Consider the following 113207-nt stretch of genomic DNA (forward strand, 5'->3'; position numbering starts at 1 on the left):
CAGTTCGTCGGCATCCCCATGATGCTGATCTACGCCGCGCTGCTGTCGATCCCCAATGAGGTCATAGAGGCGGCGGAATGCGATGGCATCACCGGCCTGTCGCAGTTCTGGAAGATCAAGCTGCCGCTGATCCTGCCCTCGATCGGCATCATCTCGATCCTGACCTTCGTCGGCAATTTCAACGCCTTCGACCTGATCTACACCGCGCAGGGCGCGCTCGCCGGGCCGAATTATTCGACCGACATTCTCGGCACCTTCCTCTACCGCGCATTCTTCGGCTTCCAGCTGCAGGTCGGCGACCCCAACATGGGCGCGACCATCGCCACGATCATGTTCCTGATCATCCTCGGCGGTGTCTGCGTCTACCTCTTCCTCATCCAGACGCGCCTGCGTCGATATCAGTTTTAGGGGGCGATATGTCGAGCTCGAGCACCCCCCTCTGTCCTGCCGGACATCTCCCCCGCAAGGGGGGAGATCAGCTGTTGTCACGGCCTTCGCCAGCCACCAGCGATGCAGGAGATGTGTCGGCGCCAAAGCTGCCAATCTCCCCCCTTGCGGGGGAGATGGCCGGCAGGCCAGAGGGGGGTGGCTGGGTGCTGTTCCTCGGCAAAGTAGCTCCTCAGGAGACCATCCAATGAGCACCGCCACCCGTTCGCTGCCCCGCACGATCGGCGCCCATGCGGTCCTGTTGACCTACACGGCGATCGCGCTGTTCCCGGTGATCCTTGTCATCATGAATTCGTTCAAATCCCGCGCCGGCATTTTCGGCGCGCCTTTGACGCCGCCGACGCCAAAGACCTTCGACCTGATCGGCTACACCACGGTGATCGGCCAGGGCGACTTCATCCACTACTTCCAGAACAGCCTCGTCGTCACGGTCGCCTCGCTGTTCTTCGTGCTGCTGTTCGGCGCCATGGCGGCATTCGCCCTGTCGGAATACCGTTTTCGCGGCAATACGCTGATGGGCCTCTATCTGGCGCTGGGCATCATGATCCCGATCCGGCTGGCCACCGTCGCCATCCTGCAATTGATGGTGGCGAGCGGGCTGGTCAACACGCTGACGGCGCTGATCCTGGTCTACACCGCGCAAGGCCTGCCGCTGGCTGTCTTCATCCTTTCGGAATTCATGAAGCAGGTGTCCGACGACCTGAAGAACGCCGGCCGCATCGACGGCCTGTCGGAATATACCATCTTCTTCCGGCTGGTGCTGCCGCTGGTGCGGCCATCGATGGCGACAGTCGCCGTCTTCACCATGATCCCGATCTGGAACGATCTGTGGTTCCCGCTGATCCTGGCGCCGTCGGAAGAGACCAAGACTGTGACCCTCGGCGCGCAGCTCTTCCTCGGCCAGTTCGTCACCAACTGGAACGCCATCCTGGCCGCGCTCTCGCTGGCGATCATGCCGGTGCTGATCCTCTACGTCATCTTCTCGCGGCAGCTGATCCGCGGCATTACGTCAGGAGCCGTCAAGTGAGCGGACAAATCTCTGTTGGAGCCTTCACCCCACCCGGCGCTTCGCGCCGACCTCCCCTTGAAGGGGAGGTCGAAGGTCACGGCTTCATTCACGACGGCCAAGGGACACGTTTCGGAGAAGCCTCTTTGAGCGTGGCGGGGGTCACGCCGACGTCCTACCTCCCCTTGATGGGGAGGTCGGCGCGTAGCGCCGGGTGGGGTGACACCCTCTCAAGAGAAACCAGGATATCTGGAGCAGCTCGGTGAACTCTGAAACGCCCCTTCGCGTCGTCGTCGCCGGCCTCGGCAATATGGGCCGCAGCCATGCGCTCGCCTATCACACCAATCCGGGCTTCGAGATCGCCGCGTTGATCAACCGCTCCGACGTGCCGCTGCCGGATGGGCTGTCGGGCTACGGCGTCAGGCGCTCCTTCGACGATGCGCTGCGCGACGAAAAGCCCGATGTCGCCTGCATAGCCACTTATTCCGACAGCCACGCCGACTATGCGGTGAGGGCGTTCGAGGCCGGCTGCCATGTCTTCGTCGAAAAGCCCCTGGCGACGACGGTGGCCGACGCCAGGCGCGTCGTCGCGGCCGCCAAGGCCAATGGCAGGAAACTGGTGATCGGCTACATACTGCGCCACCACCCGTCCTGGATCAGGCTGATCGCCGAGGCGCGCAAGCTCGGCGGCCCTTATGTCTTCCGCATGAACCTCAACCAGCAGTCCTCTGGCCATACCTGGGAGACGCACAAGCAATTGATGCGCACGACCTCGCCGATCGTCGACTGCGGCGTGCATTATCTCGACGTCATGCTGCAGATCACCGACGCCAGGCCGGTCGAGGTGCGCGGCATGGGCGTGCGGCTGACCGAGGAGGTGGCGCCCACGATGTACAATTACGGCCACCTCCAGGTGCTGTTCGATGACGGCTCGGTCGGCTGGTACGAGGCCGGCTGGGGACCGATGATTTCGGAGACCGCGTTCTTTGTCAAAGATGTCATCTCGTCGACGGGCTGCGTGTCGATCGTCATGAAGGAAGGCGTTAAGTCCGACGACATCGACACTCACACCAAGACGTCGACCATCCGCCTGCACAGGGCGAAAACCGGCGCGGACGGCAAGTTCGCCAAGCCAGACGAGATGCTGTCGATGGAGGGCGAACCCGGCCACCAGGATCTCTGCGATCTCGAACAGGCTTTTGTCCTCAAGGCGATCCGCGAGGATATCGATCTCACCCGCCATATGGACGACGCCGTGAAATCGCTCGCCGTCTGCCTTGCCGCCGACGAGAGCGTGCGCAGCGGGAAGGCGGTGCGATTGTGAAAACGAGGCTAGCGGTAGGGGTTGCGGCCTACGGCGCCCCCCTCTGGCCTGCCGGCCATCTCCCCCTCAAGGAGGGAGATCAGCTGTCGGCATGGCCTTCGCCGATCACAAACGTCAACAAGAGTGTGTCAGCGTCAAAGCTGCCAATCTCCCCCCTTGAGGGGGAGATGTCCGGCAGGACAGAGGGGGGTGCCCTGGCGCCCACTTATCAATTTGGAGGACTGCCGTGGGCTCGCTGAAGATCGAAAACGTGAAGAAGGCTTTCGGCCCGGTCGAGGTGCTGAAGGGCATCGACCTCGAAGTAACGGATGGCGAATTCGTCGTCTTCGTCGGCCCCTCGGGCTGCGGCAAGTCGACTTTGCTGAGGGTGATCGCCGGGCTGGAGGATTCGACCTCGGGCCGGGTGGTCATCGATGGCGCGGATGTCTCGGCCACGCCGCCGGCCAAGCGCGGCATCGCCATGGTGTTCCAGACCTATGCGCTCTATCCGCACCTGACGGTGAAGAACAATATGGGCCTTGGCCTCAAGCAGGCCGGCACGCCGGCGCCCGAGATCGAGCGCCGCATCGGCATCGCCTCGTCCATGCTGTCGCTTGAGCCCTATCTGGAAAGGCGTCCCGCGGAACTCTCCGGCGGCCAGCGCCAGCGCGTCGCCATCGGCCGCGCCGTGGTGCGCGAGCCAAAGCTGTTCCTGTTCGACGAGCCTTTGTCCAATCTCGACGCGGCACTGCGCGTCAACACGCGGTTGGAAATCGCGCAGCTGCATCGCCGCCTCAAGGCGACGATGATCTACGTCACCCACGACCAGGTCGAGGCGATGACGCTGGCAGACAAGATCGTGGTGCTCAATGCCGGGAAAATCGAGCAGATCGGCGGACCGATGGAACTCTACAATTCGCCGGCGAACGAATTTGTCGCGGGCTTCATCGGCTCGCCGAAGATGAACTTCATCGACGGCGCCAGGCTTGGGGAAACCGCCAAGAGCATCGGCGTGCGGCCGGAGCATCTGACTGTCGACCCGAAATCCGGCGCCTGGAAAGGCACGGTCGTGCATGCCGAGCACCTCGGCGCCGACACCAATCTCTATCTCGACTGCGAGAAGGCCGGGCTGATCACCGTGCGCATTTTCGGTGTTTATGACGCCGCGCCGGGGGCGACACTTTATGCAACGCCGGATCCGGCGAAGACCTATCGGTTTGGCGCGGATGGGAAGGTGCTGAAGTAGTATCGCAACATAGTTGGCGCTGCCCCTCATTCGCCTGCCGGCACCTTCTCCCCGTATAGTGACGGGGAGAAGGAAGATAGCTCCAGCGCCGGCGATTGGCGAAAGCAGCAACGACAGCGTCCTTCTCCCCGTTTTACGGGGAGAAGATGGCGGCAGCCAGATGAGGGGCGGCGCGACTTGTGAAAGTTATGCGTCAGCCCTGAACGTCTGCTTCTGCTGGCCCAACCCTTCGATGCCCAGCTCCACCACGTCGCCGGCCTTCAAGAACACCGGCGGCTTCATGCCCAGGCCGACACCGGGCGGCGTGCCTGTCGAAATGATGTCGCCAGGATGCAGCGACATGAACTGGCTGAGATAGGACACAAGATAGGCGACGCCGTAGACCATGGTCTTCGTCGAGCCGTTCTGCATGGTCTTGCCGTTGACGGTCAGCCACATCTTCAGGTTCTGCGGATCCGAGACCTCGTCCTTGGTCACCAGCCATGGGCCGGTCGGGCCGAACGTGTCGCAGCTCTTGCCCTTGGTCCATTGGCCCTGGCGCTCGGCCTGGAAGGCGCGCTCGGAGACATCGTGCGCGACGCAGTAGCCGGCGACATAATCGAGCGCATCGGCCTGGCTGACATATTTTGCCGTTTTGCCGATGACCACGCCCAGCTCGACCTCCCAGTCGGTCTTCTCCGAGCCGCGCGGGATCAGCACGTCATCGTCCGGTCCGACGATGGCCGAGCTGGCCTTCATGAAGATGATCGGCTCCGGCGGCACGGTGGCGCCGGTCTCGGCGGCGTGGTCGGAATAGTTGAGGCCGATGCAGATGAACTTGCCGGTGCCGGCAACGCAGGCGCCGAGCCGCGGCTTGCCGGAAACCGCCGGCAGCGACTTTGCGTCGAGCTTGGACAGCATCTCCAGCGAGGCCGGGTGAAGCGTGGTGCCGGCAATGTCGGCGACATGGGCGGAGAGGTCGCGGATCGTCCCATCCGCATCGAGCAGGCCGGGACGTTCGCTCCCCACCTCGCCATAGCGCAGCAGTTTCATTTAGACCCTTCTCCTGGTTGCGGCCTCGCGGCCTTTTGCAAACTCTTCACCGAAACGAATGGCTCCCGTTTGGGAAGCCGGCGGACCGTGCCACCGGCCTGATCCAGGGCAAGCGCGGACACCATATAGTGATCGCCGGTGAGCGGGATTTTCAGACTCCTCGATCCGGTCAGATCGACCAGCCACCATCGATATTGTAGGCCTGCCCGGATGTGTAGGTGGCGCCGGCCAGATAGACGGCCAGATCGGCGATTTCCTCCGGCGTGCCGAGCCGGCCCATCGGCTGGCGCGCGATGAAGGCGGCGCGCGCGGCTTCATAATCGCCCTGCGCGTGCATGCGATCCTGCAGCGACGGGCTTTCCACCGTACCGGGGCAGATGGCGTTGCAGCGTATGCCCTTGCCGACATAGTCGGCCGCGACTGCCTTGGTCAGGCCGATCACCGCAGCCTTGGTGACACCATAGGCGAAACGGTTCGGCACGCCCTTCTGCGAACTCGCCAGCGAGGCCATGTTGATGATCGACCCGTCTGCGCGCTCCAGCATGCCGGGCAGCACGGCGCGGATGGTGCGGATCATGGCGCGAACGTTGAGGTTGAGAGCGAAATCGAGATCGCTGTCCTTCATCTCCAGGATCGAGCCGGAGTGGACGAAACCGGCGCAGTTGAACAGCACGTCGACGCGGCCGATCCCGGCGAAGGCGGTGTTGACCGCCTCGTCATTGAGCACGTCGACCTTGCGTGTCTTGATCCCGGCAGTCTTGGCGAGTTCCGCCAGCAGCGTTTCGTTGATGTCGGTGGCATGGACGGTAGCTCCTGCCTTGGCGAAGGCGAGCGCGCTTGCCTTGCCGATGCCTTGCGCCGCTGCCGTGATGACGACGACCTTGCCTGCCAGATCCGCCATGCTGTTCTCCTCCTGGGTTAACTGCCTTTATCGGCGGCCTGCGAAGGCGTCATGTGCCAGTCACAGGCCATGATGTGGCCTGCTCTGTCAGTTCACAGATAAAGATGTTTTTTCTCGTTAAAGAACATAAGCCCGAGCGTCAAGCCCGAACCCGATCTCCATCGTGACAGCATGGAACGTCAGTCGCCGTAGGGCACCCAGACGTTCTTCACCTCGACGGCGCGGCGCAGCAAAACATCGCCAGCGGCTTCTTCCGAGGCCCAGTCGAGGCTACGGCCATTGCCGCTCCAGATACGTTTGAGGTTGCCGACGGACTCGACCTCCGCCTTGGCGCAGGTGTCGGCATCGGCGAACAGCCAGAGCCCATCGACATCGTCATGCTTGGCCAGCACGCCGGCAAGTTCGGCCGTGCGTCCGGTGACGATGTTGATGGCGCCGGCAGGCACGTCGGAATATTCGATGACCTGATACAAGTCGGTGGCGAGCAGCGGATAGCGCTCCGAAGGCACCGCGACCACCGTGTTGCCCATCGCCAGCGCCGGCGCGACCAGCGAGATAAACCCGAGTAGCGGCTGACTGTCGGGCGCGACGATGCCGACGACGCCAACCGGCTCATGCAAGGCCAGCGTCACCGCCCGTGCCGGCGGCTGGTGCACGCGCCCCTCGAACTTGTCGGCAAGTCCGGCATAGAGAAACAACCGCTCGATCGACTGGTCGACCTCGTCGCGTGCCGCCTTGGCGGTCGCGCCCGTGAGCTGGACGAGACGGGCGGCGAACTCCTCCGCCCGGCCGGAGAGGTTTTCCGCCAGATAGTAGAGCACCTGTGAGCGGTTGTAGGCGGTCGCCTCCGGCCAGCTCTTGCAGGCCCGCGCCGCGGAGACGGCATCGCGTATATCCTTGCGGTTGCCCAAGCCGACTTCGCCGGCAAGCTTGCCCTTGGCGGTGACAACCGCCAGCGAGTAGTTGCCATCGGGCCGAACCTGTTTGCCGCCGATGAACAGTTTTGCCGTCCGGTCGATTGCTGCGCCATCGGCCTGTTCAACGGGTTGTGCCGAGACTGTCGCCGGCTTGATGACCAGGCCGAGCGGCAGCTTTGCCGTGAGATATTCGAACATGCCTTCGCGCCCGCCCTCGCGGCCGAAACCGCTCTCGCGATAGCCGCCGAAGCCGCAGGCGGCGTCGAACATATTGGTGCCGTTGACCCAGATCACGCCGGCCTTCAATTGCGGTGCGACGTGCAAAGCGAGGTTGACGTTTTCGCTCCACACCGAAGCGGCAAGGCCATAGCGGGTGTTGTTGGCGAGCTCGATTGCTTCCTCGGTGTTGCGGAACGTCATGGCCGCTAGAACGGGGCCGAACACTTCTTCCTGGGCGAGAACATTAGCCGGCGAAACGCCGGTAGCGAGGGTCGGCAGATGGTAATAGCCGGATGAGGGCAGCGCCGCATCCGGCTGCCAGCAGACCGCCCCCTGTTTTGCGCCCTCGGCGACCAGGCCCTTGACGCGATCGAGCTGCGTCAGATCGACCAGCGGGCCGATATCGGTGTTCTTGTCGAGCGGGCTGCCGACGCGCAACCGGCTCATTCGCATCTTGACCTTGGCAATCAGCGCCTCGGCGATGCCTTCCTGCACCAGCAGCCGCGAACCGGCGCAGCAGACCTGTCCCTGGTTGAACCAGATGCCGTCGACCAGACCTTCGACGGCGCTGTCGAGATCAGCGTCCTCGAACACGATGAAGGCCGACTTGCCGCCAAGCTCCAGCGACAGCTTCTTGCCCGAGCCGGCGGTAGCCTTGCGGATGATCTTGCCGACTTCGGAAGACCCGGTGAAGGCGATCTTCTGGATGCCGGGATGGTTGACGATGGCCGCACCCGCTTCCGGGCCGCCCTGCACGATGTTGACGACGCCTTTCGGCACGCCGGCGCGTTCGCAGATTTCGGCGAACAGGATGGCTGTCAGCGGCGTGAATTCGGCCGGCTTCAGCACCACCGTGCAGCCGGCGGCAAGTGCCGGCGCGATCTTCCAGGCCAGCATCAAGAGCGGAAAGTTCCACGGGATGATCTGGCCGACGACGCCGACGCCCTTCTGGCCGGGGAAATCCCTGTCCAGCGCCTGCGCCCAGCCGGCATGATGGATGAAGTGGCGGATCGCCAGCGGCACGTCGATGTCGCGGCTCTCGCGGATCGGCTTGCCATTGTCGATCGTCTCAAGCACCGCGAACAGGCGTTGGTGGCGCTGCATGGCGCGGCCGATGGCATAGAGCACTTTGGCCCTGGTATAGCCCGAGGATGCCGACCATTTCGGCAGCGCTTTCGCGGCCGCCGCGACCGCCGCGTCGATGTCGGCGGCTCCGGCATCCGAGACCTTGGCCAGCAGCTTGCCGGAAGAAGGCTCGCTGGTCTCGAAGGTCTTGCCGCTGCCAGCCGCCTTCCAGGTGCCGTCGATGAACAATGCCTTGGAAAAATCGCGCGCGGCAAGCCAGGCGTCGGCCTCGTTGCGGGCTTCCGGCGCCGGACCGTATTCCATAGCGTGATAGCGTTCGAGAATGTTCATGGGGCCCTCCAGATAATTGCCTCGGCAAGCGCTCTGTCGCGCCCCCCTCTGTCCTGCCGGACATCTCCCCCACAAGGGGGGAGATTGGCAGTTTCAGCGTGTCGCTGCCCTTGCGACGTTGAAAATGGACGAAAACAAGGAAGCGCGTGATCTCCCCCCGTGTGGGGGAGATGTCCGGTAGGACAGAGGGGGGCGCCGTAGGGCTCCACGTTCGAGCCCTGACTCAAGCCATCGCGTGGCGGTGATTGGCCGAATAGTGCCCGGTCAGGTGATGCTCGAGCTGCCGCTCGATGTCTGTCAGCAGGCTCGAGGCGCCGAAGCGGAACAGCTCCGGTTCCAGCCATGGCCGGCCGAGTTCTTCCTTCATCAGCACCAGCCAGTCGAGCGACACCTTGGCGGTAGAAATGCCGCCGGCCGGCTTGAAGCCGATGAGATAGCCGGTCTCCTCGAAATAGGCCCTGATGGCGCGCACCATGGCAAGGCCGACGGGCAGCGTGGCGTTGACGCTTTCCTTGCCGGTCGAGGTCTTGATGAAATCGGCGCCCGCCATCATTGCCACCATAGAGGCCAGCATCACATTGCGCAGCGTGGCGAGGTCGCCGGTGCCGAGAATGACCTTCAGATGCGCATCACCGCAGGCAGCGCGCATCGAGACGATCTCGTTGTAGAGCTCGCGCCATTTGGCCCCGAACACCAGGCCGCGCGGGATGACGACGTCGATCTCGTCGGCGCCGTCGCGCACCGAGGCCTCGATCTCCTGGAGGCGGGTCGACAGTGGCGCAAGACCATGCGGGAAGGCGGTGGAGACGGCGGCGACATGGATGCCGGTGCCGCGCACGGCGTCGACCGCGATGGCGACGAACGGATGATAGACGCAGACGGCGGCCGGGCGGATGGGTTCGCCCGCAATGCCCAGGCCCTCAGCGATGTCGCGGCGCAGCGGATTGATCGCTTTGGCGCAAAGCCGGCGCACGCGCTCTTCCGTGTCGTTCGAGTTGAGCGTCGTCAGGTCCATGCAGGCTATCGCCCGCAGCAGCCAGGCCGCCTGGTTGTCGGCCTTGATCGAGCGCCGCTTGGTCAGGCTGGCGACGCGCCGTTCCAGCGCCGAGCGGTTGACGCTGCGCACCGACTCCAGAAAGCCGAGGTCGAGCTTCATGCCGGGATTGCGCGCGATGCGATGATCCAGCGGGAGGGCGGTGTTGGCGGCGGCGCGCGCCGGCAGCGGCATCACCTTGGCCTCGGCCTCGCGGATTGTGCTGCTCATCTCCTGCCCTTTCACTCAGCGACTGCGCCTATGTCTTGGTGTGTATCGTCTTCCCAAACCGCTCGGCACTTTTGGGCGACACGCACGAAGATAGCCCGCGAAGCCGCGCTTCACGAGTCCTCAAGCGAGGGTAGCTGAAAAAGGCCGCGAAAGCAGCTAATTTTTGACCAGAAGGTCAAAAGGTCGATCGCCGGGAAGAGCAGGCCTCAGCCGACGAAGGCGCGCTCGACGACAAAAGTCGAGGGATGGCTGAGCGAGCCTTCCTGGAAACCGAGGCTCTCGGCCATTTCCTTGACGTCCTTCAGCATATGCATCGAGCCGCAGATCATGATGCGGTCGGTCTCGGGATTGAGCTTCTCTATGCCGAGGTCGGCGTAGAATTTGCCGGAGCCGATCAGCGCGGTGATGCGACCCATGCGCGCCGACTCCTCGCGGGTCGTGGAGTTGTAAAGCGTGACACGGCCGCCGGTCAGTTCGCCGATCAGCGGGTCGCTTTCGAGCGCCGCCACCAGTTCCTGGCCATAGGTCAGCTCGGCATTGTCACGGCAGGTGTGGGTCAGGATCAGCTGCTCGAATTTTTCATAAGTGTCAGGGTCACGCAGCAGGCTGGCGAAGGGCGCGATGCCGGTGCCGGTGGAGATCATGAACAGCCGCTTGGCCGGCGTCAGCGCGTCGACCACCAGCGTGCCGGTCGACTTCTGGCGCATGATGACGGTGTCGCCGACCTGGATCTTCTGCAACTCCGAGGTCAGGGGGCCGTCCGGTACCTTGATGGAAAAGAATTCCAGCTCTTCGTCCCAGGCCGGGCTGGCCACCGAATAGGCGCGGAACACCGGCTTCTCGGCATTGGGCAGGCCGATCATGACGAATTCGCCGGAACGGAAGCGCAGCGACTGCGGACGGGTGATGCGGAACGAGAACAGCCGGTCGGTGTAGTGCTTCACCGAGACCACGGTTTCGGCATAGACATTGGCTGGAATCGGAAATTGCAGCGGGCGGGCGCCGGCGGTGTTGAACGCGGATGTGGTGTTCATCAAATCCAACCTTCTGGCCCAACTCACGAACGCGGGCGCCAAACCTTATTCCTGCGCGCCCGGACCGTTCAGGTTCCGGCGTGCTGCTCGCACACTCCAAAGCGGTAAGCTCTTGTGTCCGGAATTTATTAGTATACAAACGATATTTGCGTCAAGATGCCGCCGTAAAACACCTTTCCAAACTGTGACATATCCGTAGTCCCAGCATTTCGGGTTTCGACAATGAAAGAGAATTTTTCGGTGCAGCCGCCGGATTCCCTGGGCAGTGTCGTCGCCGGCATCGACGTCGGCGGAACCTTCACCGATCTGCTTCTGATTGATGGCAAGGATGGCGGGCGGGTACATATCGCCAAGACGCCCACGACCGTCGACAACCAGGCCTTCGGCGTCGTTTCGGCGCTCGATACCACCGGCTTTCCGATCGACGGCATCGATCTTATCGTGCATGGCACGACGACAACCACCAACGCGGTGCTCGAACGCCGGCTGGCGAAGACCGGCATGATCACCACGCGCGGCTTTCGCGACGTGATCGAGCTCGGCCGGCGCACGCGGCCGCAGCCCTATGGCATGACCGGCACCTTTGTTCCGGTCATCCCGCGCAACCTGCGGCTCGAAGTGTCCGAGCGCGTCGAGGCGTCGGGAGCGGTACGCATGCCACTCGACGAAGCCGAAATGCGCGAGGCGGTGAAGGCGCTGATCGATGCCGGCTGCGAATCCCTGGTCATCCACTTCCTGCATTCCTACGCTAACCCTTCGCACGAGCGGCGCGCCGCCGAGATCGCCGCCGAACTCTGGCCGAACGACTACATCACCGCGGGTCATGCGCTGCTGTCGGAAGCGCGCGAATTCGAGCGCGGCGTCACCGCCTCGGTCAACGCTTCGGTGCAGCCGATCCTCGAGCGCTATGTCGAGCGGCTGCGCAAGGAACTCGCCGACAAAGGCTACGCCCGCGACTTCCTGATCATGAACGGCAATGGCGGTATGATCTCGGCCCGCTTCGTCACACGTGAATCGGCCAAGACCGTGATGTCCGGCCCGGCCTCGGGCGTCATCGCCGCCGCCTACACGGGCAAGCGCGCCGGCTTCGAAAATCTCGTCACCTACGACATGGGCGGCACCTCGACCGACGTGGCGCTGATCCGCAACGCCGAACCGGCGGTTTCGAACGAGATCGAGATCGAATACGCCATGCCCATCCATGTGCCGATGGTGGCGGTGCACACGGTCGGGGCCGGCGGCGGCTCGATCGCGCGCGTCGACGCGGCAGGCCTGATCCAGATCGGCCCGGAAAGTGCCGGCGCCAATCCAGGCCCGATCTGCTACGGCCGCGGCGGCCTTCAGCCGACCATCACCGACGCCAATCTGGTGCTCGGCCGGCTGGCGTCGAAGAAGCTGCTTGCCGTCGACAATCCGGTCACATCAGAGCGTGTCACCGGCATTTTCGCCGACAGGATCGGCAAGGCGACGGGCTTGTCCGGCGTCGAAGCAGCCGGCGCGGTGCTCAGGCTCGGCAACATGAAGATGGCCGGCGCCATCCGCATGGTGTCGGTGTCGCGGGGCCACGATCCGCGCGATTTCGCGCTGTTCGCCTTCGGCGGCGCCGGCCCGCTGCACGCCACCGCTCTGGCGCGCGAACTTGGACTGCCCCGGGTGCTGGTGCCGGCACGGCCCGGCATCACCAATGCGCTCGGCTGCGTCGTCGCCGATCTGCGCCATGATTTCGTCAACACCATCAACCAGCCGGTAGGCGTTTTTGATGAAAGCCGCCTCCACCAAGTATTGGAACGGCATCGAAACGAAGGCGAGCAGCTGATCGCCAAGGAGGCGGTGAAACCGCAGACCATCCGCGTCACCCATTCCGCCGACATGCAGTTCGTCGGCCAGACCCACATCATCAACGTGTCGCTGCCGTCCTCGTCGGTGACCAGGCAGGAGCTGCAGGCGCTGTTCGAAAAGGCCTATTTCGCCCGCTTCAAGGTCGAGCTGCCGGAAATCCGCGCCAATCTGGTCAACTTGAACACTTCGGTGACGGGTGTCAGGCCGGCGATCGATCTGTCGCGGCTGATCGACCCCGCCGGGCGGGCAAAGACGCTCGACGAGGCCCGGCGCGAGATCCGGCCGGTCTGGTACAGCGGGCGCTGGCATGACACGCCCGTATACACACGCGAAGAACTGCCGCTCGATGCGGTCATCGAAGGGCCGGCGATCCTCGAACAGATGGACGCTACCACGGTGCTCGACCCCGGCGACCGCGCCCGCTCGGACGCCGACGGCAACATCATCATCGACATCGGCGAGGCCTGAGATGCAAAAGCTCGACGCCATCACGCTCTCGGTCCTCCAGGCAGCCCTGCAGCAGGTCTGCGATGAGATGGACCTGACCTTTTCCCGCGCCGCCTTCTCACCTGTCATCGCCGAGGCCAATGATCGCTCCGACGGCATCTATTCGGCCGTCGACGGCTCGCTGATCGCGCAAGGCAGCCAGGGCCTGCCGGTATTCGTCGGCGTCATGCAATATTCGACCAGGACGGTGATCGAGATGATCGCCGACGGCCGCTGCCTGGCCCCGGAGCCGGGCGATATCTACATCGTCAACGACCCGTATCTCGGCGGCACGCATCTGATGGACGTGCGCTTCGTCATGCCGGTCTACCGGGACGGCAAGATTTTCTGTTGGCTGTCCAACACCGGTCATTGGCCCGACATTGGCGGTTCGGTGCCCGGCGGCTTCTCGGCTTCGGCGACGGCGGTCGAGCAGGAAGGCTTGCGGCTGCCGCCGGTCAAACTGTTCAAGAAAGGCGTACTCGACCCGGAGATCTACGCCATCATCTGTTCGAACATCCGCGTCGCCGACCAGCGCATCGGCGACATCAGGGCGCAGGCTGCCGCACTGCTGATCGGCCAGGATCGGCTCAATGGAATTCTGGATCGTTACGGAGACGAAACTGTTGTCGAGGCGATCGCAGAACTGCGCCGCCGCGCCGCCGAGCAGATGCGCGCCAACATAGCGGCCATTCCCGACGGGACCTACCGCTCGAAGGCCTTCGTCGATTCCGACGGCGTGGTCAACGAGCCGCTGACCATCGCGCTCGCCGTCGAGAAGAAGAGCGACACCCTGATTTTCGATTTCGCCGGCTCGTCAAAGCCCTGCGCCGGGCCGATGAACAGCGTGCTGGCGACCACCTTGTCCTCGGTCTATCTCGCCATGCGCCACATCTTCCCCGATGTGCCGATCAGCGCCGGCGCCTTCGAGCCGCTCGAGGTCAAGCGGCCGGAGGGTACCTTCCTGGATGCCAGATATCCCCGCCCGGTCTCGGGCTGCGCCGCGGAAGTGTCGCAGCGCATCGCCGAGGCGGTGTTTGCGGCCATGGTGCAGGCGCTGCCCGACAAGGTAACGGCGGCGCCCGCCGGCTCCAGCGGCAATTTCGCGCTCGGCGGCAACGATCCGGCGCGCGGCCGCGACTATGTCATGTACCAGATCTCCGGCGGCGGCTATGGCGGCAATGCCGGCCATGACGGGCTGACCAATGGCTGCTCGACCATCGGCATCTCCAAGTCGCCGCCGGTCGAGATCATGGAGCAGGCCTTTCCGGTGCTTTACCGTCACTATGCGTTGCGCGAGGGCTCGGGCGGCGCCGGCAAACATCGCGGCGGCTTTGGCCTTGCCTACGAGGTCGAGATCCTGCGTGGAGAAGCCCGCGCCTCCTTTGTCATGGACCATGGCCGCTTCGGCCCGCAAGGCGCGCTCGGCGGCCGGGATGGCGAGCCCAACACGGTGGCCGTCATCCGCGACGGGAAGGAACATGTGCCGCCGCACCTCTCCAAGGAGCAGGACATCGCGCTCAAGGCCGGTGACCGCGTGCGCGTCGGCACGCCGGGCGGCGGCGGCTACGGCGATCCGCGCGAGCGCGATCCGGGACTGGTAGCTCAGGACATCAGGCTTGGTTATTATACGGCCGAACAGGCCAGGGATTTGTTCGGCGCCGCATGAACTCGCTGGCGCCTTGCTCGCCCCGGAGGAGTAAGGCCGCGGCGTGGTCCGGCTTGCTCGGAAATCGTTTTGGCCTCTCCTGCGGGTCCATGATATGATTTGTGAATGAAGTATCTTAATTCAAGAACCGGCCGCTCAGCCAAGACGGGTCATTTCGTGCTGACGAGAGCGCATGGCGAGAAAATCAGCGCTGTCGAAGGTATGAAGTTGTCGTCCCGCATGGCGAAAATACTCAACCATAGTGTGCGGCAAGGGTTGTCCGGTGACGAGCGGCGCTCGCTGATCAAAGAAGAAATCCGCAAAAAGAAATAGGCCTTTGGTCTACGCTGCCGAGTTCGATCCACTCTGTGCTTATGAATCTGCTTGATATCCGCGAGCAGGCAGAGCTCGATGAGGTCGAGCTCTGCCTTGTTCCTGACTCGCGCGGACGAGCCCCTTCCGGCAGGCGAACTCGACTACCGTCACTATCTCCACCTGCATCGGCACCTGTTCCAAGACGTGTATGCTTGGGCCGGTCAGCCGCGCACCATCCGGATCGGCAAGGGTGGCAGCTGGTTTTGCTATCCCGAGCACATCGCCAGCGAGATGGTTCGGGTGTTCCGTGAACTTGGCGACCCCGACTCCTTGGCAGACCTAGACAGCCTCGGCTTTGCGAGGCACGTGGCCCACGTCATTGCGGAGATCAATGCCGTTCATCCCTTTCGCGAAGGCAACGGCCGTACCCAACTCACCTTCCTTGCAATGCTTGCTGAACATGCGGGCTTCACATTCAACGCCGATATCCTGGAGCGAGATCGCGTTATTCAGGCGATGATTGACAGCTTCGGTGGTTCCGAGGCGCCGCTTCAAACGCTTATCGAAGACATCATCGCGTAGCTCAGCCGCTCACCCCCTCGGGTCCAGCTTCGCCGCCAGCCGGTCGCCCACCCACTGGATGCCGCAGACCAGCACGATCAGCACGATGACCACGGCGATCATCACCGAAGTCTCGAACCGCTGATAGCCGTAACGGATGGCGAGGTCTCCGAGGCCGCCGGCGCCGATCGCGCCGGCCATAGCTGAGGCGCCGACCAGCGTCACCAGCGTCACGGTGAAGCCCGCGACGATGCCTGGCAGCGCTTCCGGCACCAGCACCTCGCGGATGATCGTCCAGCGATTGCCGCCCATGGCGCGCGCCGCCTCGATCAGGCCATGGTCGACCTCGCGCAGCGACACTTCGGCGATGCGCGCGTAGTAGGGCGTGGCGGCGATCGACAGCGGCACGATCGCCGCCCAGGTGCCGATCGAGGTACCGACGATCAGCCGCGTCACCGGGATCAGCGCCACCAACAGGATGATGAACGGCACCGAGCGGAAGCCGTTGATGACCGCCCCCAGCACGCGATTGACCCAAGGACTTTCGGCGATGCCGCCGCGTTCGGTGGCGATCAAGGCGAGACCAAGCGGCAGGCCGAAAACCAGCGAGATGAGGCCGGAAGCGGCCGTCATCAGCACCGTCTCCCAGATCGACCGCAGCAGAAGCTCAAACAGGATCGGCGACATGGCCAAGCACCTCCACCCGCGCCTGGCGCGATTTCAGGAATGCGATCACTCGCGCGAGATGGCTTGCATCGCTGCCGGGGACAGACAGGAACAGTGTGCCCACCGGCTGCTGCTGGATATGGTCGATGCCGCCATGGACGAGGCGGAACGTGCCAGGCACGAGCGTCGCGAGATCGGACAAGAGCGGGCTTTGCGCGGCCTCCCCGGCCACATCCACGCGCAGGATCGTCTCCGCGCCGGTCGCGGGCAGCAGCCGGGCCAAGAGCTCGGCCGGCAGTTGCGGCCGGATGGCGCCAAGCAGGCTTTTCGTGATCGGCGACCGCGGCTCGGCAAACACCGACCAGACCGGGCCTTGCTCGACGAAGCGCCCGGCGTCGATCACCGCCACGCGGTCGCCGATCGAGCGGATCACCTCCATCTCATGGGTGATCAAAAGGATGGTCAGGCCAAGCTGCCGGTTGATGTCCCTCAGCAAGGCGAGGATGGACCGCGTCGTCTCCGGGTCAAGCGCGGAGGTGGCTTCATCCGACAACAGCAGCGCCGGCCGCGCGGCCAGCGCCCTGGCGATGCCGACGCGCTGCTTCTGCCCACCCGACAGCGATGCCGGATACGCCTTTGCCTTCTCCGACAGGCCGACCAGTTCAAGCAGTTCGGCGGCGCGGCGCAGCCGCTCCGCCTTCGGGCGGCCCTCGATCTTGAGCGGCAGCGCCACATTGTCCTCGACGGTCTTGGCCGACAAAAGGTTGAAATGCTGGAAGATCATGCCGATGCGCCGCCGCAGCGGCTGCAGGTCGCGCTCGCCGAGCCGGCTGATCTCGCGGCCTTCGATGAAAACCTCGCCGGAATCCGGCCGCTCCAGTCCGTTCAGGCAGCGGATCAGCGTCGATTTGCCGGCGCCGCTGCGTCCGATGATGCCGAGGATCTCCCCCTTGCGCGCCGTCAGCGAAATGCCGTCGAGTGCCGCCGTCGCGCCGAAGCGGCGCTTCAGGTCGACGAGCCGCACCACGTCTTGCGGCGGTGGGCCTGTGCCCTCCATGGCTTCTGCGGTTGCTGAGAAATGCTGGTTCATGCGCGGATCCCGAATACGATCGCGGCCCGCGCACCGCGCGGACCGCCTTCATGTCAAATGCACTAACAGCCTCAATAGGCGCTGAGGCCGGTGCCCTTGTAGACCTTGTCGAACTCGGCTTTCACCGCCTCGTTCTGGTAGGAGGCGACCAGCGTCTTCACCCAGGGCTCGTTCTCATTGCCAACCTTGACCGCGATGAAGTTGCGGTAGGGGTTGTCGGCGATAGGCTCCTGCGCGATACGGTTTTCCGGTGTCAGGCCGCTCTTCAGCGCCCAGTCGGTGTTGACCACGGCGGCATCGAGATCCTCGACGGAGCGGCCGACAATGCCAGCGTCAAGCTCCTTGATCTCGACCTTCTTCGGGTTTTCCGCGATGTCGGCGGTGGTGGCGAGAATGCCGGTGCCGTCCTTCAGTTTAATCACGCCCTCGTTCTGCAGCACGCGCAGCGCCCGGCCTTCATTGGAGGGATCGTTCGGCACGCCGATCACCGCGCCCTCGGGCAGGTCGGCGATCTTCGTATATTTCTTGGAGTAGAGGCCGATCGGCCAGACGCCGGTATAGCCGACGCGCACGATGTGGTAGCCCTGTGTCTTGATCTGGTTGTCGAGATAGGGCTGGTGCTGGAAGGCATTGGCGTCGATCTCGCCGCGTTCCAGCGCCTCATTGGGCTGGGTGTAATCGTTGAAGACCACGGTTTCGATGCTGAGGCCCTTTTGCGCCGCCTGGGCGACGACGACGCGCCAGACATCCTCGTCCTCGCCGCTGATGATGCCGACCTTGATCGCCTTCTTGTCCTCGGCGAACGAAGCGCTGGGCGTAATCAGCCCGGCGACCGCGACCGCCGAAGCGAAAAGCAAGCCAAGACCCGCGCGGCGGTTGAAATATGACGAGAGGGAAGACGACAAGGTGTTCCTGAAATCGGACATGATGGATCTCTGCGGTTGCGAAGTCACAAGCCGGGCGGAACGCCAAGCCTTGTCCAGATCATCAGAAACTCTAGGGATATTATCAAAGAACCGCGTTCCCGGTTCGCCCGGAAGCCCGGAATATTCTCTCAAAATTTTCTGAACGGCGAGCACGGTAGCCTAGCCGCCGCGCCAAACGGGCCGCAGCGCCGCGGTTGAGCTGACGAACGCACTTTCCCGTAGTGTCCCGGTTGCGATCTGGCCGGTCTGCTGGCGCATTCCGCTCTGAATCCCTATATGCCTAGAGGAAAGCACAGGAGATTTCATGATAGCCAAATACACAACCGCTGAAGAAATGGCTCAAACCGTAGGCGTTGAGCCGACAGCATTCCGTGAAGCGCTACGCAGTGCTAAGTTTCCCCGTAAACGCGGCACTGACTGGGAAGTGACAATCGGCGGCCCGGCATACTCAGGAATGCGTACCGTCCTAGCATCTCTCATACGGCGCAAGGCGGCCTGATTCCGACCGGTCCAAAAGGTCACATGTTCTTTTCAATCGCGCCGCTTTTCCATAGGAGTTTGGCTAGGATCGCGACAAGCGCGGCGTCTAATTTCAAACTGAGACACTACCCACTTTCCCGCTTGACTGCGTGGTGGCACGGAATAGTTTAGGCTGAAAATACCGGCCCTGATCGCCGGGCGGCAAGAATGCCTCGTATGCCTCGCCCTCCGGCGGTGGCTGCGGGGCATTGTTATTTTGGGGATCTGTTTGAAACGGCGTATCGAGATCGGCATCCTCTATTCCCGCTCGGGAAGCTACCAGCTCGTCTCCGATGCGTGCCGGATGGGCGCCATGCGCGCCATCGCCGACACCAATGCCGACCGCGGCTCGGGTATCGAACTGATGCCCGTCGAGCGTGACCCGCAAAGCAATGCCGATCGCTATGCGACGCTCTGCGAGGACATCTTCAAGACCAGCAGCGCCCGCCATGTCGTCGGCTGCGTCACTTCCTGGAGTCGCAAGGAGACCATTCCGGTGCTGGAAAAAGCCGGCGGCATGCTCTGGTACGCCTGCCCCTATGAAGGCTTCGAGGCCAACGAGCACGTCGTCTACATGCACGCTTGCCCAAACCAGCATCTGGTGCCGCTGATGGCCCATGTCGTGCCCCGCTTCGGCGCCAACGGCTTCCTGCTCGGCTCGAACTACATCTGGGGCTGGGAGATGAACCGCGTGGCGCGCGACCTGATCGCGGATGCCGGCGGCAAGGTTCTGGGCGAGCGCTATCTGCGCATAGGCGAGACCGACGTGTCGCGGCTGATCGCCGAGATCCGGGCGACGCGGCCGAACTTCGTCCTCAACAACCTGATCGGCACCTCCTCCTACGCCTTCCTGGCGGCCTACCGCGACCTGGGCGTTGAGGACCCGGCCTTCAGCCCCGAGGTGTGCCCGATCATCTCCTGCAACCTCACCGAGGGTGAGCTGCCGGCGATCGGCGAAACCGGCAAGGGGCATTTGTCGGTCGGGCCGTATTTCGCGCCTCGCCCGGCGGCCTTCGCCTCGTCTTTCGAGGCCTCCGCCTATGCCTCCGTGCAAGTGATGGCCGACGTGCTCTCGCGTGATCCCGACGCCGGTCCGGCGGAATTTTCCAAGGCCTTCGCCGAACGGCGCTTCTCCACCCGGCTCGGCCCGATTGCTATCGACGCTCATTCCCAGCACGCAACGCTGCCGGTAATCATCGGCCGGATCGCCGACGGCTTCTTCGAGGTCGTCAGCCGGCAGCACGAGGTCGCGCCCGATCCGTACCTGTCACGCTACGACCCCGCCACGACATTCGGCCGGCCGCGCCTGAGGGTGGTGTCGTGACCAGGCCATCGCGCATCCCGAATCTCGGCGGCGCCAGGGCATTCATCCTGCATCGCCCGCACCCGACCGTGCAGGCCATCACCAGGCAGTTGTCCGCCATCGGCCTGGTCACCGTCGACTGCTGGCCCGAACTGCCGCCTGAAGCGCTGGCCGCCGATTTCGTGTTCTTCGACGCCGATCTCGGTTTCGACGAGCAATTCCCGTGGAAGGCCGGCGAGGCGCCGATGCCGCTGGTGGCGCTGATCGGTTCGGAGGCGCCCGGCCGCATCGAATGGGCTCTCTCGCACAAGGCCGATGCGCAGCTCCTGAAGCCGGTCGGCACTGCCGGCGTCTACAGCGCGCTGCTGATCGCAAGGCAGAGTTTCGAGGCGCGAAAACATTTGGCCGGCGAGATCGCCTCGCTGCGTCAGCGTGTCGCCGAGCGCCAGACCATCGTGCGCGCCGTCGCGGCACTGTCGAAAGGCGCCGACGACGATCGCGCCTACGCGCAGCTGCGCTCGCTGGCGATGAGCTGGCAGATCAGTGTCGAGGATGCGGCGCGCCGCATCGTGGCAATGACCAATGAGGAAGTAACGGGTGAGGAAGGCGGCGATGACCACTCCTATCGCGCCTGACCTCCCGGCGGCCGCACGCATGCCGGTCAAGTCGCGCGCCGGCGTCTGGCGCCGGCTGGTCAAACGCCGCCTGGCGCTGCTCGGTCTGTTCATCGTCGCCATCGTCCTTGCCGGCGCGATCCTCGCGCCATGGCTGACCGGCTATGACCCGAATGAGCAGATGTTCGACGGGCTGACGCTGGAAGGCTCGCCCTTGCCGCCTGACGCAAAATTCTGGCTGGGCACCGATCTGCTCGGCCGCGACCTGTTGACCCGCATTCTCTACGGCGCCCGCACCTCGCTGATCATCGGCATCGCCGCCAATGGCGTGGCGCTGTTGATCGGCACGCTAGTCGGCGTCACGGCGGGTTATTTCCGCGGCTGGATCGGCAGCGCTCTCATGCGCTTCACCGATCTGATGATGGCGTTTCCGGCGCTGCTGCTCGCCATTTGCCTGGCGGCAGTGTTCGAGCCAAGTCTCTGGATCGTCGCTCTGGTCATCGCGCTGGTCAACTGGGTGCAGACCGCGCGCGTCATCTACACCGAAACCTCTTCGCTCGCCGAACGCGAGTTCATCGATGCCGAACGCACCATCGGGGCGAGCGCGCCGCGCATCCTGTTTCGCCACATCCTGCCGCATCTTCTGCCCACCATCATCGTCTGGGGCACGCTCGGCATCTCCACCACGGTGCTGCTGGAAGCGACGCTCTCCTTCCTCGGCATCGGCGTGCAGCCGCCGACGGCCTCCTGGGGCAACATCATCTTCGAGAACCAGACCTACTTCCAGGCGGCACCCTGGCTGGTGTTCTTCCCGGGTGCGGCGATCCTGGCGCTGGCGCTGGCCTTCAACCTGATCGGCGACGCGCTGCGCGATATCCTCGATCCGACGCAAAGGGGCCGGGCATGATCTCCTATCTCGGCCGCCGCCTGATCCAGTCGCTGCTCATCCTGCTCGGCGTCTCGCTGATCACCTTCGCGCTGCTTTATTTGCTGCCTGCCGACCCGGTGCGCCAGATCGCCGGCCGCAGCGCCACGCCGCAGACGGTCGAGAACATCCGCCAGCAGCTCGGCCTCGACCAGCCCTTCGTCGTCCAGTACTGGCACTATCTCACGAAGCTCGCCAGCGGCGATCTCGGCCGCTCCTACATCCAGCGCTCCGAGGTCACCGAGCTTATCGTCTCGCGGCTGCCGGCGAGCCTGCTCCTGATGGTCGGCGCCATCCTGTGCGAATTGCTGATCGGGCTCAGCATGGGCCTGATCGCCGCCGTCAAGCGCGGCACCGCCACCGACCAGACGCTGATGGTCGCCTCCTTCGTCGGCGTCTCGGCGCCGCAATTCGTCGTCGGCCTGCTTTTGCTCTACGTGTTCGCCGTGCGGCTGGGCTGGTTCCCGATCGGCGGCTACGGCACCTGGCGCCATCTGGTGCTGCCCTCGCTAACCATGGGCATTCTCGGCGCCGGCTGGTACGCGCGCATGATGCGCTCCTCGATGATCGACGTGCTGCGCCAGGATTATGTGCGCACCGCCCGCGCCAAGGGCCTGGCCCGCCGCGCCATCCTGTTCCGCCATGCGCTCCCCAACGCCATCCTGCCGGTCATCGCCATGATCGGCATCGATATCGGCATCTTCATGGGCGGCATCGTGGTGGTCGAAAGCGTGTTCGGCTGGCCAGGCATCGGCCAACTCGCCTGGCAGGCGATCCAGCGCGTCGACATTCCGATCATCATGGGCGTCACCCTGGTGTCGGCCTTCGCCATCGTGCTCGGCAATCTCTTGGCCGACATCATCGCCCCGTTCATCGATCCCCGCATCAAGCTCAGATGAAACCAGAAAACCAACAGAGAAAGGGAACATAACAATGAAAAAGCTTCTCGCATCCACCGTGGCCGTATCGGCGCTGGCGCTGATGCTCGGCATGACGAGCGTCCGCGCCGAGGACGCCGTCGATCCCAACGCCAAGCAGGGCGGCGCCATCACCATCACCTACAAGGACGATGTCGCGACCCTCGACCCGGCGATCGGCTATGACTGGCAGAACTGGTCGATGATCAAGAGCCTGTTCGACGGGCTGATGGACTACGAGCCGGGCACCACGAACCTCAAGCCCGATCTCGCCGAAAGCTACGAGATCTCGCCCGACGGCAAGACCTTCACCTTCAAGCTGCGCCATGGTGTGAAATTCCACAATGGCCGCGAAATGACCGCCGAGGACGTGAAATACTCGCTCGACCGCGTCACCAACCCGAAGACGCAGAGCCCCGGCGCCGGCTTCTTCGGCTCGATCAAGGGCTATGACGATGTCGCCGCCGGCAAGGCGGAGACACTATCGGGTGTCACCGTGGTCGACCCCTATACCGTCAAGTTCGAGCTGACCCGGCCCGACGCCACCTTCCTGCATGTCATGGCCATCAACTTCTCGCATGTCGTGCCGAAGGAAGAGGTCGAGAAATATGGCGCCGATTTCGGCAAGCATCCGGTCGGCACCGGCGCCTTCAAGCTCGCGGAGTGGACGCTCGGCCAGCGCATCGTCTTCGAGCGCAACGCGGACTACTGGCATAAGGGACTGCCGCATCTGGACAAGATCACCTTCGAAATCGGCCAGGAGCCGATCGTGGCGCTGCTGCGCCTTCAGAAGGGCGAGATCGACGTGCCCGGCGACGGCATTCCGCCGGCCAAGTTCCAGGAGGTGATGGCCGATCCCGAGCAGAAGGCGCGCGTCGTGGAGGGCGGGCAACTGCACACCGGCTACGTCACCATGAACACCACCATGGCGCCGTTCGACAATGTGAAGGTGCGCCAGGCGGTCAACATGGCGATCAACAAGGCGCGCGTCGTGCAGATCATCAACAACCGCGCCGTGCCGGCCAACCAGCCGCTGCCGCCGTCGATGCCGGGCTACGACAAGGCGTACAAGGGCTATCCCTATGACGTCGCCAAGGCCAAGGCGCTGCTGGCCGAAGCCGGCCATCCCGACGGCTTCGAGACGCAGCTTTTCGCCATGAACACCGATCCCAATCCGCGCATCGCGCAGGCGATCCAGCAGGACCTCGCGGCGATCGGCATCAAGGCCAGCATCCAGTCGCTCGCCCAGGCAAACGTCATCGCCGCCGGCGGCGACAAGGCCGGCGCGCCGATGATCTGGTCGGGCGGCATGGCCTGGATCGCCGACTTCCCGGACCCATCGAACTTCTACGGTCCGATCCTCGGCTGTGCTGGCGCGGTGCCTGGCGGCTGGAACTGGTCGTGGTATTGCAACAAGGACCTCGACGCCAAGGCGGCCGAGGCCGACTCGGTGGTCGACCCGGCTAAAGCCGCCGAGCGCGACAAGATGTGGAGCGCCATCTACGACAAGGTGATGGAGGACGCGCCCTGGGCGCCGGTCTTCAACGAGCAGCGCTTCACCATGAAGTCCGCGCGCATGGGCGGCGCCGACAACCTCTATGTCGACCCGGTCCATATCCCGATCAACTACGACAATGTGTACGTAAAAGATGTGCAATAATTGCGACTACACCATCCACGGACGCCATCACCATTTCGGCTGGGACAATTCCTTTGCCCCGGCCGAGCGGGTGGCGCCCGGCTCGACCATCGAGTTTCAGTGCCTCGATTCCTCCGGTGGCCAGCTCAAGCCCGACAGCACCGTCGCCGACATCGCCAAGCTCGACTTCGCCGGGATCAACCCTGTCACCGGGCCGATTTTCGTCGAGGGCGCCGAGCCGGGCGACGCGCTGAAGGTGACGATCGAGATGTTCAAACCGTCCGGCTTCGGCTGGACGGCGAACATTCCAGGTTTCGGCCTGCTCGCCGACGACTTCAAGCAGCCGGCGCTGAACATCTGGAAATACGATGCCGCCTCGCTCGAGCCGGCCTTGTTCGGCAAGAACGGCCGCGTGCCGCTGAAACCCTTCGCCGGCACCATCGGCAACGCGCCGGGCGAGATGGGCCATCACTCGGTGGTGCCGCCCCGCCGCGTCGGCGGCAATCTGGACATTCGCGACCTCGCCGCCGGCACAACGCTCTATCTGCCGGTGGAGGTGGCCGGCGCGCTGTTTTCGGTCGGCGACACGCATGCCGCGCAGGGCGACGGCGAGGTCTGCGGCACGGCGATCGAAAGCCCGATGGACGTCGTGCTCAAGCTCGACCTGGTCAAGGACGCCAGGCTGAAGATGCCGCGCTTCACCACGCCGGGCCCGGTGACGCGTCATCTCGACACCAAGGGCTACGAGGTGACCACCGGCATCGGCCCGGACCTGATGACCGGCGCGAAAGAGGCGGTCGCCCAGATGATCGACCTGCTCGCCGGCCGTTACCAGATCGATCCGGTCGAGGCCTATATGCTGGCCTCGGTCTGTGGCGATCTCAGGATCAGCGAGATCGTCGACATGCCGAACTGGGTGGTGTCGTTCTACTTCCCGCGCTGCGTGTTCGAATGATGTTCGGTCGGCGCTGCACCCCCACCCCGCTGCTTCGCAGCGACCCTTCCCACAAGGAGGAGGGTAAAAAACCGGCGCCCTACCTCCCCCTTGTGGGGAGGTCGGACCGAAGGTCCGGGTGGGGGGCGCCACAGAATAAATCCCTTGCAGGTTTGCGTCTGCAATGACCTCAGCCACCGAAACAATTCTCGACATCGCCAATCTCTCCGTCTCCGTGCGTGGCGAGGACGGCGAGCGCGACGTCGTCTCCAACCTCTCTCTGACGCTTTCACGCGGCGAGACGCTCTGCATCGCCGGCGAATCCGGCTCCGGCAAATCGATGACCGCGCTGGCGATCATGCAACTACTGCCGCAGCCCGCCGCGCGCATATCTTCGGGCACGATCCGCCTTCTTGGCGGGGATGCGGGCGACACCGATCTCACAGCGCTCGACGAGCGCCGGATGCGCCGCATCCGCGGCGACCGCGTCGCCATGATCTTTCAGGAGCCGATGACCTCGCTGAACCCGGTGCTGCCGATCGGCCGCCAGCTCACCGAATCCATCGAGGCGCACACCAGCCCCTCGCCCGCCGAGGCCCGAAGCCGCGCCATCGAGGCGTTGAAGGCAGTGCGCATTTCGGAAGCCGAAAGCCGGCTGAAACAGTTTCCGCATGAGCTGTCCGGCGGCATGCGCCAGCGGGTGATGATCGCCATGGCGCTGGCGCTCGAGCCGGACGTGCTGATCGCCGACGAGCCGACGACTGCGCTCGACGTCACCGTGCAGGGCGAGATTCTGGAACTGCTGCGCGACCTGCAGCGCCAGCACGGCACCAGCGTCATCCTCATCACTCACGACATGGGCGTGGTCGCCGAAATGGCCGACCGCGTCATCATCATGCGGCATGGCCGCATGGTCGAGGAAGGCAAGACATCGGACATTTTTGCTCGCCCGCGAGCCGACTACACGCGCGAGCTGCTCGCCGCCGTGCCGCGCATCGGCACTGGCGCCGGCCGCCAGAAATCGAAAGAGATTGCCGAGCCGGCTGCGCCGGCAAACGTCGCCGATGTCACCGATCTGCATGTCCGGTTCGACCTGCGTGGCGGCTTCTTCGGGCGCGTCAACCGGCGCGTCCATGCCGTCGAAGGCGTCAGCTTTTCGATCGCGCCCAACGAGACGCTGGCGCTGGTCGGCGAATCCGGCTGCGGCAAGTCGACCACCGCCAAGGCGCTGGCCGGACTGGTGCCTTATACCGGCGACATCGTCATCGGCGGACGCAACCTGTTGGGCCTCGGCCGCGACGAGCGCAAGGCGGTGCGCCGCGACGTGCAGATGATTTTTCAGGACCCCTACGCTTCGCTCGACCCGCGCATGCGCGTCGGCGATCTCGTTGCCGAGCCGCTGGTCATCCATGGCGTCGCCTCGAAGGAGGAGCGCAGGGACCGGGTGGCGGCTTTGTTCGAGCGGGTCGGCCTGTCGGCCGACCAGATGGAGCTCTATCCCCACGAATTCTCCGGCGGCCAGCGCCAGCGTGTCTGCATCGCCCGCGCCCTGGCGCTAAGGCCGAAGCTGATCATCGCCGACGAAAGCGTTTCGGCCCTCGACGTTTCCGTGCAGGCGCGCGTGCTCGACCTGTTGAAGGAATTGCAGCGCGAATTCGGCGCCGCCTACCTCTTCATCTCCCATGATATGGCCGTAGTCGAAAACATCTCCGACCGCGTCGCCGTCATGTATCTCGGCCAGATCGTCGAGATGGGCACGCGCGACCAGGTTTTCTCCAACCCGCGCCACCCTTACACCAGGCGGCTGATCGAAGCCGTGCCGGTGCCCGATCCGGCGAAGCGCAGGAGCCGGTTCGCAAGGCTGGACCAAGAGATTCCGAGTGCGACGCGGAGGCTGGGCGAGAGCCCGCAGAGGCTGGCGCTGAGCGATGTCGGAGGCGGTCACCTGGTGGCGGGGTGAGGGTATGCTGCTCATGTGGGGCGGCGCCGACGCTTGCTGCGGCAACTGCAGCCAAATCCGGGCCGCGACGGCTGTCCCGATCCCATCAATACCCAAGCGCCATTCCGTCCTTGCGTGGATCCGACGCCCCGGTCAGCGTTCCCTTTTCCCAGTCGATCAACACCGCCTGGCCGCCGCCGAGCGGATGGTGCGGCTGGGTGATGGCATGGCCGCGGCGGCGCAGGCCTTCGATCGCATCAGCGGGAACACCGCGCTCGGCCTCCACCATGCCGTCATTGTAGAACACTCGCGGCGCATCGAGCGCCTGCTGCGGATCCATGCCGAAGTCGAGCATGTTGGTCAAAAGATGGACGTGGCCGAACGGCTGGTAGCCGCCGCCCATGACGCCGAACGGCATCACCACGCGGCCGTTTCGCGTCGCCATGCCGGGCATGATCGTGTGCATCGGCCGCTTGCCGGGCGCGATGGCGTTCGGATGCGCCGGGTCGAGGCGGAAGCTCGAGCCGCGGTTCTGCAGCACCACGCCGGTCTTCGGGCCGACGACGCCGCTGCCGAAGGAATAATAGGTCGAGTTGATGAAGGAGACCGCGTTGCGGTCGCGGTCGACGATGGAGATGTAGACCGTCTCGCTGCCGGGCAGCTGCACATCCGGCAGGTGCGTCATGGCACGCTGGCGGTCGATCTCGGCGCGCAGCCGCTCGGCATAGGCGGCCGACAGAAGCTCTTTTACCGGCACCGGCACATGGTCCTGGTCGCCGAGGAAACGGTCGCGGTCGCGGTAGGCCAACCGCCCCGCTTCGATCTCCAAGTGCAGGCGCTCGGCGCCGTCGGGGTCGAGCTCGCCGAGCCTGAGCCCCGACAGCACATTCAGCATCACGAGCGCCGTCAGCCCCTGATTGTTCGGCGGCATCTGATGGATCTCGTGGCCGCCATAGGAGACGCTGACCGGCGCTACATAATCGCCCTTGGTCGAAGCGAAATCCTCAAGCGAATGCAGTCCGCCCAACGCCTTGAGCCGGCTCACAATGTCGTCGGCGACGGCGCCTTCATAGAACCCGGCGCGGCCATGCCTGGCAATGATGCGTAAGGTGGCGGCAAGCTCCGGCTGCCGGTGCACGTCGCCGGCCCTGGGCGCCTCGCCGCCCGGCAGGAAAATGCGCGCGGCGTGCTCGTCGGCCGACAGGTCGGTCTCCGGTTCGGCCCAGTCGAAGGCGACGCGGTCATGCACGACATAGCCGTTCTCGGCATAGTTGATCGCCGGCGCCAACACCTCTGCAAGGTCCTTGCTGCCATGGTCTTCCAGCAGCCTGCACCAGGCGTCGATCGCGCCGGGCACGGTCACGGCATGCGGTCCCTGTTTGGGAAGTTCGCTGAAGCCTTTGTCGCGATACCAGTCCACGGTCGCCTTGGCGGGCGCCCGGCCGGAGCCATTGAAAGCCAGCACGTGTCCCTGCCCCGCGGGGCAATAGAGGACAAAGCAGTCGCCGCCTATGCCGGTCGATTGCGGCTCGACCACGCCCTGCACGGCGGCGGCGCAGACAGCGGCGTCCATGGCATTGCCGCCGGCGCGCAGCATGTCAATGGCTGCAAGCGTCGAAAGCGGATGCGAGGTCGCGGCGATCGCTTCGGTGGCACGGACCGGCGAGCGGCCGGGAAACTGGAAATCACGCATTCTGTCCGAATATCTCCTGGTCACTTGAAGCCAATTGGTCCGGTGAAATCAATGCCGTCTGCCGAAGATCTGCGCCACCGACAAGAGCACGACCGACAGCACGATCAGGCAGGTCGAGATGGCAGCGATCGTCGGGTCTATCTGGTCGCGCAGGGCGTTGAACATGCGGCGCGTCAAGGTCGTCGTCTCGCCGCCCGAGATGAACAGCGAAACCACCACTTCGTCGAAGGAGGTGATGAAGGCAAACAGCGCGCCCGAGACGATCGAGAAGCGGATCTGCGGCATGGTAACTTGCCAGAAGGCGGCTACGCGTCCGGCGCCCAGGCTGCGCGCCACGCGCTCCTGGTTCATGTCGTAGGAGCGCAGGCCCGAAAGCACCGTCAGCACCACCAGCGGCAGCGCCTGCACCGTATGCGCGATGACCAGGCCGGTCAGCGTGTTGTTCAGCCCGATGCGCGCGTAGAGGAAGAAAGTGCCGATGCCGATCAGGATCACAGGTACGATCAGCGATGCCGTCATCAGTGCGTTGATGCTGCCGTTGAAGCGCAGCGTGCCGCGATTGATGGCGTAGGCGGCGGCCGTGCCGAGCGGCGTCGCCACCAGCGCTGTCATAACGGCCACCTTGACCGAGACGACCGTCGCGTCGCGCCACTCCGGCGACTGGAAGTAGGTCTGGTACCAGCGCAGCGACCATTGCTGGAGCGGAAACTGCAGCAGCGTCGAATCCGAAAACGACATGATGACGATGATGACCGACGGCGCGATCAGGAACAGCAGCACGAGGCCGCCCAGCGCATAGAGCCACAGACGTTGCCGGTGCGAGATCGGCAGGCCGACATCTCCACTCATCGCGAACTCCACACACCTGTGGCGCGCGCGCCGAGCAGCCACTGGAACAGGCCGAGCAGCGCCAGCGTGACCGCGAGCAGCACGACGCCGAGCGCCGCGCCGGCGCCCCAGTTGGAATAGAGACTGGTGGTCTGTTCCATGCGCATCGCCCACATGACAACCTTGCCGCCGCCCATCAGCGCCGGCGTGACGAAAAAACCCAGGCACAGCACGAAGACGATGACCACGCCCGAGGCGAGGCCGGGCAGCGACAGCGGAAAGAAGATCTGCCGGAAGGTGGCGACGGGGCCGGCGCCCAGATTCATCCCGGCGCGCAGGCAGTCGGTGTCGATGGTCTTCATCGAGGCGTAGAGCGGCAGCACCAGGAACGGCAGCAATATATGCGTCATGCCGATGACGACGCCGGAAAAATTGTTGGCCAGCGGCAGCGGCTGGCTGATGACTCCGAGGTCGATCAGCCAGCTGTTGATCAGCCCCTTGCGCTGCAGGATCACCAGCCAGGCATAGGTGCGCACCAGCACCGATGTCCAGAACGGCAGGATGACGAAGATCAGGCAGATCGACGCCGCCCGGCGCGGCAATTGCGACAGCATATAAGCCAAGGGATAGCCCAGCAGCACGCAAGCGGCGGTGACGATGAAGGCGACCTTGAAGGTGGTGAGGAAGGTCTTGATGTAGGAGGTCTGCTCGAAAAAGCGCGCATAGTTGGCCGCGCTCAAGACGCCGGCCTCGTCGAACAGCGACAGCCAGAACAGCCAGCCGATCGGCACGATGATGATGGCAAAGACGAGGAACAGGCTTGGCGACAGCAGCGCCAACAGCCGAAACTGCTCGCGCCGCGCATCGGCGCGCAACGCATGCGCGTTCAGGTCCTGGGTCATGGCGCCAATTGCCTCGTCCATCGTGGCGGTTTGCACGCTCATCAGTCCGCCGCCACCAGGATCGTATCCTGCGCATCGAGGCCAAGCGCGATCGGCTGCCCGGCGGCCGGCAACCTGGCCAGCACGTCGCTGCGGCAATAGTCGCGCAATGTCAGCTGCCTGCCGTCGCGCAGCACGGCGTAGCAGACGAAGCTGTCGCCCTGATAAATCACGTCACTGCGAGTCGCGCTGAGCACGTTGACGCCCTTGGCCGGCTCTGCATTTGACAGCAGCCGCAGCTTTTCCGGCCGCACCACCATCAGCTGCTGGCCCGATGCCGGCGCCGGCGCCGCGGTGTGGATTTGCCTGTCCTCGTACCAGACCGAACCGCTGCGGCATTCGACGGGAATGAAATTCGATTCCCCGATGAAGCCGGCGACGAACCGGGTGCGCGGCGCGGCGTAGAGAATTTCGGGCTTGTCGAGCTGCTCGATGCGCCCGGCATTCATGACGGCGATACGATCCGACATGGTGATCGCCTCGCGCTGGTCGTGCGTGACATAGACAGTCGTCATGCCAAGCCGCCGATGCAGGGCGCGCAGTTCGATCTGCATGTGCTCGCGCAGGCCCTTGTCCAACGCCGACAGCGGCTCGTCCATCAGCACGATGCGCGGCTCGAACACGATGGCGCGCGCCAGCGCCACGCGCTGGCGCTGGCCACCGGAGAGCTGGTCGACGCGCCGTTCGCCGAGGCCCTGCAACTTCACCAGCTCCAGCGCTTTCTCGACGCGTTCCACCGTCTCGGCGGCCGGAACGCGGCGCTGCTTCAGCGGAAAGGCGATGTTGTGGAAGACGTTCATATGCGGGAACAGGGCATAGTTCTGGAACACCATGCCGATATTGCGCCTGTGCGGCGGCGTGGTGATGATCTCCTCGTCGCCGACCTTGATTGAGCCGGCATTGGCCCTGACGAATCCCGCCAGGATCATCAGCAGCGTCGTCTTTCCGGAGCCGGAAGGGCCGAGCAACGTCAGGAATTCGCCGGCCGCGACGTCGAGATTGAGGTCGCGCAGCACCGATACGGAGCCAAAACGTTTCTCTATCGCGCGCATGCCGATCGGCAGCGCGGATGGCGCAATGGACAAGATTGTTTTCTCCTGGGCAGGACTCCAAGAAGCAGGGCCAGGCGGCTCCGGCGGGATCTTCCCGGTCTCGAACGCCTTCTCGTTGACCGGTCCGTTGTCGACATAAAGCGGCAGATTGGCCTGTAATTGCGGACTGACGAACATCGCCAGCGCCTTCATCGCGACCTCCTTGTTCTTGGCGCCCTTGGGAATGACCATGCAGTCGGCGGTGAGTACGCCCTGGTCGAAGGAGAAGCTGACCGGCGCGCCTTCCTTCTTCAAGGTGCCGGCGCGGCCGTTCCAGATGCTTGCCATGTCGACCTCGCCGTCCTTCACCAGTTGCATGGCCTGCGCGCCGGAAGTCCACCAGGCATCGACATGGCCACGGATCTTGTCGACCGATTTCAGCGCGCCGTCGATGTCGACAGGATAGACCTTGTCGATCGGAATGCCGTCGGCGAGGGCTGCAACGCTAAGCGTCTCCGTCGCCTGACTGCTGCTCAGTGCGCGCCGTCCGGGAAACTTCTCCACATTCCAGAAATCGGCCCAGGTCTTGGGGCCTTTGTCACCGAACACGTCGGTCCGGTAGACGAGTACCACGGAGGTGTAGGAGATGCCGACCCAGTCGTCATGCACGAGCTTGGGATCGATGCCGCTCTTGTCGATGAGGTTGTAGTCGAGCTTTTCGAAAAGCCCTTCCTTCGAGCCGCGCGCGCATTCGTCGGCGCCGAGCTCGGTGATGTCCCACTTCACCGCGTTGCCTGTCACCTGCAGGCGCACGTCATCGAGACCGTTGGTGGTGTCTTCCTTGATGGTGATGCCGAGCGCATCGGCGGTCGGCTTGAAGAAGGCCTTGGCCTGCGCCTCCTGATAGGTGCCGCCCCATGAGGCGACGGTAATGGTGTCGCCTGCCGCGGCGGGCGCCGTGACCGTGGCCATGAGGCCCGCTATGGCAACGACGCTAATGCCTTTGGTGCTGTTCATTTCGGTTCTCCAACCGGTGTTCCCATTGTTTTTGATTTCGCATGCGATTTTGTATACAATTTTGAGTGTAGCTCGGGGATCAGCGAAGTCAACACCGCTCGGCGGGGCCTTGGGGCCACCGACCCGGGGCCGGGGAATGGCAAAACGCGCCGATTTTGAATACAGCTACGCGCGAAACACATCGATTTCCGGCACGGACCGGAGACTGGATACGGAACTTGGCCAAGGAAACAAAAAACACGCTGCGCGACTCGGTCTATTCCGCGCTCAAGGCAATGATCGTGACCGGCCAGATCCCGCCGGGCGCGCGCGTCACCGAGAGCGACATTGCGGCAAAGCTGAATGTCAGCCGCACGCCCGTGCGCGAGGCCTTCAACCGCCTCGAGCGCGACGGGTTGGTCACCGGCCGGCCGCGGCAGGGCTACGCCGTCACCGAGTTCGACATAAACATGTTCCGCGAGGCCTTCGACATCCGCGAACTGCTCGACGGCCACGCCACCGAACTGGCGGCGGCTGCGGCCACCGAGAAAGACAAGGCGCGGCTGCGCGCCATGCTGGCCGAATGCGAGAGGCTGGCCGCCATTGCGGATCGAACCACAAGGGAAAAATTCCAGGAGCTTGAAGTCGGCATCGATCTGCACCGCGTCATCGCCGAAATCAGCGGCAATGCCATGCTGCACGGCATGCTGTGCGGCATCCTCGACAGGTGCCAGCACTATGTCTGGACGGAACTGCTGTGGCTCGACGAATGGAAGATCGCCCGCGACGAGCATGCCGAGCTCGTCGAGGCGATCTGCGCCGGCGACGCCAAGCGCGCCGGCGCCCTGGCGCGCGCCCATGTGCGCGGCTCGCGCGAGAACGTGCTGCGCCTGCTGCAGGCCAAATCGGATTACCAGAGCTTTCTGGCCAAGGCGTCGTGAGCGGGGTTGGACTTGGCGCGAAGCAACGCGTTAGCGATCTCGACTGGGCAGCCATGGATATTGCGGGTGGCGATGCTACCATAGGCCGGACGAACCTCGACAAGGACACTCCAGGTGCTTCCCTCGACAGGGCTTGAGCGATTGAGCGCATTTTCGGATGGCGTGTTCGCCGTCCTTATCACCGTGCTCGTGCTTGACCTGCGTCCACCGGAGGTGCCGACCTTCACCGCGTTGCTGGCCTTGTGGCCGACATGGCTGAGCTACGGCGTGAGCTATCTCTTCATCGCCATCGTCTGGGCGAATCACCATCATCTCCTGCGCCACGCCACGGCGGCGACGACCAGCCTGATGTGGTACAATTTCGCGCACCTGTTTTCGGTGTCGCTGCTGCCGTTGGCAACCGCGTGGATGGCGGTCAGCGAGCTGGCCCCGCAGCCGGTGGCGTTCTACGCGGTCGTCTTCTTCCTGGTGAACCTGACCTACATTCTCCTGATCCGGGAACTCATCGACCCGATGCCGGCCGACACCGTTCCGCTCAAGGTGCGCAAGGTCATGCGCATCCGCTCGATGGTGACGCTGTGCCTTTTCGGCTTGGCGGCGGTCGTCGCCCTGAAATACCCGATCGCCGGACTGGCGATCTGTTGCTGCTGCCTGACGGTCTATCTCCGGCCGGAAGCGCCGGGATCGCGCGCCGGCTGAGCACAATGTCAGGTCATGCCGCCCGCGTCGGCTTTCGGCCTCGATCCGCCAGGCCGCCCTGAATTTGCGCTGGGCAGTCTCCAGATGCTCGCCGCATCGCCACTTGGCCGCGTCAGGCCGCGCGGCTCGAACGGCAGGGTCGTTACGGTCGAAAATGATCAGTCGGCGGAGCGCTTCTCGAATACGGAGCGTGCGACCGGGGCTGCCGAGAAAGCGTTTGGCCATCCCGCGTAATAGGCGAGATGACTGATCACCTCCGAGGCCTCGGCGCGCGTCAGTCCATTATCCATGGCCCTGTTGAGATGATAGGGAATCTGCTCCACCTGACCGGCGGCGACCAGCGCGCTGACCGTCACCAGGCTGCGGTCGCGCGGCGCGAGATCGGGACGCAGCCACAGGTCGCGAAACAGCACTTCCGTCGTGTCGCGCACCAGGCCCGGCGACGCCGGTCCCGTGCCTTGCTCGACCCGTGCGGCACGATCGGCCTCCGCCTTTTCGTCGAGCGGCAGCAAATCGACGACAGCCTTGGGGAGCTGGTCCGACCCGATGCCGCGTGCCTCGAACACCGCTTTGGCGATCGCCGTGGCTGCCATCGCGTTGCCCCACCCGGCATAGAAGGCAAGATGCGTGATCATCTCCGAGATCTCGGCCGGCTTCACGCCACTGTCGAGGGCGAGGCTCAACTGCTCCGGCAGGAGTATGCCCTGGTTGCGGGTGACCACCGCCGCGATGGTGACGATGCTGCGATCGCGCCGCGACAGGCCGGGGCGCTTCCAAACGTCATTGGCAAGCTTGTCCGTCGCATAGCGCGCAAGGGCGGGCGAGACGGCCTGCACATCCTCTGGAGGCAGGCTGCCGGTCTGCGATCCCGTCTGCGCCGCAGCGTCGGCAGCCCCCATCGACAAAGCGAGTGCGAGAATGGTTGAAGGTTTCATGATGATGCCTTTCGTTCCTGCGTACGGTCAGCGGTATTGCTCGTCGGAGACAGGCTCCAGCCAGTCGACATTCTTGCCGTCATGCATGTAGCTCAACGCGATATGGGCCATCGGGCTGGTGGCGGTCGCGCCATGCCAGTGCTTCACCCCGGCGGGAATCCAGACGACGTCGCCTGGATTGATGACGCGGGCCTCCTTGCCGTCTTCGCGAATCCAGCCTTGGCCTGATGTGACGATCAGCAATTGACCGGCAGGATGGGTGTGCCAGACGGTGCGCGCTCCGGGAGCAAAGTTCACCAGCCCTGTGCTTGCGCGCGTTATCTCGGTGGCGGGAAACAGCGCAGTGACGACCGCTTGCCCGGTAAAGTTTTCTGCCGCTCCGATCACCGCCGGCGTGCTGCCGTTTGTCCGGATTTCGATCCCCTGCGCTTGGACGGGCATGGTTCCCGCCACACTCGCGGCCGCTGCTGTCAGGATTTTCTTCATTTTGGTCTCCTTGAGGTTTGCTCCCCTGCATTTGTGGGCTGAACCCAGCGCGGCGCTTACAGACGAAGCAGCGTCTTGATCGCCCGCCTCTCATCCATGGTGCGATAGCCCTCGGCGACATCGGCCAGCGGCAGGGTCAGGTCGAAGACCTTGCCGGGATTGATCTTGCGCTCCAGCACCAGATCCATCAGATGCGGAAGAAAACGGCGCACGGGCGCGGGGCCGCCGAGCAGGCTCTTCTGGGCGAAGAAGAGGCCCTGGCCGTCGAGCTGGACGCCATGCGGCACGCCGACGAAGCCGATCGAGCCGCCGGGGCGGGCACAGTTGATCGCCTGCATCATGGATTCCTGCGTGCCGACGCATTCCAGCACGGATTCCGCGCCGACGCCGCGGGTCAGATCCTTGATCCGCGCCACGCCGTCATCGCCGCGCTCCGAAATGATATCGGTGGCGCCGAATTCGAGCGCGAGATCCTGGCGCGTCTTGTGGCGGCTCATGGCGATGATGCGCTCCGCGCCCATCTGCTTGGCCGCGAGCACGCCCATCAGCCCGACCGCGCCGTCACCCACGACGACCGCGGTCGCGCCGGGCTCGACGCGCGCGGCGTCGGCGGCATACCAGCCGGTGCCAAGCACATCCGATGCCGCCAGCAGGCTCGGGATCAGATCGTCCTCGGGCATGCCGGGGGTGGCGACCAGCGTGCCGTCGGCAAGCGGCACGCGCAGCATCGGCGCCTGCGCCCGGCTCATGAACTCGCGCTGCTCGCAGGACGAGGGGAAGCCGAAGCGGCAATGCGGGCAGGTGTTGTCGGAGGTGCAGAACGAGCCGACGACGAACTGGCCGGGCTTCACCGCTCTCACCGCGCTGCCCACTTCCACCACCACGCCGCAATATTCGTGGCCCATATGCATCGGTTCGTTCAGCGGCTGGAGCCCGCGATAGGGCCACAGGTCGGAGCCGCAGATGCAGGTGGCCGAGAGCTTGAGGATGGCGTCGGTGGGATGAAGGATTTCGGGCTCCGCCACTTCCTCGCAGCGGATGTCGCCGGCACCGTAGAGAACTGTTCCGAGCATGGTTTTCTCCTTGAGCCTATGTCAGGCGTTCTATGCGTATGTTGAAGCGTCCGCCGCGCAGCAGCGGCGCGATACCGCTGTCGAGCCGGCCGAGCCGGATCAGGCCGCGCGAATACCGGTAGGGGCCATAAAAGAAGATGAGATTGCCCCAGGGCGCGTAGTAGGCGATGTCGCCGATGGCCTCACTGTCGAACGGGCCGCTGCCCTCGATCCGCAATTTGCGCGGCAGGTAGCCGATCTTCTCGACGGATGCGTAGTCTTCCAGTGTCAGGTCCAGCGGCAGCATCGCGGCGAAATCCTGCGCGCTCGGATTGTCGAACAGGGAGGCCGTCAGGCGCATCGCGTCCACTTCAATAGCAATCCTCATCAACGATTTCTCCTGTCCGTCCGTTCCGCGGGCTTGGCCTGGCGCGGCGGAGGGCGCGAACGCGGCTGCCAGTGCGGCGGCAACTGCGGTGCGGCGCGTCATGTGGCTGCGTGTCATGGTGCGCCCTTGCAGTGGTCATGGGCGGCTGCCGCCGCGGCCAGCGCGGATCCCACAAGCAGCACCGCGCCAAGTGCGAAGGGGCTTCGCCAGCCGAGCGTGTCCAGCAGCAGGCCGCCGCCCGCCGCGCCGAGCGTGATGGCGAACTGGATGACGGCGACCTGCAAGCCGCCGCCGGCTTCGGCATCGTCGCGCAGCGCGCGGCTCAGCCAGGTGCCCCAGCCGACCGGCGCCGCGGTTCCGAAAAAGCCCCAGCCGACGAGCAACGCGGTGACGGCCATCGGCATCGATCCAAGCACGATCAATGCGACGGCCAGCAGCGCCATGGCCAGCGGAATGATGATGACGATGCTGTAGAGCCGCGTCTTGAGCAGCCGGCCTATGGTCCAGGTGCCGGCGACGCCTGCTAGTCCCATCACGAGCAGGATCGCCGAGAGCGCCGAAACACCGACACCGGTCACGGTTTCCAGGAAAGGCCTGAGATAGGTGAAGAGCGCGAACTGGCCCATGAAGAGCATCAGGATCGAGGTCATGCCGAGCGCGACCTGACGGCGCAGCAGCAACCGGAGGACATTGCCCGACGCCTTGCGGCCGCGTGGCGGCAGCGCAGGCAGGCTGAGGCTTTGCCAGACAAGGGCAAAGAGGGCCAGCGGCACCACGAGGAAGAACGCGACGCGCCAGCCGACATAATCGCCGAGCAGGCTTCCGAGCGGCGCCGATATGGTTGCCGCGACGGCGTTGCCGGCGTTGATCATCGCCAGGCCCTCGGGCACGGAGTCCTCCGGCACGAGGCGCATCACGATCGCGGTGGACATCGACCAGAAACCGCCGATGGCAATGCCGAGCAAGGCGCGGCCGATCATCAGCACGGCATAGTTGGGCGCAAAGGTCACTATCAGGCCGGACAAGGCGAGCAGCAGCGAGAACGACGTCAGCACCAGCTTGCGGTCGATATGCCGCGTCAGGCCGGCGATGAACAGGCTGGTGACGACCGCGAAGATGCCGGAGACCGAGATCGCCTGTCCCGCCCGGCCTTCGGTGATGCCGAGCCCGTCGGCGATCGGCGTCAGCAAGCTGACCGGCATGAACTCGGAAGCGATGAGGACGGCGACGCAAAGCGTCATCGAGAACACCGCACCCCATGCTGCCCGAGGCTTCACCAGCCTGTCGTCGTAAGTCGTTTCCATCAGCCGTCACCACAAAAATCCAGCCGCCGGAAACGCATCGGCGGCCTGTTCGCGACAGGAGATAGCGCCGGACTATTGGAATGATTAGCGGCTGAAAGTCGCTTGAACTTATCGATGCAGGCCATAAATAACGTCGGGCCGTATTCAGCGGGGCAGAAGGCCATGCGCGAAAACTTCAACGATCTTCTGTGGTTCCTGGTGGTGGCCGAGGAGCGCAGTTTCACGAAGGCCGCCGCCAAGATCGGTATTACTCAATCGACCCTCAGCCACACCATCAAGCGGCTCGAAACGCGCTTGGGCCTGCGGCTGCTGGCGCGAACGACGCGCAGTGTCTCGACGACCGAGGCGGGAGAGCGGTTGCGTCAATCCCTGGCACCGCGCATCGTCGATATCGAAACCGACATCGCGGCGCTGACGGCCTATCGCGACAAACCCTCGGGGACCGTGCGCATCACCGTCTCCGATCATGCGCTCGAGCAGCTGGTCTGGCCGAAACTGCGGCCTGTCCTTGCCGACTATCCCGACATCAAGCTCGAATTCAGCCGGGACAACGGATTGCGCAACATTGTCGAGGATGGTTTCGATGCTGGCGTGCGGCTTGGCGAAAGCGTGGAGAAGGACATGATCGCCGTGCGCATCGGGCCGGACTGGCGACTTGTTGCCGTAGGCTCGCCGGCCTACATCGCCGGACGTGGCGTGCCGAAGGCGCCGCAAGACCTGATCGGCCACAATTGCATCAACCTGCGCATGACCAGCGCCGGTGGCCTCTATGCCTGGGAATTCCAGAAGGCCGGCCAGGCTCTGCGCGTCCGCGTCGATGGCCAGCTCGTGTTCAACTCGACCCTGCCGATGGTCGACGCCGCCATTGCCGGCTACGGGCTTGCCTATGTGCCCGAGGATCTGGTCACGGCGCATGTTGCCGCCGGACGGCTGCAACTCGTGCTCGACGATTGGTCGCCGAAATTCGCCGGCTATTACCTATACTATCCAAGCAGTCGCCAGAACTCGCCGGCCTTCAAGGTCATTGTCGACGCGCTTCGAAAACACAGCCAATGATGGCCACCACACAGAAGCCGAGGACGGGGCTGAGCACAACCGGGAATGGGAGCGGCGGACCTCAGATGATGCCGTGCTTCTTCAGCAGCGCCTGCTCATCGCCCGACACCCATCCGAATATCTTCGGCTCGCCGTCGAGTTTCCGGACAAGGTAGTGAACGTCGAAATCTATCTCGACGTCCGCTTGACCCTTGCGGGCATAGGTCGCGGTCCACGCAACATGGACAACGCAATGATGCTCGTCGATCGGCGAGATGCCGATGTCGCGTATCCGCATCTCTTTCGTTCCGATTGCCCGGTAGTGGGCATAGCCCTGAGCCATGACTTGCTTGAGTTGATCGTCGTTCTTTCCGGTCACGACGCCGGCAGGCGAGGCGGCTATGAACTCCGACGTGTAGAGCGACGCGGCCTCATCCATATCCATGCCGCCGCCAAGCGACTCCTTGAAAAACCGCTGATAGCGTTCAAAAAATCTCTTTACGCTCATCTCCATGATTTCCGCTCCGGTCGTGTCCTCGGATCAGCGCTGTTCCCGCACGCTCCGGAGGAAATGGATCATCGCGGCGTTGACCTCGTCCGGGCGTTCCTGCTGGGTCCAGTGCCCGCAGCCGGGCAGCACCAACTTGTCGCGGAGTTGCGGGACGAAATTTCCGAGATTGGCCAGCAGCTGATCCATTCCGGGGAAGGCGACAACCAGATCGCGGTCGCCTGCTATATAGAGGGCGGGGACCTTGATCCGCGCGCCCGCAAAGGGCGCCATCAGCTCCCAGTTCCGGTCGATGTTGCGGTACCAGTTGAGACCTCCCGCGAAACCGGTGCGCTGGAACTCGCCGGCGTAGAAATCGAGGTCGCCTTGGCTGAGCCAGGGCGGTAGGCCCGGCGGTGCCTCGACGGCTTGCAGGAAACCTCCATCATGTGGAACCATGCCGATTCCACCCGCGCTCGTGCCCGAGGCATCCCCCGATGCGGCGTAAAGCATGGCCCGCACCGTGGTCCGGGGGTCCCGCTCCAGCTCGGCTTCTGCAATGCCGGGTTGCTGGAAATAGAGCTGGTAGAATTGCGAGTCCGTCGTTCGCGGCATCACGCTGGTTGGGCGCACCTTGGCCCGCGGCCGGAACGGCACGCTGAGGCCGATGACGGCTTGGAATCGGTCCGGGCGCATCAGCGCCGCGTGCCAGGCGACGACGGCGCCCCAGTCGTGGCCGGCGATGATGGCGGTCGGCGCTTCGAGGGCGTCAAGAAGGCCCACCATGTCGCCGACCAGATGGAAGAGCGTATACTGTTCGACCGCCTCCGGCCGATCGCTCTTGCCATAGCCCCGCATGTCGGGGGCGACGGCGTGAAAGCCCGCCGCCGCGAGCGCACTCAATTGATGGCGCCAGGAATACCAGGATTCGGGAAAGCCGTGGCACAAGAGCACCAAAGGGCCATCGCCCTGCTCCGCGATGTTGAGGCGGACGCCGTTGGTCTCGACCATTCGCTGTGTCGGCTCGCTCACGGCTGCTTCTCGTGCTCGTGTGTCAGCCTCAGTTTAGTAATGGCTGGCGGCGGAGGCCGCAACGAGTGACTGTCTCAGGAACGATCAGGGCGATGAATGTCCAAAGCGGATGATCACCGCACTATTTCGCTCCGCGATAGATTTGACTGAAGAAGGCGACCAGCTCCTTGGTGAGGAACTCCGGGTTTTCGTCGGGCAGCCAGTGCCCGGTGTCCGGTGCGACACCGCCGCGCACGTTGATGCCGAGGTCCTTCGCCATGGCGAGTTCCGTCATGCCGTTGCTCTTGTCGCCGGCAAGCGCCAGGATAGGCATCGGCAGTCTGCGTTTCTCAAATTCGGCGAAACGGCGCTCGTCTTCGGGAAAGGCGCGATAGAGCTCGAAGCCGGCACGAAGCCCTCCTGGAGCGGCGTAGGCCCTGGCATAGACCGCTATGTCCTCGTCGGCGACGTGCCTGTAGGCGCGCTTCAGATAGAAATCCCGGATGAACGGGTATTCGTGGCCCGCGACCAACATTTCGGCGATGTCGCGCTGCTGGAACAGCCCGAAATGCCAAAGCTCCGGATCGGGCTTGTGCTTCGCCTCGTTCCATGCGGCGGTGGCCGGAATCGGCACGTCGAGCATCACCAAACTCGCGACCTCGTCCGGCCACTGCGCGGCGTAGGCATAGGCGACCATCACGCCGATGTCGCGCCCGACCAGATCGACCTTGGTCGCGCCGAGCCCGTGGACAAGGGCGCGAATATCGGCGGCCATAGTCGCTTTGTCATACCCGGCGAGTGGCTTGTCGGATTCTCCCGCACCGCGATAGTCGACGGCGACGACGCGGTAGCCGGCCTTCGCCAGCGACGGCATCACATTCCGCCATGTATACCAGGTCTGCGGCCAACCGTGCAGCAGTACCACGAGCGGGCCGGTGGCGCCGCCGCCGATGACATAGTGGAGCCGGGTACCGTTCGCGTCGATATAGCGGTGCTGGAATTGCGCCTCAAAGCCGGGCGGCAGGCCGGTTTGCTGCGTTTCAACAGAGGTTGCGTGCTGCTGTTCTTGCGCGGGTGCGGGGGCGCAGAGCGCGGCAAAGGTCAGCGCCATAGCTGTGACGAGGCACCGCATTCGAGTAGGTCCCTTTAACGTTTGCACGCAGTCCAGCCACGTTGGCCATGAACTCGACCGGCAGTTCATGAACGACGGCGGCGCCGTCTGTCTCGTTCAGCTTCGAGTCGATCCCAAGCTGCTCCAGCGCCGAAGCGATCCGATGCGTGCGCCCGTCGAACAGCTTTCCTGATCCGGCTCTTTCGCTGGATGAAATGATCCTGAATCTCCGGCGTGACCTTGTCCGTCAGCGGGCGTCGTCCGGCCAAACCCCCACGCGCGGGAAAGGTTCCCCCGTGAGCGCCAGGAGGCGTCGCCTGCTAACAGACAACGGTGCGACACTGTTCGTCAATTGGCGGCCTGCTGGTTGATTGTCTTGCAAAAAAGGGCGCGCCGGCGCGGTCGCAGCCATTCTCATTTCACCCTTTGCCGGAACCTGGAATGGCAGCGGTTGGCGAAGGTGATCTCCACGCGGTCGCCCTCGAAGGCTTCGATCAGCGGGCCCGGGCTCACACAGTTATAGGCGAGGATCGGCGTGTCGAGCCTCTCGGCGAACCTCGCGACGGCCGGCTCCGCCGCCAGCCTCGCCTTGAACAGGCCTGGCCGATCAGTTTCGTTGGCAAGCAGCGGCAGGTCGCGCAACGCCTGGCCGTCGGGCAGGGTAACAGCGTCTTGCCTCATCGCGGCCATGTCGTGGCCGGCATGGCCGCCCATATCCATGCCGGGCATCGACATGTCGTCCATCTTCGTCTGCGCCAGTGCGCGCGGGCTCGCCAGAACCGTCGCCAGGCCTGCCGCCAGAAAACCGCGTCGATGCATTTTTTGCTCCTTGCGCCCGATGGAAAGGCCTCGCCGGAAGACCTCGCTCCGACCCTAGAGGTTCCAGTAGCTGGAAGGTCAAGCGGGATCGAGCCGTCGGCGTATGAGAGGAACAGACGGGATCGTATCCGCCACGACCGCGTTCATCCGCAGGAGGGCACAACCTGCCGTTTTATCTGACGACGCAAAGAGGCCGAATCCATGCTTATCCAACCGATCGACTATTTTCTGGTCGCCTGGTTCGTGCTCGCCCTGGCCTCGACGCTCTATGTCGGCATTGACCAGTACCGCAACAATCCTGAGCCGGTGGTGATGAAATGGGGCTTCATCCTGGTGACGCTCTATATGGGCCCGCTCGGGCTGCTGCTTTACGTGCTCGCCGACAAGGAGCCGCGCCCGGGCGAGCATGAAGCCTTCACCAGTCCGCTCTGGAAGCAGGGCGTCGGCTCGACCATCCACTGTGTCGCCGGCGATGCGACGGGCATCATCCTTGCCGCGGTCGTCACCGCCACGCTCGGCCTGCCGATGTGGCTCGATCTCATCGTCGAATATCTCGCCGGCTTCGCGTTCGGCCTTTTCATCTTCCAGTCGCTGTTCATGAAATCGATGATGGGCGGCAGCTATTGGGAAAACGTGCGCAAGAGCTTCCTGCCCGAGTTCATTTCGATGAACTTCATGATGGCCGGCATGGCGCCGGTCATGAGCTTCCTGATGATGGGCCGCGACATGCGCGCCATGGAGCCGACCGAGCTGCTGTTCTGGGGCGTGATGTCGCTCGGCGTCATCGCCGGTTTCGCGCTTGCCTACCCCGCCAATGTCTGGCTGGTTGCGCGCGAGTTGAAGCACGGCCTGATGACCGAGCGCCCGCCGGAGGCCGGGAAAGACAACCAGGAGCCCGCTGCCAGAAGGCAGCATGCGCAGACGCAAATGCGGCAGGCCGGTGGCCATGGTCATCGCGAGCATGGCCACGACACGGGTTCCCACAAAAGCAAGGGCGGCCATCAGACGCGGTCGGACGCGACCACGCCGCAGATCGCCGCGCTCGGCGTGGTGTCGCTGATTGCGCTTGGTGTTGGCATGGCCGCTCCGGCGAACTGGCTGAACCTCAGGCTTTCGGCCCGCGACGTCGGCGGGGTGATCATGCCGCAGGGCATGATCATGGACCGCGACACCCCGGCCGACGCCATGCGCGACATGGCGGCGGCCGATCCGCGCCTCGTCACCGCTTTATACGACCTCGCCACCAAGGGCGACCAGGATCTGCCGTTCCGAATGGAGAACGGCGTGAAGGTGTTCGAGCTGAGGCCCTCGGTGATCCGCTGGCAGATCCTGCCGGACGTCGCGGTCGATGCCTATGCCTATAACGGCCAGATTCCCGGCCCGCGCATCCACATCCGGCAGGGTGACCGCATCAGGGTCAACGTGACAAACGATCTGCCTGAGGAAACGACCGTGCACTGGCATGGCCTGATCCTGCCCAACCAGATGGACGGGCCGGCCGAGATCACGCAGGCCCCGATCGAGCCGGGGCAGACCTATTCTTACGAATTCACGGCCACCCAGCACGGCACCTATTTCTACCATCCGCACGCCAAGCCCGACCGCACCCAGGCACTCGGCCTCTATGGCGCCCTGATCATCGATCCCGCCAACCCCGCCGATGAGGTCGCCGCCGACCATGACTACGTCATCGAGTTGCAGGAATGGCTGGTGCGAGAGGGGCTGACCTATCCCTCGATGCCGATGGACGGCGGCATGCCGAACTTCTTCACCATCAACGGCAAGGCCTATCCCTCCACCGAGACGATCCGCATGAAGGTCGGCGAGACCCTGAAGGTTCGCTTCATCGGCACCAACAACGGCTTCATCCATCCGATGCACATTCATGGCGGACCATTCGAGGTCGTCGCGCGCGACGGCGAGACCATTCCCCCTTCGGCCCGCTTCCTCGCCGACACCATCAATGTCGGTCCGGGCCAGCGCTATGATGTCGTCTGGACGGCGCGGCGACCCGGCAAATGGCTCATCCACTGCCACATTCCGCACCACACGACGAACAACAATGTCGAGCAAAAGGGCGGCGGCGGGCTGATGGTCGTCATCGACGTCAGCTGACGCGGGCGCCGGAATTGGCGCTGTTGCGGCATCAGCGCCGCACTCGGCCCGGCGACGGCTGCCCAGAGGTTGGCCTCGACGCCGAGCGGCGCAGGCAGCCTCGGAACGCGTGCGGGCCCTGCACGTTGATCCCGAACCGCTCGTGGAGTGCTCCATGCCAGATTGGATCGGGACTTGGCGAAACCAATACGGCTCGACCGTCATCATCGAGGACGATGCGGAAGGCGTCATCCGCGGCACGTTCAGGACGGCGTTGGAAGACAGCAGTTTCTTTGGTCAGGAACTTCCGATCCATGGCGCTGCTTGCGGCGACGTAATCGGCTTCACGGCTGCGGGACAGGGCAAGGCCGGGCCTGCGGCCGTGAGCTACACCGGTATTCTGCGGGAAAGTAAGCTCGAGATGCTTTGGCATACCGTTGCAGGGCAGACCCTTACCGCATCGGCGGAAGGGGCGCCTGCCAGGATGGTCAGAGTTGGGGCATGGCGCGCCTTCGGGACCAGCCTGGATGTGTTCGAGCGCGTGGAATGACCCAGCCTCTCGGGCCGGCGTGGCTCCATGGGCGGCTACGGAAGGCCGCCAGGCCCGCATATGCGCGACTGAAGGCGGCTTGCCGATCCTGAGCGATTTCGGCGGCGCTGTGGTCGAGCCGACCGGAGGACGGATGGGATGGCGGAAGAAGGCAACGACGCGCGGGTAGTCCTGCAGTGCATGACAACCGAGCACTTCGTGCTGCAGACCGCCCGCGCGGCCACCATTCAGGAGGCGAATCAGCGCGCCAATCTGTTCCTCACATCGGTCTCAAGCGCGGCGATCGCTCTGTCATTCGTGGCGCAGGTCACGAAAATGGGCACGCCGTTCGTGCTGTTCAGCCTGATCTTGCTGCCTTGCGTTTTCTTCATCGGCCTGGTCACCTTCGTCCGCGCCGTGCAGGTCGCCATCGAGGACATGGTGCACGCCCGTGGAATGGCGCGGATCCGGCACTACTACGTCGAAGTCGCGCCCGCCATGCAAAGCTACCTCGTTCATTCCACGCACGACGATCGCTCGGCGGTGCTCGTGGACAAGGGGCTCAGCCTATCGCCGTTGCAGTATTTCATGACCACGGCCGGAATGGTGAGCGTGATCAGCAGCGCCATCGCAGGTGTCTTTACAGGCATAGCCGCCACAGCGGCAGCCGGCGCCGGAATGGCTCTCGGCGTGGCAGCCGGGATGCTCGCCTTCGCTGCAAGCGTGTTCGTGCTGCGCAGCTACCATCTGCGGGCTTGGGCGGCGGCCGAGCAAAGACTGACGGTTCTTTTCCCAGGCACGCGCGGGGAATGAAGCTCTGCGGAGCCAGGGACGTGTCAAGACCATGAACTGCATGTTCTTTCTCCTGCTGTATGAAGGTAGGGCTTTCCGGTTTTTCCCGCCGGGTGCTTGATGCCTGTCACGGTTATTTAGCGGCCATCGGCTCGAACAGGGCGGAAATGATCGGCTTTCCAGTCTCGCCGACAACGTCGGCACGAGAAAGACCGATGTCTTGCAATTGCGAGTCCGTGAGTTCCATCAGCATGCGGCGGCTCCGGCGCCTTTCCATACCAGCTTCGACCCAGACCAAGATCGCCGCCACGCGCGCCATCAGAATCTGTAGAGCCTCGACTCCACGCCGCTGCGGTGCACTCCTTGTTTCGGCCCGCTCCACGGCGGCGCCGTTGACGACTGCGTCCATCGCATTTCTCCTTTTTTCGCGACCGGTCGAACCCCGAGGCGAAGGCGGCGAATGAGCCCGCTGCTTTGGGGGTTCGGCGGCCGGAGCCGGTGTCTAACGGTTGCCGAAAAGGTCCCGGCGATGCTCGACCGCCGGATCCCGCGCGATGGCCGCGTTCGAGCCCGCATTGAGCAGTTCGTAGACTGCACTATGCGCGATCGAGGACGTGTGGGTGCTGTCGAGCTGTTCCCGGGCAATCGCATTGATGTCGGAGCCGCCGACCTTCGGGTTCTCGGCGAGTGCGGCGTCAGTGATGGCCAGGAACGCGGCGGCGGCAAGAGCGATCTTTTTCATGGAAATCTCCTAAGGTTGAGTTCTGGACTTGGTTCAAGAACAGGTCCTTGCCCGTTCGCCAAGAAGATGCATCTTGGACCCACCCATGATAATCTTCGAATATTGGAAAGGATCATCCGCCAAGAGCGGATAATAGGATCATGAGCGGGCGCGCGGCCTCAGCGCTGGCCCTCCCGGATCGAGGGTTTTGCCATGTCGGTGCTGGCAATCGCTCCGGCCCTTGCCGGCATGTGGCCGGCCAGAGATCAGAAGGCACATCAGCCCGCCGACTTTCCGGCGGCGGACGGTGTAACCGTCGTTCAGTACTTCAATTCCATCCACCTGCGGTGTTCGGCAAAGCGCTCGGCCAACAGATCGATGAAAGTCCTCACCTTGGCCGAGACATGGTGACGATGCGGATAGAACGCGTTGATCGCGAACTCGACTCCTGAATATTCCTCCAGCACCCGGACAAGGCGCCCGGCGCTCAGGTCGTCGGCCACGAGGAAGGGCGGCGGTATGAACAGACCGCGGCCGTCGAGAGCAAGGCGTCTGAGCGTCTCCTGGCTGTTGGTCAATAAGTTGCCATCGACGCGGACGGAAACGGGCTCGCCGTCGGGGTCCTCGAAACGCCACTCGTTACCGAAAGGATATGACGCATGGCGCATGCAATTGTGGCGTGCGAGGTCATCGGGCCGACGCGGTGTTCCATGGCGTTCGAAATAGCCGGGCGAACCGCAGACGATGTTGCGCCATGAGGTCAGCCGCCGGACGATCAGGCTTGAATCGGGAAGCGGCAGCGAACGCACGTCAAGGTCGAAGCCCTCCTCCACCATGTCGACCATTCTTTCGCCGACGGTGAGATCGACCGAAACAGCCGGATAAAGGTTGACGAATTCGGAAACGATCGGCGCCAGAAAACGGATGACGCTCATGCTGGAATGAAGGCGAAGTGTGCCTTGCGGCGTCGCCTGAAGCGCTCCCGCGACGCGGTCCGCCTCCTCCAGATCGGCGAGGATCTGCGAGGAACGCTGATAGTAAGCCTGGCCGATCTCGGTCAGGCTCACCTTGCGGGTGGTGCGATTGAGAAGCCGAACGCCGAGCCTTTCCTCCAGCGCCTGGACGTGGTTGCTGACCATCGTCGTCGACATGTTGAGGCGTCGGGCCGCCGCGGAAAAGCCTCCGCATTCCACAACGCGGCCAAACACCGTCAAGCTCGTGAGCCTGTCCATTTCGATTATCCGCTCTTAATGGATGATCCTTCCGTTCTTTCCTCGATTATCACATCAAGATTGCCGTTGCATCGTCCTTGCACCAATCGGCCACTCGGCCCGACCGTGAGAGGAGATTACGATGACCGTAAGCGTCAAACCCGCCACCTTGGAATACCCGGTTGAGGTGAAACCCGCGCCGCGGTCCCGCAAGACGATGATCAAGCGCACCGTTGTCGGGTTGGGTCTGGTGGCCAGCCTGACTTCGGCTGCGCTCTACGGCTATGACTATTGGACGGTCGGGCAGTATCTGCAATCGACCGACGATGCCTATGTCAAGGCCGACTATACGGCCGTCGCGCCGAAGATCTCGGGCCACATCGCCGAGGTGCTGGTCGAGGACAACACTCCCGTCAAGGCGGGCCAGGTTCTGGCCCGCATCGACGACCGCGACTTCAGGACCGCGCTAGACCAAGCGCAAGCCAATGTCGAAGCAGCCGAAGCGACGCTGCATAACCTCGACGCCCAGATCGGCCTGCAGCATTCGGTGGTCGAACAGCAAAAGGCCAACGTCGCCGCAACCGAGGCGAAGCTCAAATTCGCGCAGCAGGAGGGTGATCGCTATAAAACCTTGCTGAAAAGCGGCTACGGCACCAGCCAACGCGCCCAGCAGGCCGAAGCCTCCCTTGGCGAAAACGAAGCCCAACTCCAGCGGGATCGCGCCACACTGGTTGCTGCCCGCAAAGCAATCGACGTGCTCACGACTGAGCGCGGCAAGGCGGAGGCCGAGCGCGACAGCAGCCAGGCCGCCCTGCGTCAGGCGGAACTCAATCTCTCCTACACCACGATCACAGCACCCGTCGACGGCACCGTCGGGGCCCGTTCGCTTCGCGTCGGCCAGTATGTGCAGGCCGGCACGCTGCTCATGGCGGTGGTGCCGCTGAATGCGGTCTATGTCGTGGCCAATTTCAAGGAGACACAGCTTACCCATGTGCAGAGCGGACAGCCGGTCGAGATCGCGGTCGACGGCTTTCCCGGCGTGGCACTCAAGGGCCGTGTCGACAGTGTGTCGCCGGCGAGCGGTCTCGAGTTCGCGCTGCTGCCCCCGGATAACGCCACCGGCAATTTCACCAAGATCGTGCAGCGCATCCCGGTGAAGATCGCGATCAACGACGGCAGGCTCGCCGGCAAGCTGCGCGCCGGCATGTCGGCCGAACCGACGATCGACACGAAGGCAACCATCCTGGCCGAACGGGGTGAACCGGACAGCGGCCGCCGGATCATCGCCGGCTGGTAACTCGTAGCGGCTGCGCGAGGTTCTCCGAGACCTCGCATGGTGGCCGCCACGCCAGTGTCTCACGCGCGCTTCGTCAAACAAGGAATTCAGCCGTGCCCGCAACCCTCACCACCAACCCCACGCCTGCGCCGATGGCAGCCAAAGCATCGAGCCTGGCGCCGACCGATGCCTCTTCCGCCCCGCTCAAGACCTGGATCGCCGTCATTGGCTCGACGCTCGGCGCCTTCATGGCGGTCCTCAACATCCAGATCGTCAACGCATCGCTAGCCGACATTCAGGGCGCCATCGGCGCGGGCATCGATGACGGCGGCTGGATATCGACCGCCTACCTGGTGGCCGAGATCGTCGTCATTCCGCTCACCGGCTGGCTGTCGCGGGTCTTTTCCATCCGCGTCTATCTTCTGGCCAATGCAATCCTGTTTCTCGCCTTCTCGGTTGCCTGCGCCTTCGCGCAAAACCTTCAGCAGATGATTGTTCTGCGTGCTTTGCAGGGCTTTTGCGGCGGCGTGCTGATTCCGGTCGCCTTCACCATCACCATAACCCTCCTGCCGAAGGCGAAGCAGCCGATCGGATTCGCCCTGTTCGCGCTGTCGGCGACCTTCGCACCAGCCATCGGGCCGACAATCGGTGGCTATCTCACCGAGAACTGGGGTTGGCAGTTCATCTTCTATGTCAACTTGGTCCCCGGCGCGCTGATGGTGGGCATGCTGTGGATGTCGCTCGAAAGGGCGCCGATGCAGCTCTCGCTGCTGCGCCAGGGCGACTGGGCCGGGATCATCAGCATGGCGATCGGGCTCGGCGCCTTGCAGACCGTGCTCGAAGAGGGCAACAAGGACGATTGGTTCGGCTCGCCGTTCATCGTGCGGCTGTCCTTGATCGCCCTCGTCAGCCTCTCGCTTTTCCTGTGGATCGAGTTGAGAAGCGAAAGGCCCTTGCTTAACCTCAGACTGTTCGCCCGCTGGAATTTCGGTTTCTCCATCCTGGCCAGCTTCCTGCTCGGAATTGCGCTCTACGGGGCGGTGTTCATCCTGCCCGTCTATCTCGCGCGCATCCAGGGCTACAACGCCCAGCAGATCGGCATGGTGCTGGCCTGGACAGGCCTGCCGCAACTGGTGCTGATCCCGCTGGTGCCGCAGTTGATGAAGCGTTTCGACATGCGCATTATCGTCGCCTTCGGCTTTGCGCTGTTCGCGGCGAGCAATTTCATGAACATCGAAATGACGGCGACCTACGCGTCGGAGCAGTTCTTTTGGCCGAATGTCGTCCGTGCCGTCGGTCAGGCCCTGGTCATGGTACCCCTGGCTGCGGTCGCTACGGCCGGCATCGAGCAGGAGAACGCCGGCTCCGCCTCCGCACTGTTCAACATGATCCGCAATCTCGGCGGCGCCGTCGGCATCGCCATGCTGCAGACTTTTCTGACCAAGCGCGAGCAGTTCCACTCCAACGTGCTGGTGCGGTCGGTGTCGCTGTTCGAAGAGAGCACTCGCGCGCGCATCGAGCATCTGACCCGGTACTTCCTGGCGCATTGCGCCGGCGATCGCGCAGCCGCGATGCACAAGGCCGTCATCGCCATCGGACAGATGGTACGCAAGCAGGCTTTCATCATGGCTTTCAGCGACGCGTTCTATCTGCTCGGAGCAGCCCTTGTCGTCGCGTTCTTCGCCACGCTGCTGTTGCGCAACCCGGGCCATGTCGATGCAGGTGGCGCGCACTGAACCATCGGAAAGGAGAACCATAATGATTTCAAATCCCGACTACGCCTGCGCGGCCCCGGAATGTGAGTCTGTCACGGTGCACCGCCAGGAGACTCAGCAAATTTCGAATGTTTGGCAGAGACTGTGCCGTTCCAAGTAGGGCACTTTAGCCCATAGTGCGATTTTGGCACCGGCTGCCGCCGTCTTGCCAAAACCGGCTGAATTCCGAAAATCGAGCCAGTGGCGTCGCGCTGGAAACGCCTGGAAGTCTATTGATTTCAATAGGATTAAATGGCGCGCCCGAAGAGATTCGAACTCCTGACCCCCAGATTCGTAGTCTGGTGCTCTATCCAGCTGAGCTACGGGCGCGCATCAGGTCATGCTTTCCATGACCCCGCGATCCGATCCTCGAGGACCGGCCGCGAATGTGTGCAGTTCCCTAGCGACTGAATTCGCGAAAAGCAAGCCGATCCGGCAAAAGTTTTGTCGTCGATGCGTCATCCGCTGGATCCGGCCGGAAATCGGGTTGTTCGAAGCGGCATTCAGGGCGAAGGGGGCCGGACCGGTTTGCGGGCGAAACAGCGCCCAAGCCTGTCAGGCCGGGCGGCGCAGCCCGTTGCGGGCCTGGTCGAGCCGCACCGGCTGGTCGGGAATGGTGACGGCGAAGGTGGTGCGCCCGCCGATCGATTCGACCAGCTCCACCGTGCCGCCATGCGCGCGGATCAGTTCATGCGCGATCGCCAGGCCAAGCCCGGTGCCGCCGCTGCGCGCAGAGCCGCGGAACGCCGCGAACAGGTTCTCGCGCGCCTTCGGCGGCAGGCCGGGACCGGTGTCGGTCACGACGATGCGGCTGACGCTGCCCATGCGCTCGGCCGAAACCGCCAGCCGGCGCACCACGGCGCTCTCCGTGTCCGCCGCCATCGCCTGCACGGCGTTGCGGCACAGATTGGTGAGCACGCGGAACAACTGGTCGGAATCGGCGTCCACCTCGAACGCCTTTTCGACCGCGTTGATGAACTCGATGCCTTCCTCGATGTCGAGCAGGCCGTGCACGTCCTCGACCAGCTGGCGCAGCCGCACGCGCCGGCGCGAAGGCGGCGGCTCCTGCGTACGGCCGTAATGAAGTACGCCTTCCGAGTAGGAGACCGCACGGTCGAGCGCACGCAGGAGCTTCGGCGCGAAGGCCTGCACGGTCGGATCCTTGACCTGGCGCAGGCGGTCCGAAATGAGCTGCGCCGAGGCCAGGATGTTGCGCATATCGTGGTTGATCTTCGACACGGCGAGGCCGAGGTCGGCCAGGTGCTTCTGCTCGGTCAGCATCTTCTGCAGCCGCTCCTGCATCTGCGACAGCTCGCGCTCGGCCACCCCGATCTCATCGGCGCGGGCGGCGGGATGAATGATCCGGCTGGGGTCGTCGGGGGCCTGCGAGAAGGACAGCATGGAGCGCGTCATGTTGCGGATCGGTCCGATCATGATCAGGTCGATCGCGGCATAGACCAGCATGGCCGTGAACAGCGAGATCAGCAGCGAGACGAAGGCGACGTTGCGCGAATAGATAAGCATCGCCTTGCGCAGGCTGTAGTCTGGCATGATCAGCTCGAACTCCTTGTCGCTGTCGCCGACCGGCCCGAAGACGCGCAGCATCCGGTTGCCGCCGAAAAACAGCGTGTCGAGCGCGCCGGTCATGCCCTTGACCATGCCGACGCTGGCGAGGTCGATGTGCTCGTCGACCTGCGGCGGCATATCGGCCACCACAAGCAGCCGCGACACGCCGCCGTCGCGCACCGCGATCGCCTTGGCGCCGATCGCCATAAGCACGTCGTTCTGCGCCGTGCGCGACAGCGAGGTCGGTTCGCCCTGCACCAGCACGATCGATACGGCCGCGGCGGTACTCAGCCGCTCCTTGAGCCAGGCCAGCCGGTAGCTGGCGATCCAGGGCAGGAAGATGAGCACCTCGGCCAAAAGCACGAAGACGATGGTCAACAGCAGCAGTTTTGTCGACAGGCCGCGCGACAAGGGTACGCTGCGGACGGCGGCTGGCGCTGGTCCTGTCCCTTCTTCGGCTTGCGTGGTTTCGCTCATGCGGTCCTGTCTTCACAATCGCTTGATCAGCCCAGATTAGGCGATTGCGGCTTTTTTGCCAATTTCCCCCTTGGTCGGAGAGATATAATTGCCGCCGAAAGTGCGCATCCCGGGCCCGGCGACACCGGCCCGGCACCGGCCCGGCACCGGATTGACTTCCAAAACCCTTCTTTCTATAAGCCCGCTCACGCTCGGGCCATTCGTCCCGGCGCGGTTTCGATCGCGCCAAAGCCGGCCCGGCAAAGCTCCTGTTACAGAGTGACAGAATCAAGAAGGGCCGCACCCCGCGGTATTAAAACAAATGAAGCGTACCTACCAACCGTCAAAACTCGTCCGCAAACGCCGGCACGGTTTCCGTGCCCGCATGGCCACCAAGGGTGGTCGCGGCGTCGTCGCAGCTCGCCGCAACCGCGGCCGCAAGCGGCTCAGCGCCTGAGCGAGACAAGATCGTTGCCCGCAACCGGCAAGCCAGTGGGACAAAATCCCAAGCGGCTTCTGAAACGCGCGGAATTCCTGGCCGTCCGCCGTGGTGAAAAACGTCGCGGGCGGTTTTTCCTCGTCGAGGTCCTGGACCGCGGCGACGGCGGCGCGCCGCGCGTCGGCTACACCGTCACCAAGAAGGTCGGCAACGCGGTCGTGCGCAACCGCGTCAGGCGGCGGCTGAAAGAGGCCGTGCGCACCCATGCGGCCGATGACATGATGCCCGGCAATGATTATGTCATCGTCGGGCGCGATGATGCGCTCCGCGCCCCGTTCGGCCAGTTGAAGGTCGAACTCTCCCGCCGACTTCGCGGAACACGATAGGCCAAGGGCTCTCGATGGAAAACAACCGAAACTTCTTCATCACCATCGCGCTGTCGGTGCTGATCCTGACCCTGTGGCAGGTCTTCTACATGAACCCGCGCGTCGAACAGCAGCGCGAGGCGGCGCGCGTCGAGCAGCAGCGCGTGGAAGAGCAGAAGAAGGCGGCAGAGACAGCCAATCCGGGCGCGGCAACGCCGGCGCCGGCCGGCACCGCTCCCGGTGCCATCCCCAACGCGCCCGGCGGCGACACCGTCACCGCGGCCAGCCGCGACCAGGCGCTGGCGGCTTCGAAGCGCGTCAAGATCGACACGCCGAGCCTCGAAGGCTCGATCAACCTGACCGGCGCCCGTCTCGACGACCTCAAGCTCAAGCACTACACCGAAACCGTCGACAAGGATTCGCCCGAGATCGAACTGCTCAACCCTTCGGAGTTGCCCAGCGGCTACTTCGCCGAGATCGGCTTCGTCGGCAACGACAAGACGGGTACGGTACCGGGCGCGGATACGGTGTGGAACGTCGAAGGCAATCCGACGCTGACCCCGTCGACGCCGGTGACGCTGACTTACACCAGTGACAAGGGGCTGACCTTCAAGCGCACCTTCTCTGTGGACAGCGACTACATGTTCACCGTTTCCGACGAGGTGCGCAATTCGGGTTCGGCCCCGGTTACGCTGTCGAATTACGGCCGCGTCACGCGCTACGACAAGCCGGCAGTCGCCAGCACCTACGTGCTGCATGAAGGCCTGATCGGCTTCACCGGTGCGGAAGGCCTGCAGGAACACAAATACGCGTCCATCGAGAAGGACAAGGAAGTCAAGCCGGGCAAGTCGACGGACGGCTGGCTTGGCATCACCGACAAATACTGGGCGGTGACGGTGGTTCCGAGCGAGAAGCAGCCGTTCCAGCCGCGCTTCGGCTATTTCGTGGACGGCCGCCACCGCTACCAGTCCGACTTCCTCACCGACCCGATCAATGTCGAGGCCGGCCAGTCGGCAACCGTCGAGACCGAGGTCTTTGCTGGCGCCAAGGAAGTCGCCAAGATCAATGCCTATGCCGAAGACCGCCACATCAAGCGGTTCGACCTGCTGATCGACTGGGGTTGGTTCCACTTCATCACCAAGCCGATGTTCTGGCTCATCGACACGCTCTACAAATTCCTCGGCAATTTCGGCCTGGCGATCCTCGCCACCACCGTCATCGTCAAGGCCATCTTCTTCCCGCTCGCCAACAAGTCCTACGCGTCGATGGCGAACATGAAGAAGGTGCAGCCCAAGATGCTCGAGATCCGCGAGAAATACGCGGACGACAAGATGAAGCAGCAGCAGGCGATGATGGAGCTGTACAAGACCGAGAAGATCAATCCGCTCGCCGGCTGCTGGCCGGTGGCATTGCAGATCCCGGTCTTCTTCTCGCTCTACAAGGTGCTCTACATCACCATCGAGATGCGCCATGCGCCGTTCTTCGGCTGGATCCAGGATCTGGCCGCGCCCGATCCGACGTCGATCTTCAACCTGTTCGGCCTTGTTCCGATCACGCTTCCGCACATGCTGATGATCGGCGTCTGGCCGCTGATCATGGGCGTCACCATGTTCCTGCAGATGCGCATGAACCCGACGCCGCCGGATCCGACGCAGGCCGCCATCTTCACCTGGATGCCCGTCATCTTCACCTTCATGATGGCTGGGTTCCCGGCCGGGCTTGTCATCTACTGGGCCTGGAACAACACGCTGTCGATCCTCCAGCAAGGCGTGATCATGAAGCGCCAAGGCGCCAAGATCGAACTGTGGGACAATCTGCTGGCGCTGTTCCGCAAGAAACCGTCGCCAGCGGAATAAAGCCTCATTCTTCGCTAAAAGCCCGGTCGCCCGGGCTTTTTCTTGTGCGCCGGCATCGGTCCACGTCCGCCCGCGATGGGCGAAACTGCAAACGCGCGGCACCGTCCGATCCGGCAAATGCGCTTGTCCACCATCGAAGACTCGCTCCCGGGGCGATTGGTGCTATACGGCGGATTACGCTACTTTGACGAGGTGTGCGCCGACGCGGGACGCGTCCGCCAGCCAATTCCCGGACGAACCGCCATGACCGGACCCAATCCCGACATCAAGCACCCGATCCCGATGCACACGCGCGTCGGCTTCCTCAAGGCGCTGGTGAGCGCGCCCAACATCGAGATCGGCGACTTCACCTATTATGACGATCCGGAAGGGCCGGATAAATTCGCCGAGAAGTGCGTGCTGCACCACTATTCCTTCATCGGCGACAGGCTGATCATCGGTAAGTTCTGCGCCATCGCCGAAGGTGCCCGCTTCATCATGAACGGCGCCAACCACGCCATGTCCGGTTTTTCGACCTATCCGTTCAACATTTTCGGCCATGGCTGGGAAAAGGGTTTCGACCCCGTCACATGGTCGAAGGAGGTGCGCGGCGACACGGTGGTCGGCAACGATGTCTGGATCGGCATGGAGGCAGTGATCCTGCCGGGGGTGCAAATCGGACATGGCGCCATCGTTGCGGCGAAGTCCGTGGTCACGCACGACGTGCGGCCCTATGCCATCGTCGCCGGCAACGCGGCCAAGGTCGTCAAGATGCGTTTCGACGACAGGACGATCCGGCGGCTGCTGGCGGTGGCCTGGTGGGATTGGCCGGTGGACAAGATCAGCCGCAACCTCGATGCCATCAGGGGCGCCGATATTTCTCTTCTGGAGACAGCAGCTTGAACGCTCAATACAGCACCACGATCGGCACGGACCTGTTTACCCGCGGGTGGATCTTCATCCGCGGTGTGCCCGCCATGAAGTTCCTGCCGCCGGAAGGGCCGCCGGAAATCGCCTTTGCCGGCCGCTCCAACGTCGGCAAGTCGTCGCTGATCAACGCTCTGGTCAACCAGAAGGGCCTGGCGCGCACCTCCAACACGCCAGGGCGCACGCAGGAACTCAATTATTTCGTGCCGGACGGATTTTCGGGGGAGGGCGCCGACCTGCCGCCAATGGCATTGGTCGACATGCCGGGCTACGGCTATGCCACCGCGCCCAAGGAAAAGGTCGACGATTGGACGAAGCTGGTCTTCGACTATCTCAAGGGCCGTGTCACGCTGAAGCGGGTTTATGTGCTGATCGACGCCCGCCACGGCATCAAGGCCAAGGACGACGAGGTGCTGTCGCTGCTCGACAAGGCGGCGGTTTCGTACCAGGTCGTGCTGACCAAGACCGACAAGATCAAGGCCGCCGGCGTGCCGCGGCTGATTGAGGAGACGCTTGCCAAGATCAAGAAGCGACCGGCGGCGTTTCCTTTCGTGCTGGCGACGTCATCGGAAAAGGCCGAGGGCCTGGAGGAGCTGCGCGCCGCGATCGTGCTCGCGGCCAATGGCGGCTAGCGGCACAAAAAGCCGGGTTAAGCCTTCGCCTCCAGGGCGATCATCTTGTGGCTTTCCTCCGCGGCAAGCATTTCGGTGCCATAGGCCTTCAGGAACATGTCGACGCCCGACCTGACGATATGGTCGATTTCGTCCTGGTTCGGAGCCTTGGCTCGATAGGCGAAGATGCACTGCCGGAAAAGACCGGCCAGGCAGAGTTCTGTGAACTGATAGGCGGCAAGGTCGACATCGTCGATCTTGAGCAGGCCACGGTCGATGGCGGCCTTGAGGAAGGTCACGACCTTGTCGTGGCCGCGTTTGGGGCCGCGTTCGTAAAACCGCGCGCCCATGTCGGGTATCCTGTCGGAGGCGCCGATCACCGTGCGCTGGGCCTGGATGACCTTGGCCGAGGTGATCTTCATGGACAGGACCTTGCCGAATTTCACCAGCGTCTCGCGCAGGTCGTCGGCACGGTCGAGCACGTCATACATGTTCTTGAAGATCGTGCCGCGTTCTTCCTCGATCAGCGCCTCGAAGAGCTCTTCCTTGTTGGCGAAGTAGACATAGATGGTGCCTTTCGAAACGCCGGCTTCCCGCGTGATGTCGTTCATCGAGGCCGCCTCAAAGCCCTTGTCGATAAAGACCCGGCGGGCGCCATCGATGATCTGGCTGCGCTTGACCGGATCCTGTCCGGCTGCCGGGCGGCCGCGGCGCAAGCCGTCCAGCAGGTCGCCGCAATTGTCGTTTTCGACGTCGGGCGTTGTGTCGGCCATTAAAGTCACACCTCGAAAATAATTCGAACCAAGCGGTTCGATTGCCTCTTGATATGGTCCTCTTTAGGCGCTATGTCAACGGCCGGATCGAACCGAACGGTTCAGTACTATAACTTAGAGAGATGTCATGTCCTCGAACGCGCCGTCCACCGCCGAAGTCCGTCCTTTCCCCAACGCCAAGGTCGCCCCGGCGACGGAAGCACCGGAAGTTCCCGTCCACCCAGTCGCCGCGCCGCCTCTGGCGGAAACTCCGGCGAAGAAGAAGCGTTCCGTGCGCTCTTTCCTGCTGCCGATCATCGGCGTCGCCTTGCTCGGCGCCGGCGCCTGGTACGGCTACGATTACTGGACCACCGGCCGTTTCATGATTTCGACCGACGACGCCTATGTCCAGGCCGACATGGCTTTCATTTCGCCCAAGATCTCCGGCTATGTCGATCAGGTCAAGGTCAGCGAGAACCAGCAGGTCAAGGCCGGCGATCCGCTGCTGACGGTCGATGACGGCGACTATAAAATAGCGGTCGCCCAGGCCGAGGCGCAGATCGCCACGCTGGCCAGGACGCTCGATCGCATCGATGCGCAGACCAAGGCGGCGCGGGCCTCCTTGCAGCAGGCGCAGGCCGCCAAGACCGCCGACCAGGCCGCGGCGGCCAATGCCGCGCGCGCCCAGCAGCGCGCCGCGCAACTGCTCAAGACCCATGTCGGTACGCAGGCGCAACTCGACGACGCCCAGACGGCGCTCGACCAGGCCAACGCCGCTCTCGTCGGCGCCGACGCGCAGATCGCCGCAGCACAGGCCAATATCGGCGTGCTGGAGGCGCAGCGCGCTGAATCGGCAAGCACGCTGGCATCCTTGCAGCTCAGCCGCGACAAGGCCGCGCGCGACCTTTCCTTCACTGTGCTCAAGGCGCCCTATGACGGCGTCGTCGGCAACCGTTCCGTCGAGCAGGGCGACCTCGTGAGCCCCGGCCAGAAGCTCGCCGTCATCGTCCCGATGAACAAGCTCTACATCGTCGCCAACTTCAAGGAGACCCAGCTTGCCCGGCTGGTGCCCGGCGAAAAGGTCAGGATTTCGGTCGATGCCATCGACGGCGAGCGCATCGAGGGCACCGTCTCCTCGCTGGCGCCGGCCTCGGGTGCCGTGTTCTCGCTGCTGCCGCCGGAAAACGCCACCGGCAACTTCACCAAAGTGGTGCAGCGCGTCCCGGTCCGCATCGACGTGCCGGCCGATGCCCTGAAGAGCGGCTGGCTGCGCGCCGGCTTAAGCGTCGTTGTCGCCGTCGACAGCCGCACCGCGCCGGCCGCGACCAACTGAGCGCGCTCCGGGGAGCAACGCCATGGCCACCGCAACCCTGACCGCAGGAGCGCCGCCGGCGAGGCCGGCAGTGCCTGACACCATCTCGACGCGGCGCGTCATAGCCTTCCTGGCGATGGTGTTCGGCATGTTCATGGCCATCCTGGACATCCAGATCGTCTCGGCCTCGCTGGCCGAGATCCAGGCTGGCCTGAGCGCCAGTTCCGACGAGATCCCCTGGGTGCAGACGGCCTATCTGATCGCCGAGGTGGTCATGATCCCCCTATCCGGCTTTCTCAGCCGGATGCTGTCGACGCGTGTTCTGTTCACAATTTCGGCGGCGGGTTTTACCGCCGCAAGCGCGCTCGCCGCGACCGCCACCAACATCGACCAGATGATCGTTTACCGCGCCATCCAGGGTTTTATCGGCGGCGGCATGATCCCCAGCGTCTTTGCGGCCGCCTTCACCATCTTCCCGCCGTCGCGCCGTGCCGTCGTGTCGCCGATGATCGGCCTGGTGGCCACCCTGGCGCCGACCATCGGCCCGACCGTCGGCGGCTATATCAGCCACGCAATGTCCTGGCACTGGCTGTTCCTCGTCAATGTCGTGCCTGGCATCCTGGTGACGACGGCGGCCTGGTCGCTGATCGACTTCGACAAGCCCAACCTCAAGCTGTTCTCGAAGTTCGACTGGTGGGGCCTTGCCGGCATGGCGGCGTTCCTCGGCTGCATGGAATATGTGCTGGAGGAAGGCCCGAACAATGATTGGCTGCAGGATCAGGCGGTGTTCATCTGTGCCGTCGTCATGACCTTCGGCGCGGTGCTGTTCTTCTGGCGGGTGTTCACCGCCGAGGAGCCGATCGTCGATCTCAAGGCGTTCAGCAATATCAACTTCGCCTTCGGCTCGCTGTTCTCCTTCGTGATCGGCATCGGCCTCTACGGCCTCACCTATCTCTACCCCGTGTTCCTCGGGCGCATCCGCGGCTACGATTCGATGATGATCGGCGAGGCGCTGTTCGTCAGCGGCCTGGCGATGTTCTTCACCGCGCCGGTCTCGGGCATCCTGTCGAACAAGATGGACCCGCGCCTGATGATGATGATCGGCTTCTTCGGCTTTGCCACCGGAACATGGTGGATGACGCACCTGACCGCCGACTGGGATTTCTACGAGCTGCTCATCCCGCAGATCCTGCGCGGCTGTTCGATGATGCTGTGCATGGTGCCGATCAACAACATCGCGCTCGGCACGCTGCCGCCCGAGCGGCTGAAGAATGCATCGGGCCTGTTCAACCTGACCCGTAATCTCGGCGGTGCCGTCGGCCTCGCCCTGATCAACACGGTGCTGATCGACCGCAACGCCTTCCACTATGCAAGGCTCTCCGAGCACGTGCAGTGGGGAAGTGCGGCCGCGCAGCAGAAGCTTCAGAACATGACGCTCAGTTTCGAGCAGACCACCGGCCTGGACGCCGCCAGCGCGGCGATCTCGAAATTGTCGGGCATGGTCCAGCAGCAGGCGGCGCTGCTGTCCTTCATGGACGTGTTCTACATGCTGACGGTGCTGTTCGCGACGCTTGGCCTGTTCACCATGATGATCCGCAAACCGGCGGCCGCCGGCGGTGGTGGCGGCGGGCACTGACACCAGGGCAATGCCGGAGAAACGATTTGCGTCCTGAATCGCGCTGGAAGCAAGGAAACACGGGCAGCCGTTTCGGGAAGCTCCTCCAGTCCACGCCCGAAATGACTGACCGCTAAAAAACTCCGGGTCGCAAGCCCGGAGTTTTTTCATATCGCGGCCGCATGGTCTCAGGCTGTGGCGGGCTTGAAGCTCAGCGCCACGCCGTTGATGCAGTGACGCAGCCCGGTCGGCGGCGGGCCGTCGTCGAAGACATGGCCCAGATGGCCGCCGCAGCGGCGGCAGTGGACCTCGGTGCGAGTCATGCCGAGCGACCGGTCCTGCGTCTTGCCGACGGCATTGGCGATCTCCTGCCAGAAACTCGGCCAGCCGGTGCCGGAATCGAACTTCGTCTCGGAGGAGTAAACCGGCAGGTCGCAGCCGGCGCAGGCGAAGACGCCCTTGCGGTGCTCGTTGAGCAATGGGCTGGTGCCGGGATATTCGGTGCCTTCCTTGCGCAGCACGTCGAAGGCCGCGGGAGACAGGATCGCGCGCCATTCGGCATCGGTCTTGGTGACTTCGAAGGTCTCCGCCGCACGTGCATCCTGCGATCCGCCCATGCGCAGCAGAGATGCCGTGCCGGCCACCACGCCGATGGCGGCGGCGCCGCTCAAGAGAAAGTCGCGACGGTTCATGGCCTATCCTCCTGCTGTCTGTTTGCCACATTCGACGCTCGGCTGAAAATCAAAAGCCGTTGAGGGCCGAACGTTACCCGCACCAGCCTCCTGGATGGAGCCACAGTGCGTAGCGGACGCCTGCCGGCGCAACGCGTGTACGAAGCCGCGCACCGGCAGGAGAGCCCTGCTGCCTGTTCGCCGGCAGCGAGCTGTTTGTTACATCTTCGGCAAAAGAACCTTGTCGATGACGTGGATGACGCCATTGGACTGCCTGACGTCGGCAATCGTCACATGGGCGACATTGCCGTTCTCGTCCGTGACGGTGACCTTGCCCTTGTCGGCCTTGAGCGTCAGCTCGCAGCCGCCGGCGGTCTTGACCACATGCGCGCCGCCATCGGCCCTGGCCATCTTGGCGACGTCGGCGGCCATCGCTTTCGCCGCGATCACATGGCACGTCAGGACCTTGGTCAGCTTGTCCTTGTTCTCGGGCTTGAGCAGCGTTTCGACCGTGCCGGCCGGAAGTGCTGCAAAGGCCTCGTTGGTGGGAGCGAAGACGGTGAAGGGCCCGGCACCCTGCAGCGTGTCGACCAGGCCCGCTGCCTTGACGGCAGCGACCAGCGTCGTGTGGTCCTTCGAATTGACGGCGTTCTCGATGATGTTCTTCTTGGCGTACATGGGTGCGCCCCCGACCATCGGATTGGCGGCGTAGGCGATGGTGCCGAGCGCTGAGAGGCCGATCGTACCGGCGAGCAAAAGGGTGGCGAGTTTACGCATGATGTAAGTCTCCTCGGGTTGTTTTCCCCATCATTGGGAACGCGAGGAGATACGGCCCATGAAGAACTTAGTTTCGCTTTCTATGAAAGAATTCTTTTATTCCGAATGACGCCCGGTGATTTCAGTAGATAGGCTGATCCAACCGCGGGAATTTGGTCCGCGGTTATGCAAAAATAGACTTCACTATTTTGTAAGGCGACGGTCCGGGCGGGGAGCCATCAGATGCCCTTCAGGTCGCCTGCCGCGACCACCGGTCCCGTCGGCTGGCCGGTCGGCGAACCGCCTGAAGGCTCGAGGCTGACCGCCAGCACGGCGCCCTGCGCAAGTTTCTGCTGCACGGCCGGCGAAACCGCCACATGCGCAGCCTTCCCGGCCGGGATGACGCCCATCGAAACCGGCGCGTTCTTGCCCACGATCACCCACAGTTCGAAGTCCTTGCCGGAGGCCCGCTCACCGGAAACGTGCGACAGGCCGACTTCATGATGCGCCGCGTCATAGACGACGAGGTATCTGACGTCGCTGCCTTCGGCGGCCAGCGAGGCGACAAGCTGTGGTTGTTGGAGCGGCGGGTTGATGAAAGGCAAGGCGATGTAGATCGCCAGCGCCGCGATGGCGGCGGCGGCAAGGCCGCGCCAGAAGGCAAGGCTCGACCATAGGCCGGCGCGAGGCTGCGAGGCGAACAGCCGGCGATCGATCGCCTCCTTGACCCTGATCGGAGGTTCTGTCCCGGGATAGGCGACGGCCAAGGGCGAAAAATGGGCCTCCCAGGCATCGACAAGCCGAGCGAATGCGGCGTCGCCATCGATGCGGCGGGACGCGATCTGGCGTTCTTCCGCTGTCAGGACGCCAAGAACATATTCGGCGGCGAACAGGTCGTCGCCTCCACGTTCCGGTCCGTCGTCGTCTACCAGCGTCATCTTTCCAGACACTCTCTGAGCTTCAGCAGGCTGCGCCGCAGCCAGGTTCGCATCGTGTTCAGCGGCACGCCATGGCGCTCCGCCAGTTCGGCATAGCTCTCGCCGTTCAGATAGGCGCCCCGGACAGCCGCTGCCCGGCCCTTCTCCAATTCCTCGAGACAATGGTAGATGCGCTCGGACTCGCCACCTGCCACGGTCATGGCCTCCGGTCCCGGCGCCGGATCGGCCACATCGAGCGCGGCATCGATATAGGCGGCAGGTTCCCGCCGCGCCCTGATACGATCGATCGCATGGTTGCGCGCGATGGCCACCAGCCAGGAAATCGGGCTTAGATCCGAGACGGCGAAACGGTCCGCCTTCGTCCATATCTTGACGAAGACCTCCTGAAGCGCCTCTTCGGCATCTCCCCGGTCCTTCAATACACGAAGGCAGACACCGAAAAGTTTCGCGCTGGTCTGCCGGTACAGCAGATCGAACGAAGCCCGGTCCTTCATCGAAGTCCGGACAATCAGATTGCTGATCTCCTGTGGCGTCATGTCGGCAAATTAGGGGATTGCGATGTATTTGCAACGGCGCAAATTTCCGTACACCCAAAGCTTTCCGCACCGCGCCGCACTCGTTCCATCGCTCGATTGCCAACGGATTGGCCGCTGGTTACCTTGCCTGGATCGGGGGAGCGCGCATGTCGGTCGAACGAGTGCTGTGGGAAGAAGACGCCACCGGCCTTGCCACGTTGGTGCGCAAGGGCGAGGTTTCGCCGGTCGAACTGGTCGACGCGGCGATCGCGCGCGCCGAGGCCAGCCGGCCTGAAATCAATGCCACGGCCGAGACACTCTACGATGCGGCGCGCAGCCGGGCGAAGGGCATCGATCGTTCCCTACCGCTGGCCGGCGTGCCCTTCGCCATCAAGGATCTCGGCATCGCCATCAAGGGCGTGCCGTCGCATGGCGGCAGCCGCATCCCCGCCTGGGTGCCCGAGGTCAGTTCGGTGCTGACCGAACGCTATCTCGCCGCCGGACTGATACCCATCGTCACCTCGACATCGCCCGAACACGGGCTGCGGCTGATGACCGAATCAAAAGCCTTCGGCATCACCTGCAATCCCTGGAACACCGGCCACACCAGCGGCGGCTCGTCCGGCGGCGCTGCGGCACTGGTCGCCGCCGGCGTCGTGCCGGTGGCGCATGCCTCAGATGGCGGCGGCTCGATCCGCGTGCCTTCTGCCTGCACCGGGCTGGTCGGCCTCAAGACCTCGCGCGGCCGCATCCCGCTGTCGCCATTGGTGAGCGAAAGCTGGTACGGCATGGTGGTCGACCATGCCGTCACCCGCTCGGTGCGCGATTGCGCCCTGCTGCTTGACCTCACCCATGGTCCCGACCCGCTCGCGCCCTATGTCGCGCCGCCGCCGAAGGGTGCGTTCGCCGCGGCTGCCGCGCGCGATCCCAGCAAGCTCAAGCTCGCAATGTACCGGAACTCTCCGCTCGGCCTGCCGATTTCGGCCGAGACGCTGAAAGCGCTCGATACCGCGGTGGCGCTCGCCCGCGAGGGCGGCCACAGCGTCGAGGAAATCGATTTGCCCTCCATCGGTCGCGACTTCTTCGCCGATTTCTGCAGAACGGTTGCCTCGGCCGTCGCAGGCATGTTGCGGGCCGAGGCGGTGCGCGTCGGCCGCACCGTCACCGGCGACATCGAGCGCGCGACGCGGGTGCTCGGCCGACTGGGCGAAATGGTCTCGGCCGGCGAGACCTATGCCGGCTTGCAGCGGCTGCATGCCGCCTCGCGGCAACTGATTGCGGAGACGGCGCGTTACGACGCCGTGCTGATGCCTGTTATCGCCCACCCGCCGCTCGCTTGCGGCGCGATGGACCCGAAGGGCGCCGACGAGCTCATCGAGAACATGCTCGACAAGCTTCGCCTCACGGCGCTGCTCAGGATCGAACCGCTGTTCGGCCAGCTGATGGACAAGAGCCTGTGGTTCACTCACTGGCCGGCGATCCAGAATGTCAGCGGCCAGCCCTCCATTGCGTTGCCCATCCACGTCACCGAAGCCGGCCTGCCGCTTGGCATCCAGGCCGCGGGCCGGCCCGGTGACGAGGAGACGCTTTTGTCCCTGGCCGCGCAGATGGAGAAGATCTCCGGTTGGCTGGGCCGCAGGGCGCCGCTTATGGTGCCATAAGTGATGACGAGGTCGTGAGCCGCCCGAATATGACAGCAAAGCCGTTTGCGGCCCGCGCCAATTCCCGCTAAGACGCCGCCGTCTTTACCTGATGCAGGTCGCCAAAATGCGCAACGGTTTTGGGACAACGACAAGCATGAAATCAAAAGCCAGGGAACCACGCCGATGACGGACATTGCCGCCACCGCCGAAATGCAGGCCGCCCTGCTGTCGCGGGCGCTGCCCTACATGCAGCGCTACGAGAACAAGACGGTGGTGGTGAAATATGGCGGCCACGCCATGGGCGACAGCGAACTCGGCAAAGCCTTCGCGCGCGACATCGCGCTGTTGAAACAGTCCGGCGTCAACCCGATCGTCGTCCATGGCGGCGGGCCGCAGATCGGCGCCATGCTCAACAAGATGGGCATTGAATCCAAATTCGAGGGCGGCCTGCGCGTCACCGACCAGAAGACGGTCGAGATCGTCGAGATGGTGCTGGCGGGCTCTATCAACAAGGAGATCGTCGCGCTCATCAACGCCGAGGGCGAATGGGCGATCGGCCTGTGCGGCAAGGACGGCAACATGGTGTTCGCCGAAAAGGCGCGCAAGACCATGATCGACCCGGACTCCAACATCGAGCGCGTGCTCGATCTCGGCTTCGTCGGCGAGCCGGTCGAGGTCGACCGCACGCTGCTCGACCTTCTGGCGCGCTCCGAAATGATCCCGGTGCTGGCGCCGGTGGCGCCCGGCCGCGATGGTCACACCTACAACATCAATGCCGATACCTTTGCCGGCGCCATCGCCGGCGCCTGCAAGGCCTCGCGTCTTCTGTTCCTCACCGATGTGCCGGGCGTGCTCGACAAGGACAAGAAGCTGATCGACGAGCTGACGGTCGCCGAGGCCAAGGCGCTGATCAAGGACGGCACGGTGTCGGGCGGCATGATCCCGAAGGTCGAGACCTGCATCGAGGCGATCGAGCGCGGCGTCGAAGGCGTCGTCATCCTCAACGGCAAGACGCCGCATTCGGTGCTGCTTGAACTGTTCACCGAGCACGGCGCCGGCACGCTGATCGTGCCCTGATATTTGTGGGCTGCCGCGCCCGGCGCTAGTCCGGCAGAGTGGCGATCGCCACGATCTCGATGACGAGATCGGGATGCGCAAGTGCGGCAACCCCGATTACCTCCGAGGGCGGCGGATTGTTGTAGCTACAGTGTTTCGGGCAGTGCGCGGCAAAGAATTCGTCCATGACGTCCAGCCGGAAATTGGGGGAACTCAGAACGCCGCCGTCCGGAAACGGTCCTTTGACATATTGGGTGATCTTGACGAGATGCTCGAGCGAGCTGCCAAGCTCCTCCAGGTCCGATTTGATGGTCGTCAAAATGGAGCGCCATTGCGTCGCCGCGTCCCCGACAGCGCCACCTTTGCCCGTCGACGGGTCGTAATTTTCGGCCGTGCCCGTATTGCCGGCGAGAAAGACATAGCCCCTGGCGCCGCTGACGACGGTGCCTTTTCCCCAAGGCATCAGCCGGCCCTCTTTCGTCTTTTTATGGGTGACAAGCTGCATCTCTTCCTCCTGCCGGACACCTCTGCTTCCAGGAAGTAGCGCGCAGCCTGATAACGGCCAGCGTGAAAAAGTCAGGCGCGGTGCGAATGCATGGCCGCGAGCACGGCAGGTTTCCATGCCGTCCGTTCGAACACCACCGATTGCTCTTCCGCGTCTGTGGCGCGCTCCGGAAATCGGCCATCTTTCATCCGGCCATCGCGCGTCAGAAATCCCCAGACTCGCGGACCAGAGCCGCCGTCCATCTCCGTATACCAGCGCATGGAGAACGAGCTTCATGGCGGGACCGCTTCATGGGTGATCCGCCCATGCTGGCCGGCGCCATCACCGCCGCAGATGTCCGAGCGGCACGTGGCCGGATCCCTTGATGTTCTGCAGCACGAGCTGCGTGTGGACGTCGCGCACACCGTCGAGCCGCATCAGCCGGTGCATGACGAAGGCGTTGAGTTCGTCGACCGACGGCACCATGACATGCAGCAGGAAGTCGTGGTCGCCGGTCATCGTCCAGCAGGATGATACCTCGTCCATGCGCTGGACCGCGGCGATGAAACTCTCGGGCGAACCGTCGCTGTGGCTGACCAGCCGCACCTGGATGAACACCTCGACCGTCAGGCCGACGGCACGGCGGCTGAGCACGGCGGCAAAGCCCTTGATGATGCCGGCCTCCTGCAGCGCCTCGAAGCGCCGCGCGCAAGGTGTCGTCGACAGGCCGATCTCCTGCGCCAGTTCGGAGACCGGCTTGCGTCCGTCGCGCTGGAGGATATCGAGCATCTTGATCTCGAAATCGTCGAATTGAGGCATTTTCACTCCGCTATGGCATATTCCGAGTGGATGTTATCCAAAAATCCTCATTCCGGCCATCACCGAAACCGATTTGCCTCCGCAAGTCCGGTTAACTTCGGGCACATCCGGAATTCAAGACTGGCGAGGAGAAAACCATGACGACAATGAGCGTTGCCGAATATGCCCGCGACTGCGCGGCTCAAGGGTTGCGCGGCGACTACTCGGTCTGCCGTGCCGATTTCACCGTGGCGCAAGGCTATGACTACAGCGCCGAGGAACAGGCGGTGTGGCGCACGCTGTGCGACCGCCAGACGAAACTGACGCGCAAGCTCGCCCACCATTCCTATCTCGACGGCGTCGACAAGCTCGGCCTGCTCGACCGCATCCCGGACTTCGACGAAGTCAGTGCCAAGTTGCGCAAGCTGACTGGCTGGGAGATCGTCGCCGTGCCAGGGCTCATCCCGGCCGCGCCCTTCTTCGACCATCTCGCCAGCCGCCGTTTCCCCGTCACCAACTGGCTGCGGACGCAGCAGGAGCTCGACTACATCGTCGAACCCGACATGTTCCATGATTTCTTCGGCCATGTGCCGGTGCTGTCGCAGCCGGTCTTCGCCGACTTCATGCAGATGTACGGCCAGAAGGCCGGCGACATCATCGCGCTCGGCGGCGACGAAATGATCAGCCGGCTCTACTGGTACACGGCCGAATACGGCCTCATGCAGGAAAGTGGTCAGCCGCTGAAGGCCTTCGGCGCCGGTCTGATGTCATCCTTCACGGAGTTGCAGTTCGCGGTCGAAAGCAAGGATGCGCACCATGCGTCTTTCGACCTGGAAACGGTGATGCGCACGGGCTACGAAATCGACAAGTTCCAGCGCGTCTATTTCGTGCTGCCGTCCTTCGACGCGCTGCGCGACACATTCCAGACCGCTGATTTCGGGGCGATCGTCGCTCGCCGCATGGGCGAGCCCGCACTCGACCCGGCGACTGTGTAGCCGGATTTGGGTGGGCAGGGGCGAGCGAAAACTCGCCCTTCCTACAGTGCGGCATAGATGTTGCGGTTGAACTTCGTCTCCATCACCACATGCGATGCGGTTTTGACGATGCCGCTGATTTCATTCAGCGCATTCACTTCCCGGTTCAGCTTCTCGAGCGTCTCGGCCGCGACATGGATGATCAGGTCCCACTCGCCGGCTATGGCATAGACCGCCTGGATCGAAGGCATCGCCTTGATCTTCCTGGAGACGTCCGGGTAGCTCTTGTTGTTCAGGGCGGCGAAGGTGAAACAGTGGACGGAATTCTGCGCCGCCTCCTTGGTCAGCCGCACCGCGTAGCCTTCGATGACCCCGCCCGCCTCGAGCTTTTGTATGCGCTCCTGCAAGGCAGTCCGGGATACGCCGAGCTGACGCGCCAGTGATGCGACCGGCTCACGCGCGTTCTTCTGCATCAGCGCGAGCAGCTGGCGATCTTTTTCGGTCAATTCCACAATCAATCCTCTCCTTCGATCCGCCCTGGAACCCGTCCAATCGCTCGGCGCGATCCTATCGGCTGAACCACCGCCGCGACAATCCTCAGGAACCGCCGGTGCAGGCTGCGCAAGGCGCAAATATCCGGCATTTTGCCGCCTCACGGCACGTAATGACTGCATGGCTGCCATTATCCGGCATTTCGCCGGGTGGAACCCTGCTTTTCGCGACCTGAGTGTCAACTGTCACAAACGCCAGTCCATGAGGGGGAACAGCTTCGGCTGCGATGGACGCAAATCGACACCGAGCCGCGTTGGACTTGCATCCGCAAGCCGAACGCCACGGTACGCCGCGGAGACGTCGCGGACGAGGCCGATCGAAACAACCACTGGTGCCCGACGCAGGTACCGTCATTTCAGCTGCATCCATAAGGGAGGATAACTTTGAAGAAACTGCTCGATTTCGCCATTCTTGCCGTCGCGACATTCGCGATCACGACGGCGGCCATGGCCGGAGAAACTTTGGATCGCGTCACGTCGAAGAAGGCGATGGTCGTCGCCACCAACGCCGCCTGGCCGCCGCAAAGCTTTCTCAATGACAGCAACGAGCTCGCCGGCTTCGACATCGATGTCTCGCGCGAGATCGGCAAACGGCTGGGGGTCGAGGTCTCGTTCGAGACGCCCGACTGGGCGACCCTGACCGGCGGCCGCTGGCAAGGGCGCTACGACCTCGGCGTCGGCTCGGTCACGCCGACCAAGGCCCGTTCCAAGGTGATCGATTTTGTCGGCATCTATTACTACAGCCCCTATGTCTACGTCGTGCACAAGGACAGCACCGCGAAGTCGGTCGCCGATCTCAACGGCAAGGTGATCGGCGTCGAGACGGCCACCACCTCGGAGGATTTCATCCGCCGCAAGCTTGAGATCGACGCGCCCGGCCTGCCTCCCGTCGAATACAAGCTGGAGCCCGGCGAGATCCGCACCTTCGCCGATTCCATGCTTCCCTTCGATGACCTGCGGCTTGGCGACGGCGTTCGCCTGAATGCCGTGATCGCGCCGGAGCAGACGGCGCAGAACGCCATCAAGAACGGCTATCCCGTGAAGATCCTCGAAGGGGAATATGCCTTCCGGGAACCGCTCGTGGTCATCGCCGAGAAGAACGATCCCGAGTGGACCGCAAAGGTTTCGGGCATCATCGCCGAGCTGAAGAAGGACGGCACGCTCGCCGCGCTGACCACGAAATGGTACGGCAAGGACTACAGCGCCAAATGACGTTGGATTGCCCGCCGGCCGCCGCTCGGCGACCGGCGGGCATCACGTGTCAGATGCCGGAGCGGTGCAGCGTTTGAAACAATCGCCACCCCTCTCTAAACCTTTGTTCTTGCGCAATTCCCCAGGGAAAAGCGCTACGCGCTTTTCCTGACGAGCGGGATGCAGTTGAAAGTCGCCGATGGCCTATCCGGACACCTACTACGCCCGCACCATGATCGACCGGAAGATCAGGCCCCCGCTCCGCGGCGAGGCGCACTGTGACGTGGCCGTCGTCGGCGGAGGACTGGCCGGCCTGACCACGGCGTTGCAGCTGTCGCGCTCCGGGCTGCGCGTCGCTGTGCTGGAGGCCCACGTCGTCGGTTTCGGCGCCTCCGGCCGCAATGGCGGCTTCGTGACGCCTGGCTTCGCCACCGGCGGCGACACCATTGCCGCGCGTGTCGGCAAGGAGGCCGCCCGGCAACTGCACCGGCTGTCGATCGAGGGCGTCGAATTCGTGCGTCACACCATCGAGGCGCTCGACATATCGGCCGCCATGCCGCGCGACGGGCTGGTCAGCGTCCTGCGCTACGACGATGGCGACGCGCTCAAGGCCTATGCCGACCAGACGGCGCGCGACCACGGATACCAGCTTCAATATCTGCGCAGAGAAGACGTCCGTTCGGTGCTGAAATCGGCTCGCTATTACCAGGGCCTGCGCGACCCGAAAGCCTTTCACATTCATCCGCTTAATTATCTGCGTTCCGTGGCCGATGAGATCGAGCGGCTTGGCGGCAGCATCCATGAGAGCTCCGAAGTCGTGCAATGCGATCTGTCGGGGCCGCAAAAGATGCTGCGCACGCGAGAGGGCACGCTTCGGGCACCGCGCGTCGTGCTGGCTACCGGCGGCTACACCGGCCCGGTATTCAGTCAGCTCCACCGCGCCTTCCTGCCCATCGCGACCTATGTGATGGTTTCCGAGCCGGCGCCGCGCCTGATCGCGCAAGCCGTTGCGACCACGGACGCGGTCGGCGACAACCGACGGGCCGGCGACTATTATCGGCTGGTCGATGGCGGCAATCGCCTTTTGTGGGGCGGGCGCATCACCACGCGCGCCGCTTCTGCCTACGCGCTGGCGCGCGAATTGCGCCGCGAGATGATCGGTACCTATCCGCAGCTTGCGGACCTCAAGACCGAACTGGCCTGGTCCGGATTGATGTCCTATGCCCGTCACCTGATGCCCCAGATCGGCGAATTGCAGCCGGGCGTCTGGTATTGCACGGCTTTCGGCGGCCATGGTCTCAACACCACGGCCATCGCCGGAAAAATCGTTGCGGAAGGCATTCTGGGCGTTTCGGACCGGTACCGGCAGTTCGCGCCATTCGGATTGAGCTGGGCCGGCGGCGCCGCCGGCCTGGCGGCCGCGCAGCTCACCTACTGGAAATTGCAGGCGCAGGACTGGTGGCGAGAACGTCATGCCGCCACGAAAGACAAGGTGACGGCATGATCGGCAGGCTGATGCTCTTCTATCCGGGGATCACCCGCCGCGCAGTGGGGGCGCTCGTGCTGGCGCTGTTGGCCGCCGGCCTTTACGCGATGGGCATCAAGTCAAGCTGGATCGGCTCGGTGATTCCAGTTGCATCCGGCTGGCTGCAGGCCAACCCTGCCCTGTCGCGCGCGCTTTCCGCAGTGCTGATCGCGCTCATTGTGCTGGTGAATTGCAAGCTGCTGCTGCTTTTGCCCCGGCGGCAGCAGATCGTCGGCGTCTGGATCGAACTGTTCGTGCTCCTGATGCTGTTCTTCTATTCCTTCGACCTGTCGCTTGCCTTCATCGCCAGGAAGATCGGCTTCCTGATCACCCAGGGCGTCACCACCACGCTCTACATTTCGGCGATCTCGATCCTGATCGCGACAGCCATCGCACTTGTCGGCGCCATCGCCAAACTGACCGGAAACGGCATTGTGTACGGGCTGGCCACTTTCTACACCTCGTTGTTCCGCGGCCTTCCTTTGCTGATGCAGATCTACATCATCTATCTCGGCCTGCCGCAGGTCGGTTACGTGATCGGCGCGGTGCCGGCCGGCATTCTGGCGTTGTCGCTGTGTTATGGCGCCTACATGACCGAGATCTTCCGCGCCGGCATCGAAAGCATTCCGCGCGGACAGAGCGAAGGCGCCACTGCGCTTGGACTGAGCCCCGGCCAGACCATGGCGCTGGTCATCCTGCCGCAGGCCATGCGCGTCATCATCCCGCCGACCGGCAACCAGTTCATCGCCATGCTGAAGGACTCGTCCCTGGTGTCGGTCGTCGGCGTCTGGGAGATCATGTATCTCGCCCGCACCATGGGCCAGACGGAGTTCCGCCATATCGAGATGCTGATCACCGCCTCGATGATCTACTGGATCCTGTCGATCACGCTGGAGTTCGGCCAGGCCTATCTCGAACGGCGTTTTGGCCGGTCGGAGCGGCGGGCGTAGGACAATTCCAGGAAAGCTGCGTCGCCGCCGTGCCGGTGCGCATCTCCACGGCTTTTAAGCCGCTCCGGCGGCCGCGCCATTATGTGACGCGGCTTTGTCGGGATGAGATGATTTAGTGGGGACTGCGGAACCCTCAGGCGGCTACCACCTTGCCGAGATGCTCGCCGAGCCGGCAGGCCAACGCCGTGATCGTCGTCGTCGGGTTGCATTGGCCCGAGGTGCAGAACACCGAGGAGCCGCCGACATAGAGATTGTCCATCCCGTGCACCTTGCAATTGGCATCCACGACGCTCGTGGCGACATCGGTGCCCATGCGCGTACCGCCCATGTGATGGTGACCGGCCGTCTCCTCGTCCGTCGGGTAGTCGCCGCCATTCGAAATCCAGTCGGCTATACGCACCCGGCCCAGGTTCTTCTGGGCTAGCGTCGTCCCGAAAAGCCTCAGCCCTTCGAGCAGCGTGCGGCGTTCCAGGTCCGATTTCTTCCAGTGCAGCTCGATGCGCGGCACGCCGGCGTGGTCGACCACGGTCTTCGACAGCTCGACCCGATTCGAGGCCAGCGGCGCCTGCTCCCAGGCGACATAGAGCTGGGCCGCGCAGCGCAGGTTCTGGTTGAGCCTGCCCGATAGCCACTCCGCCATGTTGGGCGCCGTACAGGCGAGATCCGCGATCAGGTCCTTGACGCCGGGATAGGGCGTCTCGATCAGCCTGATGCCGAAATTCATGATCCGCAGCCGCTCCATCGCGGCCGGCATCGGCGAGAAGAAGGCCTCGTTCACCGCATCGACCTCGAATGCGCCATAGTCGGCCAGGATGGCGTTGCCGCCCTGGAAGGTCGGGTGTTCCATCCAGTAGCGGCCAAGTGCCGTCGCGTTCGGCACGACGCCGCCATTGGAGCGCTGGTTCGACCATAAAAGCAGCCGCGAATTCTCCAGCCCCCCGGTACTGACGATAAAATAATCGGCGCTAAAGAAGCCGGCATCCTGCCCCTGCGACCACAGCCTGGCGCCGGTCACGCGTCTGCCGTCGCCGGCAAGCTCGGTGGCGCAGGTGTTGAGCACGACAGCGATGTTCCTGCTCTTGTCGAGCTCGTCGGCGTATTTTTCAGCGAAGCGCACCGCACCGCTCTTGATCAGCTGCACCCAGCGGATGTCGTCCGAGATCGGCGCGTCCGGCCGGAAATCCGGCAGTTCCAGGATGTCGCGCACTTCGCCCAGATACGGTTCGATGTCGCTGCGCCGGATCGGCCAGCCCGTGTCCGGCACCCACGCCTTCGGCTCGAAATCCTGTTTGTCGAGCACGCGGCACCAGCCGGCCCAGTGGTTCGAGCTGCCGCCCATGAACCGCAGCCGGGTGATATCGAGATCGAAATAGAAATCGCCGACTGTGGTGCCGCGGTAGAAATCCTGCGAGGTGTCGCTGAACTCCCTGCCGCCGGCCTCCAGCACCACGACCGGTATGCCGGCGGCACCGAGCTTTTTGGCGATCGTGGTGCCGGCCGGGCCGGAGCCGAGAACGCAGACCCTAGGCGTGAAATTCGCGGCGCGAAACGCCTCATAACTGTCGAAGATCATGCCAGGTCGCTCCGCTTCAGGATCCAGCCATTGACCTCGACGATCTCATCGGGGGCGGCTTCGGAAGAACCCGCATCGGGCAATTTGCGGAACAGCGACAGGGCAGGCACCGCGATCAGCGTCTGCATGATCATTCGGCGCGATATCTTCTTGATAAGGAAACTCATGACAGGTCTCTCGACGGGGTCTCTATCCAGGCATGTTCTCTGAACATCCAGGCATGTTCCCTGAACGGCACATGCTTCATCATCGAAGCCAGAAGCGTGCCAAAACTGGTTGCAAGCCGGAACAATGCGCAGCCGAGTGCAAACAGGGTTAGAGACTCCTTAACAAGCCGATATGCTGGATCAGCCCGTTCAGGCCGCCTCGGAGATGTCGGTGTCGAGGATCACCAGGTTGCGTCCCCGATGTTTGGCCTGGTAGAGGCGCCGGTCGGCGGCCCGCATCAGCTCCGACACGCTGGCGCTTTCGTCGCAGAGGGTTCCGCCGATGCTGACGGTCAGCGGAATGGTCCGCTCGTCCACGGGCCGGAAGCGGATCAGCTCGACTTCGCGGCGGATGTGCTCGGCGACGCGCTTGGCTTCCCGTTCCGTGGCTCCGACCAGCAATGCGCCGAACTCCTCGCCGCCGATGCGGCCGAGGACGTCGCCGTCGCGCACCCCGCGCTTGATCGCGCTGGCGATCAGGAGCAGCGCGTCGTCGCCGGTCAGATGGCCGTAGCTGTCATTGATCATCTTGAAATGGTCGGCATCGATGATCAGCAAGGCGCCGCGATCGGGCTTGTGCCGGGAGCCGTTGAGCACGGCAAAGAAGCTTTCCCGGTTGAGCATGCCCGTCATGTCGTCGCGGCTGGCCTTTTCCGCCAGCCGGCGATGCGCTGCGGCAAGCTGGGCGTGCGTGCGGGCAAGGTCGCGATGCGCCGACTTCAGCCTGTCGCTGTGCCAGAACGTGCTTGCGCAGGCCGCCCATGCAAGAACCAGCGGACACAATGTCGAGGTCAGCCAGATCATGCGGTTGACCGGGAATCCCATGGCGGGGACGATGATCAGGGTCAGAAGGAGCGAAACCGCGACGGAGACGAAAGCAATGGTGGCGGACTTCAGAATTATACTGCTCATCGCTGGCTCCCACTGGACCGCCTCTGTGCCAGCAAGCCCTGAAGGCCACCTTTCCAGGATGCCTAAAATTTGAACGGTGAGACTGTTCTGCCACTTTCGGCGCGTAGAAGTTGTGGATAAAGCCCCTTCAAGATCGTCCGTTTCGTGCCATAAGGGGCGCATGGCTACACACCCCGACCCCGCTCGCTTCGCCCATGTCACCGACTGGGTGTTCGACCTGGACAACACGCTCTATCCGCATCATTCGAATCTGTTCTCGCAGATCGACGTCAAGATGACCGCCTATGTCGGGGAACTGCTGTCGCTGCCGCGCGAGGACGCGCGCAAGCTGCAAAAGGAACTTTATCGGGAATATGGCACGACACTGAACGGGCTGATGACGCGCCATGGCATAGACCCCGACGATTTCCTCGAGAAGGTCCACGACATCGACTATTCCTGGCTGGTGCCGGATCCCGTCCTCGGCACCGCCATTCGCCAGCTTCCCGGCCGCAAGTTCATCTTCACCAACGGCGACCGCAGGCATGCCGAGCGCACTGCGCGCCAGCTTGGCATCCTTGATCATTTCGACGACATCTTCGATATCGTCGCTGCCGGGCTCAACCCCAAGCCTGCGCGCCAGACCTACGAGAAATTCGCCGAACTTCACGCCGTCACCGGCCACAATGCGGTGATGTTCGAGGATCTCGCGCGCAACCTGTCCGTGCCGAAGTCACTGGGCATGACGACGGTCCTGGTGGTGCCGCGCAATTTCGAGCCGACATTCTCCGAAATCTGGGAGCGCGATCCGGCGCAGGAAGATGATGTCGACTTCGTCACCGACGATTTGGCCGGGTTTCTGACGGAGATAGTCGTGGGGATAAGGCAGTAGGGCAGTAGGGCAGTAGGAAGATGAGGGGCGCTCTCAGCCCTTGATTCTAGATATACTGCCTTACTGCCCTACTCCCTTACTCCCCTAACTTATAGAACCGGCTGACGATGCCCCAGGCCTCGTCGGCGGTGTCGACGAAATCGATGATGTCCTGGTCGCCGGGACTGATCGTGCCTTGCTCGGCGAGGAAGTCGAGATCGATCGCCCGTTTCCAGAAGGATTTGCCGAACAGGATCACCGGCACGCGCTCCATGCGCCCGGTCTGGATCAGCGTCAGCGTCTCGAAGAATTCGTCCATCGTGCCGAAGCCGCCGGGAAACACCGCGACGGCCTTCGCGCGCATGACGAAATGCATCTTGCGGATGGCGAAATAGTGGAAGTTGAAACAGAGTTCCGGCGTCACATAGGCATTGGGCGCCTGCTCGTGCGGCAGAACGATGTTAAGGCCGATAGAGGGCGCGCCGACATCGTCGGCGCCGCGATTGCCCGCTTCCATCACGCCGGGCCCGCCGCCGGTCACCACGACATATTCGCGGTAGTATGAACTGGCCGATTGCTGCGAGCAGAGGCGGGCGAATTTGCGCGCCTCCTCGTAATATTTGCTGTTTTCCTCGAGGTTCTTCTTCTGCGTCTCGTTTTTGGCCGCCCAGGCCTCGCCGCCGGGTTCAGGCAGCCGCGCGCCCCCGAACAGGACCACGGTCGAGCGGATACCGCGCTCGGCCAGGATCATCTCCGGCTTCAGGAGTTCGAGCTGCAGCCTGACCGCGCGCAGTTCGCGCCGCGTCATGAAGTCGGGATCGTTCCACGCCAGGCGGTAGGTCTCGGCGCGCGTCTGCGGCGTGTCCGGCACGCTCCTGGCCCGCTCCAGATCCTCGTCCGAATGCGGCAGCGGCGTCCAGCCCGCCTTTTCCATGGGTGTCATGATGTCAGGTCCGTCCATTTCATTCACTTGCGCCGTCCCATGGCGCAGTCGCGATTGACCCCTACTCTGCCTTCACATAGGGTCCGCGCGATTTTCAAAACAGGTTAAGGCTCAGCCCCTTAACAGCCTGGTAATGGAGCGAATTCATGTCGAAGCCGGATCTGGCGAGCCTCGAAAAGACCATCGACAAGGCCTTCGAGGAACGTGACGCGATTTCGACGGCGACCAGAGGCGAGACACGCGACGCCATCCAGTCGGCGCTCGATCTGCTCGACCGCGGCACCGCCCGCGTTGCCGAGCGCCAGGCCGATGGCCAGTGGCATGTCAACCAATGGCTGAAGAAAGCCGTCCTTTTGTCCTTCCGGCTGAACCCGATGGAGATCATCAAGGGCGGTCCCGGCCAGGCCGTGTGGTGGGACAAGGTGCCGTCGAAGTTCGACGGCTGGAGCGCCGTCGATTTCGAGAAGGCCGGTTTCCGCGCCGTGCCGTCGTCGATCGTGCGCCGCTCGGCCTATGTCGCGCCGGGCGCCGTGCTGATGCCGTCCTTCGTCAATGTCGGCGCCTATGTCGATTCGGGCACCATGGTCGATACCTGGGCTTCGGTGGGCTCCTGCGCCCAGATCGGCAAGAATGTGCACCTGTCGGGCGGCGTCGGCATCGGCGGCGTGCTGGAGCCGATGCAGGCCGGTCCCACCATCATCGAGGACAATTGCTTCATCGGCGCGCGCTCGGAAGTGGTCGAAGGCTGCATCGTGCGCGAGGGCTCGGTGCTCGGCATGGGCGTCTTCATTGGCCAGTCGACCAAGATCGTCGACCGCGCCACCGGCGAGATTTTCTACGGCGAAGTGCCGCCGAATTCCGTCGTCGTAGCCGGTTCGCTGCCGGGCAAGCCGTTTCCGAACAATGAGCCGGGTCCAAGCCTCTATTGCGCGGTCATCGTCAAGCGGGTCGATGCCAGGACCCGGTCCAAAACGTCGATCAACGAATTGCTGCGCGATTGATCTTTTTGGAAAGCGGGCGCACCTTCCGCCGGCGCGACGATCGGTCGCGCCGGTTCAACATGGAGGGGTGACATGGACTGGAAGTATCTGCTGACGAGCTTCGACAGCCGCATCAATCGCGCCAAGTTCTGGGCCGGCATCGGTATATTCATCGTCATCGGTATTGTTGTCTTCATTCTCGATGCGATTCTCGGCACGCGCTTCACGACCGCAGGCGGCGGCAGGATCGGCATGCTCGTCGCGCTGGCGTCGATCTATTTCGCGATTGCTCTCTATGCAAAACGCTGGCACGACCGCGACAAGTCGGGCTGGTGGACGCTGATCGGTCTCGGCGTTCTCGAAGGCGCCCAGGGTGTCAATCAATATGGACGGGACCCGCTTGCCTGACAGATCCAACCTTACTTGGCTTTTCTTCAAGACATCGGGCCGCGTCAGCCGCGCGGCCTATTTTCTTGGTGGGCTGCTCGTGGCCATCATCCAGGCCTTCCCGCTCTATCGTTTCACGCTGGTGCCGGAAGGCTCGCCCGAGAGCAACATGTGGTCGTTCGTCTTCTTCATCGCCTTCATCGCCTCGCTGTGGTCGAACATCGCACTGGCGGTGAAGCGGCTGCACGACCTCGACAAGCCCGGCATCGCGGCGTTGATCCTGTTCGTGCCGGTCGTCTCGATCGTCGCCTTCGTCGTGCTTTGCCTGTTTCCGGGCAAGCCCGGACCCAACCGCTATGGCAAGCGCACCAATGCACCGGCCGAACCCTGAGCGCCCATCATCGCGATACGCTACTGACGGTATGCATGAAAATGAAGGCCTGATCCGCGTCGCCTGAATTCATTCAGACGCGACGCGCTTCAGGCGCGGCGACCTGATCCGCGCCGAAACCGGGCGATCCGCGGCCGGCCGCTTCCGCTTCACGCACCAGGGCGATGATCCGCCGGACCGTCGGCGCCGGCGTGCCCGCTTCTTGCGCCAGGCGAAGAACGGCGCCTTGCAAATCGCCGATCTCCGTCGGCCGGCCGCGCTGCAGATCGTCCCACATGGAGGAACGCGCCTCCGGGTCGATGGCCAGCATCCGCCGCGCCAGCAGCCTGAATAGCCAATCGGGGAGGCGGAGCACTATCGGCAACAGCGCCGGCCGCAAGCCGGCGATCCGCGCCGGCTCGATGCCCGACGCCTTCATGGCCTGGAGCGCCTCGTCGATCTGTCTTGCCAGGATCAGCCGCCAGCGCCGGTCGGCAAGCTCGCTCGCCAGCGGCAGGCCCGAAAGCGCCACCAGCGCATTGTTCAAATTCATCAAAAGCTTGCCCCACAGCACGGCTTTCATGTCGGCATGGACTTCAACCCGGAACCCTTCGACGCCGAGAAGGCTGATCAGACCGGCATCGCTGTCCTCGATCATGACCTTGCCGTCGCTGGCGCGGTGGACACGAAGCGGCAATTCGCCGTCGGCCGATTGCACGACATTGAACGGCACCATGCCCGCCAGCACTGTTCGCCCGTCGACACCGGCGCGCAGCCTGTCGGCATTGTCGATGCCGTTCTGCAGGCTCACCACCACGGCGTCCGGCGGGGCATGTGCGGCGATGAGCGCAGCCATTTCCCGCGTCGCGCCGCTCTTGACGGTGACCAGGATCACGTCCGCCTGCGGCAAGGCGGCGGCTGGATCTGTGGTGACGGCAAGCGCTTGCCGCTCGAGGCCCCGGTCGCGGCCCTCAAGGTCGCTGACCCGCAATCCGCCTTGCCGCAGAGCCGCCTCGATGCGCGGCCGGGCAAGCAGAATCACCTGGCGCCCGGCGAGCGCCAGGCAGCCGCCGGCATAGCAGCCGATGCTGCCGGCGCCGGCAATGACGATTCTCTTGTCCCCGTTTGCCATCCAGTCGCTCCGCACCGGGCCCACGACTATACGACATGAAAACCATAATGTCGGCGGTATCGCCGGTCATAGGACTGGCCCCTACGTCTGGCCGTGACAGGCCTTCAGCTTTCGACTATCGCTTTTGCCATGACGCTGCCGACCGATCCCGCCGCAAACCTCGCCGCCCTCATCCGTTGCGCCTCCGTGACGCCGGCCGAAGGCGGTGCGCTGACCGCGTTGCAGACGATGCTGGAACCGCTCGGCTTCCTCGTCGATCGCCCGATTTTTTCGGAAGACGGCACGCCCGATATCGAAAACCTTTATGCCAGGCGCTCAGGCAATGGCCCGCATCTGATGTTCGCCGGACACACCGACGTGGTGCCGGTCGGCGACGAAGCCGCCTGGACGCATCCGCCCTTCGGCGCCGAGATCGCCAATGGCGAGATGTATGGCCGGGGTGCGGTCGACATGAAGGGCGGCATCGCCTGTTTCATCGCCGCGATAGCGCGCCATGTCGAGACGAATGGCGGCCCGAAGGGCTCGGTCTCGCTGCTGATCACCGGCGACGAGGAAGGCCCGGCCATCAACGGTACCACGAAGCTGCTCGAATGGGCGGCTTCCAGGGGCGAGAAATGGGATGCATCGATCGTCGGCGAGCCGACCAACCCGGCTGCGCTCGGCGACATGATAAAAATCGGCCGGCGCGGCTCGCTGTCGGGCGACGTCATCGTCAATGGCCGCCAGGGCCATGTCGCTTATCCCTTGCTTGCCGACAATCCGGTACGCGGGCTGATGAGCCTGGTCGATGCTTTGCTGCATCCCGTCTTCGATGAGGGCACGAAGGATTTCCAGCCGACTAATCTGGAGGTGACATCCATCGACGTAGGCAACCCGGCCACCAACGTCATTCCAGCCAAGGCAACCGCCACCTTCAACATCCGCTTCAATGACAGCTGGACCGCCGAGACCATACAGGCCGAAATCCACAACCGTCTCGACCAGGCGGCGGGCCGCAGGAAATATCGGCCCGGCAAGGAGATGCCGGTCGACTACGAACTCGTCTGGCGCGACCGGCCGAGCCATGTCTTCCTGACCCGCGACGACAGGCTGATCGAGACGTTGAGCGGCTCGGTCAAGGCGGTGGTAGGCAGAGAACCGGCGCTATCCACCTCCGGCGGCACCTCGGATGCGCGCTTCATCAAGGACTATTGCCCGGTGGTCGAATTCGGCCTGGTCGGCAAGACCATGCACATGGTCGACGAGCGCGTTGCCCTTGCCGATCTCGAGACGCTGACGCAAATCTATCAGCGCTTCATCGAAGACTGGTTCGGACAGGACTGAGCAGCATGCTTTCGGCGGACGAGACCCAAGTTTCGCTGACCGGCGCCTGGCGACTGATGCTCGGCAGGGCCGATGGCCTGCGTCTGCTCGACCTGTCTGCCGATGGTTTCTGGAATTCCTTTTTCGCCATCGTCGTCGCGGCGCCGGCATTGATCGTCGGCTGGGTCGGCATCGCCAACGAGATCGGCGATCCCGATGCCTTCGCGGGCCGCTTCAGCATGCTGTTGCGGCTGGCGACAGTCGATATCGGTTCCTGGGTGCTGCCTCTGGTCGCACTCGCTCTGGTCGCGCCGCGCGCCGGCATCGGCGGCCGCTTCGTGCACTATGTCGTGGCCTCGAACTGGGCTTCGGCCATCACGGCCTGGCTGATGCTGCCGTCCGCGCTGATCAGGCTTTTCCTGACCTCGGCGAGCCAGATCTCCAGCCTTGTGTCGCTGCTGTTGTTCGCGCTGTCGATGGTGCTGACCTGGCGCATGACCAACGCGACCATCGGCAGGGGTGCCGCAATCGGGACCGCTGTCTTCGTTGGCATGTTCATCGCTTCGCTGATCGTGCTGTTCGGGCTGCAGGCACTGCTTGGCATCACGGTTCCGGACACCGGAGCTCAGAGCCTTTCGGGACTCTATCCGGGATAATCGACGCCGACTAGAAAAAGCCCGTCGGGCGGCGCCACCTGGCCGCAGGCGGCGCGGTCGTGCGCCTCGAGCGCCGCCTTGAGATCGCCCGCCGTCCATGCGCCTTCGCCGACGCGCTTGAGCGAGCCGACCATCGAGCGCACCTGGTTGTGCAGGAAGGAACGCGCCGAGGCTCTGACTTCGATCATGTCGCCCGAACGGCTGACGTCAAGACGGTCGAGCGTGCGCACCGGGCTCTCGGCTTGGCATTGCGTGGAACGGAAGGTGGTGAAATCGTGCCGTCCAAGCAGCACTTTGGCTGCTTCGTGCATGGCAGCGGCGTCAAGCTGCTTCGGCACCCACCATACCTTGCCCTTTTCCAGCGCCGAGGGCGCGCGCCGGTTGAGGATGCGGTAGAGGTAGTGACGGCCGATAGCCGAGAAGCGGGCATCGAAGCCGTCGACGACGGTCGTGGCTTTCAAGATCGCGATGCGATTGCCCGCGCCCTGCAGATGCGCGTTGACCGCATCGCGCACCTTGTCGTCCGGCCAGGCCTTGGCCAGGTCGACATGCGCCACCTGGGCCGTCGCATGCACGCCCGCATCGGTACGGCCGGCAGCGCGCAAGCGGACCTGCTGGCCGCAGAATTTTTCGATCGCCTGCTCGATCGCCTGCTGCACCGAAGGCTGGTCCGCCTGGTGCTGCCAGCCGGCAAACAGGCTGCCGTCATATTCGATGTCGAGGCGAAAACGCGGCATGTCGGGCGGCTATACGCACTCGCCTAGGCGGCGAGTGCGGTGAAGGCCGAGGCGTAGACCAGCCGGCCGGTTTCGGGAGCGTCGGCCCAGGCCAGCGCCTGCAGCGCCTCGCCCTGGTATTCGCTCTCGAATCCTTCGGCGCGCGCGTGGCTGTAGCCGAAACGGCCGTAGTAGGTGGGGTCGCCCAGCACCACGGCCAGCATCTCGCCGGCGTCGCGCAGGCGGATGTGAGCCTCGCGGATCAGCGCGCCACCAATGCCGGTGCCGTGAAAGGAGGGCTCCACCGCCAGCGGCGCCAGTGCCACCGCCGGGCAATCCTTGCCGCCGGTGCGGACGAAAAGCCGCGAAAACAGGATGTGGCCAACCACCTGCCCGTCTTCTTCCGCCACCAGTTCGACAACGGCGTCGCCGCCGGAAACCAGCGCGTCAACCAGCCCGGCTTCCGCCTGCTGGCCGAAAGCGTGTTCCTCGACGAGGCGGATGGCCTCGCGATCCCGCGGCGTCGCCGCGCGTATCGACATCATGCTCATGACAGTTTCATTCCTTTTTCGATCTTGGTCCCGCGCAGGAATTCTTGCGCGGCGGCGGGCCTTCCGCCCGCCCGTTGAACTTCGACCAGCCGGATCGCGCCCGCTCCGCAGGCGACCGTCAGGCGGTCGTCGAGAATTCCTCCCGGTTCGCCCACACCTTGCGCAAGCGTCGAGCGAAGCAGTTTCAGCCGTTCCACCCGGCCACCAATTTCAACCTCGCACCAGGCGCCGGGGAAGGGCGACAGGCCGCGAACGTTATTGTGGACTTCGGCCGCGGGTCGCGTCCAATCCACGTGCGTCTCGGATTTACCGATCTTTTTGGCATAGGTCACCCCCTCAACCGCTTGGGCGGTGAACGCCAGGCCATTCCTTTCCAGCCGCGCCAGCGCTTCCACGATCAGTGCGGCGCTGACGCTCATCAATCGATCATGCAGATCGCCGGCGGTCATATCGGGTTCGATGACGCATTTTTCAACCAGCCCCACCGGGCCGGTGTCGAGGCCTTCTTCCATGCGCATGACCATCATGCCGGTTTCGCTGTCTCCCGCCATGATCGCCCGCTGGATGGGCGCCGCACCGCGCCACCGCGGCAACAGCGAGGCATGGCCGTTGATGCAGCCCAGTTGCGGCGCCTCAAGCACCGCCCTGGGCAAAAGCAGGCCATAAGCCACGACCACGCCGATATCGGCTTGCAGCGCGCGAAAAGCTGCCTGTTCGGCCTCGTCCTTGAGCGACGTCGGCGTGCGCGTCTCGATGCCCAGCCGTTCCGCCTCGCGCTGTACCGGCGACAGTGTCAGCTCAAGGCCGCGCCGGCCGGCGGCTCGCGGCGGCTGCGTGTAGACGGCCGCGACCTCATGTCCGGCATCGGCAATCGCGCGCAATGTCGGCACCGAAAACTCCGGCGTCCCCATGAAAATGACGCGAAGGGGCATTGTCCCCTATCCCACCAGCTTGCCCGGAGCCTTGTCCTTGGCCAGCTTCTTGAACTTCTTCACCACCATGTCGCGCTTCAGCTTCGAAATGTGGTCGATGAACAGCACGCCGTTGAGATGGTCGATCTCATGCTGCAGGCAGGTTGCCATCAGCCCCTCGGCCTCCATCTCCTGCAGCTTGCCGTCGCGGTCGAGATACTTGACCCGCACGGAAGCCGGGCGTTCGACCTCGGCATAATAGTCGGGAATCGACAGGCAGCCTTCCTCGTAGACGGAGCGCTTGTCGGCGCTTTCCAGGATTTCGGGATTGATGAAGACATGCGGCGCCGGCGTCTCGTCCTCCTTGGCGAGGTCGATCACCAGCATGCGCAGCGGCTCGCCGATCTGGATCGCGGCCAGCCCGATGCCGGGCGCGTCATACATGGTCGCCAGCATGTCGTCGGCCAGTTTGCGCAAGGGCGCGTCGACGCGCTCCACCGGCTTGGAAACCTGGCGCAGGATGGGGTCGGGAAGGATGATGAGCGGCTTGATCGGCATGGCGTCTCACCTAAGACCTTGAATAAAGGGCGTCAACCGGTACGCCGGGGGATCGTTCACGTTTTGATCTGTGCTGGCCGGCCGAATCGTCTATGCTGTGTGCATGAACGACCTGACATCCATCCTTTCGGAACCTGTCGCCCGGCTTGGCGCGACCACGATCACGCTCGGCCATGCGCTGGCGTTCGGGGCCTTTGTGTTTCTTGGCCTGTTCGTGGCGCTTGTCGTCGCGCTGTGGCGCTCGGCCAAGGCGCGCGCCGTGGCCGCTGCCGAAGCCGCCGACCATGCCCGCGACGCCGAGGCGCGGATGGCCGGCATATTGCAAAGCCAAGCCGAGATGCAGGGCCGCATGGGCGCCATCGCGGAAGTCTTCGGCGCGCGGCAGGCGGAACTGACGCAATCGATCGGCCAGCGCCTCGATGCCATGACCGGCCGCCTCGGCCAGACCATGACCGAGCAAACCAAATCCACTCATGAGAGCCTGGCCAAATTGCAGGAGCGGCTGGCCGTCATCGACACCGCGCAAGGCAACATCCAGTCGCTCGCCGGCCAGGTCGTGCAATTGCAGGCGATCCTCTCCAACAAGCAGACGCGCGGCGCCTTCGGCCAGTCGCGCATGGAAGCGATCGTCGCCGACGGTCTGCCGCACGGCGCCTACGAGTTCCAGGCGACCTTGTCCAACGGCAGCCGTCCCGATTGCCTGGTGAAGATGCCCAACGGCGCGCCGGCGCTTGCCGTCGACGCCAAGTTTCCGCTGGAAGCCTGGAACGCCATCCGCGCCGCCGAAGGCGCCGAACAGCAGAAGGTCGCGTCGCAGGCCTTCCGCCGCGACATCGAGGTGCATGTCCGCGATATCGCGGATAAATATCTGATCCAGGGCGAGACGCAGGATACCGCCTTCATGTTCGTGCCGTCGGAATCGGTGTTTGCCGAGATCCACGAAAATTTCGAGGCGGTGGTGCAGAAGGCGCACCGCGCCCGCGTCGTCATCGTCTCGCCGTCGCTCCTGATGCTGTCGATCCAGGTCATCCAGGCGATCCTGAAGGATGCCCGTATGCGCGAGCAGGCACACCTGATCCAGGGCGAGGTGATCCGGCTGATGGAGGATGTTTCGCGCGTCGACGAGCGGGTGCGCAAATTGCAGGGCCATTTTGCCCAGTCGGCCAAGGATATAGACGACATCCTCGTCTCGACGTCGAAGGTGACCAAACGCGGCCAGAAGATCGAAGCTCTGGAGTTTGGGGCGCAGCCCGGAGGCGATGCCGACCCTGACATGGCGTCACCAGCCCCTGCGAAGCCGGAACCCGGCCCGCGCGTTGTCGATTCCCCACGCGTTGCCGATTCAAAGACCGGCCAGCTCAGGCTGAGGGTCGTCGAAGGCGACGAATGAGGCGCCGCACCGGACGGCGCTACTGCTCCTCCACTGTGGCCATGCCGTGAAATTCAGGTAGCCAGTGAAGCGCCGAGCGGTGCCATTTTTGCAGTGTCGGAATCAAATCCTGGCGTTGCCGCGCGGTTCCCACTCGAATGCCGTAGACCTTTGGGCCATCTCCGACCGACGTGGCGTAAAGGTGCGAGCCGCAGTCGGCGCAAAAGGCCTGGACGCGCTTGGCGCCGCTTGCCACGGTCTTGATGTAGACCTTCGGTGTACCCTTTGTGATCCGGTAGTGATCTTCAGACGCCGGAACGGTGACGCGAAAGGCCGTACCGGTCAACTGTTGGCAATCGGTACAATGGCAGATCGAGGTCTTTTCCGGTTCGACCTCCGCCTCATAGGTGATGGCACCACAATGACAGCCGCCGTCGATCTTCATAATCAGTCCTCCAAAACTCGATCGGCTGATTTTAGCGGCGCAGCGGCGCAAGGCAACGACGCGACGCTGATCCAGAGGCATGATCCCGAGGAATGGAACGCGGGTTTCGAGGCTATGCTCAAAGTCTATTCGGATGCTGATTCGATCAGCTTGCGTCGCTGTTCCCAGGTGCCTGACGTCTGCGGCTTGACGAACAGCCGGGTGATCTCGGGCATTTCCTTCCTTAGCTGCGCTTCGAGGCGCTCGACGCAGGCTTCGATTTCCGGCGCGGACAGATGGTCCTCGAATTCGATGCTCAGGCCGGCAACGATTTCTTCCGGCCCCAGGTGGACCGTCAGGACGCCGTTCGCCCGCTGCACCGCCGGATCCTGCTGCGCGATCGCCAGCACTTCTTTCTGCACCGCGGGCGAAGCAGGCTCGCCGATGAGCAGCCCCTTGCTCTCGCGCGCCAGGAAGGCCGCGGTCGCACCCAGGATCAGCGCAATGCCGATCGAGGCGGCGCCGTCCAGTTCCGGCATCTCGAAAATCTCCGCCGCCAATATGCCGGCAAAGGCGACGATCAGGCCGAGAAGCGCGGCACTGTCCTCGAACAGCACTGTGTAGACGCTTGGATCCTTGCTCGATTGCACGGCCTGCAGCCAGCCCTGCTGGCCCTTCTGCCGGCGGAATTCCCTCAGCGCCACCAGCCATGAGCTGCCCTCGAACAGAAACGACAGGCCGAGCACGATGTAGTTGACCCTGACATTGGCGGCCGGTTCGGGCGCAATGATGTGCGTCACGCCTTCGTAGAACGATACGCCGGCGCCGAGCGCGAAGACGAGAAGCGCCACGATGAAGCTCCAGAAGTAGAGCTCGCGGCCATGGCCGAGCGGATGCGCGCGGGTGGCCGGGCGTGCGGCGCGATGCATGCCATAAAGCAGCAGGCTACCATTGCCGGTATCGACCAGCGAATGCACGCCTTCCGAAAACATCGCCGAACTGCCGGTGAAGAAGGCTGCGACGAATTTGGTCAGCGCGATCGCGAGATTGCCGGCGAGCGCCGCGTAGATGACCGTTCGAGAGCCGCCATGCCCCGCCATTGCTTCCCTGTCGTCCTGTCCGACACGCGAAGTCTAGAGCAATTGCAGGAAAAGTGGGAGCCGATTTCCTTGAGATCATGCTGCGGGCCCGCCGAAATTTCGCGGCCATCGCGACGCACCAATACCCCGTCCGTTCAAGTCGCTGCGCGCCGGTTCGGATTCATAAGGCCGCCGAAACAGGTTGCCGGTTTTCGCGGCCATGGCCGCGAACAGCCCCTTGCCTAGAGGCATTTCTCTTGTTTCACTTCGCCTCCCGCAACTGGAGGAACGAATCATGGCAAAAGGTGCGATGAAAGCAGGCAAGGAGGCCCGCAAGCCAAAGAAGGACGCCAAGAAGCCGGCCGCTGCTCCCACGCTCAAGGCGCCGCCGGTCAAGGCAACGAGGCTCAAGGAAAAATAGTCGCGTGCCTCGGATGGAGTTCGCCGGCGGCGTTCGGAACACCGCCGGCAGTTTGTTGATCGGGCGTTAAGACACCCTATATCTGGTGCGGGGACGACCCCACATCTCCTGAAATCCGGTCGGGACGACCCGCCCACTGTCTGATAGGGCATCGGCTGCCGCGGTGCTCGGTCGATCGCGCATTGCATCGTCCTGAACGGACGTCGGTGCGATGCTTGGATGGAGCGTTCCCCATGTCATGGATTTTTCTGTTTTTCGCCGGCCTGTTCGAGATCGGCTGGGCAATCGGCCTCAAATATACCGACGGATTCACCCGCCTCGTCCCGACCGTGCTCACGGTCGCCTCGATGATCGTCAGCCTCACGCTGCTTGGACTGGCGCTGAAAGCGCTGCCCGTCGGCACCGCCTATGCGGTGTGGACCGGCATCGGCACGGTCGGCACGGCGCTGCTCGGTATCTGGCTGCTCGGCGAGCCGGCGACCGTCATCAGGCTCGCCTGCATCGCGCTCATCGTCTGCGGCATTATGGGGCTGAAATTCGCGGCGTAAAGCAATCCAGGAAGCGAAGCGGTTTTCCATCCGGAATTGCGTCGAAGCAAACAGAGCAATTTTGCGAAAGTCGCATCACGAATGGCGTCGGCAATCGCATGAATTGGCGCGCGGACAAACGCATGCAGGGCCGCTTCGCAGCGACCCTGATCCTCGAAGCAGCTTGCTCCGGCGGTCTGAGGCTAGCGGCCGGTAAAGCCTGGCGGTGTCCTGCCGGTGCGCGCCTTGCGCGCCGCATAGCGCGCGTCGCGCTTCGCCTTGCGCTCGGCCTCGTCGGCCAGCAGACGCGCGATGCGCTCGGCCTCTTCGGCTTCCCGAATCCTGGCTTCCGCCTGCGCCGCCTCTTCGGCCGCGACCCGCGCGGCTTCGGCTGCGGCCTCGCGCTCGGCCTTCTCGATTGCCTCGCGTGCCAGCCTTTCCTGCTTCAGCCTCGCCTTCTCGGCCTCGCGTATCTCACGCGCCGCAAGGATAGCCTTGCGTTCGGCCTGTCGCGCCAGCACCGCGGGATCGTCCGCCGCCGGCTTCGACTTGAAGCGCTCCAGAAGCGCCTTCTTTGCCTCGTTCGCGGCGTTGCGCCGCTCGAAAATGTCTTTTTCCCTGTAGATAGCCAAGTCCACTTCCCTGAAGTCAATTCGCGACGCTTACATACGCGCGAAAACCGGGAGTTCAAGCGCCAAAACGGTATGCCAGCCATGAAATTCCGTGCTGTTGCAGCCGGGAGACGCCTTCGCGGCCGAAACGGACACGCACTGTTCGCAGTCAGACCCTCTGGTGGTGATACGGGCTGATCGCTACCTCTAGCGCGAAAATCAAACGCCAGGATGACACCAGATGGAACTCGGTCTCTACACTTTCGCCGACGTCAGCCCGCAGCCGGGCCCCGGCGCAATCGGCCCGCACGAGCGGCTGCGCAACCTGATCGAGGAGATCGAACTGGCCGATCAGGTCGGCCTCGACGTTTTCGGCCTCGGCGAGCATCACCGGCCGGACTATGCCGCGTCCGCGCCTGTCGTGGCTCTGGCCGCGGCGGCCGAGCACACCAAACGCATAAAACTGACCAGCGCCGTCACTGTCCTGTCCTCGGACGATCCGGTCCGCGTCTTCCAGCAATTCGCCACGCTCGACCTGCTTTCCGGCGGCCGGGCCGAAATCATGGCCGGGCGCGGCTCGTTCATCGAGTCCTTTCCGCTGTTCGGCTACAATCTTGAGGATTATGACGAGCTGTTCGCCGAAAAGCTCGACCTGCTGCTCGCCATTCGCGATCAGGTGAAGATCACCTGGTCGGGCAATCTGCGCGCGCCGATCAACGATCGCGGCGTCTACCCACGCCCCTTGCAGGAAAAACTGCCGATCTGGATCGCCATCGGCGGCACGCCGCAGTCCGCCGCCCGCGCGGGCGCGCTCGGCCTGCCGCTGGCGCTCGCCATCATCGGCGGCGAGCCGGCGCGGTTCGCGCCGCTGTTTGACCTCTACCGCGAGGCCGCCAGGCGCGCGGGCGCCGATCCGAAGGGTCTTGCCACCAGCATCAACGTCCACGGCTTCATCGCCGACACGACCGAGAAGGCGGCCGACGATTTCTATGGCCCACAGGCCGAGGTGATGAACCGCATCGGCCGCGAGCGCGGCTGGGGTCCGACCTCGCGGGCGCATTTCGACCAGTCACGCGGCCCGAGCGGCGCCTTGTTCGTCGGCAATCCCGAGCAGGTGGCCGAGAAGATCGTCACCCAGCACAAGATCTTCGGCAACGACCGCTTTTTGCTGCAGATGGCGATCGGCATCATGCCGCATGCCAAGGTCATGAAGGCGATTGAACTCTACGGCACCAGGGTGGCGCCGATCGTGCGCAAGGAAACGGCTGACGCCGTCCCGGCCCCGGCGCCTGCCGCGTAGTGTTGCACTTCCGCGAAAAATTGCGCGGGAACAATAACCGCGACGGCGGGCCTCGTGGGCTCGCCGTCAACGCCGGCTCACGGAACCTTGGACCGGCAGGGGCGTTTTCTCAGCGGTTGCGCCAATTGCGGTGCGCCGCCGAGGGACCGTGATGAAAGCTGACCCCACCGCTTCGGTCGCGGGCGTTTCCGAAGCAGAAGAGGCGCGCATCGCCGCCCGCGCCGACACGCATCTGATACGCTCGCTGCTCGTCGGCATCTTCATCTTCATGGCCATCTACGCGCTCTATTTCGCCCGTGCCTTCTTCATGCCGGTCATACTGGCCTTTCTGCTGGCATTGACGCTGACGCCGATCGTCAGGCTTCTGCGCAAGCGCGGCATACCCGAGGTGATTTCGGCGACGCTTCTGGTGCTTCTGTCCCTCTGCCTCTTCGCCAGCGCCGGCTACCTGCTGAGCGGCCCGGTGATCGATCTCATCAACAACACTTCGTCGATCGGCCAGCGGCTGACCGAGCGGCTGGCGCATTTGCGACCTCCGCTCGAGAGGATGATGGAGGTTACACATCAGATCGAAGGCCTCACCGAGACGTCGCAGGAGCCGGGCATACAGAAAGTCGCGGTAGCCCAGTCTGGCTTCCTGTCGTCGGCGGCCTCGAACATTCTTTCGGCGGGAACAAGCCTGACCATCATCTTCGTGCTGTCGCTGTTCCTGCTTGCTTCAGGCACGATGTTCTATGAAAAGATCATCCAGTCCTTCGCCAGCCTCACCGAGAAGAAGCGGGCGCTGCGGGTCGTTTACGACGTGGAACGGGAAATCTCGCACTATCTGCTCACCGTCACCATCATCAATATCGGCCTCGGCACGATCATTGGCCTTGGTCTGTGGGCACTCGGCATGCCCAACCCGCTCGTCTGGGGCGCCACGGCCGCTCTGCTTAATTTCCTGCCCTATGTCGGTGCCATGATCACGCTCATCGTGGTCACGATCATCGCGCTGATCAGCTTCGACACGATCTCCTATGCGTTGTTGGCGCCTGCCTTCCTGCTTTTGTGCGACATCGTCGAAGGCCAATTCGTAACGCCGATGGTTGTCGGCCGGCGGCTCGAGATCAACGCCGTGGCGATCTTCATCGCCATTGCCTTCTGGTCATGGCTATGGGGCTTTGTCGGCGCGCTGATGGCGGTGCCGCTGCTGGTCCTCATCAAGGTGTTCTGCGATCACTTCGACGGTCTGAGCCATGTCGGCAACTTCCTGGCGGCACAACATCTCTCGGCGGTGGAAGATGAGGCCACCGAGGAAGGTAAGGCTCCGGCATAAAGCCGCGCGTCTGGTTTGCGGCGCCTGGCTCGAATGCCTATATCCGGCCGGTCCAATGGCCGGTGCCCTTCCCATGAGCGATGCTTCCTTCGACCTCGACGACTGTTTCGCTCGCATCGGCCATGCCGGCTTGCGCGATGCGCGGCTGGGCGCGTCGCCAACATTTGGCGTCGACAGATCCGGGATTGCATTTCCTGTCCATCATCGCGGCAGCCCCGCCGAGCAGAAACGCATGGCCGCGGCCAGCGGATTTGCCGATGCGCTCGGGGGCGGCTTGGCATCCTCATTCCCGACCGCACGGCCTTCGAGGCAGGGTGCTTGAGATAAACCTCGTGGAGACCTGACATGGCAGCCCTTTCCGTCCTCGACCTGTCGCCGATCGTCGAAGGCAGCGATGCCTCGCAGTCGCTGGCCAATTCGCTCGATCTTGCCCGCCATGCCGAGCGGCTGGGCTACAAGCGCTATTGGCTGGCCGAGCATCATAACATGCCGGGCATCGCAAGTGCCGCCACCTCGGTCGTCATTGCCCATGTCGCGGGCGGCACCAAGACCATTCGCGTCGGCGCCGGCGGCATCATGTTGCCCAATCACTCGCCGCTGGTCATCGCCGAGCAGTTCGGCACGCTGGCCGCCTTGTTCCCCGGCCGCATCGATCTCGGCCTCGGCAGGGCGCCCGGCACGGACATGAACACGGCGCGCGCCTTGCGCCGCAATCTCGAGGCCGGTGCCGACAATTTTCCGCAGGACGTCGTCGAGCTGATGGGCTATTTCCTGCCGGCGGAAGAGGGCCAGCGGCTGCGCGCCGTGCCGGGTGAAGGCCAGACCGTGCCGGTCTGGATCCTCGGCTCCAGCCTGTATGGCGCGCAGCTTGCCGCCATGCTCGGCCTGCCCTACGCCTTCGCTTCGCATTTCGCGCCGGCCGAGCTAGACCATGCGCTGGACATCTACCGCTCCCGCTTCCAGCCGTCGGAACAGCTCGACAAGCCCTATGTCATGCTCGGCCTCAACGTCTTTGCGGCGCCCACCGACACTGAGGCACGACTGCTGTTCACCTCGCTGCAGCAGGCTTTCGTCAATCTGCGCACCGGCCGCCCCGGAAAATTGCCGCCACCGGTCGAGAACTATGACCGCGATCTCGATCCGATGGCCAAGTCCATGCTCGGCCAAGCGCTGTCCTGCGCCGTCGTCGGCTCGCCGGAAACGGTGCGGCAAGGCATCGACGCCTTCGTTCGCCGCACCGGCGCCGACGAATTGATGGTCACCGCGCAGATATTCGATCATGCGGCTCGGGTGAGGTCCTTCGAAATCCTGGCCGACGCCCACAAATCGCTGTCGCAAGCGGCGTGAGATTTCCAGCTCGGCGCTTGCCGATAGCGATTCAACCACTGAACCGCTCTACGCACTCACACTCTGCGCCACCGCTCCCAGCGGTCGGCATGAATTGCGGATCATCAGCCGGCCCTTGAGCACCAGCTTGCGCGGCGGCGCGTCGCGATTTCCGGCAAGGCGGTCGAGCAGCAAATTGGCCGCCTGTTCGCCGATCGCCTGCACCGGCTGCGCCACCGTGGTCAGTTGCGGGACAAACACGTCCGACCACGGAAAATCGTCGAAACAGGCGATCGAAACATCTTCCGGGCAGGACAGGCCGATATCGCGGATCGCCTTCATGGTGCCGATCACCATCGGATTGTTGGCTGAGAAGATCGCGCTCGGCCTGTCGTGCAGCGACAACAGCTGCATGGCCGCGTTATAGCCGTCGATCTCGTGAAAATTGCCGGAACGTACCAGCTCCTCGGCGACCGGCAGGCCGGCTGCCTGAAGCGCTTCGCGATATCCGGCCATGCGATCATGCATCGGTGAGATATCCGACGTTCCGGTGATGTAGCCGATGCGCCGGTGCCCGAGATGTATCAGGTAGGTGATGGCGTCGAACACGGCGCGCTGGTTGTCGAGCACCACGGCATCCGTGTCGACACCATCGCAGATGCGGTCAAGCAGGACGACCGGCACGTTGGCGTCGTCGACGATGCGCTTGAGGATCGTCCCATCGCCGACCCGCGCCACGATCAGCCCGTCGACCATACGGTCGAGCAGCAGCCTGATCTGGTCGTCCTGGGTGTTGAGGTCCTCGTCCGTGCAGCACAGCATGACCGCATAGCCGGCGCGGTCGAAGGCCTGCTGGATGACTGACACGACATCGGTGAAGAACGGATTGGTGATGTGCGGGACAGTCAATCCAATGGTGCGCGTTGTGCCCATTTTCAGGCTGCGGGCGATCGCATTGCGCTTGTAGCCGATATCGCGGATCGCCTGCTCGATGCGCTGGCTGAGCTCCGGACTGACGGTCGCCGTGCCGTTGATCAGCGCCGAAACCGTGGCGACCGACACGCGCGCCGCTTCGGCCACGTGAAGCATGGTCGGCGCCGTCGATTTTCGCTGCCTTGTCTTGCTTGGCCCTGCCATTTTCGAAACGTTTCGCCGCCTCTCTATGCATCATACCTACGGAATATCGCGGTTTTTCGCAAGAATTGAAATGAGCCAATCTCACGTCACCAGATAGAAGCTTGACAGGATCGAAACGTTTAGAATAGCGTTCATGAGGGTCAGACGACGACGGAAGGGAGGCCGCCTTTGTCATGGAGCACGGAAATTCCATCGCGCGTCGGGATGTTGCGGCGGATCGTTCGGATGTCGTCCTAAGCGCTGAGCACGTATCCAAGAGCTTCGGCGGCATTGCCGCCTTGGTCGACGTCGGTTTCGAGCTGCGGCGCGGCGAAGTCCACGCCTTGATGGGCGAGAACGGCGCCGGCAAGTCGACGCTGATGAAAATCCTTTCCGGTGTCTACACCGGCTACGACGGCACGGTTCGCGTCGACGGCGTAGCCGCGAATTTTGCCGGCGTGCGCGACGCCGAGGCCGCCGGCATTGCCATCATCCACCAGGAGCTCAATCTGGTTCCCGAACTCAGCGTCGCCGACAACATCTTTCTCGGACGCGAGAAGCTGATCGCCGGGCTGATCGTCGACCGCAAGGCGAGCAGCCGCGCCGCCAGCGCCCTTCTGCAGCGGCTGGGCATCGAGCTCGACCCGGAAGCCCGTGTCGGCACCTTGCGCGTCGGCGAACAGCAACTGGTCGAGATCGCCAAGGCGCTGTCGATGTCGGCGCGCATCCTGATCATGGACGAGCCGACCTCGGCGCTTTCTCCAGCCGAATGCCAGAGGCTGTTCCGCATCATCCGCCAGCTTGCCGACAGCGGCGTCGCCATCGTCTACATCTCGCACCGCATCGACGAGGTCATGCACCTGGCGGGCAGGGTCACTGTGTTTCGCGACGGACGCCACGTGCTGACGCGGCCGATGGGCGAGCTCGACGAGAACGCCATCATTTCGGCAATGGTCGGGCGAGACCTGCTGGCCTCCTCGGAAGAGGAGCGCCGTTCCGGCGGCGAAATCGTGCTTTCCGTCGAGAACCTGTCGCTGACGAAACCCGACGCCCATGGCTGGCGCACCGTGATCGACGGAGTCAGCCTCGAACTCGCCGAAGGCGAGATCCTTGGCATTGGCGGGCTGCTGGGTTCAGGGCGCACCGAAATCCTGGAGGCGATCTTCGGCTCGAGCGATGGCCGCACCGGCGGCGAGATCCGGCTCGACGGCGCGCCGGTCGAGATCCGCTCGCCGCGCGATGCCAGGCGCCTCGGCATTGCGCTGGTGACCGAGGACCGCAAGACCCAAGGCCTGCATCTCCAGGCTTCCATTACAGACAACGTCGCATTGCCGCTGGTCGGATCGCTGGCGCGTTTCGGCATCCGTTCGCTGGCCGGCGAACAGGAGCTGGCGCGCCACGCGGTCCGGGCGCTCGGCATACGCTGCGAGGACATCGACCAGCCAGCCGGCACGCTGTCGGGCGGCAACCAGCAGAAGGTCGTCATCGGCAAATGGCTGGCGACACGGCCGCGCGTGCTTCTTCTCGACGAGCCGACGCGCGGCATCGACGTCGGCGCCAAGCGCGAGATCTACGATCTCATCTTCAAGCTTGCGCGCGACGGGCTGGCCATTGCCGTCATCAGCTCCGAATTGCCGGAACTGCTGCACCTCTCCGACCGCATTCTGGTGATGGCCGATGGCCGCCAGACCGGCATCCTTTCCCGCGATGCGGCGAGCGAGGAGGCCATCATGCGTCTCGCCGCGCCGCGCCGCACGATTTCGAGACCTGCCGCATGACCGCCTTGAAACTCCTGTCCCGCACCAAGCTCTATTGGGGCCTCATCGCCATCTTCCTGATCGGCGTGCTGGGCTCGCCGGTCAGCTCCAAGGGCAACAACATCTTCCTGTCCTACGGCAATCTGCTCGACGTGCTGCGCCAGGTGTCGACCACCGGCCTGATCGCCACCGGCATGACGGCGGTGATCATCACCGGCGGCATCGATCTTTCCGTCGGTTCGCTGATGGCCATCTGTTCGGTGGTCTGCGCCATGCTGCTGACGGTTCCGGGCGTGACGCCGGGAGTGGTGCTTGGCGTGCCCACCGTCGCCGTGGTGGCGCTCTGTCTCGGCTTCATCGTCACCCGCTTCATCTTCCTCAATATCGAAAAGTCGCGCGCCGGCGCCGATGCCTCGCGCGACGCAAGGCTGGACCGCGCCCGCGGCCTGGTCACGCCGGCAATCGTCGGCGTGGTCCTGTGCTGTCTTTCCCTGTGGTACCTGCTGCCGCAGGTCGAGCCCAAATTCGGCGTCCTCGGCGTGCTGCTGGTCGCGCCATGCGTGGGCCTGCTGTTCGGTGCGCTCAACGGCTTCATCATCGTTGCCGGGCGGCTGCAGCCCTTCATCGTCACCCTGGCGATGATGGTGACGGCGTTGGGCATCGCCCGGCTGACGGCCGGCCAGAACAATGCTGTGCTGCCGGTCTATACCGGCTCGAACGCCACCGAGGATTTCGAGCTGCTGCGCTCGATGGTGTTCGGCGTCATTCCGATGCCCGGCCTGTTCTTCCTCGGCGCCATCCTGATCTATGGCGCGGTGCTGCGCTTCACGCCGTTCGGCCGCTATGTCTACGCCATCGGCGGCAATGAGGAGGCGGCCAGGCTTTCCGGCATCGCCGCCGGCCGGGTCAAGATCGTCACCTACGCCGTTTCGGGCCTGCTCGCCGGCATTGCCGCGGTGCTCTATGTCGCGCAGTACCGGCAAGGCAAGCCCGATGCCGGCGCCGGCCTGGAGCTCGACGCCATCGCCGCCGTGGTCATCGGCGGCACCAGCCTGATGGGTGGGCGCGGCAGCCTCACGGGGACATTCTGCGGCGTGCTGATCTTCGGGCTGCTGTCCAACATATTGCAGCTCCACAACATCAATTCGAACCTTCAGCTGGTGCTGAAGGGGATGATCATCATCGGCACAGTGCTCGTGCAGGAGCGCAATGCCGGTGATCTCCTAGCCTATCTGCGCCTGCCCGGAGCGGCGCACAAGGAAACGGCCGCGGCAAAACGGCCGTCGCAAGAGACCCGGTCTCTCAATCTCGGAGGAAACAAGAAATGAAACGACGTGACACGCTGAAGCTTGCCGCCCTTGGCGCGGCATTGCTGACCACCACCGCGCTGCTCTCCACCGGCCACGCCATGGCCCAGGACAAGAAGTGGAAGATCGGCTTCTCGCAGGTGACGACCATCGAGCCTTGGCGCGCGCAGTTCAACAAGGACATACTGGCCGAGGCCGCCAAGCACCCCGAGGTCGAGCTGATCATCACCGACGGCGAGGACAAGACCGAGAAGCAGGTTGCCGATGTCGAGAACCTGATCCGCCAGGAGGTCGATGCGCTCTTGGTGTCGCCGAAGGAATCGGCCGGCCTGACCGGGGTCGTGCAGCAGGCGATCGACGCCAAGATCCCGGTCTTCGTGCTCGACCGCAATGTCGACACCAAGGACTACACCCAGTTCGTCGGCGGCGACAACAAGCTGATCGGCCGCGCGGCCGGCGAATATGCCGTCGAGCTGCTCGGCGGCAAGGGCAAGGCATCGGGCAATGTCGTCGAGATCTGGGGCGGCATGGGCACCCAGCCGGCGCATGACCGCCATGACGGCTTCCATGAGTTCACCGACAAGGAGCCGGGCATCAAGTACCTGCTCGACCAGCAGTCGGGCGACTGGAAGCAGGACCAGGCCTATAATCTGATGGCCAACGCGCTGAAGAGCAACGAGAAGATCGATCTCGTCTACGGCCACAACGACCCGATGGCCTATGGCGCCTATCTTGCCGCCAAGGATGTCGGCCGCGAGAAGGACATCAAGTTCATCGGCATCGACGGCCTGCCCAACGAAGGCGTGCAGATGGTGAACAAGGGCGAGCTGACGGCGACCTTCACCTATGTCACCCCGGGCGCCGAGGGCCTTCGGCAGGCGATCAAGTTCCTCAACGGCGAGAAGGTCGAAAAGACCATCACCTTGCCGACGCAGAAGATCACCAAGGAAAACGCCGCCCAGGTGCTGAAGGACAACGGCCTCTGAGATTTCGCCGGAGATAAGCGGCGCCCTTCCTCTCCCCCGTCGATCGGGGGAGAGGTGTCGAGCGAAGCTCGACGGAGTGGGAGTCGACCCTTGGCGCGGTGCAGGAAGATTCTTGCGCCCTGGTCCCTTTTCAATGTCCGTCGGCGGCGGTGGCCAGGTGGTTCCCCCACTCCGTTGCCGCTTCGCAGCGTCGCCTATTCCCGTCCGGAGGGAGAGGAAAGGACCTCGTCGCCGGCCTACGCCAATTTCGCCAGCAGCTTCATGAAGGTGGCGATCTCCCTGGCCGTGAGCGGTGCCAAGGTTTCCTCGGTAATCTCGCGCGCCAGCGGGATCAGGCGTTCGATCGCCTCGCGCCCTTCGGCGGTCAAATTGACCAGCAGCCGGCGCTTGTCGCCCTCGTGCTTGGAGAGTTCGACAAGGCCGCGCGCCTTCAGCCGGTCGATGACGCCCTTGACCGTCGCCGCATCCATGGCGATCAGCGTGCCGAGCTGGTTCTGCGAAGTCTCCCCGACATCGCGCAGCTTGGCCAATGCCGCGAATTGCGGTGGCGTCAGGTCGCCGATATGGGCAGCGAAGATCGAGACGTGGCGCTGATGCGCCTTGCGCAGGATGAAGCCGACCTGCTCCTGCAGGTGGTAGTCCTGATCGTCCGCCTCCTCGACCTCGACCAGCTTCAGCAGATTGTCCTCGCCGCTCACCGCAGCCCGTCCCATGCCTTGATGTCGTCGGCGGCCAGGCCGCCCATGCGATTGTGCACGCGCGGACCGCAGGTCATGGCGAGGCAGAACAGGATCTCGTCGGGACGCGGTCCGTCGCTGACGCCGACTTCCATCGCATCGAAATGGCTGCGCACATAGGCGGCGTTGATGTGGCCGAGAGGCACATCCAGCCGCGAGCCGAAGGCGCCGACCTTCTTGGCCGACGGCACGATCGCCTTGGCGTCGCCGAGCCGCTCGCGCATGGCGTAGCCGCCCGGCACATGCCAAAGCGCGCCATGCTCGAGTTCGCCCGATATGCCGACGATGGCGCCTTTGCCATAGCCGTCGATCTGCTTCACGTCGCCACCCAATGCCGCTATCAGCCGGTCGGCGAGCAGCAGGCCAAGCGGCTTCAGATCGTCCATGGCGCTCTGCAACTCCTCGACATAGCGCCCGGCGAACGGGTTCTTCACCAGTGCCATGGCGGCGGCACGGCGGCGCGGCACCTTGGGCGCCGGCCCGCCCTCATGAAAGATCTCTTCGGTCAGCACCACGATCTTGCGGAGCGGAAACTCAGGCATGGGCAACTTCCTTCCCTGGACTTTTGTCGGGCGCGGCAAGCGCCATTGAGCCCTCGATGCGGGTCTGGCCGGCGAGGAACAGCGCCGATGCGGCGATCAGTCCCCTGCGGCGGAAATCTTCGGCGACGGCAAGTCCGCTGTCCAGCGCCGTGGCAATCTCTTCGGCAGAAAGCGGCCCGACCTCCTGCGTCACCAGTCTGTCGCCAAGGTCGTTGTCCGGCGCCAGATCATGCGCGGGCACACGCCGAATAGCGGGATGGTTGGCCAAGTCGACGGCATTGGCGATCAATGTCGCCGCGGCATCGGCCTCTGCGCCGGTCCTCGCCAGCACGGTGACGGCGTCGGCGATGCCGAGCGAAAACGAGCGCCCGCGCCAGCCACTGGTGGCAACGCCTTGCACGCCGTCCTCGGCGCTGATGACGATGCGGTCGGCAAGGCCATGGCCGGTGCCGGCAATGGCAAGAGTGATCGACTGGCCGGTACCGAGATGAAGCGCGCTGTCGCCGCCATTGTTGACATAGGCGCGATCGAGTTTTCGCCCGGCAATCAGCGCGGCAAGTATTTCGTCGGCTACCGAACCGGCGACGGCTGCCATCGGCGTGATGAAGTCGTCCGCCAATGGCGTAACTGCCGCTTCCATGCGCCGCGCCGTCGGGCCGGCGAAGGCGCGCGGGCGCAACGCGGCCGGCCGGCGCAACTCGGGCAATTCCTCCACCAGTTCCGGCAGGATGGTCTGGAACCGCGCCACGGCCTGCTCACAAGCTCGCCGACATTCGCCTGGCGTCCCAAAGGCCTCGACGATCAGGTCGATCGGCCCGTGGTTGAGGTGCAGCCGCTTGCCGTCCCCGAGCCAATGCGCTTGCGGGCCGTTCATCGTCATCCGGCCCCGTTCGCGGGCGCGCGCCGCAACTGCGCCAGCGGTGGCCACGGGTTGCCGGCCGGCGCACCGTCGCCCCGGCGCGCGTTCAGGTACTCGCCGCCCTTGGCGACGACATCCTCTACGCTGCGGATCTCGGCTTCGTAGCCGCCGAGCCTGATATAGTCGTCGCGGCGCAGCGTGAATTCGATCGGCGCCACCAGCGCCGGCGTCGGCACATAACCGAAGGCGCCTTCCGGCACGCGCGTCACATCCACCATCAGCGTGATGCCGCCGCCCGGCCAGACATAGACCGGCGCGCCGCCGACCGTCACATAGGTGGTCAGGCCCTGCACGGAACGCGTCAGGTTGACGGGATTCTCGGTGACGCCGGCGCGCAGCGAACCGCCGGCGCCGCCGATGAACAGCACGGTGCACAGCGCCGGTTCGCAATTATCCTCGATCAGCCCCACGGATTTCTGCAATCGTTCGGGGAATGGCTTTTCGACTGGCTTCAACTGGTCGTCGAGTTCGTAATAGGCGAACTGCTCGCCGGTGGTCGAAACCATCAGCAGCGACAGGCCGGGCCGCGCGCCCTTCTTGGCGTTCCATTCGCCCAGGATCGACAGCGGGTCGGATATGCTGGTGCCGCCCCAGCCGAGGCCGGGCTCGGAGACCTTGAAATAGCGCCCAGGCGTCGAGCGGCGGCCGATGATCTTTATCCCCGTGTCCTGCCAGCCCAGCACCTTGCCGGCCTGATGCTCCGAGACGACGCCGGTTATGTGGTCGTCGACCACCACCACCTCGTCGACCAGCCCGCGCCATTGGGTGGCGAACATGCCGATGGTCGCCGACCCGCAGCCGACCCGCATGCGGTGCTCCTGCTTGCCGTCTATGACGGGCGGTTTGCCGGCTTCGACTGTTACGGTGGCGCCGCCATCGATGGTCAGTTCCACCGGCTTGCGGTTGCACAGATCGAGCAGCGCATCGCAGGTGGCGCGGCCTTCGGCCTTGGAGCCGCCGGTCAGATGATGCACGCCGCCCAGCGACAGCATCTGCGAGCCATATTCGCCCGTCGTGACATGACCGATCGCCTCGCCTTGCGACCGCACGACAGCCGTTTCGGGTCCGATATGACGGTCGGTGTCGATCTTCACCTTGACGCCGCAATAGGAGAAGATGCCCTCCGTGACGACGGTGACGAGATCGACGCCCTCGACCTGCTGGCTGACGATGAAGGGCGCCGGCTTGTAGTCGGGATAGGTGGTTCCTGCCCCGATCGCCGTGACGAAGCGGCGGCCGGTGTTGACCAGTTCGCCGTCCCAGGCCTCGCCCTCGGCGACGAAGGGCACGACAGCGCCGCCGATCTCGGCGGTATGATCGAGAATGGTCAGCGGGTCCATGCGCACGATCCGGCCGCCGGCATTGCCGTAGCGGTCGCAAGCGCCGGTGCGGCCATCTGATATGTAGCACATCACAGGGCAGGCATCGCAGCGGATCTTCTCCGCCACCAGCTTCTCGCCGGGATCATGGGTTTCGAAGCGTTCGGCAAGCTCGCTCATCGGCATGCCTCCTTCTCGCGGATGGCGGCGCGGATCCGGCCCGGCGTCGCCGGAACTCTGGTGACCAGCACACCAGTGGCATGGCGGATGGCGTTGAGGATCGCCGGCGCCGTCGGGATCAGCACATGTTCGCCCAGGCCCTTGGCGCCGAATGGCCCTTCCGGGTCTGGCACCTCGATCAATATCGTCTCGATCGGCGGCACGTCGCCGATGGTCGGAATGAGATAATCGTGCAAATTCTCGGTGCGGCCGGGAATATACTCTTCCATCAGCGCCATGCCGATGCCTTGCGCGATGCCGCCCTCGATCTGACCCTCGACCAGCAGCGGGTTGATCGCCTTGCCGACATCGTGCGCGGCTGTGATCTTGACCAGCTTGACCGTGCCGAGCTTGAGGTCGACCTCGAGCTCGGCGATCTGCGCGCCGTAACCATAGACCGCATAGGGCTTGCCCTGGCCCTTGGCGTCGAGCGGCAGCGTCGGCGGGTCGTAGGTCTCCTCGGCGCGGAAGACGAAGCCGTGGATATCCGCTTCGAGTGTGCCAAGATCGACACGGCGGACCGCCTCGCCCTCACGGATGACGATCGCCGGACCTTCGAGCTGAAGCGACGCTTTTTCCGAGACATTGGCAAAGCGCAGGATTTTTTCGCGCAAGGCGCGGCCGGCCTTCTCGGCCGCCTTGCCGGTGACGAAGGTCTGGCGCGAGGCCGAGGTCTTGCCGGCATCGGGAGTAATCGCGGTGTCGGCGTTTTTCAGCCGGAACCTTTCCAGGGGCAGGCCGAGCGCGTCGGCGCAGATTTGCGTGATGACGGTGTTGGAGCCCTGGCCGATATCGACCGCGCCCTGGTGCAGGATGATCTCGCCTGAAGCCGCGATGCCGACCCGGATGGTCGACGGATTGGGCAGCGAGGTGTTGCCGCAGCCATACCAGCAGGAGGCGATGCCGACGCCGCGCTTTTTATCCACGTTGGCACTGTTGAAGGCATCCGCGTCAGCCACTGCACGCGCCCAATGCGGCCGCAGGGCATCGAGGCATTCGGCAATGCCGACGCCCGATTCCAGTCTCTGTCCGGTGACTGTTTCGGATCCGTTACGAAGGCAGTTTCTCAAGCGGAAGTCGAGCCGGTCGATGCCGAGCTTGCCGGCCAGCTCGTCGTACAAGGTCTCCTGCATGATCGTCGCCTGCGGCACGCCGAAGCCCCGGAAAGCGCCGGAAATCGGCCCATGCGTATGCACGGCGCGGCCTTCCGCGCGGTAATTCGGGGTGGCATAGGGACCCGAGGCATGCACCGGCACGCGGTTGGCGACGGTCGGTCCCCAGCTCGCGTACGCCCCGGTGTTGAAATCGCCTGAGAAAATCATGCCCGTGACATGGCCCTCGGCGTCGGCGCCGATGGTCGCTTGCATCTGCGCCGGGTGGCGCTTGGTGGTCGACATCATCGATTCATTGCGCGTGTAGGCAAGCGCCGCCGGCCGCCCGGTCCTCATCGCCACCAGGCCGATCAGCGGTTGCAGGGACACGTCGAGTTTGGAACCAAAACCGCCGCCCGTCGCGGTCGGCACGATGCGCACCTTGTCGACGGGCAGGCCCAGCACCTTCGCCGTGTCGTCGCGGTCCATATAGGGCGCCTGCGTGCAGGCGACGACGACCAGCGTGTCGCCATCCATATAGGCATGGCCGGCTTCCGGCTCGATATAGGCATGCTCGACATAGGACGTCTCGATCGCACCGGTCACGGTGCCAGCGGCATCGGCAAGCGCCGTCTCGGGATCGCCGCGTTCGACGAAGCCCTTGGTCAGAAGGTTGGCCGGACGGTTCGCATGGATCAGCGCCGCTCCTTCGGCCTGTGCCTCGCAAGGCTGCAACAGGTGTGGCAATTCGGTCCAGCGGATCGGGAAATCCGACAGGTCGAGATCGAGCATCGCCTCGCGCTCGCCGGCAACAAGTGCCACCGCCTCGCCGCGAAACCGCGCCAAGCCTTCGGCGAGAGCCGGCTGGTCGGCAAACGGACCGATGACGCCGAAACAGTTCTTTCCCGGGATATCGGCCGCCGTGAAGACGCCGGCGATGCCGGGACGAGCTTTTGCCCAGCCGTCGAGGTCGCCGAAGGCGAAACTGGCATGGTAGTGCGGCGAGCGGATTACCAGCACCGCCAGCGCATCGGCCGGGAACGAATCGCCGCCGAATTTCTCACCGCCGGTCACCTTCGGCACGCCATCGAGCCGGATCGGGGAGGAGCCAATGGCGTGACCGGACCGAGGCAGACGGAAATCCAGGCTTGCAGCCTGGGCGGAGGCATCCATCACAGCAGCGACGATCTTCCGGTACCCGGTGCAACGGCAGAGGACACCACCAAGCGCGTCCTGCACTTCGATCTCGCTCGGCCTGGCTTTCTTGTCCAGCAGGGCCGTCGCCGCCACCAGCAGGCCCGGCGTGCAGATGCCGCACTGCGCCGCACCATGCGCCAGGAAGGAGGCCTGTAGTGCCGACAGCCGGCCATTGGCGAGCCCTTCAACCGTCGTTACCGACGCTCCGGCGGCCGACGCCGCAGGCATCAGGCAGGCGCAGACCGGATCGCCATCGACCAGCACCGTGCAGGCGCCGCAGTCGCCGGCGTCGCAGCCGACCTTGGTCCCGGTCAGCAGCAATTCATCGCGCAGCACCGCAGACAGCCGGCGCAGCGGCGGCACGTTGACCGAGACGGCGGCGCCGTTGACCGCGAAGGTGATCTCCGCGCGTGCCAGGCCAACTGCATCACTGCCGGATAGGGCCCCGCCGGGTCGAGCCTGGCTGATGTGAGGCTGAGCTTTGTTCATGCCGCCACCCTGTCACCGCTCATCGGCCCCGCCGCCGCAAGCACGGCGCGGACAACGATTTCGCGCGCCGCGTCCTGCCGGTATTCGGCGCTGCCGCGCACGTCGCCGATCGGCGACAGCTCTTCCATCGGCGCGGCGAGGACCGCTGTGGCCAGCCCATGATCCGCCGCCAGTCCGCGCAGGGCCGCCTCGACCCCGCCGAGCCGCTTTGCAACAGCCGAGCAGGAACCGACGGCGACCGCCGCTTGCTCGACGATGCCGTCCTGCACGACCAGGCGTGCCCCCACCATGGCGATCGAGATGACGAGATAGCGCCGCGCGCCGAGCTTGACGAAAGCCGACATACCCGCGCCGGCCGCTTTCGGCACGCGGATGGCGGTTACCATCTCGCCGGGCCGCAGGTCCGTGCGGCGATTGCCGAGGATGAATTCCCGGAGCGGCAGGTGGCGCACCGCTTGCGCCGAGCGCAGTTCTATCTCGGCGTCGAGCACCAGCAGCGCCGGCACGCCATCCGCGGCCGGCGAAGCGTTGCAGAGATTGCCGGCGATCGAGGCGACATTCTGGATCTGAACGGACCCGACCTCCCGCGCGGCCGCTTTCAGCGCATCGAAGGCCGGCGGCAAGGGATGGCGAACGATATCGGTCCAGCTGGTGCGCGCCCCGATCTGCCAGTGCGTTTCCGTTTCCGCAATGCCGCGCAGCGCGGCCAGCCCGTTGATGTCGAGCACATTGTCGCGGAAAGGCTTGTTGCCTTGCGCCGGGTAGAAGTCGGTGCCGCCGGCAAGGATGCGCCACGAAGCTTCGCCAAGCAGGGCGAGCGCCTCGTCGACCGTGGTGGGTTTCGCGTAACGGATCACGCTTTGCCTTCCCAGAAAAAGGGCCTTTCCGAGGGAACTTGCCGGCGTCCGGGCCCGGCTTAAATTCATTCGTATGCAAATGATATCAAGTCGGCGGAAATTGTCAAAGCCGGAGTTTGCGCAGCACCCGCACGGCTGCCGCCGCCACGCATTTGTTCTCCGCAAAATCTAGGTGCTGGGGCGCCCTTTGCGCGTTCGGGGTTGCGCCCGGCGCTCTAATGGTTGACGCGGCCCGCCATCTGGTCAAGTTTCTCCCTCCGGTCGCGCCAGCGGCTTTCTTTCGCCGGGATCCCTCTGGGAGCCCGCGCCCGATACCGACAGGAAGGAACCCCATGGCCGAAGAAGCGCTTGTCGTCATCGATCTGCAGAACGACTTTTGCCCTGGCGGCGCGCTGGCTGTGACCGGCGGCGACGAGATCGTGCCGCTGGTCAACGACCTGATCCGGCGAACCGATCATGTCGTGCTGACGCAGGACTGGCATCCAGCCGGCCATTCGAGCTTTGCCTCAAGCCATCCAGGCGCCCAGCCTTTTGAAACCATCGAGATGCCCTACGGCCAGCAGACATTGTGGCCGGACCATTGTATCCAGGGCAGCCTCGGCTCGGATTTTCACTCGGGTCTTGCCTGGACCAAGGCCGAGCTGGTCATCCGCAAGGGATTTCGGCCTGATATCGACAGCTATTCGGCCTTCTTCGAGAACGACCACACGACGCCGACCGGCCTTGCCGGCTATCTCAGGGAGCGCGGCATCGACACTCTGACCCTGGTCGGCCTGGCGACCGATTTCTGCGTCGCCTTCTCGGCGCTCGACGCGGTCAAGCAGGGGTTCAGGACCACTGTCAGGCTCGATGCCTGCCGCGGGATCGACCTCAACGGTTCGGTCGAGACGATGTTGGCAAGGATGCGCCAAGCAGGCGTGACGCTCGAAGACCACGCGGCGGACTGACCTCATCGTGGGAGAAGAGAAGGGGTCGATAGGGGCGACGGCTTTGACGGCAAGTGCCGTGGTGGCTGTCGCGATGCTGTTACCGGGAACGGCCTTCGCCGCGGAAGAGCACGGCCTGCCAGGCCGGACGATGTCGCTGTGGTGGGCGCTGCCCTTTGCCGGGCTGTTGCTGTCGATCGCCACGGGACCGCTGCTTTTCAACCATGTCTGGGAGCATCATTACGGCAAGATTGCTGCATTTTGGGCGGCTCTCGTGGTGGTGCCGCTCGCATCGGCCTTCGGCACGACGGTGGCAACGGAAGCGGTGCTGCATGCGCTGCTCACCGAATACATGTCGTTCATCATTCTCCTGTTCGCGCTGTTCACCATTTCGGGCGGCATTCTCGTGGCCGGCAACATCCACGGCACGCCATTGGTCAATGCCGGGCTGCTGCTCATCGGCGCCCTGCTCGCTTCCGTCATCGGCACTACCGGCGCCTCGATGATCCTTATCCGGCCGCTCATCCGCGCCAATGACAACCGGCCGTTCAACGCCCATGTCATCATCTTCTTCATCTTCCTGGTGTCCAACATCGGCGGTTCGCTGACGCCGCTCGGCGACCCGCCGCTGTTCGTCGGCTTCCTGCGCGGCGTCGATTTCTTCTGGACCACCGCCAACCTCTGGCGCGAGACCCTGTTCGTCAGCGTCGTCGTGCTCGCCGTCTTCCTGGCGATCGACACCACGCTGCATCGCCGCGAAATGGGCGCGCCAAAGATCAAGGACCCGACGCCGGACACGAAAGTGCGCATCCGCGGCCTGCCCAACCTGCCGCTGCTGGCCGGCGTGATCGGTGCGATCCTGCTTTCGGCCACATGGAAGCCCGGCATCAGTCTTTCCATTCAGGGGGTGGACCTCGAGTTGCAGAACCTTGTGCGCGATGTCGTCATCCTGGCGCTTGCCTTCGTTTCGCTGGCCGTCTCGCGCAAGGAGTATCGGCAGGCGAACGGTTTCAACTGGGGGCCGATCGCGGAAGTGGCGAAACTGTTCGCCGGCATCTTCGTCTGCATCGTGCCCGTCGTCGCCATCCTGAGGGCCGGCCACGAAGGCGCGCTGGCGCCGCTGGTCGCGCTCGTCACGTCAGCGCAGGGCATGCCCAACGATCTCGCCTATTTCTGGCTGACCGGAGCGCTGTCGTCCTTCCTGGATAACGCTCCGACCTACCTGGTGTTCTTCGAGCTGGCCGGCGGCGCTCCCCGGCATCTGATGACGGAGCTCGCTTCGACCTTGGCGGCGATCTCGGCGGGTGCGGTGTTCATGGGCGCCAACACCTATATCGGCAACGCGCCGAACTTCATGGTCTACGCCATTGCCCGGCACCGCGGCGTGAACATGCCGGGTTTTTTCGGCTACATGGCGTGGTCGGGCGCGGTGCTGATCCCCACGTTCTTGATGGCGGGCTTCCTGTTCTTCGGGTGAGCCGGCGAGGACGCCAGGCCCTTACCTTCCACAGGGGAGGGCAAATCCTCAGCCTACGCCGACATAGCGCCTGACCGCCGACGGGTCGGCGCGCAACGCCTCTACGTCGACCGTCTCGCGGTTGCGGCCATTCTCGATGAAGGCGACGCGGTCGGCGACCGACAGCACGGCGTCGACCCGCTGCTCCACCAGGATGGTGGAAACGCCCAGTTCGCGCAGCTTCGCCACCGTTTCGCGGATTTTTGCGATCATCGACGGCATCAGCCCTTCGGTCGGCTCGTCGAGCAGTAGCACCTGCGGTTCCAGGCAGAGCGCGCGTGCCATGGCCAGCATCTGCTGCTCGCCGCCCGACAAGGTGCCCGAGCGCTGCCTGAGCCGCTGGCGCAGCAGCGGGAACAGGTTGAGCACGTTTTCGCGCACGGCCTTCCCCTTGCCGCGCGCCATCAGCCCGATCTCGATGTTCTCCGCCACCGTCATTTCGGCGAACAGCCGCCTGCCTTGCGGCACATAGGCAATGCCGGCTTTAGGCACCTCGTGGGCGGCCAGACCGGTCAATTCCTGGCCTGCGAGGCTGATCGAACCGGCACTCGCCCGGACCAGCCCCATGATGGCTTTCAGCGTCGTCGTCTTGCCGGCGCCGTTGCGGCCGAACAGGCACAGCACCTCGCCCTTGTTCAGCGCCAGGTCGAGCCCATAGAGCACCTGAACCTCGCCGTAGAAGCAGTCCAGTCCCGCGATTCGCAACGCTTGCGTCTTGCTCGTCTCGGTCATAGGGCGGTCCCCAGATAGGCTTCCTGCACCGCCGCATTTTCGCGGATCGCCTCCGGCGTGCCCTCTGCCAGGATCTTGCCGGCGTTGAAAACGGTGATGCGGTCGGCAAGCTGCATGACGACAGGCATGTTGTGCTCGATGAGGAGCACGGTGGCGTTCCTGGCGATCTCGCGCACCAGGGCGATGAAATTGTCGATCTCGCTGTCGGCGAGCCCCTGCGTCGGCTCGTCGAGGATCAGCAGGCGCGGCTTCAGCGCCAGGCCCATCGCCACCTCCAGCAGGCGCTGGTGGCCATAGGACAATTGACCGGCCGGCATATGGGCGCGGTCGGCCAGCCCGGTGCGTGCGAGCGCCGACATGACAGCGGCCTGTATCGCGCTCTTGGAATGGCCATGCCGTAGCGTCAGTTGCACGGGCAGCGCGACGTTGGCGTAAACGGACAGGTTGGCATAGATGCTGGTGATCTGGAACGTGTAGGCAATGCCTTGGCGGACCCTGACATAGGCCGGCAGGCCGGTGATGTCGGAGCCGTCGAAAACGATCGATCCGGACGAGGGCGGGATTCGGCCGCTGATCAGGCTGACGAAAGTGGTCTTCCCGGCACCGTTGGGGCCGATGACGGCGCGGATTTCGCCCGGCACCAAGGTGAAATCGACGCTGTCGACGGCGCGCAGGCCGCCGAAATTGCGCGACAGGCCTTTGGTGGTCAGAAGCGGCGTCATGGCAGCCATCCGAGCCAGCGCTGCCGGATGCTGCCCAGAATGCCTTTCGGGAAGAACAGCACCAGCAGGATCAACGCGACGCCGACGATCAACAGGTAGGCGGAGGTGAAGCCGCTGGTGACGTCGATGACATAGTACATGAACAGCGTGCCGATCAGCGGTCCGAGCGTGGTGGCGGCGCCGCCGAGCAGCACCCACAGCAGCGGCAGGATCGAGTACTGTACCGAGGCGAAGCTCGAGCCGACATAGCCGAACAGCAGCGCATAGGCAGCGCCCGACGCCGCGCAGATGGCGCCGGAGACGACCACGGCGGCGAGCTTGTTGGAGAAGGTGTCGTACCCCAGCATTTTGGTCCGTTCCTCGTTCTCGCGGATGGCGACCAGCACGCGGCCGTATCGGGAGCGGACGACGGCCAGCGTGACCAGAAGCACGAGCGAGAACAGAGCCAGCGCGCTCATGTAGCGCACCGTCGGATTGGTGAGATCGAGCGACGTCGCGCCGAAATTCAGGACGCGTGCCGGCTGCGGCACCACCATGCCCTGGTCGCCGCCGGTCCACGCGGCAAAATAGAGGATGAGGAGGTAAAAGACCTGCGCGAACATCATGGTGACGATCATGAAGGCGACACCCGTAGTGCGCAGCGCCAGCAGCCCGATCACCAGTGCCAGCACCGCGCCGCAGGCGATACCGCTCAACAAAGCCGCCGGCACGCTCCAGCCAAGCTGGATGACGGCAAGGCCGGCGCCGTAGAGGCCGGCGCCAAAGAACATGGCATGACCGAGACTGAGCAGGCCGACATAGCCGAACAGCATGTTGTAGCCCATGGCGAAGACCGCCAGCACCATGATGCGGGCGACGAGGCCGTGATGATAATCCGGCAGCACGAAGCTCAGGACAAAAAGCAGCGCGATGACGCCGAGATGCAAGCCATAGGCTTTTGCCGGCGAGGTCTCGCTCATCGCGTCGCCGTCCCGAACAGGCCCTGCGGCCGGAACACCAGCACCATGGCGACCAGCAGCGTGGCGATGATCTTGGCCAGCGTCGGCGAGAAGAACATCGAGATGATGCCGTCGGACAGGCCGATCAGCACGGCGGCGATGACGGTTCCGCGCAGCGAACCGAGGCCGCCGATGATGACGACGATGAAGGAAAGCAGCAGCGGGTCCTGCCCCATCAGATAATGCGCCTGGCTGATCGGCACGATCAGCACCGCCGCTATGGCCGCCAGCATGGCGCCGAGCGCGAAGACGCCGCCATAGACTCGATCGACAGGGATGCCGAAGGCCTGTGCCGTCTCGCTGTCATACTGCGTGGCACGCATGACGAGGCCGACCCTGGTGCGCGTCAGCACCAGCCATGTCACGACGAGCAGAAGGACGGATGCCGCGATGATCGACAGCTTGTAGCCCGAATAGCCGAACCACGGCAGAAGGATGCGATAGCTGAAGGGCGGCTCTACCGGGCGCGCTTCCGGACCATAGAAGGTCAGCGCCAGCTGCTGGATAATGTAGAGCATGCCGATGGTGGCGACGATGGTGGCTTCCGGATTGTAGTTCAGCCGGCGCAGCACCAGCCGCTCGGCCACCAGTGCAAGGGCGCCGACGACCAGCGGTGCGATGATAAGTGCCGCCAGGAACCCGAGCGCCGGATGGCCTCCGATCGCAGTCGTGATCGCCCAGGCGAGCACGGCGCCCAGCATGAAGAACTCGCCATGCGCGACGTTGACCACGCGCATCACGCCGAACACCAGCGACAGGCCGAGCGCGGTCAGCGCCAGCACGGCGGATGTGACGAGCCCTTCGAGGGCGGCAAGGAGGAGGTGGGGTCCGAAATGCATGGGTTAGGCACTCACCGATAGCGCAATCGCGCCCCTTGAGGGGGGTGAGAAGTGGTCCGCGCAGCGGACGGAAAGCCAATTGCTTGGCTTTCCGAACGACGAACGCCCGGAGCGACAGCGAAGGGCCGGGTCCGGCAGGACAGAGGGGGGTGGCTTGGCGCTCACGCTTGCTGTTGAGCCGGCCTACAACGCCTGCGTCGTATAATCCCCCTCGGCCTCGTAAAGCCCGTCCTCGATCTTGGTCTTGTGCACCACCTTGAGCTTGCCGCCTTCGACCTTGGAGATGTTCTGGATGCCGAAGCACTGGTGGATCTTGCCGTTGAAGGTCTTTGGCCCTTGCGGATGCTCCGGGCCTTCGGCGAATTCGGTCAGCGCCTCGGTCGCCTCGACCAGCTTGGCGCGGTCTTCCGGGCCCTTGTAGCCGGCGTCTTCCATCGCCTTCTTGACGACGTAGAGCGTCTCCCAGCAGCCGAACATATGCGCGGCGGTGGAGACATCCTTGGGGTCGCCGACGGCCGCGCCATTGTCATCGATGCCGACGGCGGCGCGATAGGCCTTCTGCGCCTCGGAATCGTCCGTCTGGGCATAACGTGGCGAGCCTTCCCAGAAATGGCTGCCGTCCAGGAATTCGAGCCCGGGGCTGTTGATGTCGACGGCTTCGAGCGAATCGATGAAGCCGAACAGCTGCGGCCGGTTGGAGCCGTAGAACTCGCCAAGCTCCTTGACGAAGGTGAGCACCGCCGGGCCGACCATGCCGTGGTAGATCACCTCGGTCTCGGCCGGAATCTGCGGGAAGTATTTGGTGAAGGAGCTCTCCGTCGGCGGAATGGCGATTTGCGCGATGACCTCTGCGCCCTGCGCCTTCAGCGCCGGCGGGAGGTAGTCGCGGTGGTCGTAGCCGAAAGCGAAATCGGGGAAGATCTGCGTCACCTTCTTGCCGGCATTGGCCGCGATCCACGGCGCCATCGACTGGATCTGGCTCTTTACGTCCGTGATGCCGGGCTGGAAGACATAGCGGTTGAGCTTGGTCGAGGCGACATGGTGGCCTTCGCTGACGACGAAATAGGGCATCTTGGCTTCCCCGGCGGCGGGTGCCGAGCCGATGACGACGTGCGAAAACAAGGTGCCGAAGACGATGTCGGTCTTGTGCTGGGTGGCGAACTTGCCGACCACCTCGGCACCGCGGCCGGGATCGGTGCCGTCATCCTCGATGATGACCTCGACCGGCCGGCCATTGATGCCGCCGGCCGCGTTGATCGCCTTGACCGCCGCGGCCGTGGTCTTCTCGTACCAGCGGCCATAGGCGGCGCCGATGCCGGTTCGGTGCGACTGGAAGCCAATCTTGA

111 protein-coding genes, 1 tRNA gene and 1 pseudogene (2 of these 113 only partly in view) are annotated in these 113207 nt (G+C 64.1%); 54 read left to right on the forward strand and 59 right to left on the reverse strand.

Going from position 1 to position 113207, the window contains the following annotated elements; translation table 11 throughout:
* From FJ940_RS03090 to FJ940_RS03115, 4 genes are all read left to right on the forward strand, one after another.
* Nucleotides 1-408, forward strand: the final stretch of a protein-coding gene (locus tag FJ940_RS03090; RefSeq protein WP_140524307.1) for a sugar ABC transporter permease. 522 nt of this gene lie to the left of the window's left edge; 408 of the gene's 930 nt are visible here — the last part of the coding sequence; the start codon falls outside the window, past its left edge; its stop codon occupies nt 406-408.
* 226 nt (nt 409-634) lie between these two features.
* The gene (locus tag FJ940_RS03100; protein ID WP_140551691.1) at nt 635-1474 is read left to right on the forward strand and encodes a carbohydrate ABC transporter permease; all 840 of its coding nucleotides are present in this window, start codon (nt 635-637) and stop codon (nt 1472-1474) included.
* Between the two features lie 241 nt (nt 1475-1715).
* A complete protein-coding gene (locus FJ940_RS03105) occupies nt 1716-2777 on the forward strand; it encodes a Gfo/Idh/MocA family oxidoreductase (RefSeq protein WP_140655199.1) in 1062 nt (353 codons plus the stop codon).
* Nucleotides 2778-3003: 226 nt separating this feature from the next.
* Nucleotides 3004-4002 carry an ABC transporter ATP-binding protein gene (locus tag FJ940_RS03115; RefSeq protein WP_140655204.1) on the forward strand — a complete coding sequence of 333 codons (999 nt, stop codon included), beginning with the start codon at nt 3004-3006 and terminating at the stop codon, nt 4000-4002.
* A gap of 186 nt (nt 4003-4188) precedes the next feature.
* Here FJ940_RS03115 and FJ940_RS03120 read toward each other — a convergent pair whose 3' ends face one another.
* From FJ940_RS03120 to FJ940_RS03145, 5 genes are all read right to left on the reverse strand, one after another.
* Nucleotides 4189-5034, reverse strand: a complete 846-nt coding sequence (locus tag FJ940_RS03120; protein WP_140514225.1) for a fumarylacetoacetate hydrolase family protein — start codon at nt 5032-5034, stop codon at nt 4189-4191.
* A gap of 169 nt (nt 5035-5203) precedes the next feature.
* Complete coding sequence (locus FJ940_RS03125; RefSeq protein WP_140514227.1) at nt 5204-5935, reverse strand: SDR family oxidoreductase; 732 nt, start codon at nt 5933-5935, stop codon at nt 5204-5206.
* Nucleotides 5936-6114: 179 nt separating this feature from the next.
* Entirely contained in the window at nt 6115-8487 is a 2373-nt protein-coding gene (locus FJ940_RS03130; RefSeq protein WP_140655207.1) for an aldehyde dehydrogenase family protein, read from the reverse strand.
* Nucleotides 8488-8710: 223 nt separating this feature from the next.
* On the reverse strand, nt 8711-9751 hold the full coding sequence (deoC, locus tag FJ940_RS03140) for a deoxyribose-phosphate aldolase (protein ID WP_140655210.1): 1041 nt from the start codon (nt 9749-9751) through the stop codon (nt 8711-8713).
* 206 nt (nt 9752-9957) lie between these two features.
* Nucleotides 9958-10785, reverse strand: a complete 828-nt coding sequence (locus FJ940_RS03145; protein WP_140514230.1) for a ferredoxin--NADP reductase — start codon at nt 10783-10785, stop codon at nt 9958-9960.
* A 222-nt stretch (nt 10786-11007) separates the two neighbouring features.
* Between FJ940_RS03145 and FJ940_RS03150 the strand changes: the two genes are divergently transcribed.
* The 4 genes from FJ940_RS03150 to FJ940_RS03165 all read left to right on the forward strand — a co-directional run bounded on the left by FJ940_RS03150 (nt 11008) and on the right by FJ940_RS03165 (nt 15655).
* Nucleotides 11008-13092 (forward strand): hydantoinase/oxoprolinase family protein, encoded by a 2085-nt coding sequence (locus tag FJ940_RS03150; RefSeq protein ID WP_140655213.1) that lies wholly within the window; start codon nt 11008-11010, stop codon nt 13090-13092.
* A gap of 1 nt (nt 13093) precedes the next feature.
* Complete coding sequence (locus tag FJ940_RS03155; protein WP_140655216.1) at nt 13094-14779, forward strand: hydantoinase B/oxoprolinase family protein; 1686 nt, start codon at nt 13094-13096, stop codon at nt 14777-14779.
* 105 nt (nt 14780-14884) lie between these two features.
* On the forward strand, nt 14885-15091 hold the full coding sequence (locus FJ940_RS03160; protein ID WP_140491571.1) for a hypothetical protein: 207 nt from the start codon (nt 14885-14887) through the stop codon (nt 15089-15091).
* A 96-nt stretch (nt 15092-15187) separates the two neighbouring features.
* Complete coding sequence (locus FJ940_RS03165) at nt 15188-15655, forward strand: Fic family protein (protein WP_246670964.1); 468 nt, start codon at nt 15188-15190, stop codon at nt 15653-15655.
* 9 nt (nt 15656-15664) lie between these two features.
* Here FJ940_RS03165 and FJ940_RS03170 read toward each other — a convergent pair whose 3' ends face one another.
* The 3 genes from FJ940_RS03170 to FJ940_RS03180 form a co-directional block, all read right to left on the reverse strand.
* Nucleotides 15665-16321, reverse strand: coding sequence for a methionine ABC transporter permease (locus tag FJ940_RS03170; RefSeq protein WP_140655219.1), 657 nt, complete (start codon nt 16319-16321; stop codon nt 15665-15667).
* Nucleotides 16302-17390, reverse strand: coding sequence for a methionine ABC transporter ATP-binding protein (locus tag FJ940_RS03175; protein ID WP_140491567.1), 1089 nt, complete (start codon nt 17388-17390; stop codon nt 16302-16304). The genes FJ940_RS03170 and FJ940_RS03175 overlap by 20 nt, the downstream gene beginning before the upstream one ends.
* Before the next feature lie 71 nt (nt 17391-17461).
* Nucleotides 17462-18316: a MetQ/NlpA family lipoprotein gene (locus tag FJ940_RS03180; RefSeq protein ID WP_140655221.1), complete on the reverse strand. Its 855-nt coding sequence runs from the start codon at nt 18314-18316 to the stop codon at nt 17462-17464.
* Nucleotides 18317-19064: 748 nt separating this feature from the next.
* On the opposite strand from FJ940_RS03180, the gene FJ940_RS03185 reads away from it, so the two are divergent.
* The 7 genes from FJ940_RS03185 to FJ940_RS03215 all read left to right on the forward strand — a co-directional run bounded on the left by FJ940_RS03185 (nt 19065) and on the right by FJ940_RS03215 (nt 27127).
* Nucleotides 19065-20159, forward strand: a complete 1095-nt coding sequence (locus tag FJ940_RS03185) for a transporter substrate-binding protein (protein ID WP_140491563.1) — start codon at nt 19065-19067, stop codon at nt 20157-20159.
* Nucleotides 20156-20773, forward strand: a complete 618-nt coding sequence (locus tag FJ940_RS03190) for an ANTAR domain-containing protein (RefSeq protein ID WP_140491561.1) — start codon at nt 20156-20158, stop codon at nt 20771-20773. The genes FJ940_RS03185 and FJ940_RS03190 overlap by 4 nt, the downstream gene beginning before the upstream one ends.
* Nucleotides 20774-20792: 19 nt before the next feature.
* A complete protein-coding gene (locus tag FJ940_RS03195) occupies nt 20793-21659 on the forward strand; it encodes an ABC transporter permease (RefSeq protein WP_210239460.1) in 867 nt (288 codons plus the stop codon).
* Entirely contained in the window at nt 21656-22576 is a 921-nt protein-coding gene (locus tag FJ940_RS03200) for an ABC transporter permease (protein ID WP_140625241.1), read from the forward strand. Before FJ940_RS03195 ends, FJ940_RS03200 begins: the two co-directional genes overlap by 4 nt.
* 34 nt (nt 22577-22610) lie before the next feature.
* A complete protein-coding gene (locus tag FJ940_RS03205; protein ID WP_140655224.1) occupies nt 22611-24254 on the forward strand; it encodes an ABC transporter substrate-binding protein in 1644 nt (547 codons plus the stop codon).
* Complete coding sequence (locus tag FJ940_RS03210) at nt 24244-25188, forward strand: acetamidase/formamidase family protein (RefSeq protein WP_140655226.1); 945 nt, start codon at nt 24244-24246, stop codon at nt 25186-25188. Before FJ940_RS03205 ends, FJ940_RS03210 begins: the two co-directional genes overlap by 11 nt.
* A gap of 163 nt (nt 25189-25351) precedes the next feature.
* Nucleotides 25352-27127, forward strand: coding sequence for an ABC transporter ATP-binding protein (locus tag FJ940_RS03215; protein WP_140655228.1), 1776 nt, complete (start codon nt 25352-25354; stop codon nt 27125-27127).
* Between the two features lie 85 nt (nt 27128-27212).
* Here the strand turns inward: FJ940_RS03215 and ggt are convergent, their stop codons facing one another.
* The 5 genes and pseudogenes from ggt to FJ940_RS03240 all read right to left on the reverse strand — a co-directional run.
* Nucleotides 27213-28799 carry a gamma-glutamyltransferase gene (gene ggt / locus FJ940_RS03220; protein ID WP_140655231.1) on the reverse strand — a complete coding sequence of 529 codons (1587 nt, stop codon included), beginning with the start codon at nt 28797-28799 and terminating at the stop codon, nt 27213-27215.
* Nucleotides 28800-28847: 48 nt separating this feature from the next.
* A complete protein-coding gene (locus tag FJ940_RS03225) occupies nt 28848-29648 on the reverse strand; it encodes an ABC transporter permease (RefSeq protein WP_140655233.1) in 801 nt (266 codons plus the stop codon).
* Nucleotides 29645-30571 (reverse strand): ABC transporter permease, encoded by a 927-nt coding sequence (locus tag FJ940_RS03230; protein WP_140524273.1) that lies wholly within the window; start codon nt 30569-30571, stop codon nt 29645-29647. The genes FJ940_RS03225 and FJ940_RS03230 overlap by 4 nt, the downstream gene beginning before the upstream one ends.
* Nucleotides 30571-31653, reverse strand: coding sequence for an ABC transporter ATP-binding protein (locus FJ940_RS03235; protein WP_140655397.1), 1083 nt, complete (start codon nt 31651-31653; stop codon nt 30571-30573). Before FJ940_RS03235 ends, FJ940_RS03230 begins: the two co-directional genes overlap by 1 nt.
* 69 nt (nt 31654-31722) lie before the next feature.
* Nucleotides 31723-32616: pseudogene (locus tag FJ940_RS03240) on the reverse strand (ABC transporter substrate-binding protein); the annotation flags it as partial.
* A 218-nt stretch (nt 32617-32834) separates the two neighbouring features.
* Between FJ940_RS03240 and FJ940_RS03245 the strand changes: the two are divergent.
* A complete protein-coding gene (locus tag FJ940_RS03245) occupies nt 32835-33536 on the forward strand; it encodes a GntR family transcriptional regulator (protein ID WP_181171734.1) in 702 nt (233 codons plus the stop codon).
* Nucleotides 33537-33677: 141 nt separating this feature from the next.
* Nucleotides 33678-34235: a TMEM175 family protein gene (locus FJ940_RS03250; RefSeq protein WP_246670963.1), complete on the forward strand. Its 558-nt coding sequence runs from the start codon at nt 33678-33680 to the stop codon at nt 34233-34235.
* 158 nt (nt 34236-34393) lie between these two features.
* Here FJ940_RS03250 and FJ940_RS03255 read toward each other — a convergent pair whose 3' ends face one another.
* The 5 genes from FJ940_RS03255 to FJ940_RS03275 all read right to left on the reverse strand — a co-directional run bounded on the left by FJ940_RS03255 (nt 34394) and on the right by FJ940_RS03275 (nt 38400).
* Nucleotides 34394-35134 carry a carboxymuconolactone decarboxylase family protein gene (locus FJ940_RS03255; RefSeq protein ID WP_348640072.1) on the reverse strand — a complete coding sequence of 247 codons (741 nt, stop codon included), beginning with the start codon at nt 35132-35134 and terminating at the stop codon, nt 34394-34396.
* A gap of 63 nt (nt 35135-35197) precedes the next feature.
* Entirely contained in the window at nt 35198-35656 is a 459-nt protein-coding gene (locus FJ940_RS03260; protein ID WP_140655238.1) for a cupin domain-containing protein, read from the reverse strand.
* A 56-nt stretch (nt 35657-35712) separates the two neighbouring features.
* Nucleotides 35713-36729: a zinc-dependent alcohol dehydrogenase family protein gene (locus tag FJ940_RS03265; protein ID WP_140655240.1), complete on the reverse strand. Its 1017-nt coding sequence runs from the start codon at nt 36727-36729 to the stop codon at nt 35713-35715.
* A gap of 16 nt (nt 36730-36745) precedes the next feature.
* Nucleotides 36746-37198: a cyclophilin-like fold protein gene (locus tag FJ940_RS03270; protein WP_140628824.1), complete on the reverse strand. Its 453-nt coding sequence runs from the start codon at nt 37196-37198 to the stop codon at nt 36746-36748.
* 11 nt (nt 37199-37209) lie between these two features.
* The gene (locus FJ940_RS03275; RefSeq protein ID WP_140655245.1) at nt 37210-38400 is read right to left on the reverse strand and encodes an MFS transporter; all 1191 of its coding nucleotides are present in this window, start codon (nt 38398-38400) and stop codon (nt 37210-37212) included.
* A 162-nt stretch (nt 38401-38562) separates the two neighbouring features.
* Here FJ940_RS03275 and FJ940_RS03280 point away from each other — a divergent pair, with 162 nt between their 5' ends.
* Complete coding sequence (locus FJ940_RS03280; protein ID WP_140628593.1) at nt 38563-39456, forward strand: LysR family transcriptional regulator; 894 nt, start codon at nt 38563-38565, stop codon at nt 39454-39456.
* A 61-nt stretch (nt 39457-39517) separates the two neighbouring features.
* Here FJ940_RS03280 and FJ940_RS03285 read toward each other — a convergent pair whose 3' ends face one another.
* The 4 genes from FJ940_RS03285 to FJ940_RS03300 form a co-directional block, all read right to left on the reverse strand.
* Nucleotides 39518-39949, reverse strand: a complete 432-nt coding sequence (locus tag FJ940_RS03285; RefSeq protein ID WP_140655248.1) for a nuclear transport factor 2 family protein — start codon at nt 39947-39949, stop codon at nt 39518-39520.
* A 27-nt stretch (nt 39950-39976) separates the two neighbouring features.
* The gene (locus FJ940_RS03290) at nt 39977-40933 is read right to left on the reverse strand and encodes an alpha/beta hydrolase (protein ID WP_281405873.1); all 957 of its coding nucleotides are present in this window, start codon (nt 40931-40933) and stop codon (nt 39977-39979) included.
* Between the two features lie 142 nt (nt 40934-41075).
* On the reverse strand, nt 41076-42044 hold the full coding sequence (locus FJ940_RS03295) for an alpha/beta hydrolase (RefSeq protein ID WP_140493441.1): 969 nt from the start codon (nt 42042-42044) through the stop codon (nt 41076-41078).
* 414 nt (nt 42045-42458) lie between these two features.
* Nucleotides 42459-42863 (reverse strand): hypothetical protein, encoded by a 405-nt coding sequence (locus FJ940_RS03300; RefSeq protein WP_224680503.1) that lies wholly within the window; start codon nt 42861-42863, stop codon nt 42459-42461.
* Nucleotides 42864-43064: 201 nt separating this feature from the next.
* Here FJ940_RS03300 and FJ940_RS03305 point away from each other — a divergent pair, with 201 nt between their 5' ends.
* From FJ940_RS03305 to FJ940_RS03315, 3 genes are all read left to right on the forward strand, one after another.
* The gene (locus tag FJ940_RS03305) at nt 43065-44978 is read left to right on the forward strand and encodes a DUF4396 domain-containing protein (protein WP_140655254.1); all 1914 of its coding nucleotides are present in this window, start codon (nt 43065-43067) and stop codon (nt 44976-44978) included.
* Between the two features lie 154 nt (nt 44979-45132).
* Nucleotides 45133-45507 (forward strand): avidin/streptavidin family protein, encoded by a 375-nt coding sequence (locus tag FJ940_RS03310; protein ID WP_140514279.1) that lies wholly within the window; start codon nt 45133-45135, stop codon nt 45505-45507.
* Between the two features lie 138 nt (nt 45508-45645).
* A complete protein-coding gene (locus tag FJ940_RS03315; RefSeq protein WP_140563681.1) occupies nt 45646-46299 on the forward strand; it encodes a hypothetical protein in 654 nt (217 codons plus the stop codon).
* A gap of 112 nt (nt 46300-46411) precedes the next feature.
* On the opposite strand, the gene FJ940_RS03320 is transcribed toward FJ940_RS03315, so the two are convergent.
* The 3 genes from FJ940_RS03320 to FJ940_RS03330 all read right to left on the reverse strand — a co-directional run bounded on the left by FJ940_RS03320 (nt 46412) and on the right by FJ940_RS03330 (nt 48231).
* Nucleotides 46412-46687 (reverse strand): DUF1127 domain-containing protein, encoded by a 276-nt coding sequence (locus FJ940_RS03320; protein WP_246670962.1) that lies wholly within the window; start codon nt 46685-46687, stop codon nt 46412-46414.
* Between the two features lie 93 nt (nt 46688-46780).
* Complete coding sequence (locus tag FJ940_RS03325; protein ID WP_140559078.1) at nt 46781-47020, reverse strand: hypothetical protein; 240 nt, start codon at nt 47018-47020, stop codon at nt 46781-46783.
* Between the two features lie 299 nt (nt 47021-47319).
* Complete coding sequence (locus FJ940_RS03330) at nt 47320-48231, reverse strand: LysR family transcriptional regulator (protein ID WP_140524242.1); 912 nt, start codon at nt 48229-48231, stop codon at nt 47320-47322.
* Nucleotides 48232-48352: 121 nt separating this feature from the next.
* Between FJ940_RS03330 and FJ940_RS03335 the strand changes: the two genes are divergently transcribed.
* Both FJ940_RS03335 and FJ940_RS03340 read left to right on the forward strand, forming a co-directional pair.
* Nucleotides 48353-49507, forward strand: a complete 1155-nt coding sequence (locus FJ940_RS03335; protein ID WP_140524240.1) for an HlyD family secretion protein — start codon at nt 48353-48355, stop codon at nt 49505-49507.
* Between the two features lie 131 nt (nt 49508-49638).
* Nucleotides 49639-51222, forward strand: coding sequence for an MDR family MFS transporter (locus FJ940_RS03340; protein WP_140524439.1), 1584 nt, complete (start codon nt 49639-49641; stop codon nt 51220-51222).
* Between the two features lie 271 nt (nt 51223-51493).
* On the opposite strand, the gene FJ940_RS03345 is transcribed toward FJ940_RS03340, so the two are convergent.
* Nucleotides 51494-51570, reverse strand: a tRNA-Arg gene (locus FJ940_RS03345).
* Between the two features lie 225 nt (nt 51571-51795).
* Nucleotides 51796-53283 (reverse strand): HAMP domain-containing sensor histidine kinase, encoded by a 1488-nt coding sequence (locus tag FJ940_RS03350; protein WP_140655256.1) that lies wholly within the window; start codon nt 53281-53283, stop codon nt 51796-51798.
* Nucleotides 53284-53584: 301 nt separating this feature from the next.
* On the opposite strand from FJ940_RS03350, the gene rpmH reads away from it, so the two are divergent.
* The 5 genes from rpmH (at nt 53585) to yihA (ending at nt 57460) form a co-directional block, all read left to right on the forward strand.
* A complete protein-coding gene (gene rpmH / locus FJ940_RS03360) occupies nt 53585-53719 on the forward strand; it encodes a 50S ribosomal protein L34 (protein WP_008833937.1) in 135 nt (44 codons plus the stop codon).
* 14 nt (nt 53720-53733) lie between these two features.
* The gene (rnpA, locus tag FJ940_RS03365; RefSeq protein WP_140491500.1) at nt 53734-54087 is read left to right on the forward strand and encodes a ribonuclease P protein component; all 354 of its coding nucleotides are present in this window, start codon (nt 53734-53736) and stop codon (nt 54085-54087) included.
* A gap of 14 nt (nt 54088-54101) precedes the next feature.
* Nucleotides 54102-55922 carry a membrane protein insertase YidC gene (gene yidC, locus FJ940_RS03370; RefSeq protein WP_140554640.1) on the forward strand — a complete coding sequence of 607 codons (1821 nt, stop codon included), beginning with the start codon at nt 54102-54104 and terminating at the stop codon, nt 55920-55922.
* A 243-nt stretch (nt 55923-56165) separates the two neighbouring features.
* Entirely contained in the window at nt 56166-56804 is a 639-nt protein-coding gene (locus FJ940_RS03375) for a CatB-related O-acetyltransferase (protein ID WP_140524238.1), read from the forward strand.
* Nucleotides 56801-57460 (forward strand): ribosome biogenesis GTP-binding protein YihA/YsxC, encoded by a 660-nt coding sequence (yihA, locus tag FJ940_RS03380; RefSeq protein ID WP_140491494.1) that lies wholly within the window; start codon nt 56801-56803, stop codon nt 57458-57460. Before FJ940_RS03375 ends, yihA begins: the two co-directional genes overlap by 4 nt.
* Nucleotides 57461-57477: 17 nt before the next feature.
* Here yihA and FJ940_RS03385 read toward each other — a convergent pair whose 3' ends face one another.
* Nucleotides 57478-58212 (reverse strand): TetR/AcrR family transcriptional regulator, encoded by a 735-nt coding sequence (locus tag FJ940_RS03385; RefSeq protein WP_140491491.1) that lies wholly within the window; start codon nt 58210-58212, stop codon nt 57478-57480.
* 127 nt (nt 58213-58339) lie between these two features.
* Here FJ940_RS03385 and FJ940_RS03390 point away from each other — a divergent pair, with 127 nt between their 5' ends.
* Both FJ940_RS03390 and FJ940_RS03395 read left to right on the forward strand, forming a co-directional pair.
* Nucleotides 58340-59524 carry an HlyD family secretion protein gene (locus FJ940_RS03390; protein ID WP_140655259.1) on the forward strand — a complete coding sequence of 395 codons (1185 nt, stop codon included), beginning with the start codon at nt 58340-58342 and terminating at the stop codon, nt 59522-59524.
* 22 nt (nt 59525-59546) lie between these two features.
* Nucleotides 59547-61139: a DHA2 family efflux MFS transporter permease subunit gene (locus tag FJ940_RS03395; RefSeq protein WP_140655261.1), complete on the forward strand. Its 1593-nt coding sequence runs from the start codon at nt 59547-59549 to the stop codon at nt 61137-61139.
* 167 nt (nt 61140-61306) lie between these two features.
* On the opposite strand, the gene msrB is transcribed toward FJ940_RS03395, so the two are convergent.
* From msrB to FJ940_RS03415, 4 genes are all read right to left on the reverse strand, one after another.
* Nucleotides 61307-61810, reverse strand: a complete 504-nt coding sequence (gene msrB, locus FJ940_RS03400) for a peptide-methionine (R)-S-oxide reductase MsrB (RefSeq protein WP_140491485.1) — start codon at nt 61808-61810, stop codon at nt 61307-61309.
* A 198-nt stretch (nt 61811-62008) separates the two neighbouring features.
* Complete coding sequence (locus FJ940_RS03405) at nt 62009-62566, reverse strand: fasciclin domain-containing protein (protein ID WP_140655264.1); 558 nt, start codon at nt 62564-62566, stop codon at nt 62009-62011.
* 218 nt (nt 62567-62784) lie between these two features.
* Nucleotides 62785-63483: an anti-sigma factor gene (locus FJ940_RS03410; protein WP_140524237.1), complete on the reverse strand. Its 699-nt coding sequence runs from the start codon at nt 63481-63483 to the stop codon at nt 62785-62787.
* Entirely contained in the window at nt 63480-64019 is a 540-nt protein-coding gene (locus FJ940_RS03415) for a sigma-70 family RNA polymerase sigma factor (protein WP_140491478.1), read from the reverse strand. The genes FJ940_RS03410 and FJ940_RS03415 overlap by 4 nt, the downstream gene beginning before the upstream one ends.
* Before the next feature lie 146 nt (nt 64020-64165).
* On the opposite strand from FJ940_RS03415, the gene FJ940_RS03420 reads away from it, so the two are divergent.
* Together FJ940_RS03420 and argB are read left to right on the forward strand one after the other, a co-directional pair.
* Nucleotides 64166-65659 carry an amidase gene (locus FJ940_RS03420; RefSeq protein WP_140655266.1) on the forward strand — a complete coding sequence of 498 codons (1494 nt, stop codon included), beginning with the start codon at nt 64166-64168 and terminating at the stop codon, nt 65657-65659.
* A 165-nt stretch (nt 65660-65824) separates the two neighbouring features.
* Nucleotides 65825-66718 carry an acetylglutamate kinase gene (gene argB / locus FJ940_RS03425; protein WP_140491474.1) on the forward strand — a complete coding sequence of 298 codons (894 nt, stop codon included), beginning with the start codon at nt 65825-65827 and terminating at the stop codon, nt 66716-66718.
* Nucleotides 66719-66743: 25 nt separating this feature from the next.
* Here argB and FJ940_RS03430 read toward each other — a convergent pair whose 3' ends face one another.
* Nucleotides 66744-67202 (reverse strand): RidA family protein, encoded by a 459-nt coding sequence (locus FJ940_RS03430; protein WP_140655268.1) that lies wholly within the window; start codon nt 67200-67202, stop codon nt 66744-66746.
* Between the two features lie 321 nt (nt 67203-67523).
* Nucleotides 67524-68000, reverse strand: coding sequence for an Lrp/AsnC family transcriptional regulator (locus FJ940_RS03435; RefSeq protein ID WP_140655271.1), 477 nt, complete (start codon nt 67998-68000; stop codon nt 67524-67526).
* Nucleotides 68001-68137: 137 nt separating this feature from the next.
* Here FJ940_RS03435 and phhA point away from each other — a divergent pair, with 137 nt between their 5' ends.
* Nucleotides 68138-68974, forward strand: a complete 837-nt coding sequence (gene phhA / locus FJ940_RS03440; protein WP_140655275.1) for a phenylalanine 4-monooxygenase — start codon at nt 68138-68140, stop codon at nt 68972-68974.
* A gap of 41 nt (nt 68975-69015) precedes the next feature.
* On the opposite strand, the gene FJ940_RS03445 is transcribed toward phhA, so the two are convergent.
* Nucleotides 69016-69636, reverse strand: coding sequence for an Lrp/AsnC family transcriptional regulator (locus FJ940_RS03445; RefSeq protein ID WP_224680500.1), 621 nt, complete (start codon nt 69634-69636; stop codon nt 69016-69018).
* Nucleotides 69637-69951: 315 nt separating this feature from the next.
* On the opposite strand from FJ940_RS03445, the gene FJ940_RS03450 reads away from it, so the two are divergent.
* The 3 genes from FJ940_RS03450 (at nt 69952) to FJ940_RS03460 (ending at nt 73170) form a co-directional block, all read left to right on the forward strand.
* On the forward strand, nt 69952-70716 hold the full coding sequence (locus tag FJ940_RS03450) for a transporter substrate-binding domain-containing protein (protein WP_224519058.1): 765 nt from the start codon (nt 69952-69954) through the stop codon (nt 70714-70716).
* 178 nt (nt 70717-70894) lie between these two features.
* A complete protein-coding gene (locus FJ940_RS03455; RefSeq protein WP_140559071.1) occupies nt 70895-72199 on the forward strand; it encodes an FAD-binding oxidoreductase in 1305 nt (434 codons plus the stop codon).
* Entirely contained in the window at nt 72196-73170 is a 975-nt protein-coding gene (locus FJ940_RS03460) for an amino acid ABC transporter permease (RefSeq protein ID WP_140559070.1), read from the forward strand. The genes FJ940_RS03455 and FJ940_RS03460 overlap by 4 nt, the downstream gene beginning before the upstream one ends.
* Before the next feature lie 133 nt (nt 73171-73303).
* Here the strand turns inward: FJ940_RS03460 and FJ940_RS03465 are convergent, their stop codons facing one another.
* From FJ940_RS03465 to FJ940_RS03470, 3 genes are all read right to left on the reverse strand, one after another.
* Nucleotides 73304-74743: a GMC family oxidoreductase gene (locus tag FJ940_RS03465; protein WP_140655278.1), complete on the reverse strand. Its 1440-nt coding sequence runs from the start codon at nt 74741-74743 to the stop codon at nt 73304-73306.
* A complete protein-coding gene (locus tag FJ940_RS28365) occupies nt 74740-74910 on the reverse strand; it encodes a hypothetical protein (protein WP_181165184.1) in 171 nt (56 codons plus the stop codon). The genes FJ940_RS03465 and FJ940_RS28365 overlap by 4 nt, the downstream gene beginning before the upstream one ends.
* 189 nt (nt 74911-75099) lie before the next feature.
* Nucleotides 75100-75861, reverse strand: coding sequence for a GGDEF domain-containing protein (locus tag FJ940_RS03470; protein ID WP_140655281.1), 762 nt, complete (start codon nt 75859-75861; stop codon nt 75100-75102).
* 160 nt (nt 75862-76021) lie between these two features.
* On the opposite strand from FJ940_RS03470, the gene FJ940_RS03475 reads away from it, so the two are divergent.
* The gene (locus tag FJ940_RS03475; protein WP_140491455.1) at nt 76022-76732 is read left to right on the forward strand and encodes a pyrimidine 5'-nucleotidase; all 711 of its coding nucleotides are present in this window, start codon (nt 76022-76024) and stop codon (nt 76730-76732) included.
* A gap of 76 nt (nt 76733-76808) precedes the next feature.
* Here FJ940_RS03475 and FJ940_RS03480 read toward each other — a convergent pair whose 3' ends face one another.
* On the reverse strand, nt 76809-77654 hold the full coding sequence (locus FJ940_RS03480) for an LOG family protein (RefSeq protein WP_140491453.1): 846 nt from the start codon (nt 77652-77654) through the stop codon (nt 76809-76811).
* Between the two features lie 146 nt (nt 77655-77800).
* Here FJ940_RS03480 and dapD point away from each other — a divergent pair, with 146 nt between their 5' ends.
* The 3 genes from dapD to FJ940_RS03495 all read left to right on the forward strand — a co-directional run bounded on the left by dapD (nt 77801) and on the right by FJ940_RS03495 (nt 79412).
* On the forward strand, nt 77801-78655 hold the full coding sequence (gene dapD, locus FJ940_RS03485) for a 2,3,4,5-tetrahydropyridine-2,6-dicarboxylate N-succinyltransferase (RefSeq protein ID WP_140491451.1): 855 nt from the start codon (nt 77801-77803) through the stop codon (nt 78653-78655).
* 72 nt (nt 78656-78727) lie between these two features.
* Nucleotides 78728-79042 carry a DUF805 domain-containing protein gene (locus FJ940_RS03490; RefSeq protein ID WP_140655284.1) on the forward strand — a complete coding sequence of 105 codons (315 nt, stop codon included), beginning with the start codon at nt 78728-78730 and terminating at the stop codon, nt 79040-79042.
* The gene (locus tag FJ940_RS03495) at nt 79035-79412 is read left to right on the forward strand and encodes a DUF805 domain-containing protein (protein ID WP_224646216.1); all 378 of its coding nucleotides are present in this window, start codon (nt 79035-79037) and stop codon (nt 79410-79412) included. Before FJ940_RS03490 ends, FJ940_RS03495 begins: the two co-directional genes overlap by 8 nt.
* A 73-nt stretch (nt 79413-79485) precedes the next feature.
* On the opposite strand, the gene FJ940_RS03500 is transcribed toward FJ940_RS03495, so the two are convergent.
* A complete protein-coding gene (locus FJ940_RS03500) occupies nt 79486-80523 on the reverse strand; it encodes a 2-dehydropantoate 2-reductase (protein ID WP_140655286.1) in 1038 nt (345 codons plus the stop codon).
* 129 nt (nt 80524-80652) lie between these two features.
* On the opposite strand from FJ940_RS03500, the gene dapE reads away from it, so the two are divergent.
* Complete coding sequence (dapE, locus tag FJ940_RS03505; RefSeq protein WP_140559065.1) at nt 80653-81846, forward strand: succinyl-diaminopimelate desuccinylase; 1194 nt, start codon at nt 80653-80655, stop codon at nt 81844-81846.
* Nucleotides 81847-81851: 5 nt separating this feature from the next.
* Nucleotides 81852-82481 carry a transporter gene (locus FJ940_RS03510; RefSeq protein WP_140514320.1) on the forward strand — a complete coding sequence of 210 codons (630 nt, stop codon included), beginning with the start codon at nt 81852-81854 and terminating at the stop codon, nt 82479-82481.
* On the opposite strand, the gene truA is transcribed toward FJ940_RS03510, so the two are convergent.
* From truA to def, 4 genes are read right to left on the reverse strand one after another with little or no spacing between them, the layout of a single operon-like run.
* Nucleotides 82469-83218: a tRNA pseudouridine(38-40) synthase TruA gene (gene truA, locus FJ940_RS03515; protein ID WP_140514322.1), complete on the reverse strand. Its 750-nt coding sequence runs from the start codon at nt 83216-83218 to the stop codon at nt 82469-82471. The two genes, FJ940_RS03510 and truA, sit on opposite strands and share 13 nt — an antisense overlap.
* 23 nt (nt 83219-83241) lie before the next feature.
* Entirely contained in the window at nt 83242-83748 is a 507-nt protein-coding gene (locus FJ940_RS03520) for an N-acetyltransferase (RefSeq protein ID WP_140655289.1), read from the reverse strand.
* Entirely contained in the window at nt 83745-84680 is a 936-nt protein-coding gene (gene fmt / locus FJ940_RS03525; RefSeq protein ID WP_140655292.1) for a methionyl-tRNA formyltransferase, read from the reverse strand. The genes FJ940_RS03520 and fmt overlap by 4 nt, the downstream gene beginning before the upstream one ends.
* 6 nt (nt 84681-84686) lie before the next feature.
* Nucleotides 84687-85217 (reverse strand): peptide deformylase, encoded by a 531-nt coding sequence (gene def, locus FJ940_RS03530; RefSeq protein ID WP_140655295.1) that lies wholly within the window; start codon nt 85215-85217, stop codon nt 84687-84689.
* 103 nt (nt 85218-85320) lie between these two features.
* On the opposite strand from def, the gene FJ940_RS03535 reads away from it, so the two are divergent.
* Nucleotides 85321-86607, forward strand: a complete 1287-nt coding sequence (locus FJ940_RS03535; protein WP_140491433.1) for a DNA recombination protein RmuC — start codon at nt 85321-85323, stop codon at nt 86605-86607.
* A gap of 19 nt (nt 86608-86626) precedes the next feature.
* Here the strand turns inward: FJ940_RS03535 and FJ940_RS03540 are convergent, their stop codons facing one another.
* Nucleotides 86627-87031: a GFA family protein gene (locus tag FJ940_RS03540; protein ID WP_140563645.1), complete on the reverse strand. Its 405-nt coding sequence runs from the start codon at nt 87029-87031 to the stop codon at nt 86627-86629.
* 125 nt (nt 87032-87156) lie between these two features.
* Nucleotides 87157-88110 (reverse strand): cation diffusion facilitator family transporter, encoded by a 954-nt coding sequence (locus FJ940_RS03545; protein ID WP_140514327.1) that lies wholly within the window; start codon nt 88108-88110, stop codon nt 87157-87159.
* Nucleotides 88111-88384: 274 nt separating this feature from the next.
* On the opposite strand from FJ940_RS03545, the gene FJ940_RS28950 reads away from it, so the two are divergent.
* Nucleotides 88385-88510, forward strand: coding sequence for a hypothetical protein (locus FJ940_RS28950; RefSeq protein ID WP_140491427.1), 126 nt, complete (start codon nt 88385-88387; stop codon nt 88508-88510).
* A 233-nt stretch (nt 88511-88743) separates the two neighbouring features.
* Nucleotides 88744-89058, forward strand: coding sequence for a quaternary ammonium compound efflux SMR transporter SugE (gene sugE / locus FJ940_RS03555; protein WP_140491423.1), 315 nt, complete (start codon nt 88744-88746; stop codon nt 89056-89058).
* Nucleotides 89059-89240: 182 nt separating this feature from the next.
* On the opposite strand, the gene FJ940_RS03560 is transcribed toward sugE, so the two are convergent.
* Nucleotides 89241-89669, reverse strand: a complete 429-nt coding sequence (locus FJ940_RS03560) for a DUF6481 family protein (protein WP_140491421.1) — start codon at nt 89667-89669, stop codon at nt 89241-89243.
* 220 nt (nt 89670-89889) lie between these two features.
* On the opposite strand from FJ940_RS03560, the gene FJ940_RS03565 reads away from it, so the two are divergent.
* The 4 genes from FJ940_RS03565 to FJ940_RS03580 all read left to right on the forward strand — a co-directional run bounded on the left by FJ940_RS03565 (nt 89890) and on the right by FJ940_RS03580 (nt 93613).
* Nucleotides 89890-90948, forward strand: a complete 1059-nt coding sequence (locus FJ940_RS03565; protein ID WP_140655297.1) for an LLM class flavin-dependent oxidoreductase — start codon at nt 89890-89892, stop codon at nt 90946-90948.
* A 151-nt stretch (nt 90949-91099) separates the two neighbouring features.
* Nucleotides 91100-92266 (forward strand): AI-2E family transporter, encoded by a 1167-nt coding sequence (locus FJ940_RS03570; protein WP_140491417.1) that lies wholly within the window; start codon nt 91100-91102, stop codon nt 92264-92266.
* Between the two features lie 73 nt (nt 92267-92339).
* Nucleotides 92340-92588, forward strand: a complete 249-nt coding sequence (locus FJ940_RS03575; RefSeq protein ID WP_140655300.1) for a hypothetical protein — start codon at nt 92340-92342, stop codon at nt 92586-92588.
* Between the two features lie 23 nt (nt 92589-92611).
* Complete coding sequence (locus FJ940_RS03580) at nt 92612-93613, forward strand: LLM class flavin-dependent oxidoreductase (RefSeq protein ID WP_140524214.1); 1002 nt, start codon at nt 92612-92614, stop codon at nt 93611-93613.
* A gap of 48 nt (nt 93614-93661) precedes the next feature.
* On the opposite strand, the gene FJ940_RS03585 is transcribed toward FJ940_RS03580, so the two are convergent.
* Entirely contained in the window at nt 93662-94681 is a 1020-nt protein-coding gene (locus FJ940_RS03585) for a LacI family DNA-binding transcriptional regulator (RefSeq protein WP_140491411.1), read from the reverse strand.
* Between the two features lie 221 nt (nt 94682-94902).
* On the opposite strand from FJ940_RS03585, the gene FJ940_RS03590 reads away from it, so the two are divergent.
* The 3 genes from FJ940_RS03590 to FJ940_RS03600 are packed head-to-tail and all read left to right on the forward strand — an operon-like array spanning nt 94903 to nt 98758.
* On the forward strand, nt 94903-96486 hold the full coding sequence (locus FJ940_RS03590; RefSeq protein ID WP_140655302.1) for a sugar ABC transporter ATP-binding protein: 1584 nt from the start codon (nt 94903-94905) through the stop codon (nt 96484-96486).
* Nucleotides 96483-97793, forward strand: a complete 1311-nt coding sequence (locus tag FJ940_RS03595) for an ABC transporter permease (protein WP_140554626.1) — start codon at nt 96483-96485, stop codon at nt 97791-97793. Before FJ940_RS03590 ends, FJ940_RS03595 begins: the two co-directional genes overlap by 4 nt.
* Nucleotides 97790-98758, forward strand: a complete 969-nt coding sequence (locus FJ940_RS03600; RefSeq protein ID WP_140491405.1) for a substrate-binding domain-containing protein — start codon at nt 97790-97792, stop codon at nt 98756-98758. Before FJ940_RS03595 ends, FJ940_RS03600 begins: the two co-directional genes overlap by 4 nt.
* 236 nt (nt 98759-98994) lie before the next feature.
* Here the strand turns inward: FJ940_RS03600 and FJ940_RS03605 are convergent, their stop codons facing one another.
* From FJ940_RS03605 to FJ940_RS03630, 6 genes are read right to left on the reverse strand one after another with little or no spacing between them, the layout of a single operon-like run.
* A complete protein-coding gene (locus tag FJ940_RS03605; RefSeq protein ID WP_140493433.1) occupies nt 98995-99456 on the reverse strand; it encodes a MarR family transcriptional regulator in 462 nt (153 codons plus the stop codon).
* Complete coding sequence (locus tag FJ940_RS03610) at nt 99453-100037, reverse strand: amino acid synthesis family protein (protein WP_140655305.1); 585 nt, start codon at nt 100035-100037, stop codon at nt 99453-99455. The genes FJ940_RS03605 and FJ940_RS03610 overlap by 4 nt, the downstream gene beginning before the upstream one ends.
* Complete coding sequence (locus tag FJ940_RS03615) at nt 100030-100911, reverse strand: UPF0280 family protein (protein ID WP_140655402.1); 882 nt, start codon at nt 100909-100911, stop codon at nt 100030-100032. The genes FJ940_RS03610 and FJ940_RS03615 overlap by 8 nt, the downstream gene beginning before the upstream one ends.
* A 2-nt stretch (nt 100912-100913) precedes the next feature.
* Nucleotides 100914-102455, reverse strand: coding sequence for a 6-hydroxynicotinate reductase (locus FJ940_RS03620; protein WP_140655308.1), 1542 nt, complete (start codon nt 102453-102455; stop codon nt 100914-100916).
* Nucleotides 102452-105271 (reverse strand): molybdopterin-dependent oxidoreductase, encoded by a 2820-nt coding sequence (locus FJ940_RS03625; protein ID WP_140655310.1) that lies wholly within the window; start codon nt 105269-105271, stop codon nt 102452-102454. Before FJ940_RS03625 ends, FJ940_RS03620 begins: the two co-directional genes overlap by 4 nt.
* The gene (locus FJ940_RS03630; protein ID WP_140628673.1) at nt 105268-106128 is read right to left on the reverse strand and encodes a xanthine dehydrogenase family protein subunit M; all 861 of its coding nucleotides are present in this window, start codon (nt 106126-106128) and stop codon (nt 105268-105270) included. Before FJ940_RS03630 ends, FJ940_RS03625 begins: the two co-directional genes overlap by 4 nt.
* A gap of 332 nt (nt 106129-106460) precedes the next feature.
* On the opposite strand from FJ940_RS03630, the gene pncA reads away from it, so the two are divergent.
* Both pncA and FJ940_RS03640 read left to right on the forward strand, forming a co-directional pair.
* Nucleotides 106461-107075: a bifunctional nicotinamidase/pyrazinamidase gene (gene pncA, locus FJ940_RS03635; RefSeq protein WP_140514339.1), complete on the forward strand. Its 615-nt coding sequence runs from the start codon at nt 106461-106463 to the stop codon at nt 107073-107075.
* Between the two features lie 73 nt (nt 107076-107148).
* Complete coding sequence (locus FJ940_RS03640) at nt 107149-108531, forward strand: sodium:proton antiporter (RefSeq protein WP_140493430.1); 1383 nt, start codon at nt 107149-107151, stop codon at nt 108529-108531.
* A gap of 48 nt (nt 108532-108579) precedes the next feature.
* Here FJ940_RS03640 and FJ940_RS03645 read toward each other — a convergent pair whose 3' ends face one another.
* From FJ940_RS03645 to FJ940_RS03665, 5 genes are all read right to left on the reverse strand, one after another.
* On the reverse strand, nt 108580-109302 hold the full coding sequence (locus FJ940_RS03645; protein WP_140628679.1) for an ABC transporter ATP-binding protein: 723 nt from the start codon (nt 109300-109302) through the stop codon (nt 108580-108582).
* Complete coding sequence (locus tag FJ940_RS03650) at nt 109299-110024, reverse strand: ABC transporter ATP-binding protein (protein WP_140655313.1); 726 nt, start codon at nt 110022-110024, stop codon at nt 109299-109301. Before FJ940_RS03650 ends, FJ940_RS03645 begins: the two co-directional genes overlap by 4 nt.
* Nucleotides 110021-110983, reverse strand: a complete 963-nt coding sequence (locus FJ940_RS03655) for a branched-chain amino acid ABC transporter permease (RefSeq protein ID WP_140491386.1) — start codon at nt 110981-110983, stop codon at nt 110021-110023. Before FJ940_RS03655 ends, FJ940_RS03650 begins: the two co-directional genes overlap by 4 nt.
* A complete protein-coding gene (locus FJ940_RS03660) occupies nt 110980-111861 on the reverse strand; it encodes a branched-chain amino acid ABC transporter permease (RefSeq protein WP_140491384.1) in 882 nt (293 codons plus the stop codon). Before FJ940_RS03660 ends, FJ940_RS03655 begins: the two co-directional genes overlap by 4 nt.
* A gap of 183 nt (nt 111862-112044) precedes the next feature.
* On the reverse strand, nt 112045-113207 hold the 3' portion of the coding sequence (locus FJ940_RS03665) for an ABC transporter substrate-binding protein (protein ID WP_140655316.1). Its footprint extends 142 nt past the window's final position; the window shows 1163 of its 1305 coding nt (coding positions 143-1305); its start codon lies beyond the right edge, outside the window — the gene reads right to left on this strand; it ends in the stop codon at nt 112045-112047.

It is taken from the genome of Mesorhizobium sp. B2-3-7 (assembly GCF_006442695.1).
Taxonomy (GTDB): domain Bacteria; phylum Pseudomonadota; class Alphaproteobacteria; order Rhizobiales; family Rhizobiaceae; genus Mesorhizobium.

Coding starts and splice junctions, on each gene's coding strand:
- FJ940_RS03100 (WP_140551691.1), top strand. CDS start 635: ATGAGCACCGCCACCCGTTCGCTGCCCCGCACGATCGGCGCCCATGCG.
- FJ940_RS03120 (WP_140514225.1), bottom strand. CDS start 5,034: ATGAAACTGCTGCGCTATGGCGAGGTGGGGAGCGAACGTCCCGGCCTG.
- FJ940_RS03125 (WP_140514227.1), bottom strand. CDS start 5,935: ATGGCGGATCTGGCAGGCAAGGTCGTCGTCATCACGGCAGCGGCGCAA.
- FJ940_RS03130 (WP_140655207.1), bottom strand. CDS start 8,487: ATGAACATTCTCGAACGCTATCACGCTATGGAATACGGTCCGGCGCCG.
- deoC (WP_140655210.1), bottom strand. CDS start 9,751: ATGAGCAGCACAATCCGCGAGGCCGAGGCCAAGGTGATGCCGCTGCCG.
- FJ940_RS03145 (WP_140514230.1), bottom strand. CDS start 10,785: ATGAACACCACATCCGCGTTCAACACCGCCGGCGCCCGCCCGCTGCAA.
- FJ940_RS03150 (WP_140655213.1), top strand. CDS start 11,008: ATGAAAGAGAATTTTTCGGTGCAGCCGCCGGATTCCCTGGGCAGTGTC.
- FJ940_RS03155 (WP_140655216.1), top strand. CDS start 13,094: ATGCAAAAGCTCGACGCCATCACGCTCTCGGTCCTCCAGGCAGCCCTG.
- FJ940_RS03160 (WP_140491571.1), top strand. CDS start 14,885: ATGAAGTATCTTAATTCAAGAACCGGCCGCTCAGCCAAGACGGGTCAT.
- FJ940_RS03170 (WP_140655219.1), bottom strand. CDS start 16,321: ATGTCGCCGATCCTGTTTGAGCTTCTGCTGCGGTCGATCTGGGAGACG.
- FJ940_RS03175 (WP_140491567.1), bottom strand. CDS start 17,390: ATGAACCAGCATTTCTCAGCAACCGCAGAAGCCATGGAGGGCACAGGC.
- FJ940_RS03180 (WP_140655221.1), bottom strand. CDS start 18,316: ATGTCCGATTTCAGGAACACCTTGTCGTCTTCCCTCTCGTCATATTTC.
- FJ940_RS03195 (WP_210239460.1), top strand. CDS start 20,793: ATGCCGGTCAAGTCGCGCGCCGGCGTCTGGCGCCGGCTGGTCAAACGC.
- FJ940_RS03200 (WP_140625241.1), top strand. CDS start 21,656: ATGATCTCCTATCTCGGCCGCCGCCTGATCCAGTCGCTGCTCATCCTG.
- FJ940_RS03205 (WP_140655224.1), top strand. CDS start 22,611: ATGAAAAAGCTTCTCGCATCCACCGTGGCCGTATCGGCGCTGGCGCTG.
- FJ940_RS03210 (WP_140655226.1), top strand. CDS start 24,244: ATGTGCAATAATTGCGACTACACCATCCACGGACGCCATCACCATTTC.
- FJ940_RS03215 (WP_140655228.1), top strand. CDS start 25,352: ATGACCTCAGCCACCGAAACAATTCTCGACATCGCCAATCTCTCCGTC.
- ggt (WP_140655231.1), bottom strand. CDS start 28,799: ATGCGTGATTTCCAGTTTCCCGGCCGCTCGCCGGTCCGTGCCACCGAA.
- FJ940_RS03225 (WP_140655233.1), bottom strand. CDS start 29,648: ATGAGTGGAGATGTCGGCCTGCCGATCTCGCACCGGCAACGTCTGTGG.
- FJ940_RS03230 (WP_140524273.1), bottom strand. CDS start 30,571: ATGAGCGTGCAAACCGCCACGATGGACGAGGCAATTGGCGCCATGACC.
- FJ940_RS03255 (WP_348640072.1), bottom strand. CDS start 35,134: ATGGGGGCTGCCGACGCTGCGGCGCAGACGGGATCGCAGACCGGCAGC.
- FJ940_RS03260 (WP_140655238.1), bottom strand. CDS start 35,656: ATGAAGAAAATCCTGACAGCAGCGGCCGCGAGTGTGGCGGGAACCATG.
- FJ940_RS03265 (WP_140655240.1), bottom strand. CDS start 36,729: ATGCTCGGAACAGTTCTCTACGGTGCCGGCGACATCCGCTGCGAGGAA.
- FJ940_RS03270 (WP_140628824.1), bottom strand. CDS start 37,198: ATGACGCGCCGCACCGCAGTTGCCGCCGCACTGGCAGCCGCGTTCGCG.
- FJ940_RS03275 (WP_140655245.1), bottom strand. CDS start 38,400: ATGGAAACGACTTACGACGACAGGCTGGTGAAGCCTCGGGCAGCATGG.
- FJ940_RS03280 (WP_140628593.1), top strand. CDS start 38,563: ATGCGCGAAAACTTCAACGATCTTCTGTGGTTCCTGGTGGTGGCCGAG.
- FJ940_RS03285 (WP_140655248.1), bottom strand. CDS start 39,949: ATGGAGATGAGCGTAAAGAGATTTTTTGAACGCTATCAGCGGTTTTTC.
- FJ940_RS03290 (WP_281405873.1), bottom strand. CDS start 40,933: ATGGTCGAGACCAACGGCGTCCGCCTCAACATCGCGGAGCAGGGCGAT.
- FJ940_RS03295 (WP_140493441.1), bottom strand. CDS start 42,044: ATGGCGCTGACCTTTGCCGCGCTCTGCGCCCCCGCACCCGCGCAAGAA.
- FJ940_RS03300 (WP_224680503.1), bottom strand. CDS start 42,863: ATGCATCGACGCGGTTTTCTGGCGGCAGGCCTGGCGACGGTTCTGGCG.
- FJ940_RS03305 (WP_140655254.1), top strand. CDS start 43,065: ATGCTTATCCAACCGATCGACTATTTTCTGGTCGCCTGGTTCGTGCTC.
- FJ940_RS03310 (WP_140514279.1), top strand. CDS start 45,133: ATGCCAGATTGGATCGGGACTTGGCGAAACCAATACGGCTCGACCGTC.
- FJ940_RS03315 (WP_140563681.1), top strand. CDS start 45,646: ATGGCGGAAGAAGGCAACGACGCGCGGGTAGTCCTGCAGTGCATGACA.
- FJ940_RS03320 (WP_246670962.1), bottom strand. CDS start 46,687: ATGGACGCAGTCGTCAACGGCGCCGCCGTGGAGCGGGCCGAAACAAGG.
- FJ940_RS03325 (WP_140559078.1), bottom strand. CDS start 47,020: ATGAAAAAGATCGCTCTTGCCGCCGCCGCGTTCCTGGCCATCACTGAC.
- FJ940_RS03330 (WP_140524242.1), bottom strand. CDS start 48,231: ATGGACAGGCTCACGAGCTTGACGGTGTTTGGCCGCGTTGTGGAATGC.
- FJ940_RS03335 (WP_140524240.1), top strand. CDS start 48,353: ATGACCGTAAGCGTCAAACCCGCCACCTTGGAATACCCGGTTGAGGTG.
- FJ940_RS03340 (WP_140524439.1), top strand. CDS start 49,639: ATGGCAGCCAAAGCATCGAGCCTGGCGCCGACCGATGCCTCTTCCGCC.
- FJ940_RS03350 (WP_140655256.1), bottom strand. CDS start 53,283: ATGAGCGAAACCACGCAAGCCGAAGAAGGGACAGGACCAGCGCCAGCC.
- rpmH (WP_008833937.1), top strand. CDS start 53,585: ATGAAGCGTACCTACCAACCGTCAAAACTCGTCCGCAAACGCCGGCAC.
- yidC (WP_140554640.1), top strand. CDS start 54,102: ATGGAAAACAACCGAAACTTCTTCATCACCATCGCGCTGTCGGTGCTG.
- FJ940_RS03375 (WP_140524238.1), top strand. CDS start 56,166: ATGACCGGACCCAATCCCGACATCAAGCACCCGATCCCGATGCACACG.
- FJ940_RS03385 (WP_140491491.1), bottom strand. CDS start 58,212: ATGGCCGACACAACGCCCGACGTCGAAAACGACAATTGCGGCGACCTG.
- FJ940_RS03390 (WP_140655259.1), top strand. CDS start 58,340: ATGTCCTCGAACGCGCCGTCCACCGCCGAAGTCCGTCCTTTCCCCAAC.
- FJ940_RS03395 (WP_140655261.1), top strand. CDS start 59,547: ATGGCCACCGCAACCCTGACCGCAGGAGCGCCGCCGGCGAGGCCGGCA.
- msrB (WP_140491485.1), bottom strand. CDS start 61,810: ATGAACCGTCGCGACTTTCTCTTGAGCGGCGCCGCCGCCATCGGCGTG.
- FJ940_RS03405 (WP_140655264.1), bottom strand. CDS start 62,566: ATGCGTAAACTCGCCACCCTTTTGCTCGCCGGTACGATCGGCCTCTCA.
- FJ940_RS03410 (WP_140524237.1), bottom strand. CDS start 63,483: ATGACGCTGGTAGACGACGACGGACCGGAACGTGGAGGCGACGACCTG.
- FJ940_RS03415 (WP_140491478.1), bottom strand. CDS start 64,019: ATGACGCCACAGGAGATCAGCAATCTGATTGTCCGGACTTCGATGAAG.
- FJ940_RS03420 (WP_140655266.1), top strand. CDS start 64,166: ATGTCGGTCGAACGAGTGCTGTGGGAAGAAGACGCCACCGGCCTTGCC.
- argB (WP_140491474.1), top strand. CDS start 65,825: ATGACGGACATTGCCGCCACCGCCGAAATGCAGGCCGCCCTGCTGTCG.
- FJ940_RS03430 (WP_140655268.1), bottom strand. CDS start 67,202: ATGCAGCTTGTCACCCATAAAAAGACGAAAGAGGGCCGGCTGATGCCT.
- FJ940_RS03435 (WP_140655271.1), bottom strand. CDS start 68,000: ATGCCTCAATTCGACGATTTCGAGATCAAGATGCTCGATATCCTCCAG.
- phhA (WP_140655275.1), top strand. CDS start 68,138: ATGACGACAATGAGCGTTGCCGAATATGCCCGCGACTGCGCGGCTCAA.
- FJ940_RS03445 (WP_224680500.1), bottom strand. CDS start 69,636: ATGGCAGCCATGCAGTCATTACGTGCCGTGAGGCGGCAAAATGCCGGA.
- FJ940_RS03450 (WP_224519058.1), top strand. CDS start 69,952: ATGGCCGGAGAAACTTTGGATCGCGTCACGTCGAAGAAGGCGATGGTC.
- FJ940_RS03455 (WP_140559071.1), top strand. CDS start 70,895: ATGGCCTATCCGGACACCTACTACGCCCGCACCATGATCGACCGGAAG.
- FJ940_RS03460 (WP_140559070.1), top strand. CDS start 72,196: ATGATCGGCAGGCTGATGCTCTTCTATCCGGGGATCACCCGCCGCGCA.
- FJ940_RS03465 (WP_140655278.1), bottom strand. CDS start 74,743: ATGATCTTCGACAGTTATGAGGCGTTTCGCGCCGCGAATTTCACGCCT.
- FJ940_RS28365 (WP_181165184.1), bottom strand. CDS start 74,910: ATGAGTTTCCTTATCAAGAAGATATCGCGCCGAATGATCATGCAGACG.
- FJ940_RS03470 (WP_140655281.1), bottom strand. CDS start 75,861: ATGAGCAGTATAATTCTGAAGTCCGCCACCATTGCTTTCGTCTCCGTC.
- FJ940_RS03475 (WP_140491455.1), top strand. CDS start 76,022: ATGGCTACACACCCCGACCCCGCTCGCTTCGCCCATGTCACCGACTGG.
- FJ940_RS03480 (WP_140491453.1), bottom strand. CDS start 77,654: ATGACACCCATGGAAAAGGCGGGCTGGACGCCGCTGCCGCATTCGGAC.
- dapD (WP_140491451.1), top strand. CDS start 77,801: ATGTCGAAGCCGGATCTGGCGAGCCTCGAAAAGACCATCGACAAGGCC.
- FJ940_RS03490 (WP_140655284.1), top strand. CDS start 78,728: ATGGACTGGAAGTATCTGCTGACGAGCTTCGACAGCCGCATCAATCGC.
- FJ940_RS03500 (WP_140655286.1), bottom strand. CDS start 80,523: ATGGCAAACGGGGACAAGAGAATCGTCATTGCCGGCGCCGGCAGCATC.
- dapE (WP_140559065.1), top strand. CDS start 80,653: ATGACGCTGCCGACCGATCCCGCCGCAAACCTCGCCGCCCTCATCCGT.
- FJ940_RS03510 (WP_140514320.1), top strand. CDS start 81,852: ATGCTTTCGGCGGACGAGACCCAAGTTTCGCTGACCGGCGCCTGGCGA.
- truA (WP_140514322.1), bottom strand. CDS start 83,218: ATGCCGCGTTTTCGCCTCGACATCGAATATGACGGCAGCCTGTTTGCC.
- FJ940_RS03520 (WP_140655289.1), bottom strand. CDS start 83,748: ATGAGCATGATGTCGATACGCGCGGCGACGCCGCGGGATCGCGAGGCC.
- fmt (WP_140655292.1), bottom strand. CDS start 84,680: ATGCCCCTTCGCGTCATTTTCATGGGGACGCCGGAGTTTTCGGTGCCG.
- def (WP_140655295.1), bottom strand. CDS start 85,217: ATGCCGATCAAGCCGCTCATCATCCTTCCCGACCCCATCCTGCGCCAG.
- FJ940_RS03535 (WP_140491433.1), top strand. CDS start 85,321: ATGAACGACCTGACATCCATCCTTTCGGAACCTGTCGCCCGGCTTGGC.
- FJ940_RS03540 (WP_140563645.1), bottom strand. CDS start 87,031: ATGAAGATCGACGGCGGCTGTCATTGTGGTGCCATCACCTATGAGGCG.
- FJ940_RS03545 (WP_140514327.1), bottom strand. CDS start 88,110: ATGGCGGGGCATGGCGGCTCTCGAACGGTCATCTACGCGGCGCTCGCC.
- FJ940_RS28950 (WP_140491427.1), top strand. CDS start 88,385: ATGGCAAAAGGTGCGATGAAAGCAGGCAAGGAGGCCCGCAAGCCAAAG.
- sugE (WP_140491423.1), top strand. CDS start 88,744: ATGTCATGGATTTTTCTGTTTTTCGCCGGCCTGTTCGAGATCGGCTGG.
- FJ940_RS03565 (WP_140655297.1), top strand. CDS start 89,890: ATGGAACTCGGTCTCTACACTTTCGCCGACGTCAGCCCGCAGCCGGGC.
- FJ940_RS03570 (WP_140491417.1), top strand. CDS start 91,100: ATGAAAGCTGACCCCACCGCTTCGGTCGCGGGCGTTTCCGAAGCAGAA.
- FJ940_RS03575 (WP_140655300.1), top strand. CDS start 92,340: ATGAGCGATGCTTCCTTCGACCTCGACGACTGTTTCGCTCGCATCGGC.
- FJ940_RS03580 (WP_140524214.1), top strand. CDS start 92,612: ATGGCAGCCCTTTCCGTCCTCGACCTGTCGCCGATCGTCGAAGGCAGC.
- FJ940_RS03585 (WP_140491411.1), bottom strand. CDS start 94,681: ATGCTTCACGTGGCCGAAGCGGCGCGCGTGTCGGTCGCCACGGTTTCG.
- FJ940_RS03590 (WP_140655302.1), top strand. CDS start 94,903: ATGGAGCACGGAAATTCCATCGCGCGTCGGGATGTTGCGGCGGATCGT.
- FJ940_RS03595 (WP_140554626.1), top strand. CDS start 96,483: ATGACCGCCTTGAAACTCCTGTCCCGCACCAAGCTCTATTGGGGCCTC.
- FJ940_RS03600 (WP_140491405.1), top strand. CDS start 97,790: ATGAAACGACGTGACACGCTGAAGCTTGCCGCCCTTGGCGCGGCATTG.
- FJ940_RS03610 (WP_140655305.1), bottom strand. CDS start 100,037: ATGCCTGAGTTTCCGCTCCGCAAGATCGTGGTGCTGACCGAAGAGATC.
- FJ940_RS03615 (WP_140655402.1), bottom strand. CDS start 100,911: ATGAACGGCCCGCAAGCGCATTGGCTCGGGGACGGCAAGCGGCTGCAC.
- FJ940_RS03620 (WP_140655308.1), bottom strand. CDS start 102,455: ATGAGCGAGCTTGCCGAACGCTTCGAAACCCATGATCCCGGCGAGAAG.
- FJ940_RS03625 (WP_140655310.1), bottom strand. CDS start 105,271: ATGAACAAAGCTCAGCCTCACATCAGCCAGGCTCGACCCGGCGGGGCC.
- pncA (WP_140514339.1), top strand. CDS start 106,461: ATGGCCGAAGAAGCGCTTGTCGTCATCGATCTGCAGAACGACTTTTGC.
- FJ940_RS03640 (WP_140493430.1), top strand. CDS start 107,149: ATGCTGTTACCGGGAACGGCCTTCGCCGCGGAAGAGCACGGCCTGCCA.
- FJ940_RS03645 (WP_140628679.1), bottom strand. CDS start 109,302: ATGACCGAGACGAGCAAGACGCAAGCGTTGCGAATCGCGGGACTGGAC.
- FJ940_RS03650 (WP_140655313.1), bottom strand. CDS start 110,024: ATGACGCCGCTTCTGACCACCAAAGGCCTGTCGCGCAATTTCGGCGGC.
- FJ940_RS03655 (WP_140491386.1), bottom strand. CDS start 110,983: ATGAGCGAGACCTCGCCGGCAAAAGCCTATGGCTTGCATCTCGGCGTC.
- FJ940_RS03660 (WP_140491384.1), bottom strand. CDS start 111,861: ATGCATTTCGGACCCCACCTCCTCCTTGCCGCCCTCGAAGGGCTCGTC.